110 protein-coding genes, 5 pseudogenes and 1 riboswitch (1 of these 116 only partly in view) are annotated in these 115,343 nt (G+C 33.2%); of the genes and pseudogenes, 28 read left to right on the forward strand and 87 right to left on the reverse strand.

Features of this window, described 5'->3' with window-relative positions; translation table 11 throughout:
• Nucleotides 1–114: 114 nt before the first annotated feature.
• The 3 genes and pseudogenes from EPK97_RS11650 to EPK97_RS11655 all read left to right on the forward strand — a co-directional run.
• A pseudogene (locus EPK97_RS11650) lies at nucleotides 115–1,254 on the forward strand (S8 family peptidase); the annotation flags it as partial.
• Between the two features lie 75 nt (nucleotides 1,255–1,329).
• Nucleotides 1,330–1,866: pseudogene (locus EPK97_RS22585) on the forward strand (choice-of-anchor J domain-containing protein); the annotation flags it as partial.
• 351 nt (nucleotides 1,867–2,217) lie between these two features.
• Nucleotides 2,218–2,433, forward strand: coding sequence for a hypothetical protein (locus EPK97_RS11655; protein WP_162036800.1), 216 nt, complete (start codon nucleotides 2,218–2,220; stop codon nucleotides 2,431–2,433).
• A 245-nt stretch (nucleotides 2,434–2,678) separates the two neighbouring features.
• Here the strand turns inward: EPK97_RS11655 and cysQ are convergent, their stop codons facing one another.
• The 6 genes from cysQ to EPK97_RS11685 form a co-directional block, all read right to left on the reverse strand.
• The gene (gene cysQ / locus EPK97_RS11660) at nucleotides 2,679–3,485 is read right to left on the reverse strand and encodes a 3'(2'),5'-bisphosphate nucleotidase CysQ (protein WP_162036801.1); all 807 of its coding nucleotides are present in this window, start codon (nucleotides 3,483–3,485) and stop codon (nucleotides 2,679–2,681) included.
• An 89-nt stretch (nucleotides 3,486–3,574) separates the two neighbouring features.
• Nucleotides 3,575–4,225: an adenylyl-sulfate kinase gene (gene cysC / locus EPK97_RS11665; protein ID WP_205690256.1), complete on the reverse strand. Its 651-nt coding sequence runs from the start codon at nucleotides 4,223–4,225 to the stop codon at nucleotides 3,575–3,577.
• Entirely contained in the window at nucleotides 4,222–4,752 is a 531-nt protein-coding gene (cysD, locus tag EPK97_RS11670; RefSeq protein WP_240903793.1) for a sulfate adenylyltransferase subunit CysD, read from the reverse strand. Before cysD ends, cysC begins: the two co-directional genes overlap by 4 nt.
• A gap of 240 nt (nucleotides 4,753–4,992) precedes the next feature.
• The gene (locus EPK97_RS11675; protein WP_162036802.1) at nucleotides 4,993–5,958 is read right to left on the reverse strand and encodes a 2,3-diaminopropionate biosynthesis protein SbnB; all 966 of its coding nucleotides are present in this window, start codon (nucleotides 5,956–5,958) and stop codon (nucleotides 4,993–4,995) included.
• Between the two features lie 12 nt (nucleotides 5,959–5,970).
• Nucleotides 5,971–6,939, reverse strand: a complete 969-nt coding sequence (gene sbnA / locus EPK97_RS11680; RefSeq protein WP_162036803.1) for a 2,3-diaminopropionate biosynthesis protein SbnA — start codon at nucleotides 6,937–6,939, stop codon at nucleotides 5,971–5,973.
• A 21-nt stretch (nucleotides 6,940–6,960) separates the two neighbouring features.
• A complete protein-coding gene (locus EPK97_RS11685) occupies nucleotides 6,961–8,160 on the reverse strand; it encodes a phenylacetate--CoA ligase family protein (protein ID WP_162036804.1) in 1,200 nt (399 codons plus the stop codon).
• Between the two features lie 207 nt (nucleotides 8,161–8,367).
• Here EPK97_RS11685 and EPK97_RS11690 point away from each other — a divergent pair, with 207 nt between their 5' ends.
• Entirely contained in the window at nucleotides 8,368–9,333 is a 966-nt protein-coding gene (locus tag EPK97_RS11690) for a YheC/YheD family protein (RefSeq protein ID WP_162036805.1), read from the forward strand.
• 154 nt (nucleotides 9,334–9,487) lie between these two features.
• Here EPK97_RS11690 and EPK97_RS11695 read toward each other — a convergent pair whose 3' ends face one another.
• Entirely contained in the window at nucleotides 9,488–10,174 is a 687-nt protein-coding gene (locus EPK97_RS11695; protein ID WP_162036806.1) for a hypothetical protein, read from the reverse strand.
• Nucleotides 10,175–10,532: 358 nt separating this feature from the next.
• Between EPK97_RS11695 and EPK97_RS11700 the strand changes: the two genes are divergently transcribed.
• Nucleotides 10,533–12,635, forward strand: a complete 2,103-nt coding sequence (locus EPK97_RS11700; RefSeq protein ID WP_162036807.1) for a neutral/alkaline ceramidase — start codon at nucleotides 10,533–10,535, stop codon at nucleotides 12,633–12,635.
• Between the two features lie 129 nt (nucleotides 12,636–12,764).
• Here the strand turns inward: EPK97_RS11700 and EPK97_RS11705 are convergent, their stop codons facing one another.
• The 8 genes from EPK97_RS11705 to EPK97_RS11735 form a co-directional block, all read right to left on the reverse strand.
• A complete protein-coding gene (locus EPK97_RS11705; RefSeq protein WP_240903794.1) occupies nucleotides 12,765–13,583 on the reverse strand; it encodes an AAC(3) family N-acetyltransferase in 819 nt (272 codons plus the stop codon).
• Between the two features lie 125 nt (nucleotides 13,584–13,708).
• Nucleotides 13,709–14,407 (reverse strand): LiaF transmembrane domain-containing protein, encoded by a 699-nt coding sequence (locus EPK97_RS11710; protein WP_162036808.1) that lies wholly within the window; start codon nucleotides 14,405–14,407, stop codon nucleotides 13,709–13,711.
• Between the two features lie 77 nt (nucleotides 14,408–14,484).
• Entirely contained in the window at nucleotides 14,485–14,673 is a 189-nt protein-coding gene (locus EPK97_RS11715) for a hypothetical protein (protein WP_162036809.1), read from the reverse strand.
• Between the two features lie 443 nt (nucleotides 14,674–15,116).
• Nucleotides 15,117–15,200, reverse strand: coding sequence for a putative holin-like toxin (locus tag EPK97_RS22590; RefSeq protein WP_407925673.1), 84 nt, complete (start codon nucleotides 15,198–15,200; stop codon nucleotides 15,117–15,119).
• Nucleotides 15,201–15,327: 127 nt separating this feature from the next.
• Complete coding sequence (locus tag EPK97_RS11720; protein WP_240903795.1) at nucleotides 15,328–16,704, reverse strand: ABC transporter substrate-binding protein; 1,377 nt, start codon at nucleotides 16,702–16,704, stop codon at nucleotides 15,328–15,330.
• 17 nt (nucleotides 16,705–16,721) lie between these two features.
• A complete protein-coding gene (locus EPK97_RS11725) occupies nucleotides 16,722–17,534 on the reverse strand; it encodes a carbohydrate ABC transporter permease (protein WP_162036810.1) in 813 nt (270 codons plus the stop codon).
• On the reverse strand, nucleotides 17,531–18,424 hold the full coding sequence (locus EPK97_RS11730; protein ID WP_162036811.1) for a carbohydrate ABC transporter permease: 894 nt from the start codon (nucleotides 18,422–18,424) through the stop codon (nucleotides 17,531–17,533). The genes EPK97_RS11725 and EPK97_RS11730 overlap by 4 nt, the downstream gene beginning before the upstream one ends.
• Nucleotides 18,421–19,542 carry an ABC transporter ATP-binding protein gene (locus EPK97_RS11735; RefSeq protein WP_162036812.1) on the reverse strand — a complete coding sequence of 374 codons (1,122 nt, stop codon included), beginning with the start codon at nucleotides 19,540–19,542 and terminating at the stop codon, nucleotides 18,421–18,423. Before EPK97_RS11735 ends, EPK97_RS11730 begins: the two co-directional genes overlap by 4 nt.
• Nucleotides 19,543–19,901: 359 nt before the next feature.
• On the opposite strand from EPK97_RS11735, the gene EPK97_RS11740 reads away from it, so the two are divergent.
• From EPK97_RS11740 to EPK97_RS11755, 4 genes are all read left to right on the forward strand, one after another.
• Nucleotides 19,902–20,819: a proline dehydrogenase family protein gene (locus tag EPK97_RS11740; RefSeq protein WP_162036813.1), complete on the forward strand. Its 918-nt coding sequence runs from the start codon at nucleotides 19,902–19,904 to the stop codon at nucleotides 20,817–20,819.
• Nucleotides 20,820–20,976: 157 nt separating this feature from the next.
• Nucleotides 20,977–22,521, forward strand: a complete 1,545-nt coding sequence (pruA, locus tag EPK97_RS11745; protein WP_162036814.1) for an L-glutamate gamma-semialdehyde dehydrogenase — start codon at nucleotides 20,977–20,979, stop codon at nucleotides 22,519–22,521.
• A 482-nt stretch (nucleotides 22,522–23,003) separates the two neighbouring features.
• The gene (gene putP, locus EPK97_RS11750; RefSeq protein ID WP_338075707.1) at nucleotides 23,004–24,515 is read left to right on the forward strand and encodes a sodium/proline symporter PutP; all 1,512 of its coding nucleotides are present in this window, start codon (nucleotides 23,004–23,006) and stop codon (nucleotides 24,513–24,515) included.
• Between the two features lie 159 nt (nucleotides 24,516–24,674).
• Nucleotides 24,675–25,919, forward strand: a complete 1,245-nt coding sequence (locus tag EPK97_RS11755) for a PucR family transcriptional regulator (RefSeq protein ID WP_162036816.1) — start codon at nucleotides 24,675–24,677, stop codon at nucleotides 25,917–25,919.
• 105 nt (nucleotides 25,920–26,024) lie between these two features.
• Here the strand turns inward: EPK97_RS11755 and EPK97_RS11760 are convergent, their stop codons facing one another.
• From EPK97_RS11760 to EPK97_RS11785, 7 genes are all read right to left on the reverse strand, one after another.
• The gene (locus tag EPK97_RS11760; protein ID WP_162036817.1) at nucleotides 26,025–27,020 is read right to left on the reverse strand and encodes a GNAT family N-acetyltransferase; all 996 of its coding nucleotides are present in this window, start codon (nucleotides 27,018–27,020) and stop codon (nucleotides 26,025–26,027) included.
• 127 nt (nucleotides 27,021–27,147) lie between these two features.
• Nucleotides 27,148–27,393: a transporter suffix domain-containing protein gene (locus EPK97_RS11765; protein ID WP_240903807.1), complete on the reverse strand. Its 246-nt coding sequence runs from the start codon at nucleotides 27,391–27,393 to the stop codon at nucleotides 27,148–27,150.
• Between the two features lie 129 nt (nucleotides 27,394–27,522).
• On the reverse strand, nucleotides 27,523–28,242 hold the full coding sequence (locus EPK97_RS11770) for an AAA family ATPase (RefSeq protein WP_162036819.1): 720 nt from the start codon (nucleotides 28,240–28,242) through the stop codon (nucleotides 27,523–27,525).
• A 120-nt stretch (nucleotides 28,243–28,362) separates the two neighbouring features.
• The gene (locus EPK97_RS11775; protein WP_162036820.1) at nucleotides 28,363–28,572 is read right to left on the reverse strand and encodes a DUF3951 domain-containing protein; all 210 of its coding nucleotides are present in this window, start codon (nucleotides 28,570–28,572) and stop codon (nucleotides 28,363–28,365) included.
• 106 nt (nucleotides 28,573–28,678) lie between these two features.
• Nucleotides 28,679–28,807 (reverse strand): hypothetical protein, encoded by a 129-nt coding sequence (locus tag EPK97_RS22220; protein WP_276609497.1) that lies wholly within the window; start codon nucleotides 28,805–28,807, stop codon nucleotides 28,679–28,681.
• 65 nt (nucleotides 28,808–28,872) lie between these two features.
• A complete protein-coding gene (locus EPK97_RS11780; RefSeq protein WP_162036821.1) occupies nucleotides 28,873–29,088 on the reverse strand; it encodes a hypothetical protein in 216 nt (71 codons plus the stop codon).
• A 171-nt stretch (nucleotides 29,089–29,259) separates the two neighbouring features.
• Nucleotides 29,260–29,739 (reverse strand): helix-hairpin-helix domain-containing protein, encoded by a 480-nt coding sequence (locus tag EPK97_RS11785; protein WP_162036822.1) that lies wholly within the window; start codon nucleotides 29,737–29,739, stop codon nucleotides 29,260–29,262.
• A 269-nt stretch (nucleotides 29,740–30,008) separates the two neighbouring features.
• On the opposite strand from EPK97_RS11785, the gene EPK97_RS11790 reads away from it, so the two are divergent.
• From EPK97_RS11790 to EPK97_RS11800, 3 genes are all read left to right on the forward strand, one after another.
• A complete protein-coding gene (locus tag EPK97_RS11790) occupies nucleotides 30,009–30,950 on the forward strand; it encodes a helix-turn-helix transcriptional regulator (RefSeq protein WP_162036823.1) in 942 nt (313 codons plus the stop codon).
• A gap of 25 nt (nucleotides 30,951–30,975) precedes the next feature.
• Nucleotides 30,976–31,395, forward strand: coding sequence for a VOC family protein (locus EPK97_RS11795; protein ID WP_162036824.1), 420 nt, complete (start codon nucleotides 30,976–30,978; stop codon nucleotides 31,393–31,395).
• Nucleotides 31,396–31,953: 558 nt separating this feature from the next.
• On the forward strand, nucleotides 31,954–32,826 hold the full coding sequence (locus EPK97_RS11800; RefSeq protein ID WP_162036825.1) for a hypothetical protein: 873 nt from the start codon (nucleotides 31,954–31,956) through the stop codon (nucleotides 32,824–32,826).
• Nucleotides 32,827–32,982: 156 nt separating this feature from the next.
• Here the strand turns inward: EPK97_RS11800 and EPK97_RS11805 are convergent, their stop codons facing one another.
• The gene (locus EPK97_RS11805) at nucleotides 32,983–33,645 is read right to left on the reverse strand and encodes a serine hydrolase domain-containing protein (RefSeq protein WP_162036826.1); all 663 of its coding nucleotides are present in this window, start codon (nucleotides 33,643–33,645) and stop codon (nucleotides 32,983–32,985) included.
• Between the two features lie 130 nt (nucleotides 33,646–33,775).
• Nucleotides 33,776–35,041: a hypothetical protein gene (locus EPK97_RS11810; RefSeq protein WP_162036827.1), complete on the reverse strand. Its 1,266-nt coding sequence runs from the start codon at nucleotides 35,039–35,041 to the stop codon at nucleotides 33,776–33,778.
• Between the two features lie 460 nt (nucleotides 35,042–35,501).
• Here EPK97_RS11810 and EPK97_RS11815 point away from each other — a divergent pair, with 460 nt between their 5' ends.
• Nucleotides 35,502–35,756 carry a DUF2533 family protein gene (locus tag EPK97_RS11815; RefSeq protein WP_162036828.1) on the forward strand — a complete coding sequence of 85 codons (255 nt, stop codon included), beginning with the start codon at nucleotides 35,502–35,504 and terminating at the stop codon, nucleotides 35,754–35,756.
• A 127-nt stretch (nucleotides 35,757–35,883) separates the two neighbouring features.
• Here EPK97_RS11815 and EPK97_RS11820 read toward each other — a convergent pair whose 3' ends face one another.
• Complete coding sequence (locus EPK97_RS11820) at nucleotides 35,884–37,239, reverse strand: aspartate aminotransferase family protein (RefSeq protein WP_162036829.1); 1,356 nt, start codon at nucleotides 37,237–37,239, stop codon at nucleotides 35,884–35,886.
• Between the two features lie 107 nt (nucleotides 37,240–37,346).
• The gene (locus EPK97_RS11825; protein ID WP_162036830.1) at nucleotides 37,347–38,813 is read right to left on the reverse strand and encodes a CoA-acylating methylmalonate-semialdehyde dehydrogenase; all 1,467 of its coding nucleotides are present in this window, start codon (nucleotides 38,811–38,813) and stop codon (nucleotides 37,347–37,349) included.
• Between the two features lie 233 nt (nucleotides 38,814–39,046).
• On the opposite strand from EPK97_RS11825, the gene EPK97_RS11830 reads away from it, so the two are divergent.
• The gene (locus tag EPK97_RS11830) at nucleotides 39,047–39,781 is read left to right on the forward strand and encodes a GNAT family N-acetyltransferase (RefSeq protein WP_240903796.1); all 735 of its coding nucleotides are present in this window, start codon (nucleotides 39,047–39,049) and stop codon (nucleotides 39,779–39,781) included.
• A 191-nt stretch (nucleotides 39,782–39,972) separates the two neighbouring features.
• On the opposite strand, the gene EPK97_RS11835 is transcribed toward EPK97_RS11830, so the two are convergent.
• Nucleotides 39,973–41,223 (reverse strand): PucR family transcriptional regulator, encoded by a 1,251-nt coding sequence (locus EPK97_RS11835; RefSeq protein WP_162036831.1) that lies wholly within the window; start codon nucleotides 41,221–41,223, stop codon nucleotides 39,973–39,975.
• 227 nt (nucleotides 41,224–41,450) lie between these two features.
• On the opposite strand from EPK97_RS11835, the gene EPK97_RS11840 reads away from it, so the two are divergent.
• On the forward strand, nucleotides 41,451–43,796 hold the full coding sequence (locus tag EPK97_RS11840; protein ID WP_205690257.1) for an immune inhibitor A domain-containing protein: 2,346 nt from the start codon (nucleotides 41,451–41,453) through the stop codon (nucleotides 43,794–43,796).
• Nucleotides 43,797–43,846: 50 nt separating this feature from the next.
• Here the strand turns inward: EPK97_RS11840 and EPK97_RS11845 are convergent, their stop codons facing one another.
• Nucleotides 43,847–44,164: a c-type cytochrome gene (locus EPK97_RS11845; RefSeq protein ID WP_162036833.1), complete on the reverse strand. Its 318-nt coding sequence runs from the start codon at nucleotides 44,162–44,164 to the stop codon at nucleotides 43,847–43,849.
• A gap of 77 nt (nucleotides 44,165–44,241) precedes the next feature.
• Between EPK97_RS11845 and EPK97_RS11850 the strand changes: the two genes are divergently transcribed.
• Complete coding sequence (locus EPK97_RS11850) at nucleotides 44,242–44,424, forward strand: hypothetical protein (RefSeq protein ID WP_162036834.1); 183 nt, start codon at nucleotides 44,242–44,244, stop codon at nucleotides 44,422–44,424.
• The gene (locus EPK97_RS11855) at nucleotides 44,414–44,695 is read left to right on the forward strand and encodes a hypothetical protein (RefSeq protein ID WP_162036835.1); all 282 of its coding nucleotides are present in this window, start codon (nucleotides 44,414–44,416) and stop codon (nucleotides 44,693–44,695) included. The genes EPK97_RS11850 and EPK97_RS11855 overlap by 11 nt, the downstream gene beginning before the upstream one ends.
• A 126-nt stretch (nucleotides 44,696–44,821) precedes the next feature.
• Here the strand turns inward: EPK97_RS11855 and EPK97_RS11860 are convergent, their stop codons facing one another.
• The 6 genes from EPK97_RS11860 to EPK97_RS11885 all read right to left on the reverse strand — a co-directional run bounded on the left by EPK97_RS11860 (nucleotide 44,822) and on the right by EPK97_RS11885 (nucleotide 51,884).
• Nucleotides 44,822–45,052 carry a hypothetical protein gene (locus tag EPK97_RS11860; RefSeq protein WP_162036836.1) on the reverse strand — a complete coding sequence of 77 codons (231 nt, stop codon included), beginning with the start codon at nucleotides 45,050–45,052 and terminating at the stop codon, nucleotides 44,822–44,824.
• 212 nt (nucleotides 45,053–45,264) lie between these two features.
• A complete protein-coding gene (locus tag EPK97_RS11865) occupies nucleotides 45,265–46,758 on the reverse strand; it encodes an NCS1 family transporter (RefSeq protein ID WP_162036837.1) in 1,494 nt (497 codons plus the stop codon).
• Between the two features lie 55 nt (nucleotides 46,759–46,813).
• Nucleotides 46,814–48,214 carry a dihydropyrimidinase gene (gene hydA / locus EPK97_RS11870; protein ID WP_162036838.1) on the reverse strand — a complete coding sequence of 467 codons (1,401 nt, stop codon included), beginning with the start codon at nucleotides 48,212–48,214 and terminating at the stop codon, nucleotides 46,814–46,816.
• An 83-nt stretch (nucleotides 48,215–48,297) separates the two neighbouring features.
• Nucleotides 48,298–49,563, reverse strand: coding sequence for an NAD-dependent dihydropyrimidine dehydrogenase subunit PreA (gene preA / locus EPK97_RS11875; RefSeq protein ID WP_162036839.1), 1,266 nt, complete (start codon nucleotides 49,561–49,563; stop codon nucleotides 48,298–48,300).
• A 17-nt stretch (nucleotides 49,564–49,580) separates the two neighbouring features.
• Entirely contained in the window at nucleotides 49,581–50,963 is a 1,383-nt protein-coding gene (locus tag EPK97_RS11880) for an NAD(P)-dependent oxidoreductase (protein ID WP_162036840.1), read from the reverse strand.
• 30 nt (nucleotides 50,964–50,993) lie between these two features.
• Nucleotides 50,994–51,884 carry a nitrilase-related carbon-nitrogen hydrolase gene (locus tag EPK97_RS11885; RefSeq protein ID WP_162036841.1) on the reverse strand — a complete coding sequence of 297 codons (891 nt, stop codon included), beginning with the start codon at nucleotides 51,882–51,884 and terminating at the stop codon, nucleotides 50,994–50,996.
• Between the two features lie 379 nt (nucleotides 51,885–52,263).
• Between EPK97_RS11885 and EPK97_RS11890 the strand changes: the two genes are divergently transcribed.
• The 4 genes from EPK97_RS11890 (at nucleotide 52,264) to EPK97_RS11905 (ending at nucleotide 54,958) form a co-directional block, all read left to right on the forward strand.
• Complete coding sequence (locus EPK97_RS11890) at nucleotides 52,264–53,082, forward strand: class I SAM-dependent methyltransferase (protein ID WP_162036842.1); 819 nt, start codon at nucleotides 52,264–52,266, stop codon at nucleotides 53,080–53,082.
• A gap of 17 nt (nucleotides 53,083–53,099) precedes the next feature.
• The gene (locus EPK97_RS11895; protein WP_162036843.1) at nucleotides 53,100–53,825 is read left to right on the forward strand and encodes a metallophosphoesterase family protein; all 726 of its coding nucleotides are present in this window, start codon (nucleotides 53,100–53,102) and stop codon (nucleotides 53,823–53,825) included.
• A gap of 84 nt (nucleotides 53,826–53,909) precedes the next feature.
• Nucleotides 53,910–54,236 carry a Fic family protein gene (locus EPK97_RS11900; protein WP_205690258.1) on the forward strand — a complete coding sequence of 109 codons (327 nt, stop codon included), beginning with the start codon at nucleotides 53,910–53,912 and terminating at the stop codon, nucleotides 54,234–54,236.
• A 182-nt stretch (nucleotides 54,237–54,418) separates the two neighbouring features.
• Entirely contained in the window at nucleotides 54,419–54,958 is a 540-nt protein-coding gene (locus tag EPK97_RS11905) for an Hcp family type VI secretion system effector (protein WP_162036844.1), read from the forward strand.
• Nucleotides 54,959–55,077: 119 nt separating this feature from the next.
• Here EPK97_RS11905 and EPK97_RS11910 read toward each other — a convergent pair whose 3' ends face one another.
• On the reverse strand, nucleotides 55,078–55,965 hold the full coding sequence (locus EPK97_RS11910) for an NAD-dependent epimerase/dehydratase family protein (protein WP_162036845.1): 888 nt from the start codon (nucleotides 55,963–55,965) through the stop codon (nucleotides 55,078–55,080).
• A gap of 90 nt (nucleotides 55,966–56,055) precedes the next feature.
• On the opposite strand from EPK97_RS11910, the gene EPK97_RS11915 reads away from it, so the two are divergent.
• Entirely contained in the window at nucleotides 56,056–56,844 is a 789-nt protein-coding gene (locus EPK97_RS11915; protein ID WP_162036846.1) for a metallophosphoesterase, read from the forward strand.
• Nucleotides 56,845–56,941: 97 nt separating this feature from the next.
• On the opposite strand, the gene EPK97_RS11920 is transcribed toward EPK97_RS11915, so the two are convergent.
• The 8 genes and pseudogenes from EPK97_RS11920 to EPK97_RS11950 form a co-directional block, all read right to left on the reverse strand.
• Entirely contained in the window at nucleotides 56,942–59,767 is a 2,826-nt protein-coding gene (locus tag EPK97_RS11920) for a hypothetical protein (RefSeq protein WP_162036847.1), read from the reverse strand.
• 781 nt (nucleotides 59,768–60,548) lie between these two features.
• On the reverse strand, nucleotides 60,549–60,845 hold the full coding sequence (locus EPK97_RS11925) for an ABC transporter permease family protein (RefSeq protein WP_162036848.1): 297 nt from the start codon (nucleotides 60,843–60,845) through the stop codon (nucleotides 60,549–60,551).
• A gap of 36 nt (nucleotides 60,846–60,881) precedes the next feature.
• Nucleotides 60,882–61,775: a sugar phosphate isomerase/epimerase gene (locus tag EPK97_RS11930; RefSeq protein ID WP_162036849.1), complete on the reverse strand. Its 894-nt coding sequence runs from the start codon at nucleotides 61,773–61,775 to the stop codon at nucleotides 60,882–60,884.
• Entirely contained in the window at nucleotides 61,768–62,070 is a 303-nt protein-coding gene (locus tag EPK97_RS11935; protein ID WP_162036850.1) for a hypothetical protein, read from the reverse strand. Before EPK97_RS11935 ends, EPK97_RS11930 begins: the two co-directional genes overlap by 8 nt.
• 5 nt (nucleotides 62,071–62,075) lie before the next feature.
• Nucleotides 62,076–62,756, reverse strand: a complete 681-nt coding sequence (locus tag EPK97_RS11940) for a hypothetical protein (RefSeq protein ID WP_162036851.1) — start codon at nucleotides 62,754–62,756, stop codon at nucleotides 62,076–62,078.
• Nucleotides 62,757–62,887: 131 nt separating this feature from the next.
• The gene (locus tag EPK97_RS11945) at nucleotides 62,888–63,310 is read right to left on the reverse strand and encodes a hypothetical protein (RefSeq protein ID WP_240903797.1); all 423 of its coding nucleotides are present in this window, start codon (nucleotides 63,308–63,310) and stop codon (nucleotides 62,888–62,890) included.
• Nucleotides 63,311–63,349: 39 nt separating this feature from the next.
• A pseudogene (locus tag EPK97_RS22595) lies at nucleotides 63,350–63,514 on the reverse strand (TetR/AcrR family transcriptional regulator); the annotation flags it as partial.
• A gap of 500 nt (nucleotides 63,515–64,014) precedes the next feature.
• Nucleotides 64,015–66,678, reverse strand: coding sequence for an efflux RND transporter permease subunit (locus EPK97_RS11950; RefSeq protein ID WP_162036852.1), 2,664 nt, complete (start codon nucleotides 66,676–66,678; stop codon nucleotides 64,015–64,017).
• A gap of 323 nt (nucleotides 66,679–67,001) precedes the next feature.
• Here EPK97_RS11950 and EPK97_RS11955 point away from each other — a divergent pair, with 323 nt between their 5' ends.
• Nucleotides 67,002–67,976: a serine hydrolase domain-containing protein gene (locus EPK97_RS11955; RefSeq protein WP_162036853.1), complete on the forward strand. Its 975-nt coding sequence runs from the start codon at nucleotides 67,002–67,004 to the stop codon at nucleotides 67,974–67,976.
• 275 nt (nucleotides 67,977–68,251) lie between these two features.
• On the opposite strand, the gene EPK97_RS11960 is transcribed toward EPK97_RS11955, so the two are convergent.
• The 16 genes from EPK97_RS11960 to EPK97_RS22225 form a co-directional block, all read right to left on the reverse strand.
• Nucleotides 68,252–68,473: a DUF6366 family protein gene (locus EPK97_RS11960; RefSeq protein ID WP_162036854.1), complete on the reverse strand. Its 222-nt coding sequence runs from the start codon at nucleotides 68,471–68,473 to the stop codon at nucleotides 68,252–68,254.
• Between the two features lie 60 nt (nucleotides 68,474–68,533).
• Nucleotides 68,534–68,995 (reverse strand): DUF4362 domain-containing protein, encoded by a 462-nt coding sequence (locus tag EPK97_RS11965; RefSeq protein WP_162036855.1) that lies wholly within the window; start codon nucleotides 68,993–68,995, stop codon nucleotides 68,534–68,536.
• A gap of 38 nt (nucleotides 68,996–69,033) precedes the next feature.
• Nucleotides 69,034–69,204 (reverse strand): hypothetical protein, encoded by a 171-nt coding sequence (locus EPK97_RS11970; protein ID WP_162036856.1) that lies wholly within the window; start codon nucleotides 69,202–69,204, stop codon nucleotides 69,034–69,036.
• A gap of 71 nt (nucleotides 69,205–69,275) precedes the next feature.
• Nucleotides 69,276–69,857 carry a hypothetical protein gene (locus EPK97_RS11975; protein ID WP_162036857.1) on the reverse strand — a complete coding sequence of 194 codons (582 nt, stop codon included), beginning with the start codon at nucleotides 69,855–69,857 and terminating at the stop codon, nucleotides 69,276–69,278.
• Between the two features lie 386 nt (nucleotides 69,858–70,243).
• Nucleotides 70,244–70,375 carry a class III lanthipeptide gene (locus EPK97_RS21515; protein ID WP_205690259.1) on the reverse strand — a complete coding sequence of 44 codons (132 nt, stop codon included), beginning with the start codon at nucleotides 70,373–70,375 and terminating at the stop codon, nucleotides 70,244–70,246.
• A 253-nt stretch (nucleotides 70,376–70,628) separates the two neighbouring features.
• Complete coding sequence (locus tag EPK97_RS11980; RefSeq protein WP_162036858.1) at nucleotides 70,629–71,360, reverse strand: hypothetical protein; 732 nt, start codon at nucleotides 71,358–71,360, stop codon at nucleotides 70,629–70,631.
• Nucleotides 71,361–71,544: 184 nt separating this feature from the next.
• Nucleotides 71,545–72,162, reverse strand: coding sequence for a hypothetical protein (locus EPK97_RS11985; RefSeq protein ID WP_162036859.1), 618 nt, complete (start codon nucleotides 72,160–72,162; stop codon nucleotides 71,545–71,547).
• Between the two features lie 30 nt (nucleotides 72,163–72,192).
• Complete coding sequence (locus tag EPK97_RS11990) at nucleotides 72,193–72,345, reverse strand: hypothetical protein (protein ID WP_162036860.1); 153 nt, start codon at nucleotides 72,343–72,345, stop codon at nucleotides 72,193–72,195.
• A gap of 190 nt (nucleotides 72,346–72,535) precedes the next feature.
• Entirely contained in the window at nucleotides 72,536–72,730 is a 195-nt protein-coding gene (locus EPK97_RS11995; RefSeq protein ID WP_162036861.1) for a hypothetical protein, read from the reverse strand.
• A 43-nt stretch (nucleotides 72,731–72,773) separates the two neighbouring features.
• Complete coding sequence (locus EPK97_RS12000; protein WP_162036862.1) at nucleotides 72,774–73,199, reverse strand: DUF4279 domain-containing protein; 426 nt, start codon at nucleotides 73,197–73,199, stop codon at nucleotides 72,774–72,776.
• Nucleotides 73,200–73,251: 52 nt separating this feature from the next.
• Nucleotides 73,252–73,401 carry a hypothetical protein gene (locus EPK97_RS12005; RefSeq protein ID WP_162036863.1) on the reverse strand — a complete coding sequence of 50 codons (150 nt, stop codon included), beginning with the start codon at nucleotides 73,399–73,401 and terminating at the stop codon, nucleotides 73,252–73,254.
• Nucleotides 73,402–73,486: 85 nt separating this feature from the next.
• Nucleotides 73,487–74,557: a hypothetical protein gene (locus EPK97_RS12010; RefSeq protein WP_162036864.1), complete on the reverse strand. Its 1,071-nt coding sequence runs from the start codon at nucleotides 74,555–74,557 to the stop codon at nucleotides 73,487–73,489.
• A 109-nt stretch (nucleotides 74,558–74,666) separates the two neighbouring features.
• Nucleotides 74,667–75,932: an S-layer homology domain-containing protein gene (locus EPK97_RS12015; protein ID WP_162036866.1), complete on the reverse strand. Its 1,266-nt coding sequence runs from the start codon at nucleotides 75,930–75,932 to the stop codon at nucleotides 74,667–74,669.
• A gap of 185 nt (nucleotides 75,933–76,117) precedes the next feature.
• Nucleotides 76,118–76,411 carry a hypothetical protein gene (locus tag EPK97_RS12020; protein WP_162036867.1) on the reverse strand — a complete coding sequence of 98 codons (294 nt, stop codon included), beginning with the start codon at nucleotides 76,409–76,411 and terminating at the stop codon, nucleotides 76,118–76,120.
• Between the two features lie 214 nt (nucleotides 76,412–76,625).
• Nucleotides 76,626–77,750, reverse strand: a complete 1,125-nt coding sequence (locus EPK97_RS12025) for an HD domain-containing protein (RefSeq protein ID WP_162036868.1) — start codon at nucleotides 77,748–77,750, stop codon at nucleotides 76,626–76,628.
• A 96-nt stretch (nucleotides 77,751–77,846) separates the two neighbouring features.
• On the reverse strand, nucleotides 77,847–78,350 hold the full coding sequence (locus EPK97_RS22225; RefSeq protein ID WP_162036869.1) for a DUF402 domain-containing protein: 504 nt from the start codon (nucleotides 78,348–78,350) through the stop codon (nucleotides 77,847–77,849).
• A gap of 168 nt (nucleotides 78,351–78,518) precedes the next feature.
• Here EPK97_RS22225 and EPK97_RS12035 point away from each other — a divergent pair, with 168 nt between their 5' ends.
• On the forward strand, nucleotides 78,519–78,683 hold the full coding sequence (locus EPK97_RS12035; RefSeq protein WP_162036870.1) for a hypothetical protein: 165 nt from the start codon (nucleotides 78,519–78,521) through the stop codon (nucleotides 78,681–78,683).
• Nucleotides 78,684–78,816: 133 nt separating this feature from the next.
• On the opposite strand, the gene EPK97_RS12040 is transcribed toward EPK97_RS12035, so the two are convergent.
• The 9 genes from EPK97_RS12040 to EPK97_RS12075 form a co-directional block, all read right to left on the reverse strand.
• Complete coding sequence (locus EPK97_RS12040) at nucleotides 78,817–80,307, reverse strand: aldehyde dehydrogenase family protein (RefSeq protein ID WP_420826791.1); 1,491 nt, start codon at nucleotides 80,305–80,307, stop codon at nucleotides 78,817–78,819.
• A gap of 33 nt (nucleotides 80,308–80,340) precedes the next feature.
• The gene (gene gabT / locus EPK97_RS12045) at nucleotides 80,341–81,690 is read right to left on the reverse strand and encodes a 4-aminobutyrate--2-oxoglutarate transaminase (RefSeq protein ID WP_205690260.1); all 1,350 of its coding nucleotides are present in this window, start codon (nucleotides 81,688–81,690) and stop codon (nucleotides 80,341–80,343) included.
• Between the two features lie 567 nt (nucleotides 81,691–82,257).
• Complete coding sequence (locus tag EPK97_RS12050; protein ID WP_162036872.1) at nucleotides 82,258–82,740, reverse strand: NADAR family protein; 483 nt, start codon at nucleotides 82,738–82,740, stop codon at nucleotides 82,258–82,260.
• Nucleotides 82,741–82,763: 23 nt separating this feature from the next.
• The gene (locus EPK97_RS12055) at nucleotides 82,764–83,267 is read right to left on the reverse strand and encodes an NUDIX domain-containing protein (protein WP_276609499.1); all 504 of its coding nucleotides are present in this window, start codon (nucleotides 83,265–83,267) and stop codon (nucleotides 82,764–82,766) included.
• Nucleotides 83,260–83,817 (reverse strand): GNAT family N-acetyltransferase, encoded by a 558-nt coding sequence (locus tag EPK97_RS12060; protein WP_162036874.1) that lies wholly within the window; start codon nucleotides 83,815–83,817, stop codon nucleotides 83,260–83,262. The genes EPK97_RS12055 and EPK97_RS12060 overlap by 8 nt, the downstream gene beginning before the upstream one ends.
• Nucleotides 83,818–84,010: 193 nt before the next feature.
• Nucleotides 84,011–84,508, reverse strand: coding sequence for a 2,4'-dihydroxyacetophenone dioxygenase family protein (locus EPK97_RS12065; protein WP_240903798.1), 498 nt, complete (start codon nucleotides 84,506–84,508; stop codon nucleotides 84,011–84,013).
• Entirely contained in the window at nucleotides 84,505–85,266 is a 762-nt protein-coding gene (locus EPK97_RS12070; RefSeq protein WP_162036875.1) for an aminoglycoside adenylyltransferase domain-containing protein, read from the reverse strand. The genes EPK97_RS12065 and EPK97_RS12070 overlap by 4 nt, the downstream gene beginning before the upstream one ends.
• A 49-nt stretch (nucleotides 85,267–85,315) precedes the next feature.
• A complete protein-coding gene (locus EPK97_RS22600; RefSeq protein ID WP_420826792.1) occupies nucleotides 85,316–85,462 on the reverse strand; it encodes a GNAT family N-acetyltransferase in 147 nt (48 codons plus the stop codon).
• Nucleotides 85,463–85,708: 246 nt separating this feature from the next.
• Nucleotides 85,709–86,566, reverse strand: a complete 858-nt coding sequence (locus tag EPK97_RS12075; protein ID WP_162036876.1) for an aminoglycoside 6-adenylyltransferase — start codon at nucleotides 86,564–86,566, stop codon at nucleotides 85,709–85,711.
• 484 nt (nucleotides 86,567–87,050) lie between these two features.
• Between EPK97_RS12075 and EPK97_RS12080 the strand changes: the two genes are divergently transcribed.
• Nucleotides 87,051–87,845: a hypothetical protein gene (locus EPK97_RS12080; protein ID WP_162036877.1), complete on the forward strand. Its 795-nt coding sequence runs from the start codon at nucleotides 87,051–87,053 to the stop codon at nucleotides 87,843–87,845.
• A 356-nt stretch (nucleotides 87,846–88,201) separates the two neighbouring features.
• Here EPK97_RS12080 and tnpB read toward each other — a convergent pair.
• The 18 genes and pseudogenes from tnpB to cobJ form a co-directional block, all read right to left on the reverse strand.
• Nucleotides 88,202–89,324: pseudogene (gene tnpB, locus EPK97_RS12085) on the reverse strand (IS200/IS605 family element RNA-guided endonuclease TnpB).
• A gap of 113 nt (nucleotides 89,325–89,437) precedes the next feature.
• Nucleotides 89,438–90,202, reverse strand: coding sequence for a YqjF family protein (locus EPK97_RS12090; RefSeq protein WP_476695767.1), 765 nt, complete (start codon nucleotides 90,200–90,202; stop codon nucleotides 89,438–89,440).
• A gap of 247 nt (nucleotides 90,203–90,449) precedes the next feature.
• A complete protein-coding gene (locus EPK97_RS12095) occupies nucleotides 90,450–91,814 on the reverse strand; it encodes a hypothetical protein (protein ID WP_162036879.1) in 1,365 nt (454 codons plus the stop codon).
• 595 nt (nucleotides 91,815–92,409) lie between these two features.
• Nucleotides 92,410–92,889, reverse strand: a complete 480-nt coding sequence (locus EPK97_RS12100) for a DinB family protein (protein WP_162036880.1) — start codon at nucleotides 92,887–92,889, stop codon at nucleotides 92,410–92,412.
• 669 nt (nucleotides 92,890–93,558) lie between these two features.
• The gene (gene nrdF, locus EPK97_RS12105) at nucleotides 93,559–94,515 is read right to left on the reverse strand and encodes a class 1b ribonucleoside-diphosphate reductase subunit beta (protein ID WP_162036881.1); all 957 of its coding nucleotides are present in this window, start codon (nucleotides 94,513–94,515) and stop codon (nucleotides 93,559–93,561) included.
• Between the two features lie 15 nt (nucleotides 94,516–94,530).
• Nucleotides 94,531–96,609, reverse strand: a complete 2,079-nt coding sequence (nrdE, locus tag EPK97_RS12110; RefSeq protein WP_162036882.1) for a class 1b ribonucleoside-diphosphate reductase subunit alpha — start codon at nucleotides 96,607–96,609, stop codon at nucleotides 94,531–94,533.
• A complete protein-coding gene (gene nrdI, locus EPK97_RS12115; protein ID WP_162036883.1) occupies nucleotides 96,596–96,955 on the reverse strand; it encodes a class Ib ribonucleoside-diphosphate reductase assembly flavoprotein NrdI in 360 nt (119 codons plus the stop codon). Before nrdI ends, nrdE begins: the two co-directional genes overlap by 14 nt.
• Nucleotides 96,956–97,284: 329 nt before the next feature.
• A complete protein-coding gene (locus EPK97_RS12120) occupies nucleotides 97,285–98,676 on the reverse strand; it encodes a cobyrinic acid a,c-diamide synthase CobB (RefSeq protein ID WP_162036884.1) in 1,392 nt (463 codons plus the stop codon).
• Between the two features lie 122 nt (nucleotides 98,677–98,798).
• Nucleotides 98,799–99,182 carry a VOC family protein gene (locus tag EPK97_RS12125; protein WP_162036885.1) on the reverse strand — a complete coding sequence of 128 codons (384 nt, stop codon included), beginning with the start codon at nucleotides 99,180–99,182 and terminating at the stop codon, nucleotides 98,799–98,801.
• Between the two features lie 576 nt (nucleotides 99,183–99,758).
• Nucleotides 99,759–100,901 carry a cobalt-precorrin 5A hydrolase gene (locus EPK97_RS12130; protein WP_162036886.1) on the reverse strand — a complete coding sequence of 381 codons (1,143 nt, stop codon included), beginning with the start codon at nucleotides 100,899–100,901 and terminating at the stop codon, nucleotides 99,759–99,761.
• A gap of 58 nt (nucleotides 100,902–100,959) precedes the next feature.
• Nucleotides 100,960–101,730, reverse strand: coding sequence for a precorrin-4 C(11)-methyltransferase (cobM, locus tag EPK97_RS12135; RefSeq protein ID WP_162036887.1), 771 nt, complete (start codon nucleotides 101,728–101,730; stop codon nucleotides 100,960–100,962).
• Complete coding sequence (cobI, locus tag EPK97_RS12140; RefSeq protein ID WP_162036888.1) at nucleotides 101,730–102,440, reverse strand: precorrin-2 C(20)-methyltransferase; 711 nt, start codon at nucleotides 102,438–102,440, stop codon at nucleotides 101,730–101,732. The genes cobM and cobI overlap by 1 nt, the downstream gene beginning before the upstream one ends.
• Nucleotides 102,433–103,650 carry a precorrin-6y C5,15-methyltransferase (decarboxylating) subunit CbiE gene (gene cbiE, locus EPK97_RS12145; RefSeq protein ID WP_162036889.1) on the reverse strand — a complete coding sequence of 406 codons (1,218 nt, stop codon included), beginning with the start codon at nucleotides 103,648–103,650 and terminating at the stop codon, nucleotides 102,433–102,435. Before cbiE ends, cobI begins: the two co-directional genes overlap by 8 nt.
• 6 nt (nucleotides 103,651–103,656) lie before the next feature.
• The gene (locus EPK97_RS12150) at nucleotides 103,657–104,763 is read right to left on the reverse strand and encodes a cobalt-precorrin-5B (C(1))-methyltransferase (protein WP_162036890.1); all 1,107 of its coding nucleotides are present in this window, start codon (nucleotides 104,761–104,763) and stop codon (nucleotides 103,657–103,659) included.
• 3 nt (nucleotides 104,764–104,766) lie between these two features.
• Complete coding sequence (locus EPK97_RS12155) at nucleotides 104,767–105,417, reverse strand: precorrin-8X methylmutase (RefSeq protein WP_162036891.1); 651 nt, start codon at nucleotides 105,415–105,417, stop codon at nucleotides 104,767–104,769.
• On the reverse strand, nucleotides 105,407–106,183 hold the full coding sequence (gene cobK, locus EPK97_RS12160; protein ID WP_162036892.1) for a precorrin-6A reductase: 777 nt from the start codon (nucleotides 106,181–106,183) through the stop codon (nucleotides 105,407–105,409). Before cobK ends, EPK97_RS12155 begins: the two co-directional genes overlap by 11 nt.
• Nucleotides 106,184–106,204: 21 nt before the next feature.
• Nucleotides 106,205–107,065 carry a sirohydrochlorin chelatase gene (locus EPK97_RS12165; RefSeq protein WP_162036893.1) on the reverse strand — a complete coding sequence of 287 codons (861 nt, stop codon included), beginning with the start codon at nucleotides 107,063–107,065 and terminating at the stop codon, nucleotides 106,205–106,207.
• Nucleotides 107,066–107,099: 34 nt separating this feature from the next.
• A complete protein-coding gene (gene cobJ, locus EPK97_RS12170) occupies nucleotides 107,100–108,758 on the reverse strand; it encodes a precorrin-3B C(17)-methyltransferase (protein WP_162036894.1) in 1,659 nt (552 codons plus the stop codon).
• 247 nt (nucleotides 108,759–109,005) lie between these two features.
• A riboswitch (cobalamin riboswitch) is annotated at nucleotides 109,006–109,206 on the reverse strand.
• Nucleotides 109,207–109,364: 158 nt separating this feature from the next.
• Here cobJ and EPK97_RS12175 point away from each other — a divergent pair.
• From EPK97_RS12175 to EPK97_RS12185, 3 genes and pseudogenes are all read left to right on the forward strand, one after another.
• The gene (locus EPK97_RS12175; protein WP_162036895.1) at nucleotides 109,365–109,991 is read left to right on the forward strand and encodes a Yip1 family protein; all 627 of its coding nucleotides are present in this window, start codon (nucleotides 109,365–109,367) and stop codon (nucleotides 109,989–109,991) included.
• Between the two features lie 194 nt (nucleotides 109,992–110,185).
• On the forward strand, nucleotides 110,186–112,060 hold the full coding sequence (locus EPK97_RS12180; protein ID WP_162036896.1) for a M14 family zinc carboxypeptidase: 1,875 nt from the start codon (nucleotides 110,186–110,188) through the stop codon (nucleotides 112,058–112,060).
• A 360-nt stretch (nucleotides 112,061–112,420) separates the two neighbouring features.
• Nucleotides 112,421–113,560, forward strand: a pseudogene (locus EPK97_RS12185) (S8 family peptidase); the annotation flags it as partial.
• Between the two features lie 1,246 nt (nucleotides 113,561–114,806).
• Here the strand turns inward: EPK97_RS12185 and EPK97_RS12190 are convergent.
• Nucleotides 114,807–115,343: the 3' end of an MATE family efflux transporter gene (locus tag EPK97_RS12190; RefSeq protein ID WP_162036898.1), read on the reverse strand. 813 nt of this gene lie beyond the right edge of the window; 537 of the gene's 1,350 nt are visible here — the last part of the coding sequence; its start codon lies off the right edge, out of view; its stop codon occupies nucleotides 114,807–114,809.

Consider the following 115,343-nt stretch of genomic DNA (forward strand, 5'->3'; position numbering starts at 1 on the left):
ATAGTTCATATGGACTGATTGATTTTTAATTATTCACATTACTGTTAATATAAGGTAATATTTAGTATATAGTGGATGACTTTTATAGCAAAAAAACGAAATGGAGGGTGTGTAATGAATTTAAAACGATTTTTTTCTGTATTTATGGCAATTGCATTAATTCTATCTTTTTCAATTACTAGTTCAGCTGAGACTACTTTGGAAGAAAGTACAATCATCGTAAAGTTCAAAGATAAAACTTCCAAAAACATAATGCAACAAATCCATCAAGAAGAAAAAGCAGAGGTCTTAAAGAAAAATAAACAAATTGGTTTTGAAGTTATTAAAGTGAAAGGGAAATCGGTAGAGAAAGCCTTAAAACAATATAAAAACAGAGCAGATGTTGAATATGTAGAACCTATTGTTGAATATCACGCTCTATTCACTCCAAACGATCCACTTTATTCATCAGACCAATATGGTCCTCAAATTATGGATCTTGAGCAGGCTTGGGAAATTACACAAGGTAGTTCATCTGTTGTCGTTGCTGTACTTGACACTGGAGTTCAAGCAAACCATGAAGACTTACAAGGACAAGTAATTCCAGGATATGACTTCATAGATAACGACAGTGATGCTTCTGACGAACAAGGACATGGTACTCATGTAGCTGGAACAGTCGGCGCACTTACAAATAATGGCGTAGGCGTTGCTGGTGTAGCTCCAAATGTTAAAATCATGGCTATTCGCGTATTAAATGAAGTTGGTAGAGGAACGAATGCTGGAGTTGCAGATGGGATTACTTTTGCTGCTGATAATGGAGCAGATGTGATTAATTTAAGTTTAGGAAGTACTGCTTTTTCTGCAGCAGTTGAAGATGCTGTTAACTATGCTTGGGAAAAAGGTGCAGTTATTATTTCTGCTGCTGGTAATGATGGAGTAAATGTACAAAATTACCCAGCCGCCTATCAAAATTCATTGGCCGTTGCTGCGACTGATTCCAACGATAATAAATGGTCCAGTTCTAACTATGGTACATGGGTTGATGTGGCTGGACCTGGTGTAGGTATTATTTCTACTCGACTAGGTGGAGGTTACGTTTCATCTAATGGAACATCGATGGCTACACCACATGTAGCAGGTTTAGCAGCTCTACTTGCAACCCAGGGACTAACAAATGTTGAGATTCGCAATGTAATCGAAAGCACAGCAGAACCTATTTCAGGTACAGGTACTTATTGGGAACATGGAAGAGTAAATGCATTTCTTGCATTAAGTGGGGGGGACGTCCCTGATCCCGACCCAGATCCAACCGTAGTATTTGAAGATGATTTCGAAACGAATAAAGGATGGACTTCAGATCCTAACGGAAGTGATACTGCTACAACAGGTTTGTGGGAACGTGCTAATCCTGAATCTACAAGTTATAGCGGAACGAAACAACAAGGAACCACACCAAGTGGAAGTTATGATCTTGTAACAGAAGGAAGTGCAGGAAGTTCTGCGGGAGTCAATGATATTGATAGTGGAGTGACTACTATTCAATCACCAGCTATTTCATTACCAACTAATGGTTCAATTACACTATCTTTCTCTTATTACTTAAGTCATTATTCTAATGCGAATAGTGATGATTTCTTCCGTATGAATCTCGTTCGCTCAAATGGAAGCGCTGTCACTTTATTTGAAGAATTAGGAACTTCAAGTGATCAAGATGCAGCATGGTCTAATCAATCTCTAGATCTCTCAGCATATGCTGGGGAAGATGTTCATCTTCAAATCGAAGCGGCAGATAATGGCAGCCCTAGCTTAGTAGAGGCTGGAGTAGATGATGTCTTAATCGCACAAAGTACAGTATCCACTTTGATAGAACAAACGATAGATTAAAGACTGTTTTTAAATACTAACTTATTTAACTCAAATTATTGATTATAAAAGTCATCCATAAACATCCTAAGCCCTGACTCATTGGGCTTAGGACTTTTTTTCATTTTATCAAATTGGTATTTTTGAAATCTGATAAACGAGAATCATTCCTCACATTTAGTAAAGATCAGATATATAATATATCACCTAGAAATTATAGAGATGGTTGTATATATATGGTAATAAATTAGTGGATGGAGTATCCTTAAAATATGATAGTAGCAAATATAAAAAATCATATTGATTTAACTTCCCTAAACATCTATGCAAATTTCACATCATAATTCTAGTGATTTGGAGGTGAAAATACACATGTCAAAAAATAGCGGGAGTCTGATCGGTTTTGAAAACACCATTAATGATACTTTCAAGAAGAATCAAATTATTCGTGTAGGGACAGTAGATGGTAGCTTTACAGAAGGAAAATTTAAATTTTCAGAAAACTCAGTAATAGCATTACGTAAAGGGGGTAAAGATGAGAATACGATAATTTTCCTTCCTAATACGTGGTGTGTTGGTCCTGCATAATCTTATAAATGGTAGGTTATAGCTTATCACATCGAGTAGAGGCATGTAGTATGTTCCTACTCGATGTAATCTAGGAAATTGCTTTGCGTACAAAATTTCTAATATATATGTTACTTTAACCAATCGAGATAGCCAAAATAGTAATGACCAGAAAAGGAACAAATATCCAACGTTCTTTTACTTTGCACGACGAATCCCTTATTCAATACCTCAATCTTATGCATTTTGAATATTTTATCATCCACCTACAAACCTTTAGCCAAAAACCAACCATTCAATAAATCTTCCCTATTATAGTAAAATCTCTCATTATCTTCATATCTAGTAACTTTTCCACCTGCTGCTTCAACAATGGCTTGTCCTGCTCCTGTATCCCATTCCATTGTTGGTGCATATCTTGGATAAAAGTCTGCTTTTCCCTCCGCAACTAAGCAAAACTTTAATGAACTTCCGGATGAGACAACTTCTACTTCTCCAATCTTCGCTTCTAATTCTTTAATAAATTCTTCCGTTTCCTCTGACATATGAGACCTGCTAGCAACAGCACGTGTCACATGATGATCTTCTATCTCAGGTAATCTCACACTTTTTTGAATTAATTCTTCTTCATTTTCTATCTCTGCATTAGATGCATTTTCTAGTTTATATGCTCCACCTTCAACACGACCAAAATAAAACACATCTAATACTGGTGCATAAATAATACCAATTGAAGGGTACTTCCCTTCAATGAATGCGATATTTACAGTGAATTCCCCATTTTTCTTAATAAATTCCTTTGTTCCATCTAGTGGATCTACTAACCAAAAATGACTCCATTCACGACGTTCACTATACGGAATCTCTCTTCCCTCTTCACTCAATACGGGAATGCTAGGATCTATTGCATTTAATCCTTTCATAATCGACTCATGCGCTCGTTTATCTGCTTGAGTCAATGGGGAATCAGCTTCTTTATACTCTACATCAAAATCTTGATCATAAACCTCTAATATTTCTTTTCCAGTCTCTAGTGTGATGTTAAATAGGTCAAATAAATTAAAATTCTTCACCTGCTATCAAACCACCTTCTACATATTAGATTTTTCAAATCCTCAGCTTATCGTTCATAGAAGCAATGATCTCCCTTCCGATCCATCTTCTAATCCAAATATTTTATAATTTGTTTCAATACATAATCTGTTGCTTCTTCAATTGAATACTTACTTGTATCTATTTGAACTTCTGGATTTTCCGGTATTTCATATGGACTAGAAATACCCGTGAAGTTTGGAATTTCTCCAGTACGTGCTTTCTTATACAAACCTTTCACATCACGTTTTTCACATTCCTCAAGTGGCGTGCTAACAAAGATTTCAATATATTCCTTACCAATGATTGCTCTAGCATTTTTACGATCACTTTCATAAGGTGAAATAAACGATGCCAATGTAATCACGCCCGCATCATTCATCAGCTTTGCAACTTCAGCAATACGACGAATATTTTCCATACGGTCACTTTCTTTAAAGCCTAAGTTCTTATTCAACCCATGTCGTACATTATCCCCATCGAGTAACATCGTATGAAGTCCAATGGATACTAAACGTTTTTCGACTTCATTCGCCAGTGTTGATTTTCCTGAACCTGAAAGACCAGTGAACCAAACCGTTAACGGTGTTTGTCCTTTTTGTTGCGCACGAATCTCTCTCGTAATATCGGTCTCTTGCCATACAACATTTGTAGATCTACAAAGTTCATGTTTAATTACCCCACACGCTCCGCACGTAATAAATTTTAATAATCTCTTCAATTAGAAAGACCCCTCTCGCTTAGGTCTTTCCAAATTTCCAGCGGCTTCTTGATCAATGACACGACTCGTCCGCTGTTATAAAGTTTCCACATTTCAGGCTTTTGCTTTTTGGGGTCCCATGCATGATTTTTATTACGAAAAGAAAAAATACGCTCTTTCGCACGAGACTTTTCTTCGTCACGTCTTCCACCACCAAAGGCAGCAGTAAACCCATATTTGTCCAACCCTTGCTTTAATGCTTGAGTTTTCATAATATCAGTATATGCAGAGCCATGATCAAATGGGTTAATGCCTTGTTTCACACCTTCTTTATTTGTATGCACTAGCATTTCAATCCCTAATTTTTTTACTTTGTGATCACGGAACTCTATCATCTCTTTAAAATCAATATGCATGAAAGGAAATGGTGGTTTCTCTGCCTTACCAATTGAGTAAAGCATAACTGGATTTTCACATTCTGCAGCTACTTCTCGAATAATATATATTGCTTCAGCCTCGAGCTGATCGAGGTGTGTGAGTTCGTTCATTAGTGAGAGCCCCCTTTTAAGGTTTATTAAAATAATACTTTTTCATAAAAAACTCGCTTTGCTTCTATATTTTTGTTAACTCCTGAATTACTATTATTATCGTTAATTAATCGTTCATCCTTATTTTATGAATCATCTAATGCATATGATTGGACTGATATTCCTAATCATTCGCACAAAAAAACAAGGAACTTTAACAGCTCCTTGGTCAGAGGTTACAAAAAATTAATAACTTCCCACTTAATCTAATACCACTCCAATTCCCTTATTTTTTGCTAAATTGGCATAATAAGCCGCTGTACTAATATCAAAAACACCCATGCCCATCGGGTTAAACATAATCGTTTTATGATGATCTATTTTAGTTAAAGCTTGATCACATACGACCTCAACTAGAGACATTGTATCTTTTTTCTCTAATCCTTTTTCAAGATGCATATTTTCTATATCTGTATTTTCTCTGCATACCTCTTCCCAATCATCTACAACAATAGTTTCAATTTGTTCCATGACATTCACCTGATAATCTCGTAGTGAAACATTTAATAACACTGCTCCCTGCTTTGGTTTAAGATTGATATATCTGTGATCAGAAACTGTGCAAGTGATAAATACATCCGACTCTAAATACGCCTCTTCCCACGTATCTACAATTTTCACTTTACTAACTTCTTTTCCATCTATCTTGCTTTCGTTTATACCTTTTATATCATACAAATAAATATTTTTTATTAAATCACCAAAAACGGCTGTACACATTTTATAATGATAATACCCAATGGGCCCCCATCCAATCAATCCTAAATTAATTTTTTTAGATTTACGTATTTTTAAAACCTGCTGTAACATTAAACCGCTGACTGAAGCTGTGCGAAGAATACTAATTAAAGGGGTGTGAATCATAGCCATGGGTATGCCCGTATCCACTTCATTTAAAATAACCACACTATGTGCTCTTGGGATATCTTTTGTAATATTTTCTGGAAAACTGGCAATCCATTTAATTCCTGCCATTTGGATTTCTCCACCAACGAAAGCTGGCATAGCGATGATCCTATTTTTCAGATTTTTATATCTCAAATAAGGTTTGATCGGTTGTGAAAAATCATTTGATTGAATGCACTGTACTGTTTTTTCTATATTTTTAATTAATGTCTCCCAATGTATTCCTAACAAGTTAATATCTTTTTCATTTAAAACGATCATTTCATCACCTCCCTACCAAAAATAGTTCACTTCACCATATTGCTTTTTTACCCATTCATCTGAATAGATCGTTTCTAAATATCGGTCACCACGATCTGGAAAAATCACAACACATGTTGAATCCCTTGGAATGATAGGCTTTAACTTATTTACAGCTGCAATTACAGCCCCAGAAGATCCACCCGCTAATATGGATTCCTCCTGAATTAAATGACGACAACCCGTTATACAATCTAAATCAGATACATGAACAATATGATGGATTGATTCCTTCGGGCACAATGCCGGAACCATACCTGCACCTAATCCAGGAATCAACCTTTGACCCGTGCTTTCCTTAAAAATAACACTACCAATTGAATCTACAGCTACTACTTTTGTTTTTAGCTGGTGATCTCTTATAAAATCTACACAACCACGAATCGTCCCACAAGAACTAACCGCACAAAACATATAGTCTACATGTTTTAAATCCGCAAAGATTTCATTCATTGTCATAACATAGTGTGATTTTGAATTATTGGGATTTGCATATTGATTTGGCCAAAAATGATTTTTTAACTTTTTTCGCAACTCATTAACTTTATGAATTCTTGCTGGTAAAAACTCTCCTGTTTTAGGGTCCGGAGTTTTTACTAATTCAACGGTTGCATTAAAAGCCTTTAAAATATTTAAGTTTTGTTCCGTTGTTTTTGGATCCACTACACATATGAATTTCAAACCAAGATAATTACAGATTTTAGCGAGGCTTATGCCTAAGTTGCCAGAGCTAGATTCTATAATGATTGTATCCTTTTGAATTTCTCCTGATTTAATACCTTCTCGTATCATAAACAAAGCAGGTCGATCCTTGGAGCTTCCACCTGGGTTTAAAAATTCTAGTTTTGCGAATAGTTTCATAGATTGATTTTCAAATATTTTATTTAATTGAACCAGAGGTGTATGGCCAATGGCTGTTAAGATTCCTTCATCTATGTTCACTTTAATTAGCACCACCTAGTTTTATTTTTCATAGTAAATTTTTTTGTTTTTGACTTTTCCTGTGTTTAACTCCTCATTTGACACCGCTAATACCTGTATTTCATCCAATATTTTATTGTTGATCATACGCCCTATTTCAGGGATTTTTTCTTGAATATCCTTTTGAATAGTTGTGAGCATTGAAGGATTCACTAGCTTGCTGTGAATATAAATTGTAAGTGCATTATTTTGAAGCTTGACTCGTACACTTGCTTCTTTTAAATGTTGATATACGATCTCCTCAATGTCATAAATACTAATTTTTTCTCCATGTTTAAATTCAGGACCAACTCTTTTTACAATGTTTTGGAACGTTTGTTTTTCAACGCCATCGATGACCATGGTTCTTAAATCTCGTACAACATCATAGGTAACAAATCGAATGGCAGGAAACATTGAACGAACAAAGGAAGTTAATACAAGAATGGACTCCTTATTTTCCAACTTCTCCATGTTTAAACCGATTTCATCTGATTGAATTCCCTCTGCATACAAATGATCTAAGAATACATATCGCCTAATGTCATGTGAATAATACGCAATGGTGCCAATTTCAATGGAACCTAATGTGTCCATTATATCTTCTCTTTGTATTTGAAAAATGTTAGCTATTTTTTGCTGCCACTCCTCTGATGCGATTTCTCCAACTAAAATGATCTTCTTGATTCCAAAGTCTGCCGGGTTTTCAGCTGCATAAATTAAATGATCTAATATAGAGGGCATCGTATATAAAACGTCTGGTTTAAAGGTTTTGAGCTGTTGGATATGCTCCTCAATGGGACGATCAAAGGAAATAGCCTTACTTTCCATTTGTAGTTTTTTAAAAATAAAATCGGCAGTACTTGCAGCATGACCTGTACCTACATCCGAAAATGCCTTTTTACAGGCACTATTATTTAGAAATTGTTTATAAACCTCCATTTTTAACGATACATACCGCTGTTCATCCGCTTCGGAATAAGCGATTTTTTTTCTAATATTAGAGCTAGTTCCTGAGGTTTGATACACATGGATAGAATCATCATATTCCTGATGATAATAATGTTTTTCCAATATATCTGTGGTCATATAAGGGAGATCATTGAAATCCTTAATGGGTTGATTTATATAAAACTGTTCATACCATGGATAAATGATTTTAACCTCTTTTAACTTACCTTTTAATTTTTCAAGCAAGTCCATCGCTGCCTCCTATATTCTGATTCAGATTTCAATTTCTGTTGAACTACTAAAATTATATGATGTGGAATATATAAGGTTCTTTTCTTAAATAAAATTGCAAGAAATAGGCAATGAAACAAGCAACGATGTCATCTTAAACGTACATTAAAATATAAACACTTTGGCTGTAATCATATAAATAAAACCCAAGGAGTTGTCAATCAATAGATGAATAAAAAAGAAAGCAAGAAAAAATACGTTTCCAGTAAGTGGATAAAAACATTAGCTCTGATAAAAAATACGGACTTAAAAACCTATATCCCTGAAACAAGAAAGGCGAATTTTGAAAGTGTAAATGAAATGTTAAATAAACACCATGTTGTATATGTAAAACCGAGTCGAGGTTCATTAGGTAAAGGTGTGATGAGAATCAAAAAAACGAACGAAAATGAGGAAATAATTTACGAATGGCAGCAAGATTTAGAAGTCAAACAATACAGTTCGTATAATGCGTTATATAATGACTTAAGCCATCATATTCAAAAAACGAAACGACTTCATATCGTGCAAAAAGGTATCGATATGGTGAAATATAAAGACCGTTCTGCAGATATAAGAGTAATGGTTCAACAAAATACAAATTCAGAATGGGAAGTTACTGGCATCATCGCGAGATTGTCTCATCCTAAAAAGGTTGTAACTAACATCAGCAGCGGTGGTATTATCTGTAATATTGAAACGCTAATTAACCATTTATGTCAATATGATAATAATTTAATAGAAAAACTGAAGTGGATTGGTCTTGAAACTGCAAAACAAATGAATAAAACATATCCCAATATGAAAGAAAGTGGGCTGGATATCGCACTGGATCAAAACCTGCATCCTTGGATTCTAGAAGTGAATACAAAACCGAGTGTCATTCCGTTTACTCGGTTAGAAGACAAAAGCATCATCGAAAAAATAGTTCTATACGGGAAGGATTATGGAAGACATTATTATTTAAAACCAAAGTTTGATGTAAAGGGGAACAGAATAATTAAACCTAAAAAAAGAAGTAGGAAGGGAGGTAAAGGCATAACTAACATTTTAGAGAATACGCACCCTGAAAAAAGACAAAAAGTAGCAAAACCTTTCCCTCGAAAATATAAACGCTACAGAAAAAGAATTCCCTCTAAAAAGGTGATTTTATAAGTATCATACACTCACACCAATACAGACAGCCACATAAAGATATCCAAAAAAGCCTTAAAGGAGGGTACGCCCCCCTTCAAGGCAGTCATAATAAATTTAATTTTAAACAGTTTAAATGTTTTGATTAGTTTTTTATATCTAAAACTCTCTTCTACTAAGGAATGTATTGTTGCAGAATTTGTACGATTTCGTTTTCAATGATATAAAAATGATAGATTGGTCTATCATCTTGCTCATCAGTTTCCATATACTCATTTACAATGTTTATAAATTCATTTGTGTATTTTAAACTTGACTCTTCTATTATATAAGATGAATAATCTGTTGATAATTGATATGGAATTCGTTCTTCTTCAATGTTACGGATATAAAATCCATTTGGAATTTGCTGTTCTGCTTCTTCTCTACTCATGTTTCCATCTTCTATTATCGCTTGAATAGCTTGTTCTCCACCTAACCATTCAACCGTATCAATTTCAAAAAAGATAGTATCATTTTCTTCTTTTACGTTTAAAATGCTACCCATTGTAATTTCTAAATCAGGTAGTCTTTTTACTACATGTTCTAACCTATATAATTGTTCATAAAACTCTTTCATTATATCTAATTTGTTATCAATCATTTTAGATTCAAAACTATTTATTTGCTCCAGTAATTGTTGATTTTGAGTTTTTAAAATTATAATTTCTTCTCTTAGCTCATTCATTTCATTCTCTATATCATCTGTATTTTGTCCAACTTCTTTTGGTTCATCAATTTTGTTTTGACACCCGATTAAACTACCTAAACAAATAAACAAGACAAGACAAACACCTATATATTTATAACTATAAGTTAACAATTTCAGTTTCGAACCTCCTATGTCATCACAAAACATTTTTTATTACTAGATAAGGATTTATTTCAATATTAATGAAAAATTTGTATGATACATGGTGAATTATACCACGATAAAAAATAAAAAGGTAGGTGAATAGTATGGAATTTTGTATCACAAGATTTTTTTTTGAACATTTTTATCTATACTACTATACTAAATTAGCCAAATAGTATAAAATTATGGTATATTTTAATAGGACATGAAATAATTTCAATTTTTTATTTAATAGATATTGAAATAATAATTATTCTTTGTCCATACATTTTATACATTACATAATTTTTTTCTTTATCTTAAAATTTTTAAGGAGGATGAAATGATGACATTAAAGTATTTAAAACAAGGTTTTATCGTTTTACTTGCGCTTTTTGTTCTGTTTTCTTACTTACCTACGAGCAAAAATGTAAGCGTTTACGCTAACAATGATTTTGATTATTACGTAGGTGCAGGTGTTTATGACATCACAGGTCCCCCAGCAGAAGTGGTGATGATGGGATATGCAAATCCATCCATGACTACAAAAGGTATCCACTTCCGTTTAAAATCAAGGGCATTTATTATGAAGGAAAAAGAAACGGAGAACAGTGTAGTTTTTGTAAGTGCAGATCTTGGTCAAATTTTCCACTCTGTCACACAAGGTGTTATTCAAAAATTAAAAGATAACGGATATGGAGATTTGTATGGCTATAATAATGTATTGTTAAGTGCTACACATGACCACAGTGGTCCAGGAGGGTACGCTCATGAAGGGTTGTACAATGTAAGTACTTTTGGTTTCCATGAAGAGAATTATAACGTCATCGTCGAAGGAATTTATGAATCTATTGTAAGAGCACATGAAAATTTGGAACCTGGTTATATTGAAATTAATGAGGGACTTGTGGATGGAACTAGTGCTAATCGTTCTGAAGAAGCCTATAACAACAATCCTAAAGATGAACGAGATCAATATGATGATAACGTTGATAAAACCATGACACTTTTAAACTTTAGAAATGTACAGGGAGAACTTCTAGGTATTATCAATTGGTTTGCAGTACACGGTGTTTCCATGGGACAAGATAATCACTATATTTCAGGTGAAAACAAAGGTTACGCCTCCTATTTATATGAAAAAGAAATGCAAGCCAACTATGGTGATGATAAAACATTCGTAGCTGCATTTGCTCAAGCTAATTTAGGTGATGTAACACCAAACATATTTGGAGATGGAGTAGGTTATGGAGATAACGACTTTGAAAGCACTAAAAAATCGGGAGAAATCCAGTTTGAAGCTGCAAAATCCTTAAGTGAAACTGCACACGTTAGAATATCTGGTCCCATTGTTACCAAACATGAATTTAAAGACTTTTCAAATTTAGAAATAGATGGAAAATATACAGATGGAGAAGCTAAAAGAACATATCCTTCTGCGTTAGGTTATTCTTTTGCAGCAGGAACTGAGGATGGCAGACCTGATATAGATATGTTTGAAGAAGGAATGACTCAACCTGAGTATAAAATAGATGGGTACGATAATATCATCACTTATGCACGTGACCTTCTGGTCTTAGTTCCACAAATTGGGGAGATGAGTGGTTCCTTATACCCTGAATTATGGGAACAACATTATCCTAAGCCTGTTTTATTTGCCCCTTCCCAAGTAAAACCTGACCCTTGGACACCACAAATTATTCCTTTACAAATGGTTCAAATAGGTCAACTATCTATTCTAGCTGTACCTTCTGAAATCACTACGATGTCTGGTAGAAGATTAGTAAATCTTGTTCAAGAAAACATGGCAGAACAATTTAACAACAACTATATTGTAATTGCAGGTTTATCTAACTCTTATTCTAGTTATGTTACAACACCTGAGGAATATGAAAAACAACAATATGAGGGAGCATCTACACTATTTGGAAAATGGACATTAGCTGGGTACTTACAAGAGTTTGATAAACTTTCAAAAGCCATTATTAACAATGAAAATATTGAATCAGGACCTATTCCAAAAGATTTAACAGATGAGCAGGTTTATCTCCTTCCAGGGATCATATTTGATGCCCCTCCAGTTTTTAGACACTTTGGTGATATCAAAGATGATGTAAACACCAGTTACAACGCTGGAGATAATGTCAAAGCTAGTTTTTGGTCTGGTCACCCTAACAATAACTTTAGAACTGAATCTACCTATCTTGAGGTACAACAACTAATAAATGGTGAATGGGAAGTCATTGCTGATGATGGAGATTGGGAAACAAAGTTTCTATGGAACCGTGAATCTACATTGTTTGGAACTTCATCATCAACAGTTGAATGGGATATTCCGACTAATGCAGTTGATGGTACGTATCGAGTCGTACATTATGGAGCTTATCAAACCATAACGGGTAAAGTTTATGAGTATCAAGGAAAATCTTCAGAGTTTACCATAGAATAATCAATGTCATTTTATCAAGACTGTTCATTTTAAATAGAATAATAAAAAGGACTGTATTTTTACAGTCCTTTTTATTGGTATCAGGTAAAAATCTTCATAAGGTTAAAACCCAATGTTTTTAGAATTATACTAAGGTGCCTTATGTAAGTTTTTATCTCTTAACCAATTCTCACCAAAATCTACACATTCTTTTTGCTTAAATAATTTGGCTTTGGCCATTCCAATGTGACCTTTACATACATTGTGATCTTTTTCAAAATCTTGACCTATTTCATTAAAACAATCAGAATCCATATCTATGTGACTAAATGTTTTCCATACTCTTTTACCATCTTCTATAATTGGAGCACCTTGAGCCTCTTGGGTATGTATGGGTACTCTATTTTCTGATAAATGAAATGAAGTATTATTTTCATAATCTACTCCAAGTAATAAAACAAAACCATCCAAATCATATATTTTTGAAAGAGGTGATATTTCACCTAATCCATCTTCTAATGAATGTTCTTTTGTCACTTTCTCAGCGTGTTTCCCCCAAGCAGCAAATGAATATAAAGGATGGTAACTCCTTTTTACATTTGGAAATTCACGAAAAGTTTCAACTATTTTCCCCATATACCATGTGGGTGTAATTTGAGGATCAAATGCAGGCATTGTATCTCTAATTACTTGCCACCAGTTTTCAGGAACAGGAGGGTTTTCCCAATAAGAAGGTTCTGAAAGATTTGGTGAATGAGTTGGCATAATCAATGTACCTTCTTCTGTAAGAACATCCATCAAAGCTTGTACCACTGCAACTGACCCTCCACTTACCCATCCTAATGAGCTTAAAGATGAGTGAACAATCACAGTCATACCTTTTTTTAGTCCTAATTTTTTAAAATCTGTTTTTAAGGTTTCTGCTGTATTTAATTTGTCTGATTTGTTTATCACATTTGCTTCACTCAAAAACTAAACCTCCACATTTGTTTCATAAATAATTATATTTATTACTATATATTTTTAATTACAACTTCAATAAGTAAGAGTAATATTCTACATAAACACTTTCATAATCATTGAATTATGAATCTTTAATTTTTGATCTCTAATCCACCAAAAACAATAACACAATCAAGGATTAATGTTGGAGCTTCTGAATTACTTGAACGGTTATAAGTTTTATTTCTCCAATCTCCAAAAATTGGAGTTCCTTTCAATTCTATATTCCATCCTTCGGGGACAATAATATCTGCTCCTCCAAAAGCAACGACTACGTCAATTGTCACTCCATCCTGTGATATATTAGCGTCTCTTAGATCCAAGTTTACATCACCAAACGCTACAACCATACTTCCACCTTTAAAATTTTGTGATACATTTTTTAAATCTGAACCAGAGAAAGCCCCAATTGTATTAATCGAATCTTTTGAATCCACATTTGATTTACCCTTTTTAGGATTATATCCTTTGTATGTCTTATCTCCCCTTGAAAACATAATCCATATTCCTATGATGATAAGGATTACAGGCCAAAAGGAAGCATAGTCAAAAATATTAAAAACATCTAATATTCGAAGTTGAAAAAATACACCTATTGTTAAAAGAATAAGACCACTAGATTTTGAATTTGAATGATTCAACATATTTAATATACCTAAAAAAACTAATATCAGTGGCCAAAAATTTCTAAATAAATAGCCTAAATTCAAATCTATGATTTCCGTACTATTTAATAATAGAAATACGCCCATGATAATCACGATGATTCCAAACATGTATTTCCCTTTCATTTGTTTCCCCACCTTTACTTTAGTTTCATCTAGCATATGAATATGAAACATATTTATTACTGGAAAAGAGGAGAGAATTAATCTCCTCCACCACCATCTCCACCGCCGAAGTCACCAACGTTACTATCACCACCTCCGGAGTGAGAAGTTGAGTCATGTGATCGATTAGAACTTCTCTTACTGTCTCCAAATATTAAATTTGAAACAATAATAAGTACACATATTAATATAAAAAATATAAAGATGAATCCTATTCCTGATGGCATAAAACTCCCCCTTTATTAGACACTTATCTTTTATTTTATTCGAAATGAAAAACAATGTATACTTGATAATTTAAGTACACTGACTGTTTTCTGTAAAGAAAACTCGCCGATTGGCGAGCCTTAAGCGAAGACAGAAGGGTAGTTGCACTTATACTTTACTCCATTAAAATATTTATAAATTCTTAAAGTGAAACAAAAACGATCGATATCAGAATGGTGGAATCCCATAAGAAAAAAGTACTTGTCAAATGTATCATAAATATTATCATTTCATAATGATATTAAAACAAGTATAATTGAAAAAAGAGTATCAGATTATGAACAAATGAATAAACTGATAAAGACCGCAGATGTGCCAGCATCTACGGTCTTACAATGATTGCCTCAGGGTGATCGGTAATAAAGATGAATAGTCCCCCAACATAAACTGGGTTAATGGGGGATTATTTTTTTTTGAGGTATGAAAGTAAAGTTAGAATAAGCATACTGAACATGATCATCAATATTAATGCATCATTAATTTCCATGGCGTCACCTCCTTTCTCAGGAGATGGGCCAATCACCAGTGAGTGCTATATCCCATTGCTAACATATTATACCACATTTTGTCGAATCAAACGCTTGTTCTATTCATTAAATTTAGTGTTTTACACTTTATTTTTTCGTACGATTCGCTATTTCCATTGCACGTTCTGTTCCTTTTGCTGCCTGGTCTAATGCTTCCTGTGGAGCCATTCCTTGATATAAATTTTCCAACGCAGTTACAACCTGTTGTCTTGATTCAGGAAATACGGATATTAACGCTCCTTGTGTTGCAGGTTGTGACTTCGTTGATTGTAATTGTTCAACGGTTACTTTAAGCTGTGGGTATTTTGAATGCTCATCTTTCACTAATTGCTCATCATAAGCCGCTGGTGTTATAGCAAAATATCCTGTTTCAACATGCCATATCGCTTGAATTTCTGGGGTTTGCAAATATTTCATAAAATTCCATGCCCCCTCCTGTATGCTCTCATCAATTTCTTTTGATAACCACAACGAAGCGCCACCTATCACTACCCCTTGAGGTACCATATTATCAGGAAAAGGAATAAATCCTACCCCTACTTCAAAAGGAGAATTTTCAATAGCAGTACGAACTCCTGACGAAGAATCCATATACATAGCTACCTTACCAGATTGGAAAGCGGCACGAATATCATCCCAATTGGATCCAAAATTACCAAACGTCCCTGCTTTATTCATATCGTTTAATAAATTAAAAATTCTCAGTCCTTCTTCACCATTGAACAATGCATTTTCTGCATCACCCGAACGCCCATTGTTTTCATCTACATATAACCCTCCTTGTGTTGCTAGGAGCTGTTCAAAAAACCAACCATATGTCAACATTGAAAAACCGTATCGATCTGTGACATTACCATTCACAGTAGTTAATTTTTTAGCTGCTTCTTTGATCTCACTATATGTACGTGGTGCTTTATCCGCTTCTAAACCAACTTCAGTAAAAGCATCCTTATTATAAATTAAAACAGGTGTTGATGAATTAAATGGCATAGAGTAAAATTTCCCCTCAACTTTGTAGTAATTAACAATGTTCTCTTCCAATAAATCCATATCGTAATCTTCTTTATCAATAAAAGTTTGGATCGGTTCAAAAAAACCACTATCAATCATATATTTTGTTCCAACTTCAAATGTTTGCATTATAGCTGGCGCATCATCTGTACCACCTACACTCCGTAGTTTAGTTAAAGCTTCTTCATATGAGCCTTGGTATTCAGCAACAATTTCATATTCGTTTTGAGATTGATTGTACTTATTAACAAGGCTATCTAACGTTTCTTGCAATGTTCCCCCCATGGAATGCCAGAAGATTACTTGCGTTTTATCTCCATCTTTATTTCCTACCTGCTGCTCCTCTGATGATTCATTCGTTTTTGTTGATTCACTTTTAGAAGTTTGTTCTGAACAAGCAGACATAATGAGAACCAATAATAAAATGATGATGGAATAACCTATTTTTTTCAATTAAAATCCCTCTCCTTCTATTTAATTGCTCCTTGAGTCAAACCTTTTTGTAATTGCTTTTGTCCTAAAAATAAAAGCAATAAAGCTGGAATGATCACGATGATGACTCCCGCCATAACCACACCCCACTCCGTTGCTATTTCCTGTGTCTGCAATTGTTTAATACCAATTTGCACAGTTCTTACAGAATCATTACTCGTCACTAGAAGTGGCCATAAGTACATATTCCAAGTAGTTAAAAATCCATACGCTCCTAAAGTGACTAAACTGGTTTTTGAAACAGGTAATACAATTTTATAAAAAAACTTAAATCGACTTAAACCAGCAACCTGTGAGGCTTCATACAATTCTAACGGAATAATTTTAAAATGCTGTCTCAATAAAAATGTGCCAAAAGCCAACGCGAAAAATGGGATGGTTAATCCTTCATACGAGTTAATCCAACCTAATTTCTGTATGGTCAAAAAGTTTGGAATCATCGTTGCCTCCCAAGGAATCATCATCGTTGAAATAAAAATAAAAAACACAATATTTCTCCCATGAAAAGGAATAAAAACAAACGTAAATGCAGCAAGGCTTGAAACAACTAACATGCCAATTGTTACAGTTATTGAAACGATGAAGCTATTCCATAAATAGTGCAAAAGAGGAACGCTTTCAAATGCATCGATATAGTTTTGATAAGTTACAGATCTGGGAAGAATTTGACCTTGAAGAATATCCCCACCATCCATAAGACTAATAAAAAAAGCATAACAAATTGGAAAAATCAAACATATAGAACAAATTATTAACAGAGGATAAACCACCCATTTATTTACCGTATTCATTGATAAAACACCCTCTTTTCACCAAATTTAAATTGTAAAATCGTAACAATTAAAATAAAGAAAAAGAGAACGATAGCCTGGGCGCTTGCTGTTCCAAATTGATAATTGATAAATGCTTCTCGATAAATGGAGTAAACAATTAAATTTGTAGATTCAGCTGGACCTCCTTTTGTTAAAATATCTACTTGCCCAAAGGTCTGGAAAGCATTAATTAACGAGATCGTAATGATGAAAAAGAGTGTTGGTGATAACATAGGAATCGTTATACGCCTCAGTTTATACCAATAACTAGCACCATCAATCGATGCACTTTCATATAAACTTTCATCTATATTTTGTAATCCACCGAGTAAGATTAAAAAGGTAAAACCCGTATTCATCCAAATGGTTGTGATAGATATGGAGATAAGTGCCCAACTCGGGTCTACTAACCATTCGATAGCTTGAATATCAAAAATAGATAAAAAACGATTAATTGCTCCTATGCTAGGGTGAAATAAAAACAACCAGATAACAGAAGAAGCAGCTACGGACATCCCCATAGTTGAGGAAAACAAAGTGCGAAACACACCGATTCCCTTCAGTTTTTCATTTGCTAAAATGGCTAAAAAAAGTGCTATCAAGATACTTATGGGCACGGTATATATAACAAATAATAAAGTAGCCTTTATACTTTTATGAAAGCTTTTAGATTCTATTAAGTATTTGAAATTTTCTAAACCTACGAATTCTGCCGGCTTCCCCTGAAAATCTGTTAAAAAGAAACTTAGATATACTGTTTTAAACATAGGATAAAATACAAATACACTAAATAGTACAATGGATGGCAATAAATATAAAAGTGCGATTCGAACATTTACGAAACGAGACCAGAAGCCTTGATGTTTCATAGTTTCACCTCATTAATTTTATAATGAGTATCAATATTAGGCTTTTTCAAAACAATTCCCGTTTTAGAGTCAAATATACTTAATACCTGATAATCTAGTCTAACAGGGATACGATCTCCAACATCTATTCTCCATTGTCCATTCCATTTTATGGAGCACTGCTGATCCATTAACTTAAAAAATATTATCGTTTCAGTACCTAGCACTTCCACATTCACGACCTCGATTAAAAAATGATTAGGTTCGTTTCTAGACAAACGAATATTTTCTGGTCTGATACCAATGATAATGTCATCACTTGATATATTACTTACATCATATAAAGGAACTAAAATCTCATGATGATCTCCAATTTGAATCGATTGTTTTTGTTTGTTAAAAGTTGCTTGAATCAAATTCATAGGTGGTGACCCTATGAATTGTGCGACAAATGCATTAGCAGGATGATTATAAATCTGTAGCGGATCACCAATTTGTTGTATTTTTCCATCGTTTAATACCATTATCCGATCCCCCATGGTCATCGCTTCTACTTGATCATGGGTAACATAAATCATGGTTAAACCCAATCGACGTTGGATTTGTTTAATTTCTGAACGCATGTGTGCTCTAAGTTTTGCATCTAAGTTTGAAAGAGGTTCGTCCATCAAACAGATTGGAGCCTGGCTTACTATCGATCTAGCCAGTGCTACTCGTTGACGTTGTCCACCAGATAGCTCACGGGGTTTTCTTTTTAAAAATGGGATTAAACCTAACATTTCTGCAACTTCATTACATCTTTTATTTCTTTCACCCTTTGGTACCTTTTGTGCCTGAAGTCCAAACACAATATTTTCTCTTACGGTTAGATGAGGATAAAGGGCATAATTTTGAAAAACAAAAGAGATCCCCCGTTGACTCGGTCGTAATAAGTTGGCATAATTTTCTCCAATAAATAACTTTCCAGCCGAAATGTCTTCCAATCCTGCAATCATACGTAATAAAGTACTTTTCCCACAACCTGATGGACCTACAAGTACAAAAAATTCTCCTGGCTCAATGCTAACAGTAATATTTTCTAAAACATTCGTAGGAAAATTGTACGATTTTGACATTTGAACTAGTTCAACTTTTTTCATAGCATCCATCCTTCTGTATTGTTCTCTATAATTATGTACAAGCTCTGTCAATGGTAGATTAATAAAATGTAAATTTTCAGTTAAAATAAAATGTAAGAATACACAAATACCCAAAAAGTAGAAAAAAATGATATAACATCATATATTTCCAGTCTATGTAATTTATTTTTCATTATGTAACATTTTAGAATTTGTGTCTAAACCACAATAAGTCTTCAACAATATTGTTTGCACCACACATTGTTCAATAAATGCCACTACACATATAATAAATATATTAACTTCAATCCAAAACAGACTAAAATAGCAAACTATGACTGTGCGATTGTCCAACTATTAAGAAAAGGAGGTTAAATACTGTGGAAGCGCTATCTAGAAACTTTTTCTTATACTTATCTAAAAATAAATCTTTAAACAAAATGGCAAAACGTTACGGTTTAAAATTCGGTGCTCTAAAAGTGGTTGGAGGAATAGATTTTGATCGTACAGTACCAGTCATTAAAAAATTAAATAAAATGGGTTTGTGCACAACTGTAGATCATCTTGGTGAATTTGTAAATTCCATTGATGAAACACATGAACGTACAGCTCAAGAAATCCATACAATTCAAACCATTGCAAAAGAAAACCTTGACTCACAAACATCCGTAAAACTTACATCCCTTGGGTTGGATATTGATTATAACTTAGTATTTGAAAATATGCGGTCTATTTTAAATGAAGCTAAAAAACATGACGTTTTTGTAACGATTGATATGGAAGATGAAACAAGATGTCAAGCAACGCTAGATATATTTAAAGGGTTAAAAGCAGAGTTTGATAATGTAGGTACCGTCATCCAATCCTATTTATATCGATCCACAGAAGATATCAATGACTTGAAGACTCTTTTACCTAATTTACGTCTGGTAAAGGGAGCATATAAGGAATCTGCTGATGTAGCATATCAAGAAAAAAAGGATGTTGACAAAAACTTAAAACAAATGATAAAAGACCATCTCACTAATGGTAATTATACTGCCATTGCAACTCATGATGATCAAATCATTAACTTTACAAAACAATTTGCTGAAGAAAATAATATCAGTCGTGATTTGTTTGAATTTCAAATGTTATACGGGATGAGAACACAAACACAACTTGAACTAATTAAACAAGATTATAAAATGAGAGTATACGTACCTTATGGAAACGATTGGTATGGTTATTTTATGAGAAGACTTGCGGAAAGACCTGCCAATGTTGCTTTTGTAGCAAAAGGACTATTTAAAAACTAATATTACCAAAAAGTTAGTGAGTTTAAATGTATGTACGTACTCCTACTTTTGAGAATATTTTCGGGGATTCTAGAACAAAATATCCCTATTAACATTTTATGGGAAACTTTGATTCATTAAAAACATTAATTAGCATTTATAAAAGGAGAGAAATAATATGAGACCTTATAAACACGAACCATTTTTAGATTTTTCAAAGGAAAGTAACCAACAAGAAATGAAAGCAGCTTTACAACAAGTTGAGGAAGAATTCGGTAACGATTATGAACTTATTATTAACGGTGAGCGAATTAAAACAGAAAGTAAAATTGTTTCCTACAATCCAGCTAATAAAAATGAAGTGATTGGTACGGTTTCAAAAGCGAACCAAGAACTTGCTGGTGAAGCGATCAATGCAGCAGAAGCTGCCTTTAAAACTTGGAAAAAGTGGAATCCAGAAGCTCGCGCTGATATCTTATTCCGTGCAGCTGCAATCATCCGCAGAAGAAAAGCTGAATTCTCTGCACTTTTAATCAAAGAATCCGGTAAACCTTGGAATGAAGCTGATGCTGATACAGCCGAAGCAATTGATTTCTTAGAATATTATGCTAGAGAAATGATAAGATTAAAGGATGGAACTCCTGTATCTAGTCGTGATGGTGAATACAATAAATATATTTATACACCAACGGGAGTAACAGTGGTTATTTCCCCATGGAACTTCCCATTTGCAATTATGGCAGGAACTACAGTGGCTCCTATCGTTACTGGAAATACAGTTGTACTAAAACCTGCAAGTAGCACACCAGTTGTTGCTTATAAATTTGTTGAAGTATTAGAAGAAGCAGGTCTCCCTGCAGGGGTAGTTAATTTTTGCCCAGGTAGTGGTTCTGAAGTTGGAGACTTCTTAGTCGATCATCCTAAAACAAGTTTAATTACTTTTACTGGTTCACGTGAAGTTGGTACTCGCATTTTTGAACGTGCATCAAAAGTAAACCCTGGTCAAATTTGGTTAAAGAGAACGATTATTGAAATGGGTGGTAAAGACACCGTTGTTGTTGATAAAAATGCCGACTTAGAGGTTGCTGCTGAATCCATTTTTAGATCCGCTTTTGGATTTTCCGGACAAAAATGTTCTGCAGGTTCTCGTGCAGTAATCCACCAAGATGTATATGATGAAGTCTTAAATAGAGTCATTGAAATATCAAAAGATAAAATTCTTGGAGATCCTACAGATTATAATACTTACATGGGACCCGTCATTGATCAAGCTTCCTTTGATAAAATTATGTCCTATATTCAAGTTGGTAAAGAAGAAGGTCGTTTAGTATTAGGTGGAAATGGAGATGATTCAAAAGGATTCTTCATCGAACCAACTATTATTGCTGATGTAGATCCTAAAGCTCGAATCATGCAAGAAGAAATCTTCGGACCTGTTGTTGCTTTTGCAAAAGCAACAGATTTTGAAGAAGCCATTGAAATAGCAAACAATACAGAATATGGTTTAACAGGTGCATTAATTTCTAATGACCGTGAACATATTGAGTATGCAAAAGAAAACTTCTATGTTGGTAACCTATACTTTAATCGTACCTGTACGGGTGCTATCGTTGGATATCAACCGTTTGGCGGATTCAACATGTCAGGTACAGATTCCAAAGCGGGCGGTCCTGATTACCTAGTCCAACACATGTTGCCTAAAACAATCAGTGAAACACTATAATACACCCCAAAAAGTGAAGAATAGTCTAGAGATGTAATTGCCGATTACTTTTCGGGGACCCCGGGAACATTAATATACCCACAAAAGTGAGGTGCATCATTGGAGTCCCAGTTCATGGATGAACTGGTGTCGGAATTGCCACATGGAGGTGGCAGTTTATGATCGACCTAGTACTTTTGCGGGGTCCAGAAGAAACTACACCCCAAAAAGTGAAGATATAAAATTTTAATAACAGCTACCTTGAAGAATATGAATTATACTCTCTCAAGGTAGTTTTTTTTCTTTTGTTCATCTATCATAAGGGTAAGAATATATTTCATACAATTAAATGAAAGCGTTTTCTCAAAACCTATTATCATCGGAGGTGAGTCAAATGGATTATGGATTAACGGGCGCAACTTGGTTTTGGTTACTGCTGCCTATGCCGTTATTGGTGATAATTAGTTTAATCTCTTATTTGAAAGAAAGGAGAAATTAATATGATTAGTGGAGCGACTTTAACTACATTTATTATTTACTTAATTGGTATGCTTATCATAGGTTGGGTTGCCTATAAAAAAACGGACAACTTATCTGATTATGTGCTGGGGGGTAGACGATTAGGAGGTGCAGTTGCTGCTTTAAGTGCGGGTGCCTCTGATATGAGCGGTTGGTTATTGTTAGGACTACCGGGTTATGCGTATGCAGCCGGTATGCAGGCCACTTGGATATGTGTTGGTCTCGCTCTTGGAGCCTATTTAAATTGGCAATTTGTCGCTAAAAGACTTCGTGTATACACAGAAATCGCAAACGATTCAATTACTATCCCAGATTTTTTCGAAAACCGATTTCAAGATTCTTCTAAACTCCTTCGAGTGATCTCCGCATTTGTTATTTTATTATTTTTTACTTTCTACACATCTTCAGGTTTAGTGGGAGGAGCCCTTCTTTTTGAGAATACATTCGGATTAGAATATCAGATCGCCCTTTGGGTTGGTGCTTTAGTCATCATTTCTTATACGCTGTTAGGTGGGTTTCTAGCAGTAAGCTGGACCGATTTTTTTCAGGGTATATTAATGTTTCTAGCTCTGGTTGTCGTTCCTATTGTCATGATTGGAAATATGGGAGGATGGAACGAAACGATTCAGCGCATTGGTGAAATTGATGCAAGCAGATTGGATGTTTTTAGTGGTGTTGGTTTCTTAGGAATTATTTCATTAATGGCATGGGGATTAGGATATTTTGGGCAGCCTCATATTTTGACAAGATTTATGGCTATAAAACATCAAAAAGAAATACCTAAAGCAAGATTTATAGGTATGACATGGATGGTCATTTCATTATTTGGCGCTATCTTCACTGGTTTTGTAGGAATAGCTTATTTTGCTGGTGCTCCATTAACGGATGCTGAAACTGTTTTTATAGAAGCAGCAAATGTATTATTCCACCCCGTTGTTTCAGGATTTTTACTTGCAGCTATTTTGTCAGCTATTATGAGTACGATTGATTCACAATTACTTGTATCATCTAGTGCCATTGCCGAAGACTTTTACAAGGTATTAATTCGTCCTTCTGCATCCTCTAAAGAATTAATTTGGGTAGGAAGAATCTCAGTACTCGTTATAGCACTGATTGCCATTTTCCTTGCCTTTAATCCTGAAAGTTCTGTTCTTGATTTAGTTAGTTATGCTTGGGCAGGTTTTGGAGCAGCATTTGGTCCTATTATTATTCTCTCATTATTTTGGAAAAGAATGACTCGGAATGGGGCTTTAGGTGGTATGATTGTTGGTGCGGCTACAGTTGTTATCTGGAAGCTCCTTTCTACACCTGAATTAAATGATGCTGGTGCTATAATCAAGGAAGCAATAATACCTTTTGATTTATATGAAATCGTGCCTGGGTTTATATTGGGATTCATTACGATAGTGATCATTAGTTTCATAGGAAAAAATCCTGAAAGTAACATCGTAGCTAACTTCGAAAAGATGGAAAGCATGCTAAAATCAAACTCTTAATTTTGTTTACATAATTTGAGTATGCAACAAATCTCTTGGTTCATAATTCCAAGAGATTTTTTCTTTATAAAAGTCTTTGAAACAATATCTTGACAATTGTGTTAATTTTCAAGATGATAAATATAGAAACAAAACATTTTTTATTAGAGGAGCGGAGTTATGGAGCCGAATCAATTGAGCGAAGCATTTGAAATTAAAGATCTTGATCTATTAACCGAACATATCAGTTCAGTTTTAAAAAAACCGCTCATTATAGAAAATAAAAGTTTTGAATTGATTTCCTATAGTTCTAAATTTGCTTATCATTTTGATACATCACAACAAAAAACCATTTTATCCAAAAAATGCCCCTTGTTTATAATAGATCGCTTAAAAAAGGATGGTATCTTTCGGCAACTAGAAAAATTCCCAGACCCAATTCGAATTAACGAAATCGAAGAGCTTGGTCTTTATCAACGAATCGTTGTCAGTGCTAAACATAAAGGACAGATTCTCGGTTATATTTGGGTACAAGAAGCCGATGTTATTTTAAACGAAGAAGAATTACATTTCTTAAAAGAAGTATCCAATCATATAGGTACATTATTATACAAACGTCTAAAAGATAAAAACTCTAATCAAAACACAAAAGAACAATTGATGTTTGAGTTGTTAAACCAAGATGACAACGAACAACAAATAATAAACCATGCCAAAACTGCAAATATAACCTTACCTGTAAGATTTACTATAGTTGTATTTTCAGCTCATAATAATGAAGAGTTAAATCTAATGAAACCTGTATTAAATAAGGAATTTCAAAAAGCTAAACCTAATGCCATCGTTTTAAATGAAAACAATCAAACGATTGTCATTATAGGGAGTGAATCTGACAAAGAATATCTCACATATGATAATGCTAGAATGCTGATTCGAAATATACGTGATATATTAAATGAAGAGCAACGTAAGAAACTGTTGATTGGAATGGGAAATGAATATGATAAATTAGGAAAGTTACGGAAAAGTTATGTTGAAGCATTAGAGGTTATTCAATCAACAGAATTTGTAGATCGAAATGATAATGAAGTACCTATTGAAAATAAAGATCTAGGAATATACCGATATATCTCTACGATACATGAGCGAAATGTTCAAGAACGTTATGAAAATGAAATGATCTTAACTTTGCAAAATTACGACAACAAAAATAATACAAATCTTATTCGAACATTAGAAATTTATTTAAAAAACAACTGCAAATTAAAACGGACAGCTGAAGAACTATTCATTCATCCTAATACGATGAATTATAGATTAAAACAAATTATTGATCTAACATCCATTGACTTTGATAATTTTTATATCAAATGTCAGGTATATATAGACTTATTACTTTTAAAGAAAAATAAACCTAAAATATAAAATAATTAGATCAATAACACGCCATATATCTCTAAGTTATCCTAAAAAAAGAACCTCTTTTGGAAAAAAATCCAAATTAGGTTCTTAGTTTTAATATCTTTTAATTTATATTTTGCCATTTGCCCACATGATTCGATGGTCAATTTTTCTTGTTAAACGATATGCAATAGGATAAAATCCACGTTTTGGCCAAAATCTAGATGACTGTAAGTTAGTCATTCTCCAATCTGACATACAATACTGATAACCATTTTCCTTTGCTTCCATAAACCCTTTTTGTGTTAATAATTTACCTATCCCTCTTCCTCTCTCTTCTTTTTTTGTTCCAGCTATACTTAATTCAATACATCGATCAGGTGTCATCATATCAGAGTTACTTGTTGTAGTTTCCCAATATCCTTGGAAACCAATTAATTGATTCCCCTTAAAAGCTATCCATAATTTAGCATTTGAGTCTTCTACTATTCCACCATACCCTTTTTTTATTTCTGTTAAGTATTCTGGTAAAACTGCAGCCCATACAGGTGCTCCGGTTTGATGGGACATGATTAAATCTCCTATATCAGTGAGTATACTTTGATCTGATTTTATAGCTAAACGAATTTCAATTGGGTGTTGATTTTCTATTTCCATAGCTTGATTTGTGATATCACATAAAGCGTGTACCTGCTCAAATGAGAACCCTAATTTTAACCACGCATCCAATATTGAACGATTTCCAGCTGGAACAAGTACATAGTGGTCAAAACAACCGTATTGTACCCATTGCTCTGCAATTTTAGTATAGAGGTCTCTATATAACTCCTCATGCACATTTTCAGAAATAGCTAGCCCAGCATAATCAATCCAAATATGGCGACCACGTATATCATTGGAAATAAAAGTACCTATCAGATAACCTATCATTTGTTTGTTATCAAAAATAGCTATCCCCTCTGAATTTTCTTTTACCCAAACGGCTTCAACTGCCTTAAGTGCATCATCTTCAAGTTCAAATTGTGATGGGAGTTCAGGAAATTGCTTTCGTTCCCGTTTGTGACGGGTAGCCAATAATTTTGCAGCATCAGTTAAGCATTCATCTTTAAATTGTAAAAACTCCATACGAAATTCTCCTTTGTTAAAACCACAAATATGTTCACATATTTCATTAGTTCTACAATTCATTATGTATGATGATCGAACAATTAATCTATGTAAAAATTGTTTTTAAAAGGAATTTTACATTTTTTTAGTCTGATCCTTCATTTTCATTTTTTTTAAACCATTTTTTTATGTTAAAAAAGTTTCTATATTTCTTTACAACTTCTCTACCTAGTATCAATCCACCAACCCAAAATGAAATTTCACCAACAATAATTAAAATCCCTGTAACAGCAGTTTTAAATCCTGTGCTCACATTTAAAAAAGGGACGATCAATATCAGCCCATAAAAGATAAAAGAAAAAATGATTAAAATGAACCCTAACTTTTTCATCAATAGTAATATCCTCCTATTTTCATTATTTATGTAAGTACTAGTTTTTTTCTACAGAGCCACTTAATCGTATCCAATTCCTTAACTATAACATTGTTTAAATCTTTTTTATTATTTCTACGAATTCCCTTAATCCATTAACTCTCTTAGATACCTGTTTCTGTTTTCCAAAAACCTTCTAGAAATTTGATAATGATTTGTATCCTCATAGTTGATTTGTCTGATAGGTGTATCATCAAAATTAAAAATATCTGCGTTTGGATACCCCATTAATATTGGAGAATGTGTAGCGATAATTAACTGCGCATGTTTCTGTAATTCATGAATAATACTTAAAAAAGCTAATTGCCTTGCTGGTGAAAGAGCAGCCTCTGGTTCATCTAAAAGATATATACCTGATTGTCCAAACCGACTTTTAAACAAAGACAAAAAAGACTCTCCATGTGATTGTTCATGGAGGGACTTTCCACCGTAATAACTGTAAATACCAGGGTCTTCTTCAGCTAGCTCATCAATATGAGAAGCGAAGTGATAAAATGATTCTGCACGCAGGAAAAATCCTCTGTTCATTTTAGGCATCCATGAAAGCCGAACATAATCCCCTAACCTTGCCTCTGAAGAGTCTACTTCATAAGTATTATTTCTGCTACCACCCGCAGTATTAAATTCACACTGATAAGCAATTGCCTCAAGTAGTGTAGACTTTCCTGAACCATTTTCTCCCACAAAAAACGTTACATTCTTCGTTAAAGATAAGTTATCTAGTGCTTTAATGGTTGGAATATTAAATGGATATTGGTTGGAATTTTGTATTTTTTCGTTAAGTTTTATAATTTCTCGTAAATACATTTTCATGCCCTTCCCTATTAAAGTTTATTTTATTACTATTCACATAGATCACACTTTGAAGTTGGATTTATTTTAATTTTAATTTTAATTTTTAATCATTCACCCTACCATAATTTTATTCTATCTTTTTTCTCCATCTTCATCATTATCCTGTTCAATTTCTTCTTTTTCATCACGAAATTCAACATCTGACTGACCAGTTATATAGTCAAATGGAGTATATGGATTATCAGGAATTTCTTTTTTTAGAAATGTCCTTACAACAATATATCCAATTAATAATGTAATGAATCCAGATATAAATAAAAAGAAGTAAAAGCTAAAACTCATAACATCAATTCCTTATTTAGATTACTATTTACTTTTTAATTCCTTTTCTTTAATTCTATTACGTAATAAAAGAAAACACTCTTATAGCTCCCTCCTAGTATTTTGACTAGGCTTTAAAAGATTCAACCACCCTAAGGTTAGCCCCACCTAACAAAACGACCTCAGAACTACCATCTTCAAATCGAACCATATAATAATCTTCCTTAGTGGTTGCTAAAATCTCCTTAATCTTCACAATCTTCATTTCTTTTGTTTTTGTTCTATAGAACTTATTAATTTCATCAGCATCAGAAGGCCAAACTATCGAATTTGTAGTTTCATAAGCTGAATTTGTGTGCTCTGATTTTGAAACTGGCTTACTTTCATGTTTTGCGAAGTAGGTTCTGTTTGGACACTTCTTAATCTAATCTCTCCTTGATTATAAATCTCTTGTAAAAGATTTATTACTTCAGAAATATCTAGAAAAACTATACCAGAAACCCCAAAACCTAACATTACTTCTATTCCTTCTAGCATTCCAAACTCAACCACTATAATAATCCAAAGAATAAGTCCAAAACAAAAACATAGATACCCAATTATTCTCAAAAATATCAGCAATAAAATTTCTTTGATATGTCAACTTGATTCACCTTTCTATTATTTATTTTATAGTGTTAAAGATTATCTAAATAAATTCATCATAATTTAGTGATCTTTTTTCATTTCCTGCCACCCTACTTTGGGTCTTGTTTCTGGATATCCATGTTTCATTCTAAATTTTTTCCGTTCTTCAGTAAAATCAAACCATTTCCTGTCACTACCAGGATATTTTGCGTGATATATTAAACAGCGAAAATGGTCTTCTACACAGGGGTCAGTCCAATAATTTAAATTCTTTTCAAATTCATCTAATAATTGTGATCCATCGTATTTTTTTAGTTCTTCCAATGTATAAATCCCAAGGTTTTCTATAATATCCGTTGCTAATTTAGCTCCAATAGAAGGAATTTGTTGGAAAGAAGCTAAAGCTACTAAATATTGTGCGTGATCTGGTGATATTTCTAATAACTTTTTTAAATCATCAGGTTCAAAAGTATGTATTTGATTTAATCTAATTTTCATTTTACGAAGGATTCTTCTTTCATTGTCTGTTAATGGAAGTTTAGGAGTTACTATACTTTTCATTTCCAACGCTCCTTAATTATTACATCTTAATGCTAGCGTCCCCCATTAAATTTGGAATACTTTAATATGTTTCATTATAACATCTAAGTTCTTCTAATATTAAACTTGCTACATTGATATAAAGTTTTAAAAATGGATTAAATTCTCGTCTATTCCTACCAACAAATTTTAATATAAAAAACTATAAAAACTAATTTATAATTAGTGACAAACAAGGTGTCACTAATACCATGTTATGATGTTTGTAGGATAAGGAGGTGACCACGATCTTGAAAAGGACCGATAGAATCATGGCTATTCTCATCTCATTACAGCAACGACCTGAAACGGCTCAGTCATTAGCTGATAAATTTGAGGTATCAAAAAGAACCATTTTACGAGATATGCAGTCACTTTCTGAGATGGGAATTCCATTATATTCAACAACTGGTCCAAATGGTGGTTTTCGTCTGATGGAGGGTTATCAATTATCCCCACTACAGTTCGATTCCAAAGAGGCTTTAACGATTCTCTTTGCACTCCAAGCTATGACGAGAATACCTGACACACCATTTAACCAAGAAAGGTGGACAGTAATTGATAAAATCAAAGCTATATTACCTGAAGAGACATTACAACAAATAGATCCAATACTTAATCATGTAGAAGTAGAAATTCCAAATAGGAACTATAAAACCCCCTTTCTAATGCCTTTATTGGAATACACTACAGACGCTAAATGGCTCAACATCCTATATCGTTCAAAAAAACATAATCGGTGGTCACAAATCGTTCCCATAAGAATTTATACTGCTCATGGATTTTGGTACAGCGAAGCCTATTCTAATCATCATCAAGAAGTAAGAACCTTTAGAGTAGATCGTATAGATCAAATTGAAGTGATTCAATCTAAGGATCTAAATCTACCTAATCTACCTAATAAAAATTCAAAAGAAACAAAACTAACGGAACCTTCGATACGTGTCATAGTAAAGTTAACTTATCAAGGTGCATTAATGACAGAACAAGACCCTCATATCGGACATCTTGTTAAAAATGTTACTGAAGATGCATGGGAAATTGATTATATGTGTCCCACCACAGAGTGGGATTATTCAGTGCAATACTTCTTCTCCCTTGGCTTAAACGCTGAAGTGATAGAACCAGAATCAATGAAAAATGAGATTTATAAACTTGCGAGTGAAATGTGTTTGCGTTATCAAAATAAATAATTGTTTTAAAAGGAGAATACAAATAATGAAATTAAAAAAATTTACGTCAAACTTTATTATTGAGGATTTGAGAACATCCATAGAGTATTACCGTGATTTATTAGGGTTTAACTTAGAAATGGTCGTAGATGATAACCAAATTACGACGAAAGAATTGGATGGAGATAAAAAATATGTTTTTGCGATTATGAGTAAAGATGATTTACAAATCATGTTCCAGACACCAGACAGTATTGCTGAGGATGTACCCGCTTTTAAGGAAGTTCCAAAGGGTATTTCTGCATGTTTTTATTTAGAAGTAGAGGGGTTAACAAATTTTTATCAAGAAGTCCGTGAAAAAGTTGAAATTGTGAAAGATTTATATACTACTTGGTATGGAATGCAGGAGTTCCATATCAAAGATTGTAACGGAAACTTCTTAGGGTTTGCTGAAAAAGCTGAGTAACTTATACAATTAATGATTCACCAGAATACTCATTTAAAATAAGGTTGAAATTTCCACTAATGCCTGTGTCAATATGAAAACTGAATTAATATAATGAAAATACGTAGCAGTTACATTAAGGTTTCTTGAAAATCCCATACAAATAGCTTCTTCCCTAGATGGAGAAGCTTTTGTTTTATTCCTCACTAAATTACGCAGCTGGTGGGTATTATATTTATTGTGGAATTACTCTTGTTATTGCACAAGTTGAAAATATCCCAGGAATTCAATTGTAACATCATTTTATTTTGTCGAAATGTCCCATCTTAAACACAACTCCTTTTTCATGAATTAAGTTGAGTTATTGTATGATTTTCAACGATGATTTGACTGGACTTGTGTACCTAGACTCATTATTGTGCTGATGCCAATGTCAAAATATTTGAGAGTACATAACGAACCCTCTGCCCAGTGGTGGTTTTTATTGGTATGATGAAGAAAGAAATTTATAGGATGTTAGATAAAAAAATAATTTATGCATATTTTACTTTAAAGTAATTATTTAAAGGGGTTGGAGAAATGCAGAAAATGAGTTTTGTTATTCTGTTAGTGTTCTTAACAGTAATGTTATCATCATGCAGTATTGATAATGATGCAATGAGTGTTGATAAAAATGATTCTTCAGGAAGTGAAGTGAGTCAGGATAAGAAAGTAGAAACAAACGATGAGACTAAGCAAGATGTAAAGGTAGACAAAAGTGAAGATCAAGATAATTCGCTTGACTTTACAACTATGACCTTTGATATCATTCAAGAATCTTATATTGAGAACAATGAAATAAAAATAAAATATCCCCAAATTACAAATCTATTAGGTCCTGATGATATGATGGATGGTATTAATATAGATGACAAAATAATAAGTATCAATCAATTGATCAAGGATGAAGCATTAAAAATCCTAAATTTATATTCTCATGCAGATGGTCCACTGACTATAGAAATAAACAATAAGGTTACATGGAAAAGTGGGAATTTGATGAGTATTCAATACTCTGGAGTGAGTTATGTTGATTTGCCAGCAGCTTATCCAATTAATGTATTTTATACAAGTAATATAAATATAGCAAAAGAAAAAACGGAAAAACTAAATGATATTATATATATAGATCAAAAGTTAATTGATAAAATAAAAAATGGTGAATTTAAAGCTCTTCATCCTGAACATGACAATGTATTTGATACATTTACTGAAGAAGATTTAATGAAAATGCTTAGTAACGCGGACTCTTTAGATATTGAAGGAACAAGAATATTTAGTTATTTTACAAACGAGGGTCTAGGCATTAGTGTGAATGTTATTCACGCCTTAGGGGATCACGCTGAATTTGAGATCAATGTTCAGAATTTAAGGGAGAACATAAAAAAAGATCACGAAGTGTGGAAAAACTAATTGGATCATTGAACTATTACTTAAAGAGGTTATATTGAATAATTATTAATCCCATATAAGAAGCTTCTCCTTTATGGAAGAAGCTTCTTTTGTTTGTTTTCCGGTTAGGGAACTGGTATTCCTTTAGTCAAACTCTTACCATTTAACTCACAAGCTTTATACGTTAACCAGTATCTTGATCATATACTTTTCAATATATTCTAGTGGTTTTAAAGAATCATTGTACATTTCACTAGTGAATACTACAACTGTATTAAACTTGGGAATAATACAAATATATTGACCTCCATATCCCAGCGCAAATAGCAAACGATTATCAGATGATAATTCACTATTATTGGGATTTATTGTTCTCAACCACCAATGATATGAATAGTGACCAATAGATTTATACGTAAGGTAATATGGCTCTGTTGATTTCTTTATCCATTCTACAGGTACTACTTGTCTGGAATTCCAAACTCCTTCCTGTAAATACAATTGACCAAATTTCACCATATCATATGGAGTTAATCGAAGGCCATCTGCACCACGATTGACCCCTTTGTTGTCTTCATACCAATGATATTTAATCCCAAGCGGATGAAATAAATATTTTTCAGCAAAAGCAGATGCTTTTAAACCTGTTGATTGTTGCAATATAGCGGTTAGGATATGAGAGCATCCTGAATTATAGTTCATTTTCATGCCTGGGTCATCAACAAGGTCTCTATCAATAACATACTTCACAATGTCATTACTATAAACCATTGGAGCAAAACTATTCCATTCACCAAATTCTGGCCAATCAAATCCAGCTATGCATGATGACCTTCTCATTTTTATTCACTAAATTCGTAAAAATAATATCTTGCTTTTATTTATTTTCCCCGTTCGATTTATCCCCTAATAATTAAGCCACAAACTTTCAAAAAAGCACTTCATATGCAAAAAAGCATAAATCTCATGATTATTTAAAGTACATAAAACCCCCGCCAACTGATAAAAAAGAAGTTATTGCACCTAAATGTTCATAATAATTAATACTTCTTCTTTGACCCCATGTAGATACAACAATCCACCTATCGTTGTTTTTGTTCCAATACTTTGTGATCGTCATCCAATGCCACTGATATGGATAACCTGTTATTTTTGGTATAGATAGATTTAGAGTAGCAACTGGTGAGTTTATATTAAGCCCTTCTTTTATATACTCCGCTGTACTTTCAATTGAAAAAGAAGTATCTTTCCAGACCGCATGCAATGAAACACCTTGATCTTTAGCATATTCTTTCAAATTTGCTACGAATTCCGAAACACTTACTGCTCCATATGCTTTTGGAGTAATATAATCATAAAGATTATCCATATGATTCATGAAATCATGATAATTTGATGTTTCACCGGAATAAAGTTCCCCATATTTAATTGGGTTTGTTATTTTTGCTAAGTAATTTGTAATGTTTGCAGCAGCAACAGGTCCGCAACCAAGTAGACTTTTTATAGACTTTCCTCCATCTTTCCACCATACTTGATTTCCACCGTAACTATATGTTTTGTTATTGTAGACTGGTACAAAAGTTGATGAACTTCGTTCAGTTGATAACATAACCTCATCAATTGGATTTAAAGAAACTTCTATACTTTCTCTATTTAGAATATTTTTGATTCTTTTCTTATTCTCATCTTTTCTAATATGTTTATATAAATGTTCAAGCTCAATCTCTGTAAGATAATTATTGATATCGTCCGTTATTTCATAATATTGCTCTAAACTATATGAAATGTCAAAATATTGTTGAGGAATTCCTTGCTCATTTATTAATTGAATTACATATCCTGTTGGTGGTAAATACACCAACTGAGCTGTCAAATTTGAAGATCTACTTAGGTCCTTCATTATTGATTTAATATCTTTAACTATATTTTTTTTGATAAAAATCTCATAAGAATCATAACCATCTTCAATCGCTCCAACAATAATGTAACCAATCTCTCCTTGTGACATTAAAGGAACCATATAAGCATAAAGGTTGTTTTCAAAATCATAAAGGTGAATGAATTGAGATGAAGCTTTTACCTGTTTACCTTTTGTTTGAATATCTTCTTTTAAGTAATGATGAATATGATGATCTGCTAGAATCAAAACATCTTCTTTACTCAACAAAATACCATCCTTTAATGATTTAGATTTCTCATGTTTACAACGATTTAATGCAGCCTTATTCAACTCCATTTTAAATTTCACCTCAGTTGTTATATTTTTAAAAATTTTCTTAATTGCACTTCGTTATACCACTATATTTACTTAAATCCATTATTGCTTAATTGCTTAATAAATACATTAACATATTAAAGAAGTTTTAATTTCAAATGAAAGAGATGTAACATTAAATAGGAAGGGTTTCCCCTTGATAATATAGAAATATATTCTGAAAAAAAAATTTTATTGAACATTGGGCACATTCAGATCTTGATGTTCCTATGCAATATAAATATGATTATTTCCTTTTAAAATATCTTCACACATAGTATCATTACTAAAGGAATCATTCGTTCATTCGTCAATATAACTAAAAATTTTCAAATAATGAAATAACAATTTGTCAACTTTTTGTGATTCTCATCAAATGATGCGCTCGCCCGGGAAATATATATTGGAAATATTGCTAAACATAATAGAGAGGACAAAACATATGGACACAAGAGAAGCCTTAACTGCACATACGAATAAACTACATCAACATCTTGTACAATTTCAAAAATTGGATTTACTAAGAGAGGAAGCAATTGAAGAAGCCGTTCAATTGTGTAGAGAGGACAAACCTTTTTCTACCAACAAAATCAATCACTGGACTGAGAAAATTAACGAACATGCTAAACAAGGTATATCACCCACTCGTGTATATGTGAATGAAGATATGGTAAAAGAATTTGTAGATAAAAAATGATGAGAAATAAATCATCGAATGATCTCAATTAAAAAAAAGATCATTCGATGATTTTTATTATTTTATTAATGAATACATGCATACTATTGGATATTAGAAACAACTATTTTTTTCTCTTACATTTCTTCTACTGTTTCACTTTTTCCAAAGCATCTACTAAAGTTTTTATAAGAAATTCAACATCTTCTTTTTCAATTGATAGAGGTGGAGACAATGTAATGACATTATTATATCCAGCAACAGTAGCACCATTTTTACCTATAATTAAACCATTTTCCTTACAAATACCGATCACTTGATTAACTAACCTAGCTTCAATTGGTTCTTTTGTCTCTTTGTCTGACACTAGTTCTATTCCTATCAATAGTCCCTTTCCTCGAACATCTCCTACATTTGGATGATGCTGTAATAAGCTTTGAAGATCATTCAATAAACGGCTGCCAACTTCCTTTGAACGATCAAATAATTTTTCTTTTTCCATGATTTCAAGGTTTTTAAGTGCAAGTGCACAGGCGGTTGGATTTCCACCAAACGTGTTCACATGGCGAAAATAATCATATTCTTCTGAACCTGTAAAAGCTTCATATATCTCCCTTTTAACAGCAGTTGCTGATAAAGGTAAGTAAGCGCTAGTAATCCCTTTAGCCATCGTTATGATATCTGGTTTCACACCATAATTCATAAACCCAAATGCCTCTCCTGTTCTGCCAAATCCACAGATAACTTCGTCAACAATTAGAAGTGCACCGTGTTTTTCACAAACTTTTTTTACACCTTTCATATAATTTTGAGGAGGCATGAGTACTCCTCCACCAGTAATGATCGGTTCCATGATCATCCCAGCTACTGTTTCACTTAATTCCCACGTCATCGTATGATCTATGGCTTTAACTGACTGTAACTCACTTGGATCGTTAGTTGTTTCATTCATACGATAGGTGTCAGGTGGTGCAACATGAATGAATCCTGGTGCTAATGGTTCATATTTGTACTTACGTTGAGCCTGACCTGTAGCTGCAAGTGAACCCGCTGTATTACCATGATAAGCACGATATCTTGAAATAAATTTATAACGTGAGTGTTCTCCATTCTGTTGATGATATTGACGAGCGATTTTAAAAGCAACTTCGTTTGCTTCTGAACCACTATTAGAGAAAAAAACAACATATTCTTCATTTAACATTTCATTAAGTTTTTCAGCTAGTTTTACTGCAGGTTCATGGCTTTGTGTAAGCGGATAATATGCTAAATTGTTTAACTGCTCATAAGCCGCTTCTGCTAATTCTTGTCGACCATATCCTACATTTACACACCATAAACCTGCCATTGCATCTAAATATGTTTTTCCTGCATCATCCGTAATCCAAGATCCTTTCGCTTTTTTGATCACCGAAGTAGCTTCTGGATTATAAGGTTTCATTGAATGCCAAACATACTGCTCATCTTTTTTTGTCATTTCAGATCGTTGATTTATTTCAGACAAAGTAAATCCCCCTTTTTTAGTTAAAATATTATATTGTGTAGGTAGTTTATTACAAGAGATTATTTCACCGCATAAATGTTAACTGAAGTAGTAATAACAATCTATGATCAAAAATCAAACCGAGAAGTAATCATTTTTTTGCGAGTGTAAAAGTTCACTCCATCCTTCCCATTCACATGAAGATCCCCATAAAACGAATCCTTCCAACCTGAGAATGGGAAAAAGGCCATCGTTGCGGGTACTCCAACATTGATTCCTAACATTCCTGCTTCCGCTTCCTCACGAAATTGGCGGATTGCTTTTGCATCTTTTGTATAAATCGTTGCTCCGTTTCCATATTTTGATTTCCTTAAATATTCTAATGCTACATCTAAATTCTCTGCTCTTAATAAGCTTAATACCGGTGCAAAAATTTCGTCTTTTGCAATTGTCATCTCAGGTGTTACATGATCAAAAATTGTCGCACCTAGGAAATTCCCTTCCTTCAAATCATGCATATCTTTTCGACCATCACGAAGCAACGTGGCACCTTCATCTAATCCTGTTTTAATATAATTTAGAACTTTTTCACGATGAGATCTGCGTATGACAGGGGTTAATAACACTTCATCATCCATTCCATTGCCAATAATTAATTGATCCGCCTTTTCTTTTAATGCTTGTATAAACTCTTCATTATCTCCAATGACTACAACTGCGCTACATGCCATACAACGCTGTCCCGCACTTCCAAATGTAGATGAAAGAATATGCTGAACTGCTTTATCCATATCTGCATCAGGCATGACAGTATGATGATTTTTCGCCCCTGAAAGCGCTTGCACTCTTTTACCGTTAGAAGCTGCTTTTCCATAAACATATTTGGCTACTGGCTGAGAACCAACGAATGAAATGGCTTCGATGGCTTCGTGATCAAGCAACCCATTAACCACATCATGAGCACCATGTACCATGTTTAATACACCTCTAGGAGCCCCTGCTTCCGTAAATAATTCTACAATTTCACTAGCTAAAATAGGCGTTCGTTCAGAAGGTTTTAATACAAATGTATTCCCACAAACGATTGCTAATGGAAACATCCACAGCGGAACCATCATAGGAAAATTAAAAGGTGTAATCCCTCCTACAACTCCCAATGGGTACCTGAACATCTCTGAGTCCATTCCATCTGCAATGCCTGATAATGTTTCTCCCATCAAAAGTGATGGTCCTCCCGAAGCAAATTCAACACACTCAATTCCACGCTGAACTTCACCATAAGCTTCTTTGTATGATTTTCCATTTTCTTGAACGATAAGTTTTGCAAGTTTTTCATGATTTTCAGTTAATAAATGATGATATTTAAAAAGAATACGTGCTCTTTTTGGAACGGGGGTATCTTTCCAAGTCAAAAATGCTTTATTTGCTGCTTGAACTGCTTTATTTACGTCTTCTTTTGTTGATATTGGAACTTTTGCTATTACTCTCCCTGTTGCAGGGTTTTCAACTTCTAAATGTTCATTTGTGTCAGATATCACCCACTGCCCATTTATATAGTTTTTCAGTAAACCTATTTCTTCTTTCAACACTTCCATATTATTTACCTCCTTAAAACTTAGAAAAATATAACTTTTCTTACATTATCTCGAATTTAAGAGAGACTTTCATTAGACATTGTGTAAAACAGAAATTCTTATTTATTTTACACAATGAATGATAGAATCTATCAAATTAAAAAGCTATGATATTTTGTTTGTTTTAATTTTATATTGAATAAATATTAAATAATTTATATAATTATGCAATATAAAATTAGGAGGGAAAGAGATTGAATAACAATTTTTTTGAGGAATTATCTTTAAACCAGTGGCCTGCTATACAAACGATGCACTATGATGGATGGACTTTACGTTTTACAAATGGATATACAAAACGTGCAAACTCCATTCATCCGCTCCATCACTCAACGTACGACTTAAATCACAAAATTAAAGAATGCGAACATATTTATTCACATCACAAATTGAATACATCATTTAAAATCACTCCTTTTTCACAACCAGATCATTTAGATGAAATGTTACATGAAAGAGGATATTCTCTAATTGATCCTACAAGTGTTCAAGTTGTAAGTCTAAATAATATAAAAGCTCCAACTCTAACCAATGTTGAACTATATGAACAAATAAATGATGATTGGATTGATCACTTCTGTAAAATGAATACATTAAGTTATAGTCATAAGGATACGATGAAAAAAATGTTTTTAAATATAATCACTAAAAAGTGCTTTCTTTCTTTATATCATAAAAATCAAATAGTAGCCTGTGGTCTTGGGGTAATTGAAAGAGATTATATAGGCTTATATGATATTATTACTGACTCTAAATCTAGAAACCAAGGGTTTGGAGAACAACTAATTTTAAATCTATTAAAATGGGGTAAAAATAACGGTGCAAAGTATAGTTATTTAGCAGTTGTTTTAAACAATAAACCTGCATTGAAGCTGTATTCCAAAATTGGTTATACAGAAGCTTACCAGTATTGGTATAGAGTCAAATAATCCACAGAGAATAATTTTACAGTTAAGAAGTACTTTAATCATAATCCACATTATAACGCTTCCCTGAGACAGCTCTGAGATGTACTTAATAATGGAGGGAACTTAATATGTGCAGAACAGCAGCAGTATCAGTTACATCCGCGTATATGGTACAGAGGGTATTATTTTGAGTAATGTAAACAGGGAGCAATCTAAACCTCCCCTATGAAGGTGGGGGATAATGGATTATCTAAAAATTCATATGCCATAAGCATAAATTCAATCGCTAATCGTTTATCTGAATTCATAAAATCCTTCCCTAGTAAATCTGTTAATTTATTCAGTCTATGGTACAGGGTTTGTCTAACAATAAATAAACGTTTGGCGGTTTCTTGTTTAGATCCATTGCAAGCTAAATATACTCTAAGTGTTTCTAATAACTTACCATTGTGTTTGCGGTCATATTCAATAATAGGCTTTAAATATTCATTTATGGTTTCCCGTAGATCACTTTGTTTATTGAGCAATAAAATAAAACGATACATATGTAATTCTTCATAAAATTGGTTATCTAAACGACTTGGCATTCTGGATTTAATTTTTATTGCTTCAAGTGCAGACTGATAACATTCATTCATGAGAGATAGTTGACTCTTAAATTTACCTACACCAATATTGGATTTTAAATTATTTTGTTTATTTATAAATTCAGAATTTAATAAGTTATTCATACCACTTTTAATTCTAATCTTCCAATCATGTTTGTGCCTTATATTAACCAAAAGTAATATAACAGAATTTCTTTCTTCCGTTGCAAACACGATGAACCCTTGTTGTTGAAATATCGTTCGAGATAACATCATAAAATAATGGTGATCGAATTTTGTAGTAACATCCTGTTTATATTTATAAATGCAAACTACTCCACCCTGTAATTTTAACTTAGATATCTCTGAGTTATGTTCTAGTAAATGATCACGTATTTCCTCTTCACTATGAATACCGTCTAACCAATCTCTCAACCATTTATTTTCTTCAGCTTTTCTTCTTTCTTCAATATAGTGGTGATTTACCAATAAAAAATGAATGTCTTGTGTGATTTTCACAAAAGGAACTTCTTCTAAAAACAGAATGATAGGAAAATGGTGTTCGTTAGCGATTTGGACAACTTTATTAGGTATTTTGGAGGTGTATGTTCCCATTTCAATACATAAACCTGATACGTCTGCTTCAATTAATTGTTCAATATATGATATAAAGAGATTTTCGTTTTCTTGCCATCCCAAACCTGTTGATAATATTAATTCTTGTCCATTTAATAGTTTACGAATATTAGTTACTTCAACAACATGAACCCATTTCACAATACGGTTCAATCCAGTATGTCCTGCAATGATGCTTGCCTTGTTGAAATACTTACGTTTTAAAATATCTGTGATTGTTAACTTAAATTGGTCTTTCATGGAAATCAGCCCCATCTGAAATAGCTAGTTTAGTTTAGAATATTCCAATCATTTGGGGATCATGCTAGTTTTATTATTACCATTGATTGATATAGTAACAGATCTAATAGAATGGATAGTTTTTAAAAATAATACCTTTTTATCTATTAAAATGAAAATTTTCCTGTATGATCCATTTATTTTTTGTTATATTTATATTGTAAGAAAATCATATTTAAGGAGGAATTATGTTGAAAAAGAACAAGATTATTTCTATCGCTATTGCTCTATCACTTGGTGCTAGTATTTTCAGCATCCCTTTCAACACCGCAAATAAGACAGAAGCTAAAGATTCAACATTAACTTATTCACAAGGAGCTCCATTTGACTTAGGTGTTGCAAATGATGATAGGTTAATAGAAATGATGAAGAATAATGGCTACATATCCAACGATGCATCTGTTCAAGAAGCCCAATCAGCTTTAAAATCTTATTTGCAGCAGAAATCATCCAGTTTCACAATTGAAAAAGGTGAATTGTATGAACATGAAAGTAAAAGGGAAAATACTTTAAAGGACAAACTTAATAATAATGGATTAATGAATGGAAAAGGAAATAAGCTTGGACATGCTGAAGATTTAGAAGCAGTTGAACTTGAAGAATACAGCGGAAGCCAACGTAAAGATGATATCCTTGTTTTATTAATAGAGTACCCTGATTTCCCTCATAACTCTATTGCACCTGAAAATACAGATATGTATTATGAGGACTATACAAAAGAGCATTATGATGAAATGATTTTTGGAAATAATGGATACATTGGACCAAATGGAGAATCTCTACTTTCAGTTAAGCAATATTATGAACAACAATCAGGTGGAAGTTATACAATTGATGGTGAAGTAGCAGGTTGGTATATGGCTACACAACCTGCTGCTTACTACGGTGGTGTTAGTGCAGACGCACGGAAATTAGTGAAGGAAGCACTCGAGGCTGTAGCAATGGATCCTTCTATAGACTTATCAACATTTGATCAAGAGGATCGATATGATTTAGATGGCGACGGAAATTATCGTGAGCCAGATGGGTTGATTGACCACTTAATGGTAGTTCACTCTAGTGTAGGTGAAGAAGCTGGTGGAGGAGCACTAGGAGAAGATGCGATTTGGTCACATCGCTGGAATTTAGGTAATGTAACCACTCTTCCAGGTACTGTTTCAGATGCTCCGTATTGGAATGGACAACTAGCTGCATACGACTACACTATTGAGCCAGCCGATGGAGCAGCAGGGGTTTTTGCTCATGAATACGGACATGATTTAGGACTTCCAGATGAGTATGATACTCAATATTCTGGTGAAGGAGAGCCAGTTAGCTATTGGTCCGTTATGTCAAGTGGAAGCTGGGCTGGGCAAATTCCAGGTACTGAGCCAACGGGTTTTAGTCCTTGGGCAAAAGAATTTTTACATGCTTCTATGGGTGGAAATTGGTTAACTGGATCTACTATTCACCTTGATGATATAGATAGTAGTGGAGTGGAAGGATTGCTAGATCAAGCAAGTTCAAAAGGAACAAATAACGATACTATTCGTATCGATCTACCACCTAAAGAGGTGATTGTTAATACACCTTACAGTGGAGAATATGAATATTATAGTGGAAAAGGGGATGAGTTAGATCACTCCATGTCTTTTTCACTTGACTTAGCAAACGCGACTAGTTCAACCTTACAGTTTAAAGCGTGGTATGAAATTGAGGAAAATTGGGATTATGCCTCTATTCAAGTGAAAGTGGAAGGTTCAGATAATTGGGTTGCAATTCCTGGTAATATCACAACTGATTATGATCCATATGATCAAAACCCTGGTCATGGAATTACAGGACATAGTGATGGATGGATTGATGCTTCCTTCGATTTATCGACATTTGCAGGTCAAAACATTGACGTTAGATTCAATTATTGGACAGATGTTGCAGCTATTGAAGCAGGTATTTTCATAGATGATATCGAAACTACAGTTGACAGAGTGTCCATACTATTTGACAATGTTGAAGGTGACCCTTTATTGACGTTAGATGGATTTACAAAACATGAAGGGAAATTATACACAGATCATTATTATTTACTTGAGTGGAGAAATCATGAAGGTGTAGATGAAGGCTTAGCACATATTCGTCGTGGAAATAGCTTAATGACATTTGATCCAGGTCTGGTTATCTGGTACGTAGATAATGAACAGGATAATAACTGGACAGGTTTTCATCCTGGAGAAGGATTTTTAGGTGTTGTAGATGCGGACCAGCATACTGTTGTTTGGAGTGATCATTCTGTTGCATCTACTCGCTTTCAAATACATGATGCAGCATTTAGTTTAAATAAATCCGAAGATCTTTTTCTAGATTATGAAGATCTTTTCGGCATTACTATAACTGATAATTTCACACAACGAACTCCGTTGTTTGATGACAGCGAATCATATCTGAATCTTGGGCTTGTTGACGCAGGACGTGACATCCCTTCCTATGGATTAAAAATTCGAGTAATTGGTGAAAGTCCTGATGGTACGGTTGGTAAAATATTAATTTCTCGCTGACGAAAGAATCCTCTTCCATTTTTTAGTGGAAGAGGATTTTTCTTATTTTTTTAATCAAGGGTCCTCAAATACTCTGCAATTTTAAATACTTCAATCTCACTAATTGTTTCTATTTCGCTGTACTTATGACTTTTGATGGCTTCTTCTAAAGTCTCTGCACTACCATCATGAAGGTAAGGTGCTGTTGCCCAAACACCTAACAATGCAGGAGTATCGAAACTTCTTCCATCTCTCGGGTTTGTAAATTGTGCCCTAGGGTCCCCTTCTGATGAAACATCATAACTATTTGCTGTCCCAATATCATGTAAAAAATCTACTACACTTGTATAACGTACAGGGGTAAAGGCAAGAGCACAATTTTGTAACATAGTCCACACGTCCAGTCAAATCATCATCTCAACCCATACAATATCCCATCAAATAAATTAATAAGGAGTTGTTTAAGGTGGGGAATTTTGATAAATCAATCTGTGACTGCTGCGTATGTCCAATGCAGTGTGTTTTGGAACAATTGGAAGGGCAACAAATAAGTAGAGTCGATACGCCTGTGGGATCTCAAAATAATGTTTTATTAAATAGTGTAGAGGATTTTATTGCGTTTACGGATGAAGGAAATTATGCAATGTAATATTAGTGCTCTTGTATTAACTAGTGGTATACCAATGGAGTTAAATCTAAAACCTAAAAGGAAGAATGTTGGTGAATGTGCCTGCTGTGAAGATCCAATTACTGCACTTTTCAAAGTAGGGCAAATGGTTGATATTGAATATAACAGCCCCTTGGGTACTACAGGTTTTGGTCTAGTTGATAATGTTGGTGAAGGAATTGTTATCATGACGATTCCAGAGGGAACTTTTATTATATCTACTTGTACAATAACGAATGTACTTTTTCAGTAATATTTACAAAATAAGCTTCTCCATTGATGGGAGAAACTTTTTTGTTATCAGATGAATAATAATTCAATTTTAAAGAGCACCCTTTGGGTACTTTGAAATTATCGGTTTTTTCATAACCTACTTCGCTTAATCCCTTTTCTCCTGAAAAATCAGCGATGAAAAATACTTCCTTGCATCTGCATTTGTAACTAGTAATGTTTTTTTATTTTCGAACTTGTTGTTTTCACAATTATTTTCTAATTCAAACTCAACAAATGAACCACTCAAATTCTCACGGACATTCTTTATCTTGTATCCTCTTTGAAGTAACGTATCTATTTTTTCTTTTTCAACTAAAAATTGTTGATATGATGACATAAAATATCTATTCCTTTCTCTTCTCTTTAAGAGGTGGTTCAAAAAGTCCCCTTTTGATCACGAAGTATCTCGAGGAGGTCTAATCGACATCGAATCTGACATTCACCTTTGAACTCCGGTGCTCATGTAGAAAGAGCCTACACTCCGCTCCAGCTTCTGCAGGTTCAAGCCACCTTCTCGGTGCTGAAAACTGGACTTTTTGAACACGCACTTTAAACTTTTTGTTTAGATGATAATGAAGGCACAAGCGGTGCTGCATCTTGTACGATCACTGTATCACCTGCTTCAATATCCCAATCCCTGCCAACAGTTATACCTAAATACTTCTCATCACTAGGATTCTCGATTTCACTTTGTTTATATTTATCAAACCACCAATATTTTGCTAGGAAGTAATAACAAGCTCCCCCTACTATAAAACCAACGATAAAGGAATATGTAGATAATAGATACGCCATTCCTCCTCCGATGATCCATGAAATGAAACCAGCCAAATTAAATCCATTCAAATATTTAAATTGCCCATCTTCTTTATATAATTCATGAACATTCACTCTTCTTTTCCGAAGAACATAATAATCTACAAACAAGATGCCTACAATGGCAGATAAAATTCCTCCTACGATCAGTAATGCTGGAATAATAATTTGGAATAAATACCAAGGTTGAACGATAGAACCGATAATTCCTGCAGCAACTACCCCTGCCCAAAACGGAACTTTTGGACCTCCCATATTGGAAAAAATGGTAGCGGCAGGTATTAAGTTTGCTGAAACATTCGTTGACCACTGTGCAAGTACGATCATGAGTAATAGGATGCCTAAAATAATACCACTAGCTGCTTCCTGAAGTGCGACAACTGGATCATAATTTTTGACAGCAATATAGGAAACCCCACCGATAATAATCATAAAAGTTTGAGTTGCAGTGAGTGCAAAGATATTTCCAACTAATGAGGATTTGTTACGTTTAAACCAATTCCGTTCATTTTTTGGTGCTTTAATAAAACGTGAAATCGAAGGCATATCAGCAGCTAAAGTTGCCCAGAATCCCATATTACTCATAATGACAACGATAAAGGCCGTAAACGCTGCTCCACCAGCAACTGGGCTTTCAATCCATGACCATACTTCTCTTCCTTCTGCTAGTGCTTTATCAGATAATGTGGAGTACATCCATGCAGAAATAATAATGATGATGGGAGCTGCTAAATCAGCAAATCTCTCAACAGCTTTTATACCTAGTGAGGTGTTAATAACCTGAACCGTACCAAATATAAGAAAACAAACAAACCAGTTATCAAATCCGAAAAGTACAAATAAGATACCGTTCATTGCCGTAGAACCAAAATAAGTATTAATCCCAAACCAACAAGAAGCAGCAAATCCACGTATAAGTGATGGAATGTGCGTACCGATCGTTCCAAAAGGAGCTCTCATATACACTGGGAAGGACAGTCCATGTTCAATTCCGATATCACCTATAATAGTCATAAATGCTCCAATGGCTACTGTCCCTATGACGGTTGCAAGTACAACCCATCCAAGTGATAAACTCTGAACACCCGTACCTCCAATAGCAAAGGCAGCTAAAACTACTGCCATTCCTACCCAAATGAAAGCAAATCCTGCACTTCCAATAGTTTTTTTATCATGAGGAATGGGAAGTAAATCTTTCGATTTTAAATAGCTTTCTTTCTTTTCCATTCAACAACGCTTCCTTTCTAATGTGGTCAAACCACCCACTTTTTAGTTAAAATAATTATTCATCCTCCTTTTTTAGTTCACCATACTTTGCGCGTTTTAAATATTTTCCTGAGCCAAGCTCACCGACAAATTGTTTGTTTTTAATGACAAACTCTCCCTTAGATATAACAGTTACAGCTTCTCCTGTAATCTCCATTCCTTCAAAAGCATTGTAATCAACCGCCATGTGATGCGTTTCTGCTGAAAGGACCCGTTCTGCAAGAGGATCAAAAATAACGACATCTGCATCTGAACCAACTGCAATGGTTCCTTTTTGTGGGAATAAACCAAATAACTTCGCATTTCTAGTCGACATAATATCAACAAATTGATTCAATGTGATTCTGCCTTTTTTCACACCTTCAGAGAATAAAATACTTACTCTATCCTCAATCATGGGGCCACCGTTTGGAATCTTTGTAAAATCTCCTTTTCCAAGATCCTTTTGACCTTTAAAATCAAATGAACATTGATCTGATCCTAAAGTTTGGAGTTGCCCATTTTTCAATGCACTCCATAACGCTTCTTGATGTTGCTTTTCTCTTAAAGGAGGAGACCATACATATTTTGCACCTTCAAAATCAGGTTTTTCAAGATCCGAGATATCTAATACCAAATATTGAGGACACGTTTCTCCCCAAATATCAATCCCTTTATTTCGAGCTTCTGTAATCTTCTCTACTGCATCTGCGCAAGAAACGTGGACAACATACAACTGAGATTTTGCCAATCCTGTTAATTGAGCTGCTCTACCTGTCGCTTCCCCCTCAACTTCTGGAGGTCGAGTTAATGCATGATAAACTGGATCTGTATGACCTTCTGCAAGTGCCTTTTTCGTTAAATAATCAATGACATCCCCGTTTTCTGCATGCACCATGACAAGAGCACCTAGTTCTTTTGCTGTAACTAAAGTACGAAACAAAGTCTCATCATCCGCTTGCAAAACATTTTTATAGGCCATAAATACTTTAAAAGAAGTAATTCCTTCCTCTTCTATTACTGCGGGTAACTCATTTAAAACATTTTCATTTATTTCACCAATCATTAGATGGAAACCATAGTCAATCACTGCTTTATTTTTTGATTTATCATGCCATGTTTGGATCGCGTTTGCGATTGGCTCACCTTTGTTAGTTAAACAAAAATCTATCACCGTTGTGGTCCCACCGAAGGCTGCTGCAATGGTTCCTGTCTCAAAATCATCTCGACTAACAGTTCCTCCAAATGGCATTTCTAAATGTGTATGAGGATCAATTCCTCCAGGAAATACATAGTTGCCTGTCGCATCTACTTCCTCTGCCCCATCCAATTCAATTTGTTGACCTATCATAGATATTTTACCGTTTTCTATTAAAATATCTGCTTTATAAGTATCTGTAGCTGTAACGATCGTCCCATTTTTTATCACTTTTTTCATACACGTTCCTCCTCACTTATTTATAAAAAAACTATTAAGAATTAATATGTGATTTGCTATTATTAGAGTTGATATATGATATCTCACTTTTTTAATGTCTCAATTACTGCTTGACGTTCATTCCAAGTCATCGGTTCATGTTTATTTTCAAGCTCAACCATGCTGATTGCCCCTTCCTCAGGACAAACAATCGAACAAAGGTTACAACCAACACAATCCTCTTCACGTACTTCCAAATATTTGTTTCCACTAGGATCAGTTAACATATCAATGCATTGATGGGAAGCATCTTCACAAGCAATATGGCATTTATTACAATTGATACATACATCATTGTTAATTCTAGCTACAACATTATAGTTCAGATCAAGATGACCCCAATCGGAATATCTAGGTACTGATTTTCCAATGATATCTGTCACAGATGTAATGCCCTTACTATCTAAATAATTAGAGAGACCATCAATCATATCCTCAACAATGCTAAAACCGTGGTGCATTACGGCTGTACATACTTGAACACCTGTAGCTCCCATTAACATAAATTGAGCAGCATCTTTCCAGTTGGATATTCCTCCTATACCAGAAATAGGAATACCGACCCTGTCATTTCTCGCACATTCTGCAACCATATTTAAAGCAATGGGTTTTACTGCTGGACCACAATATCCACCATGTGCACCTTTGCCACCTACATGTGGAACCGTATTCCATGTATCTAAATCAACACCGACTAAGCTATTAATAGTATTAATCATGCTAATTGCATCTGCCCCACCCTGTGCAGCTGACTCTGCTGTGACCGTAATATCTGTAATATTGGGAGTAAGTTTTACAATCACTGGTGTCCGTGCAACTTCCTTCACCCAGTATGTTTGTTTTTCAAGAAGCTCGGGTACTTGACCAGAGGCTGATCCCATTCCACGCTCTGCCATACCGTGGGGACATCCAAAATTCAGCTCCAATCCGTCCACACCCACGTCTTCAACCCGTTTTACAATTTCATGCCACTTTTCTTGTTTTGGCTCCACCATGATGGACACAACAATAGCGTGATTAGGAAAGCGTTTCTTTGTTTCATAAATCTCTTTCAAGTTTTCTTCAATCGGTCTATCTGTGATTAGTTCAATGTTATTGAAACCTGCCACTCTATGACCATTAAAATGCACGGCAGCAAACCTAGAAGATACATTCAATATGGGGTCTCCCAATGTTTTCCACACTGCACCTCCCCAACCTGCTTCAAATGCTCTCTGTACCTGATAACCAGAGTTCGTTGGAGGAGCAGATGCCAGCCAAAATGGATTCGGTGATTGTATTCCTGCTAGATTAATTTTTAAATCCGCCACGTCTCATAACCTCCACTTCATTTGTTTGATTCTACTTCTATTGGTTCTCTAGTAAATTGTTGATGAATGGCATACGCTACCTCTTTACCCTGTTGAGCAGCCGTCACAACCATAGCTTCCCCTTGACCTTTTGAGAAAATAACATCACCGCAAGCCAATACTTTTGGGTTTGATGTCTGGAAAGGTTCTGAATTTACTTTTACAACACCATCGTTATTTTCTAATGCGAAATCTTCTATTAATTTGGTATATCTTGTTTGACCAATTGCTTTAATGACTGCATCCACCTCTATGATGAATTCTGAATCTTGTATTGGTTTTGGACGTCTTCTACCATCCTGATCTGGTTCACCTAACTCCATTTTTATACACTCAATCCCTCTGACATACCCATTCTCATCTCCAATGATTCTATGGGGCGCTGTTAACCATCTGAATTCAACTCCATCTTGTTTGGCAAATTCATATTCAAAATCATAAGCCGTCATTTCATCCATCGTTCTTCTATATAAAATCTTTACGTTTTCTGCACCAAGTCGAACGGAACATGTCGCTCCATCAATCGCGGTGTTCCCTGCACCAATCACGACTACTTTTTTTCCTTTCATCGATTCCGGCACTGAACCTGATTTCGTATCTTTCACAAATTCAATCGCGTCAAACACACCTTTTAAATCTTCTCCTTCAATTCCAAGATCAAGAACATGTGACATGCCAATAGATAAAACAACACGATCAAAGTTTTCTAATAGTTCATGGACTTGAATGTCTGTGCCAACTCTAGTATTTGTTCTAATCTCAACCCCTAATGATTTCACTTGCTCTACTTCCCAGTCTGAAATATTCTGTGGTAAACGAAATGAAACAATGCCATATTTATTCAGTCCTCCTGCATGCTCTTCCGTTTCAAACATCGTTACTAAATAACCCATTCGTGCCAATTCCCGTGCTGCTGAAAGCCCAGCTGGACCAGCCCCTACTACCGCTATTTTCTTGTCATTCTTTTTGCCTGCATCAAACAATATTTGTTCGTTCTTCATAGCCCAATCGGTTGCAAATCGCTGTAATAAACCAATCATAATTGGTTTTGTTGAATAGTTTAATACACAAGCTCCTTCACAAAGCTCCGATGTTGGACAAACTCGTGCACAACTAGCTCCAATCGGATTTGCATCCATAATTGTTTTTGCCGATCCTAATAGATTTTCACTTGCAATTTTTTTAATAAACTTAGGAATATCTATACTTGTAGGACAGGCTGTAATACAAGGAGCATCGTAACAGTAAAGACATCGATTTGCTTCTTCCAAAGCTTCTCGATTCGTTAATCCTAGTTGCACTTCTTGAAAGTTTTGATCTAGATCATCAAGAGATAGATTCGAAGATTTTGAATAAACCAATAACGAAACCTCCTTTGTAATTTATAAAATTTAGGGTAATAGTGATGTCATATCTGCATAAGTTTCAGGTCTACGGTCTCTATAAAACTGCCACGTATCTCTAACTTCACGAATCATCTTTTTATCCATTTCACCTAAAATGATCTCATCAGAATCACGTGTCCCTATTGCAACAAATTCACCCCTAGGATTAGCTAAATAAGATTGACCATAAAATTCTCCCATGTTCCAAGGAGGTTCAAATCCAACTCGATTTATCGCTCCAACATAATATCCATTTGCAACAGCATGAGCTGGCTGTTCAAGCTTCCAAAGATATTCTGACAAACCTGCAACAGTTGCTGAGGGATTAAAAATAATTTCTGCACCATTTAACCCTAACAATCTAGCACCTTCTGGAAAATGTCGATCATAACAAATGTAAACTCCGATTTTTGCAAAAGCCGTATCAAATACTGGATAACCTAAATTACCTGGCTTAAAATAATATTTCTCCCAGAAACCACAACCTTCATTTCCAACACCAACATGAGGAATATGCTGCTTTCGATATTTACCTAAATACGATCCATCTGCATCTATGACTGCTGCTGTGTTGTAATAAGTTGCTATGCCTTCTCTTTCATAGATGGGTAAAACAATGACTACTTCCAATTCTTCGGCTAACTCTTGAAATAACCTAGTAGTTGGACCATTTGGAATTTCTTCTGCCGAATCATACCATTTTGAATTTTGCTCTGCACAGAAATAGGGTCCATAAAAAATTTCTTGTAAGCAAATAATTTGTGCACCTTTTTCTTTCGCTTCTCTAACTAATTTTAGATGTTTTTCAATTGACTTTTCCTTATGTAATTCAATCTTCTCATCTCCATGAACATCATGTTTAGATTGAATTAAACCGATCTGAACCTTATCACTCATTCAAAAATCCCCCTTATTATTGATTGGACTAGCTTATTACTATTAGTTTATGTTTTAAATTAAAAATAGAACTTTTAAATTATAAAGAAAGCGCTTACAATGCGGGAATTTTCTCTATTATTCTTGCCTCCCTAATGTATCAATGATAAATGGAAAACTCTTTGTGAATTCAAACTTACGTATATTTTACTTTAATAGTATAGTTTGTTCATTATACAGATTGTCACATGTTCTAGACTAATCTTTAATCAAAGTGTAAAATAACACGGATACACCGTTTTTGCCGGATTGTGTATAAAATATCTCATAAGTAGCAATACAAGGTAATGGTAACTGGAAATTATTTTAGACTTAACATAAATGAATGAGGTAGACAACAATGCAAAGTTTTAAGAAAAAACATAAAAAAAATGAACAAAATAATTCATTGAATGTGAATAAAGAAATCTGGAATCAGGAAACCTACGATGCTTGGGTGCAGCGATTTGGAGAACCTAAAGAAGCTGTTAAGAAGATCAGAAAGGCTCCATTAAAAAGTCTCTCCGTTCTTTACGAAAAATTTGGAGATGTAAAAGAAAAAAAGATCATGAATCTGATGGGCTCCAATGGAAGTAAAGCAGTAGCGTTAGCATTATTAGGGGCGCATGCAACTGTAGTAGATTTTTCTGAAGGTAATCAACGTTACGCAAAGGAATTAGCACACGAAGCTGAAGTGAAAATTGAATATATTTTGAGTGATGTTCTTACTTTATCTCAAGAGCATCTAACTGGTGATTATGACATCGTATTTGCAGAAATGGGAATCCTACATTATTTTATTGATTTAAATCCTTTTTTTGATGTTGTATACAAGCTACTAGGGAATCAAGGACAATTTATCATTAGAGATTTTCATCCAGTTTCAACCAAACTAATCACTTCTAGAGGTTCCACTTCCAAAATCCGTAAACATAAGGTGACAGGAGATTACTTTAATACTTCGTTAGAAGAAAAAGAAGTATCCTTCATTAAATTTCTAGATCAAGAAAAAGAACCAAAAAAAGTATTACATCGCAATTGGAACCTTGGAGAGATTGTTACTGCAGTAGCCAAAGCAGGATTAATCATTCAAAGTTTAGACGAAGAACCAAACCTATCAAGCGAGGTATTTGACAAAGGAATTCCCAAAACCTTTACTTTAGTTGCAGAAAAAAATTAAATATAATAGGTGATGAAATGAAACGAATACTAGCCATTAGTGATATACATGGATGTTTTGATGAATTCAATAAACTACTAACTCTTGTAAAGTTTGATCCCCAAAATGATAGATTAATTCTATTAGGTGATTATTGCGATCGAGGGGATCAATCTAAAGAAGTAATAGAGATGATCATGCATCTAAATAAAGAAAACCATGTGACTTGTCTTAAAGGAAACCATGATCAAATGTTCTTAGATTGGTTATTATTAGATGATCCAAAAAAATTCGCACATTATTTCCGTAATGGAGGCGAATATACTGTATACAGTTATTGTGGTTTGGAGTGGTTCGAATTAGGTCACACACATGAAGAAGCAAAACAGTTTATACTAGAAAATTATTCAGAACATATAAAATTCTTATCCTCTTTACCTCTTCATCATGAAACAGAATCTCATATTTTTGTTCATGCAGGAGTAAGTCCTGAGAGTGAAAATCATAACTGGAAAGAGCAGCCGATTGAAACTTTCATATGGATAAGAGATGAATTTATTAAGAGTCCAGTAAAACTAGATAAAACAGTCATTTTTGGACACACTCCATTAAGTGACATCCATGAATGTGATGATATCTGGTTTGGAGATGGTAAAATCGGAATTGATGGTAGTTGTTGTTATGGTTCACAACTGAATTGTTTGGAAATAAATGATGGTGGATATAAGACGTATTCAGTATTGAGAAAATATGAAATTGAATAATGTAATTGTCATAGTGTATTTGATATAATTAATCTATACATTTTGTGTAAAAAAATAAGAAAATCCCATCAGTAGGTGTTTATTATGAGTAACTTCGACCATTTATCTCAGTTGAAAGATGAGCTTGATACATATCTACCATTACCTCAAGATGCTATTAATAACCTAAGAGAAGTTTACCGTATAGAATGGACTTTTCATTCTAATGCGATTGAAGGAAATACATTATCTTTATTGGAAACAAAAATGGTGATCGAGGAAGGTTTAACAATAGGTGGAAAGCAATTACGGGAACATTTTGAAACACTTAACCACTCAGAAGCAATAGACTTTGTTGAAGAACATGCCCATAAAGATGAGCCTATAACGGAGTCCACAATGAAAGATATTCACTATTACAACGATATTTAAACACACTTAGATGAAAAAAGGATAAGAAGACTTGGATCCCCAACATATAACATGATGGGGATTTTTTGTTCTGAAGGTTAAAACGACTCATTAATTAACCTGATTCCAAATAAATCGCACTAAATTTCTTCACACACAATATATATAAATAATATTAACTAAATAAAAGGAAGTGATTTGTTTTGAATTTTAAAAAAAATCGTTTAAATTGGTATATTTCTGCTGTCCTCATCTTTTCACTTTTAATTTTAGTTCCCCAATCTGCAACAGCAGCCGAAAATTCTAAAGTTTTCCTTGAAATTGATGGAATTACAGGCACATCGATATTCGAAGGGGAGGAGCGAAACATTGAAGTTTCGAGTTTCGCATTTGGTGTTGCGAGACATGTTAGTCTTGAAGCAGGTAACATTGCGAATAGAGAAGCAACACTCCCTAGTTTCAGTGGTATTTCCTTTACAAAACCATTGGATATTGCCACAGTACCAATTATGAAGAAACATTTGACAAGAATTCCCTTTGAAGCAGAGTTTCACTTTTATTTTGGGGAACAAAAAGTACCATTTTACACTATTAAATTAAAAGACGCTCTAATTTCGAGCTACTCTCAAGGAAACGAAACTGAAAGCATAACAATATCTTATAGTGCGATCGAATTCATATACAGTGATGGAAAGAATACTTATAGATTCGGGTACGATTTAAGAAAAGCTACACCTCTTTAAATGAATATCCTGCTACTGATCAATATTAAAATTAATAATAAAAAAACAAGGATCAAGAAGATCAATTGAGGGTAACTAATGTACACACGTTTGATATTAAAATTTTAATTGAATCATTTTTAAGTTATTAATTCTGGAAGCCATTCGTGAATATTTGAAAACTGAAACCCATGTTTAACAGCTTTAGAAGTATCTATTAGGAAAGAATGATTTAGTGCAAATGGTGAAAGATTATTGTTATTTATTTCAGTTGTTGTCAGTACTTCTTTTTGAACTTTTTTTCCAATAATTGATAGTAACCTAGTTAGATTTATCTCTCCATCTGAAGCTGCATTAACTGGACCTTCTATAGAGTGTTCGGCTAACCAATATAAAAATATAGAAGCATCCTCGTCACTGATAAAAGACATGAGAGCCTTTTGATCTTTCACACCTATCTCTTGTCCATTAGATATCCTATCTATATGAAATTCTAATCTCTTTGTGTAATCCTCATTACCTAAAACAATTGGAAATCGGACAGCAGTTACAGAGAAATCAGCCTTTTGATAAAGGACAGCTTCAGCTAATCGTTTACCTTCATCATATGAGAAATCATGTCTATTCCCGTAATTTATAGGATAATTAAAAGGATCAAAATCTTCTTCTTTAAAAGTTGGTTTATCACTTATAGCATCATATACAGCTCGAGAGGAAATAAAAATATACTTTTTGATAGAACCTTTAAATGCCTTTACTGCATGCAATGCATCATTTGGTGAGTAACAAATATTATCATAAACGATATCCCAGTTTTTAGAGCTTAGTTTATTCAAAGAGTCTGGATCTGTTCTATCTATTATGAATCTATGAACTCTATTTCCAAATGGATCGCTAGACAATCCTCTTGTAGCAATGGATACATCATAATCATTTTCTAACAAAAGATTCACTAATTGTTTTCCAAAAAAACGTGTTCCTCCAAGTACTAGTACTTTTTTCATAATAACCTTACCTTTCATTTTCATGTTATAATTCCTTTATTGTTTAACTAACTTTATTTTAAGAAATTCTTCTCAGAATATCAAAATTAATAAAATATACTATAGGTGGAGAATATGCTAATTTGGATTGTTTTGTTATGTTTATTCATTGGTTATGTACTAACTAGTACTCTTTTTGTAAAAGTAGTATCCCATAAAATTCATCTTGATTTGCCAGCTCCTATTAAGATTGTTCATCTATCTGACCTTCACGGTAGAACCACTTTTTTAAACGGAAAACTATCAAAAATAGTTAATAGTATCGATCCTGATCTTGTTTTCATTACTGGGGATTTAGTTTCTAGAAGCAAACAATTACCAAAAGTTCTAAACGAACTGAAAAGAATCAATACATCTAAAACCTTCTTTGTTCCTGGTAACTATGAAAGAGAGCATTCACACGGCTTTAAGAAAAGAAAGTTATCTAATGCTGAGTATTTGAAAAACGTTGAAACTATTGGAAGTTTATGCAGGTATTTAGAAAACTCAGGGGAAAAGATGAATTTAAATGGAACCAAAATCTCAATATATGGTTTTGACAACTCAATTTATGGTCTTGAAGAAGACAATTGCAACTTTAAACAAAATACAAAAGAAGTAAAAATATTACTAGCTCATTCGCCAAGCATTATTCATTACATAGATCAACACAAACTTCCTTACAACCTCTTATTAACTGGACATACACATGGAGGACAAATCCGTTTTTTTGATAAAACGTTTGGTGCTTATAAGCATTTTCATCTTGGGATGAAAAAAATAAATTCTCGATCATTTTTTTATATAAATCGAGGTTTAGGTACTGTAAAACTTCCCATTAGAATAAATTGTTATCCAGAAATCTCTGTCATACGTATGGATTAAATAAATGAAGGAACAGAACAGCCAACCCAAGAAAAAGGTTGGCCATATAGGTTTAAGCAGAATTCACTTCATCATATTACATCTGATATCTTTCTTATTATGGTACTTCTATAATAGGTACATCATCAATATTAGGATATACGATTAGAGACGATACCGTATTATCATTTAGTCCATCAATTCTGCCAAAATCAACTCTAGGAAGAGTGACATTAGCTGAGCCAGAGCTAAAACTAATACCATCGAATAAATCAGCTGTATAATTTCCCGTTATAAAGACAGAAGATAAGGAATTATCCGCGAATCCAAAATCTGCAATGTAATTATATTCTCCTGTTGTTAATCTTACGGTTGTGGTAGTTGTGCCTGCAAAATCTGTATTATTAAATAAAAATACCCCATCTTTAAATACTCTTAGAGATGATGTTTGATCGTTGAAACCAAAATCTCCTAAAAAATTAACTGTAGGGTAATAGGAATGTGTAAAATTTCTAATATTACCTCCGTGACTGTAATTTTGATATAAAGCAACCCCATAGTCTTCACCAATAATGAGGAGAGAACTTAATTTATCATTAGGCATTCCAACATCATCTATATGTGCAATGAAATTCATATTAGTGGATTGATCTGTTGTTACTCTAGTATACTGACCAGCAAAATTATAATGTTCAAAAAGATATACCCCTTCCCCACCAATTATCGTCATATAATCAACAGTATTATCTCCAACAGGTAGTTGCGAAAAATCTTCGACATCAGATGTCGCCGCTGTTGGGTCTATATTTCCACTATCATGTAAAACAGCCGCAAAGTCACCCACAATTTTTAAAGAAGATAATGTATTATCAGGTATACCCATGTCAGGCTGATAAAAAATAGGTGTACTACTATAAGTTAATGGACTGAATTCTCCAGTATAATATGGTCCCTCGAATAGATATACTCCATCTTGCTTATCTACCACACTAAGAGAGGAGACTTCATTATCTCCTGGACCCAAAAGGTCGTTATAAAATTGATGTGCCTCAAAAATGGTCATCTTTTTACTAGGAACACTAGGGGTCAAATTTTGCTCATCATATACAGTAACATAATAATCACCAGCTATGAGTAAAGAAGATAACTCATTATTATCGATACCTAGAGTAGATATATCGTTGTGATCACCTACATCTGCTCTGACACATTCACCTGTAAAATCTCCGTTTGTGAATAAATATACTCCTCCATCTAATGAAACAGTAACGTTATCAGTATTAGATACTTTGCTAGATATGAGGGGTTCACCACCATAAATGATTTCTTTGATGACATAAAATTGTGAACTAGGTGAATTCATTATGGTGCTATCAATGTAATTGATACCCGTGTCGCTCGTAGTTTTAACGACTAAAGTCTCAACACCGTTATCTCTGTTTTTATGCCATATTTGATAGAAGGTTTGTTCACCTACTTTTCTAGGTGCAGGGTCATGCCAAGAAAATTGTATACCGCACGTATTCAGTGATGCAGTAAAATTTTCTACTTCATTTATGTTGTAATCTGCTGGATCTATTACACTTTTATGAGATATGGTCCTTCCATCTGGAGTATCTTTGTAAGTTCTAACATAGTAATTAATGCCATACGAATTAGGTCTTATTCCATAGTCATACCAATATGTTAAAGTTCCGTCAGCATTCGTTTCTACATCTGACTTATCTACAATAGCTACGACATGATCAGCACTCCCTGGAACTTCCTTATAAATCAAGTATCCATCAATCCGTTCTAAATCACCTGCAGCAAGTGTATCCCATTTAAGTCTTACTCTTACTTCTTTCCGAAATCCTCCTGCTTTAAAATCGTGTACTATTGGTAAGCTTTCATCTAAATCTGGTCCTTCTGTTCTTTCCACTGTAGCATAAAAATCATCATAATAAGTCAGATTAAAACCTTGTGTATAATCTATTTCAAGAGCATCATAACTTTTAAATTCATCCTTTAATTTATCAAAGTATGCAGCATCATTATAGTCAGTATAGTATCTGCTGGCAGCTTGATAAAGTCCATAAATATAAGCGATAGGATCATCTACTCTAGTTTCACCAAAATTAAAAGTGTGAGATATCGTGTTTTGCTGCCTTAATATTTGCATATATGTTGATCCAGTCTCTTCTTTTAACTCAATCCCAATCTCGGATTCGGTAACAGGGGTTTTTAATTTAAATCCTAAGCTAGAACCTACTGTGAAGGTTTGCGTTACACTATCTCTTATATCTACTCCACGAGTTAATGCTTGTTCAATTGAAGCTGTATTACCGACAGTGTCAATACCTTGACGAACTAATTCCCACCAGTTTTCCGTCTTTATATTTATACCTGCAGCAAAATATGAATTTTTATTTAATAACAATACGGCTTCATCACCCGCTTTAACATTAGTGAATGTTTGTGATATCACAGTATCACCGTCTAAGGATAATGATGTATCATATACTCCTACAAAAGTATCTACTCCAGGAGTTTCATAGCGACTCAACATGTCATTTACAATAGATAATGGTTCTCCTACTAAACCTTGTGTAGCTTTAAATTTAATTGGTATAAATTCAACATGTTCAAGACCTTCAAATGTAATTCTACTTTCGTATACATCATTAGGGAGACTGCCTAGCTCATACGCATCATTTGGAATATACTCATCTAAAAGTGGAAAGATAGCTGGACTTGAAGATGAGGCAGAAGATAAAGTTGAAAATGATTTTAAAGATAATTTTGAAGATTTCAATGTTTTTTGATCGGTATCAGTACTAAAGTATTGTACCGTAGTTTCTCCTGCCAAACTTATTTTAGGATGAATGAATAACAATCCTATGATTATGATCAACAAACTAAATAAATAAAAAAAGAACTTATGAAACGTTTTCGTAACTATCATTTTTAATTTCCTCCCATAAAGTATTTTGTTTTTTCTGACTTATAGATACTTTTAAATAGACTTCAAATCAACTGCTCTTATACACTTACTAAAAGAAAAAGATAAATTCATATTTTATAAAATAAATTTGTAGTATGTTTTAAAATAGATACAACTCTCTTCAGGATGCCATGATTAAATTGAATGCGCTTTCATTTATTGAATTAAAAATAAATAAGTGTACATTCCCCCTGCAACGGTTCAAGTTACAATGGATCTAATTGTTTAAGCAATTGTTCATCATTTCAATCACCTCCTTATTTTGATGTATATTTTGTAGCCTATATAGATTAATTCTTTAGAGTGTGTAAGACAGACTTAGAGAAAACAATAGAAAATGTAAATTAGATGTGAAAAAAAACTTTGAAATGAATAGTAGAATAGTTTTAAGTAGTTATTTAGAGGTTTCAAATTTCATTTCATTTGATGTAAAAACTGAAGGTTATAAAATGAAGAATTGATGGATCTTAACAAATTTGAATATATTATATAATTCATTGATAGATTCTCCATCATAGTTCAAGCTGTAATCAATACGGTTAATTAGTTACCACTAACATAAATATTCACACTAAAACTATACAATATGGTCACTAAATATGTCAAGCCAATAGTCTATTGAAAATATCTATAATACTAAAACAATTAAGGAAGGTAAATAATTGAGGATAAAAAATAGAAACCTCGATCATATTTTTATATAAATCGAGGGTTAGGAACAATTACATCTTCTGAATAACGATCAGTTATTCTCTCTTTCTTTTCTTACCTGTTCAGAATTAAAATACAACCTATCAAGATAACCTATTATTTCAAGCATACACCAAAAGAATAAACATATAAGAAAAGTTAAAATCCAAGAACCAATAGCAGCTGACCAATAGAAAGTTTTTTCATCATAATCAAATAAAAACCTTCCAGGCATATCGTTTATGTAGTTCGCCATGCCTAGCCCCGCTAATATTCCAATAACAAAACCAAGTATTGCTAAAGTAATGATTACTCCTCTTAGAAAAAAAAGAAACTTGTTCTCATTCATTAACTATTCACCTCCGTTTTGATTACTTTTACGAAACTAATGATTTAGTATATCATCTACCCATAAATAACATCTTTCTAAATCCTCATCACTAATTAAATCTGATCTATGTTCAAAGAGAATTTTTACATTTTTATTTTCTTGTTTAATGATTCGTAAATAATCTTCAATTGGTGCCCAACCATCTTCAGGCTTTAGTTCAGGTAGTACTGGAAAATGAGAGTGTACAACCTGCTCATTTACTTGTACATTCCACAGGTGGATCAATTCTGCAAATCTAGCATATTTTTTTATAGTGGATTTAGCATCAAAGTTTGGATCTAATTTATCCTGTAAATGTAATCTACCCGTATCCAAACAACATTTAACGTTGTTGTATTTTTCTAATAATTCTATTAAAAAATCGGTATTATACACATATTGATTTATTCCATCGAATTCCAACACAGGAGTAAAATTGAACTGCTCACTCTTCTGTGATAACCATTCAAATAATTGTTCACTCTGCTCATTTAACTCATTAAAAGAATATTTGCTTTCATAAACAAACTCACTTAGGTCTGTAAAACGCCAATTACTCCAATCTACTCTATCATCTAAAATGACAGGTTTAGGATAATGAAACAACACATAGGCAGGTTTTACCAAAGTCAAATACTCCATTTCATTTTGTATCCATTTGTATGCTTCTTCTCTAGTCTTTTTGTTTTGAGATAAAAAAAGAGCATCTCTTACCTTGATATTCTCTGATCGTAATGGAAAGTGAATCCCAATTTGAAATCCTTTTTCTTGTGATTCTTTTATTAAGTTTAATGTGTCTTTTTCTTGTGCAAATAAACAAGCTTCTATTCCAAAAAAATCATCCTTAAAATCTCTATTAAATTTGCTATAATCAAAACTTCCATATTGTCCAATCATAAAGTTATTCATAGTAGCTTCTCCCTACCTTTGTTGGTTTAGCATTTTTAGAACTATAACAAGACCATATCTCTAAATAGTTTTCAATTCTTGATTTATATGAGGTATTTAAAGAAGAGAATAATAAATCATAGCTTTTGACTGCACTATAAAGTAACTTGGCAATGTAATTGTAAGTCTTATCTGATGAATTCGTAAAAAAGAGCTCTTCATTGTTAAACACAGTTAAATACTTTAATTCTTCCGCATAACCATAACGATGAATATTTGTATTTTTTTCATTATCCCTCATGATCATTTGCAACACTATTCCTACTCTTCAATGGGAGATATTTCAACTGTTGTATTACCTCCACTCCCTTGATTTCTTATGGATTTTCCATTAAACTCAAAAAGAAATGCCTCATTGATATACTCTTTATGAAGAACTTTACCTTCACTTGATAACAATTTCAAAGTAAATTCAAATCCTTGTTCTTTTGTCACAAATAAATACCATATTTTATAACCAGGTCCTTCAATTATATTTACAATCTCTTCTTCACCCGTTAAATGACTAAGTAGTGATATAGAATCGATATCGGGATTATTAAGTACCCCAACAAACATCGGAAAAGGAGTATCACCAACTGGGGTACCTTTCGTACTAGGGAAGTACATATAGGAGATAGGATCAATCGACATATCTATGGTATGTTCTGAATATCTAGGAAACGAATGAACGCCTCCATAACCCCATTTCCATCCCAACCATGATTTTTTAACATATTCAGCATTTAAGACCTGACTATCTTCCCCAGTATCTGTTGAATATAACAATACTTTTCCATCATCCACTTCAATTTCATGTAAGATAAAACCGACTTCATTTTTTACTTTTTCAATCGCTTTAATGGGTGTTTCTGAATAATCTTCTTTCAAGTTTAGAAATAACCAAACACTTATAATGACAACTAAAACTATCAAGTATTTAATATTTTTTTTAGCTTTCATTCATAAACTCCTTTTTTAACTCACAAAAATCATGCAACTCTTCTATCAATTTCATGATATAATTCGCTTAAGAAATAAACCACGGTTATTCGGTGGCTTATATTTTTAGAAAGATTTTAATCAAAAACACTTTAATTCCCACTCTTAGCAGTCCAATGAAAAAGAATGTGTAGTTTCCTTTTCAGTCCTTCATAACATTGATCAAACGTTGTATCGTCATTATAAAAGAAACTTAAATACTCAAATACAATTGCACTTGTTGCAGTTTCTGCACCTTCTTTTGTATCATAATCCGCTGGTAATACCCCCGCTTGCTTGTATTGAAGCAATAGATTCTCTATTTGAGCAATCACTTGATAATCATTTTTAACAATCATCTTTAAAAAGCCAGGATTTGTTTTAAATTGATTGAGTGAACCCACGATAATTTCTCGCATAAAAGATTTGTCAAATAAACGGAAACCATCAGAATATTGATCCATGAATGCTAATAACGATTCTTCCACGGTTAGATTCAGATTCACAACAATATCCATCTCCCCGCTTTCAATCACATCAAATTCATCCATCATGGACGCATATAAAATTTCCAGCTTAGAATCAAAATAATTAAAAATGGTCCCTTCTCCAATTTCAGCTTTTTGAGCAATCTTCTTTGTTGTTGTCCCATCATAACCTTCTGTTAAAAATAACTCTTTTGATACTTGAATGATTTTTTCTCTTGTTCGTTGTTTCTTATTTTCTCGGACCCCAGATATAGTAAAAACTCCTTTCTAAATTTTGAGGCACTCATTAATGAGTATACTCAGGTTATTATATTAAACTTTTCCATTGTCAACTTTTTTTATCCAGTTTATCAATACATACCATCGCTCAACTAACAAAGGAAAGAATTTTTATATTTAAAGCCACGTACTTAACTAGTTTTATGAAAAATTCTGAATTCATAAGAACTAAATAACATTCACTGTGGTATAGAGGAAACCTAGTGTTACATCTTCTTTATATAATAACTGATTTCACTAATTATTTCTTGCGGTTGGTTTTCCACCAGAATGATAACTTAAAAATATTTTGATTACCATAGTGAATTTTCATAAGGTAGTACAAGAATTTTTGATGATATATAGCAATACCTGATAATAATTTGTTTAAATTAGGAACAAGCAAAAGCCTCTCCATTAAAGGGAGAAGCATTTGTAGATATTTCTCTTTAAATCTTGATGTATTTTACTTATAAGAGATTAGCATCGAATATTTAACCTTTGTGCTGTTCTGTAGTTTTTACACTATTGTTATCTAATTTCAGAGAAGTAGTCTCTCTTTCTTTTAAGAAGATTGGAAGTACACTGATCGATAGTAAAAACGCAAACCCAACTCCGATAAATAACGCAGTTCCTAAAGAAGATAATCCCCTATAGCTGGCTAGCATTAAAGATCCAAATGCAATCATTGTCGTCAAAGTGGTGATCAATATCGCTCTACCCACACTAGAAAAAACTTCAATTATGGATTGATTAGTAGATTTATAACGGTGAAGCAAATGCACTCCATCATCAACACCAATACCAATAATAAGAGGTAAAGCCAAAACATTTAGAATATTCCATTTTAATCCTAACCATCCCATCATACCTGAAGTGAGTACAAGTGCCATTATTAAAGGTAAAAACGCCAACAATGCATATTTAAAAGATCTGAAGTGAAGTAACAAAATCGTAAATAAAACAAGTAAAACTAATATTCCCGTCTTCACGATTTCATCCTTAACGGAATCATACAATGCCTTCATAAAAATTGGTGTACCTGTAAATCCAGGATCCAATTCTTGTAACATATGAATGAAGTTTTCTCCTTTTTCGTTTTTCAACTCTTCCCAAATGTCAAAGTTAGGGTAAGCAGTCAGTAAAAAGTGTTTTCCATCCTCACTAACTAATTGTGATTTCAAATCACTTGGTAAATCATCAACCACAAGTATTTTAGCCTCTAACATTTGCTGACTTTTACTTTGAAGTAGTGTATAAAATTCTAATTGCATCTGTTCGAACTGTTCAATAGACGTGCTATTTGTTCGATCCATAAGCAAATTTAAATTCGATGGTTGACCACCGTTTTCGAAAAACAATTTACTTGCTTGCTTTAAACGATCTGTCTCTGCATGCTCATACAATGTTTGGATTGTTTGCTCTATATCTTCTAATCCTTGTAAAAATTCTCCTTTTGTAACTGATCGATAAGGCATTTGTTGCGAAAGTACTTGTTCTATTTTTCCAATCGTTTGCATCCGCTGCTCTTGAACTTCAACATCTGGTAATATATCAGCAATACTCATTACGGCTGAAACGGATTCCTTATCTTTTAATTGTTCGGACAACTTATATATATCTTCTAAACTATCCTGTTCAACTAACAGTCCTTCCGAACTCATTCCAAAATCCTCACTCATTTTCTCCATTAATTCAACAGATTCTAATCCTTTTGGTTCCAAATTAAGCATGTTTAGATCAAATTCATTGTCTGTGGATTTAAAACCTATTATTCCTATAAAAACGATAACAACACATAGAACTACAAAACGATAGCGATGGCTAAAAGAAGCTGTTTTACCAAGTAATTTATATTCACCTTTTACTTTGGATAGATTTTTTTGTTTACCTAGGATAAGAATTGAAGGTAAGATAAAAAATACAGCAAGAACGGTTGTCAATATTCCAGACCCCATTACAAAACCTAGCTCTTTTAACATATCCAAGGAGCTGGTCATCATAACAAAAAATGCAAATGCTGTAGATAAAGCACCTATCAATATACTGGGTCCCACCTTTAAAAGTGTATACTCTAAAGACTCTTTCTTCCCAGCTCCTTTACTTCGTTTTTCCGTAAATCCGCTTAATAGATGTAGAGAGAAGTCAATGCCAAGTCCAATTAGAATTACGAAAGTAAAAACTGTAATTATATTTAATCTTCCAATGACTAAAGAAACGATTCCAAAATCCCATATCACTCCAATAAGAAGAGGGATAAAAGCCAAAATAGGGACAGAAATCATACGAAATGCCATATACAATACAATGAATATACCCACCATTGCGATTATCGTAGTCAAATGTGAATCAGATTCTGTAATTTCTAACTCATCTTTACCAACAACATGCATTCCAGTCAATCCATAGCTAATCCCAGAAACTTCTTTTTCTATTTGAACAAGCTCCGCTTCAATTGCATTCACTCCAGGGGCTACTTTTTCAAAATCAGTAATATCAAATGTCGGCTGAACCATCATCACGATTTGAGTACCGTCTATTGACCTAGTATAAGGGTCCCCGAATACAAGTCGATTCACTCCCGTTTCTATTTCATTTTCTTCTACTAATAAAGAGTGGAAAAACCAGTCCATACCCATCAAAGAAGATGCGATTCCCTGTTCTTCTTGGACAGTCATGACGTTACCCTCTTGTATTTGATTAGAAACCCCTGTGTAGTTCATGTTCATAAAAGATAAATAACGATCTATATTAGGATCACTTAAAGCCATTCCTGTCATTTCAATCACATTTTCATCCAATAACATAAGTCCATTTTTAATGAGAAAATCCTCATTCACCTGGGCAGAAACACTTTGCACATATTCATCTAATTGGAGTAGCCTCTCCTTGGCAGTTTCAACCGCTTGATCAAGTTTAGCGGGATTATCCGCTTCTACAATCACGATGATATTATTCATCGTTGAAAAATGCTCCATAATATTGTCATATTGTTTCACAGACGGATGATCCTTTGGTGTTAGTCCAACCCAGCTAACCTCCATTTTTAAACCTACAGTAGCAAATCCCAATAAAATAGTCACCAAAAGTGAAATAGCTAATACTGTTTTTGGTTTTGTCGTGGTTGCACGGAATACAAATGCAAAAAATCGTTTCATTATTGTAATTCCTCCTCTTTCTAATTCCCATTATCATTCATTTATTCATCATTCATTGAATAAAATCCGTCTTCTATAATCTGTGAAAAAGAGCTCTCTGTTGTAGTTTTTAAATTTCATCTACTTCTGATTTACCCTCACAAAAACATGAGCACACTCAATAATGAGTATACTCATATTTTAATTATAAATTTTTCCATTGTCAACTTTTATTCAAAGATTATGACCACTAAAGTGTTGACACACTACCATTGTTTAACTATATTAAATTTAGAGCTAGTCTATGTTTTTGTGAAAATCCGAATCTTATAGGAGTGATAAATTTGAAAAATGAAATAACAAAATATATTACTAATTTATCTGAAAAGCAGCAATTCAATGGAGCATTCCTAATTTCAAAAGATGGAGAAGCTATCGTAAGTGGGGGAGTTGGCATGGCTAACTTTGAAGACAACATACCGAATCAAAATAACACTCAGTTCTATGTAGGTTCTATCACTAAAACATTTACTGCGATCGCTATTATGCAACTTTATGAAAAAGATTTACTAGATTTACACGAAACCTGTGAACGCTTTTTTCCTGAATATGAACAAAGCAATAAAATCACCATACATCACCTATTAGCTCATGGTTCTGGCGTTCCTAACTTTTTTGATACTGAGCATTTTTTAGATTGTTTCACAAAAAAAATGAGTGCAGAACAGACTTTTGATATTTTCAAAAATAAACCACTAAATTTTGATCCAGGTCAACAAAGTGAATATTCAAATTCAAACTATATTTTGTTAGGTTTAATTATAGAAAAAATTTCAGGACAATCTTATGAAGAATATATTAACGAGCATATTTTGAAACCTCTAAATATGAATCAAACGGGATTTCCAAAGGATCTAACTAAAGGAAACAGCTTAGCTGAAGGTTATGATTGGGATGATTCTGACTTAAAAAAGATACCAATAATCTATTCTTCTAATTTGTATGCAGCTGGAGAAATGTTTTCAACTGTTCATGATCTAGCTTCATTAGATCAAGCATTATATACCGATACGTTACTTAAGAGGAACTCAATTGACAAAATGCATCAATCCTATTTTCAACCATTTGGCTATGGTTGTACGATTGGAGACAATCTAAATAAAAAATACGTCCTATTTTCTGGTGGAACTATTGGATATACATCTCTTGTTCTTAGATATGTTGAAGAAAAAGTAACGATTATTGTTATTAATAATATCAGCCATAATTTGAATGCTGTTGCAGAAGAACTATCTAGTATTGTTTTTAGTGAACGATAGCTGTAATACAACAATTTTAAATTTGCAATGGCTTTCAGTTTTGTTTAAATATTTTGATTTATGCTTTTTAAAACCTTTATTTAATAACTTTTAATTTTTTTGAAAAAATATACCTCAGATAATCTAGATTTATAACCTATTATAACTTGTTTTATTTTAGGAAAGGTGATGAATTTAATTTTACTATGTATTTAATTTAGTGTCAGATAAAAGTAATATTTTATTTCTTTAAACGTAAACACTACCACTACTTACACTTATAATACAAGTCCTCATTACTTTAAAAATATTGATGCAACTAAAATACCTATTATAAGAACAAGTATAAGAATTCCAGTTACTTTCCAACTTAAATCACCTACTAAATCTGCAAGATTTCCACTTTGTGCCTTGTTAATAGAATCAGCCAATTTTCCAGTAGTGGTATTTTTTCTTAGCTCTTCTTGCCTTAATCTTTCTCTCATTCTCGCGGGGGTTTCTTTATTATTTTCTTTCATTTTCTTCCCTCTTTGTGCAAGTTTTTAATCTGTAAATTAATGCTTATTGTACTATTAGATTTATTTCTGAATAACCAAGATAGAAGTATCAATATTTTCCTGATTACAACCATTTAATAGGTAATGCTTGTAAAGATTCATCTCTTCTGTTGCTTCTACTTTGATTGTTTTACATATAAAAGTACTAACCCTTCTTTTGCCATAACGATCTCTTGTAGTATCAATTGTTGTAATAATATTTTCCCCATCATACTCAAGATCTCGCAGAATTGCATCTCCTTCTACAGTATATCTTACAATTTTAATTTCATCCTTATTTCCTTGATCAAAATTTTCAATAAATCGCATAAATATATCAATATTGGTTATTTCACCATGTTTATCAACAATATCGTCATTTAATGGGTTATATTCGCTAATATCTTCATCTGCATTAATATCATCATGCGATGGATTATATTCGCTACAACCAGATATTACTATTATTATTAGTATTATTATAAGGAATTTTAATTTCTTCATTTATTTTCCTCCTTTATAATTCCAATTTTATTATTCATTCATCTAAAAAAACTATCATTTTTTGTTTTTAATTGATCTTTAATTTCTTTTAGTATAGCGATCATTTTTCTATTTTGCTTAATAATTTGGTAAGAATTCGTTAACAATAATAAACCTCCAAACAAAAAAATCACAAAAAATATTAATAACATTAGAAATAAATCCAACATCATTAACCACCTCCCAATTGCTCTACTAATCTCATTCTATAAAATCTGAATTTTATTACAAAGTCTCTAATTTAATAGATAGATATTATCTCCCCTTGTGAATTCAAACCACGGAAAGTATAACCTCCAACATAAGCATTTTTTAAATAACTATAATGTGCTGCATACCCATTTTCTACGTCCATTTCTATATAGACAGTTGATTTCTCTTTTGCTTCACTTAAAGATGTTATATTTTTATGTCTATCATGATTACTCACAATGACTTTAACTATATCTTTATCCAAAACTTCGGTTCCAAAAAGAGTTTTATAAAAATCATTTTTATCATTAGTAGCACTCCAAGTAATCTTCATCTTTTCATCAGAAGTTAAAGCATGCATACCACTTGTATTAGTGACACGATAAAAAATCCCCCAATTTCTTTCTATTAATTTGATATAGTTTACTGTATCTGTTTCCCAAACAATTACCTTATTACCGTTAAACTCCTTTTCAAAAACAACTTTTCCATTTATATTTGGAATTGAATTTCTTATGACCAATGATTCAGAAAGTGTATATCCTCCTATATAAGAAGAAACATACTGTATGATTATTATCAGTGCAATAGTTATAATGTATCGTTTCTTAAATCGTCTCTTAGCGTCCATAAATGCCTCATTCTAAATCCCTTCACTTTATTTTTTATCAGTTAAAATTACCGTTTTATCGTAGCAAAAATAACAAAAAGTTATGTTCCTTTTATAGTTCAATATATTTTACCTAACTTTCATCAAAAGGTTTCTACATTCCCTTTGTAAAAGAATAAAAATGACAACCATCAATCCTAATGATTGAAAGTAGTCTTCATGATAAATACAACCTATTGTTCTTATTATTTTATTTTCTACCAAAATCATAATAATATTACTTTTTTCATAAACTCACTATCTTCTTTAGTTTATGCGTTTCATTATCCACTGGTATAATAAAAAAATCAACTACAAGTAAAAAGTTCAATATACTTGTAGTTGATTTTGAAAATGGATAAATTCGATCATTTTTCCTTACTATTACTGGATTTCCAATGATTCAGATTGGTGAAAGTATTAGTACTTATGTTATTCATCATATTCTTTTTACTGTCTTTCTTTGACTCTAATTGTTGAAGAGCTAGTACCTGATTCAAAAAAACACCTCCTTAAATTTTAATTTTTCATATAATAAACTACTAATTTAAATTATATCAAATATTTTACATTAATTATTTTAGAATACAGACTACTAAACCCCAAATAACATGTAAAAACATAGTATTACTCGCATATTCAATTATCAATATACATATTTATATAATTTATTAATCTGATAAAATTCTTGTTTTATCTAGTGACTGTTATATTTAAACGGTTTGAATGCTCTTATTATTAAATTTGAAAGCTTTATTGATTTTCACCATTAATTTCTTGTAGCATTTTATTGAGTAATTTAAGACTAAATACATTCTCAGAATTTTTTGCTAAATGGAATACCTTCATCCAATATCCATAATCATCAAGGTAAGATTCAATTGCTTTTTCAATATTTGTACGTGTTAATGATCTGACTATCAGCTTTGGATAATCAGGAAGTAAATAATTTATTTGTCTTTTATCCATACAATAATAAAGATTTTTAGGAGTTGTAACAGTAATATTATATTTTAATCCTTCATTTGTTTTTACGAATATATCTATACTATCATTTTCAATATCTTGTATTAGCTCTATTGGAGTAGAATATTCAATTTCATTAGCCTCTATATTTTCCTTAAATTCATAATTAATATGACTATTCATTTCATAAAATATAGTTTTTATCGAATCAATACTAAATAGACTTTCTCTTATTCCTATTAATCCATAAAATTTTAACCAATATCCCTGCGATTTGGAATAATGCTCAATAGCTTTTCTAATATTATCTTCAGTCAAAGATCGTACAAATATTCCAGGTATACCAGAAGGCATATAATTTAATTCCTCTTTATCCATATACCAATATATATTTTTGGGATTAATACAAAGTACATTATAAATGTAGCCCTCATCTGTTTTTACAAACACATCAATGTTATCATTTTCATCTTCAATAAGATTCATAGGAGTATAAATATCAATCATTTCAATCCTCACCTTTTCACCTCCTATTGTAATTATTTTTCTTGTCCATGCTCGAAGCTCGAAAATATTAAAACCTTAGTTTGATTTATATCCTGTAAAATTAGAGTTTTATCTTATCTAGATATTTCAGTTTTAAATAAGTCTCGATAATTCAATATTTTTATTGATCTAATTCATTTTTAAATTTAAATTCTATCTACACTCGGTCTGAACGAATCCATCTCATCTCATTAATTTCAAGTAACTGTTTAAACTCTTCAACTAGGTCATGCTTGTTTTTTAAGTTATTCCAATACTCTGCGGATAAAATATATTCTAATTTTGTAATGACTTCATCAGGTATATTAAATAATTTAAAGAACTCAACGTTCTTATTTTCTAATTGCTCTTCTATTTTTCTAAGATATTCAGGATTATCTTTTACTTCCAATAGTAACTTATTATAAAGCTCTTTTGCGTTTGGTTCGATGTAAAGAAGTTCCATTATATCTTCATCAGGATGCCTTTCCTCAGCTAACCTTACTACTGCAGTATTTTCTTCTTCATACGAAAAAGAGATATTGGCAACTATTTTTCCTTGTAAGATAATATAATATCCCCAACAATGATCCTCGAAATTAAAAAAATAGAGAATTGGATATTCTTTTGAAATTTCAAATACACTTTCAGGTACAATATCACTCACACTTGTATCATTAGTGATAAACACAATCCAGTTATCATTTATCTCTTGAACAGAAGTAACAGTTGAATGTTGCTCCACTTTTTCCATGCTTTTCTTTAATGCTAAACTTCCTGCTGTAAATTCACTCATATCATGGCTCTCCCTATTATGTTTTCTAGATTAACCCTTTTTAAAATCACTAAAATCATCAATCAAATAACCATGTTCATATCCATGAAACTCTTCAAATTCATTCTCCTTCTCAATAATTGCATCAATAGATGGGCTAGGAGAACCATGTATTTCATATATATAACTTTTTACATCTTCCATCGTTTTGCCATCCATCACTAAGCCATCACATTCATAAATTTCTGGAACCTATATAGGGTTTCCAAATAAATGAGAGAGTTTATAACAAATCCTTCTTAACTTAAATTGAATATGCTCATTTGTAATGAATTGTTTCCATCTGTATACAGGATATAAAACACAAAGATTCTTGCCAAAGGTAATATCAAGATCATCTGGTCCGGCTAGATCTATATTGATGCTTCTCAAACTCCAACTCTAAATCCGCATCCAACCAACACCATTTATCTGTAGTATTATCAGTTAATTGTTGAAGAGTTTTGTTTTCATTCAAAATCGCAAGTAACTTTTTTATCTCATTTAATTTATACGAATGTTTAAATATTGCTTGAAAATTTACTCCCATGATTCTACCTCCATTTGTCAACTATCAAATTTGATCTTCATAATTAATAATCCATATCATCAATATAAGGATTAGCATACAAATCAATATCAAATTCAGCGTCAATACTTGAGGCGAATTTTATTACTTCGTTATTAAGATATAATGCAGGAGTGTAACCTTCCTCAATTATAATTACAATAGTAAATTTACATTCAACAGAGTAAGTTTTTCTAATCTCATTGATAATTGAATCTTTTTCTTGTATTTGTTTTATTATTTGGTCTAGTTGTTCATTTACATCAAATGATTCTTGATAATCTGTACTCAAATCCCAACATGTTACTTTTCGAGTAATTGAAAGATCTCTAATTCTATCACCTTTTTTATATGTTTTAGTAGGAGTTATTCCTAATTTTTTGGTCGCTTTTTCTAAAGGAAATGAGTCACCAAATAAACTAAAATAAGCCATAACTTTTGTTTTTTCCACAAATCATCTCTCCTGAATAAGCTTCATTAATTCGTATTGCTCTCTCCAATTGTTAATAATTTTCACCAGTCAATACTTCTGTGTTATTCACATACCCATATATGTATATTGAATTAAATTTTAGAACAAAGGGGATCTTTAATTTTTGTAACAATTGTTTTGTAGTTACTATTGCTTGAACTTTTTTCTTTAAATCGTTCATAATACCCTCCTAAATACTAAAAACTTTCTTCCGATAAAATTCATGTTTTATTTAATGCTTTCCCTAAAACTTTTCAGTATACCTTTCACTGTAATTTGTCCACAAAGTCAACCGTATCATTTAAAAAAAACTGATTAATGACTTCTAAACTGTTTATGTCTCTAATAGTTAAAATTGATTGATCGTTAGTATAAGAACTCGTATAAACTTCTCCAACCTGATAATCTGCATTTAAAATATCTTCTATATCACCATTCTGTATTAATTCCATTTTTGGTTTATCTTGTTCAAATGTTATTTTAACAAGCAAATTAATCCTTTCATTTCTCGCTGCATTTAACCTTATGCTCGTAAGGAAACTGTTTTCGTCTAACTTCACATTATTTCGATAATATACTTCTAGGATATATTTAGAATATGCAGAGAAATCCATAGGATGAATATTTACGTTTAAATCACGATCTACTTCTAATATATCCCCATCGGTTAAAAACAAATATAACTTACCTTCTCTTGTATACGTTGGATAAAGATTGGGGGTTTTTGCTATTAATTGTGTTTTGTCCAGCTCTTCTAAATCACGATTATATTTTTTGATTACCATGTGGTTGTTATGGGTTGTTTCTACATTGATAATATATTTATCCAAGGAACTCACTGTATGTACTATACTCCAACTATTAGTTGTTATACATTTATTTACTTTTATATCACAAATATCACTAACTTCATTTGTATATAAATTAGTGGCGATGTATTCAGATACTTCATCTTTATAATATTTATCTATAAAAGCTTCCTGACCTGTGTTAATAAACGAGAATTTTCGAGTATTTGAATTATATTTCATTACCTGTGAAATACCTGAAAAACGTGAATTAGGGAAATAAAAATTATTGTTATCAAAATCAAACACATCTGCATAACCAAAACGTTTATCTGTTATAACATATTTATCTACGAGTTCTCCATCTTTGTCTAATGCATTGATATACCCTTTCCTCTCATATGGTTTAATAAATTCAAATAATAAATAATCTGCTTGGCTTTCAATTGATAATTCAGTTATATCATCAACTTTATTAACTTGAGTGCAGCCAGTAAATATAACAATAAATAAAATGAACAAAGTAAGTAATTTATTTAAATATCTCATTGTTCCTCCTGGAGCTTTAGCATAAAATTAGAGTTTTATTAAATTACTAAATAAGAAGTAATAATTTTAAAAATCACTACTTCTTATTTTTATTGGCTTAATTCAACTCTTAATTTTCAGGACCAAATGCCACCCTAGTACCATCTTCAGTTATTATCTCATTAGAAAAATCACTTATACTAAAATTAGTCCAAACTCTATGAACTTTTCCTGCCTTCAAATAATCTTCACTCGTAACTGTAGAAAGATTAAAATTATCAGGTTTAGTTCCTAACCATCCACCATAAATATAAGGTAAATAATTAGATAGAGTCAAACTGCTAGAAATATCTCTAGAAACTTCATAAGATAAATCCACATAAGCTACAATCCCGGTATAGTTGGAATTTGTTTCTTTTTGAAGATCTACAAACATAGGATCATAAATACCAGTTGCTATTCCATTTTCGTATTTAACAAAAATATAATTGTGAATAGTTGCTGTAATCAAGTTCTCTCTAGATACGATCTTCTTACCAATAACTTCTTTCAGTTCTGTAGTCTGAGTATCATAACCTAACACACCAATACTATCAAAGTTAGTACCAGTTAGTCCTACCTCTCTTAATTCATTTAACACTATATAATTACTAGCAAAACTTCCTTCCTGCTCTAAATATCTATAAAGTATGGTAACAACTTCTGCTCTCGTAGTAGTTCTATCTAACCCAGCACTACCATCAGGGAACCCTGAAATAAGACCAGTCCCTTTAGCAATAGCCAAATAAGGAACTTCTTCTTCATTAAAGCCTTCATTATAAAACTCAGCAAAAGGGAGTATAGTGTGCTGCGTATCATGGTAGGCAAACCTAAAACTCGGATTAGACTGTATCAATCCATTAACTAACCACTTTGTCATTTCCCATCTAGTCAAAATTTCATTAAATCCAAATTCGTTTCCATAATCAGATTCATCAATAATTCCAGAATTTACAAGTCTGTAAACACTTCCACTAGCCCAATGACCTGAATCGATAAATCCGACAGGGCTTTGATTTGTCTTTAATTTACTAACCCTAGAAACAAGTGCTGCAAACTCAGCTCTTGTTATTTCACTATCTGGCCTAAATGTTCCATCTTGATAACCTGCCACATAACCATCTTCAACAGCCTTTAATATATTATTTTCTGCCCAATGACCCTCAACATCGGTGATTTCTGCTGAAGAAATACTTACTTCTTTAATTTTATTATTTTGATAATTTGTTTTTTTAACTATGGGTTGTGAAGAAACATTCATTAAACCTATTTGATCATTATCGATTCCCTTAGCTAGAGTCGTATTACTCATACTCATTAAAGATAGTACCAAACACCCTGTAATTATCTTCTTCATACCTTATTTATCCCCACTTTTCTACTCTTTTTGAAACTATGTAACCTTCAGGCTACTATTAAACTTCCTACCTTATAAAGTGATTCCCTTCATTTTCAAAACACTTACTAGAACTTTAACTCCTATTAAGTACCTTATATATCCCGATAAATTCATTGTTTTATCATTTCATAACCAACTTAAGCCTAATATTTTTTTGCTTGTTCAACATTAATTAATTTAACTTCGTAATCGTCATAAAGATCATCCCAGTCCTCATTATTGTAAAGAGAGTATTCTACTCCAACTTTGGTTAACTTCTGTATATCAATTGTAATGAGTTGTGTTACTTTCCCTTCATTTTCACCTGATTTTATAAATGTTTTTTCTACAGTTGAACAAGATTTTAATCTCTTTTTAAGTTCATCAAGTTCCTTTACTTGTTCTCTTAGATTATCAAAATCCTCGATAGATATATTTACTGTTCCTTTAATATTCATTTCACTTTCTCCTTTCGGTGACTGAACTTTTAAACTCTTTTTCCATAAAAATCATTTTTGACTAAACACGATCCTGTAATTTCTTTTGTCATTTTTTCTATCCTCTCATAGTAGTCTTGGAAGTCAATCAATCACTAACCTAAAAACGGAGTTATAATGAACAATAATCCAGAGCAAATCAACAAGTCTCGTAGTAAGTGATCGTTATAGTCTGTTAAGTACTTATAGATTCATTTAAAAAATATACTCGTCGTATTGATGACATTTCCATCATTGTTTGAATATGCTCTGATTGATGTTTAATATCAAAACTTTGCTTTTCATTTAAGACAAAAATGCCACCAGTATATGAACTATAGTTTTTGTTTTCTTCTATTACAACCCCTATTTCACATGCGATATCTGAAAATGATTCTTCATATTTCAAACTACGTTTAGGTGATAAATACAACATCGCTAAGTTGGCTAGTTCTTTATTTTCTTCCATCGTACAGATCTTCGTTATTTCATTTACAAGCGTCTCATCATATATTGAAAGATAATCGTTTATATCAAGTATATCTTCTCTTAAAATGTTTAATAGAGGTTTTGATTCCAATTCTATGTCTTCTTTTATGACTCTTTTATATATTTCTTTTAAAATAAGATCTTTCCCAACAACAAAAGGATGCCCAAAGCCATTCTTATATAACGTTTTCTTCATACTTATCATACATTCAATTTCTGGAACACCATCCACATTTATCATCAGCTTATCCTCTTTAAAACGAAGTGAATCAGTTAAACGGTTTATATCAAAAGGTCTGATTTGAATCCTAGAATAATATAAATCTCGATTCCAAAAATCTAACTGATCTAATGAGAGTGCACCGAAAAGAATTTCTTCAATCATTTTATATGCTCCATCACCTTTTAACACATGTGATACATCTTCCAACAAATTTGGTGTACGCATTAAAATATTTGTGATGTCTTCACTTTCTTCTATGATTCGTATAGACAAATCACCGTGATCATGCCCTGATATACTTTGAAAGCAATGCGAAAATGGACCGTGACCGATATCATGTAATAGGGCGGAAACAGTGGCCACTTTTAACTCATACGATGATAGGGTAATCTCATTGCTCTTCATGAGTTTGGATAAAACTTGTTTACTTAATTCATAAACACCTAATGAATGCTGAAACCTCGTATGTACTGCTTTTTCTTGAAGAAAAAAAGTATTTCCTTGCTGTTTGATTGAGGATAACCTTTGAAATGCTTTTGATTGTATTAAATCTATAATGTCATTATCTTCAATTTGAATCGTTTTATATATAGGGTCTGTGAATTGCATGTTAACCTCCACTCTTTTTCTCTTTATTTCAATATACATCAATTCCGTTATTCATATCTCAAATCAATTATATATACAAAAAGAATATCAAAAAAATCATTTTGTATTTGGGATTTGATTTATATAATTTTCTAATGTACCGTCAAACGGGAAACGTTTGTTTTTTAAGTTTAACTGTAAATCATCTAATGTCTCCCATACTTTGTTCACAACTTCTGCTGGGTAATTATATTTCATTTGATGGGTTTCAAATTCATCTTCATCAAGCACCTTCCACTTGCCATCTCTTTTTACAAAATCTATATCTAAGTCAATAAATGTGAGCAATCCTTTTTTATAATTAGACGGTTTGGCAATGTTACAATAAATATCTCTTGGTTTTCTGTTTTCCACTTCCATAGAAATGGTATACCACTCTTTAAAAGGATAAAGTTCTATCCACCAATTATTAGCAGTAAAAACTATATTTTTAGTATAATGTTTAATTTCAGTTTCTGGATAAGAAAGTATGACAACATATTCATCGTTTAAATCCAACACTTCAGACTGCCATGTATAATGTGGTTTACCATCGTATTTCTGTGCTTGTATAGTGATCACGAATTTAACCTCCAAACATAAAAAACTTCGATTTAAATCCATTTAACTCATCGAGTTTTACATGATTTATTATACCTTTAAACCTTGACTTGAGCTATGCTGAGGAAACCTTTGCTTTTAAATCTAGAATTAATATAATAGTATTTAGGTTAAAGTGAGGTGAAATCATTGCAAATAGATGGTTCTATTGTCTTTCAACTATTCTCATTTCTTATTTTATTTATGATCCCAGTGGTTATTGTATATTTCATACGTGTATCAAGAAGAAAAAAACAGCAGTTGGATTCAATCGAGGAAAAATTAAATAAAGTATTAAATGATACTAATAAGTAATAAACAAACTAAAAAGCCACTTAGTACGATCATGAGTAGAGTTTTAATCTATTCATTCATACTTTAGTGGCTTTTTAAAATACGTTTATAATTTTAAATCATAATTTCTAGTTAACTAAATATATTATTCTATTTATGCAAAATCAACATCGATCTGAGCTCTTTGTAAATCTCCACTGTAATCGATATAAATTGTTTTCCACTCACTGAAGGTGTCTAGAGCTGCTTGCCCAGCTTCACGTTTACCATTCCCAGTATTTTTTGTGCCACCAAATGGCATTTGAATCTCAGCCCCAGAGGTACTGTGGTTAATATATACGATTCCCGTATCCACTTTTCGAACTGCTTTTAATGCTTTACTCAAGTCTCTAGTAAAGATAGCTGAAGATAATCCATAATCTACAGAATTATTCACTTCAATAGCCTCGTCAAAAGTGTCTACAGAAATAATAGATAAAATAGGACCAAAAATTTCTTCAGTTGCAAATGCACTTGAAGGTGATACAGGTCCAATGACGGTAGGCTCAAAATAGTATCCTTCGTCACCTATCTTATTTCCACCACAATGGATTGGAACTCCATCCTTTTTAGCTATGTCTACATATTGCTCAACTCTTTTTAATGCTTGGCTATTAATTAATGGACCCACGTTCACATCATGTTTTATCCCATTTCCGATTTTTAATTGTGCTACTTCCTCTAATAATAGTGGTGTTAGTTCTTCTAAAACAGATTTTTGAACAATGATACGACTAGTAGAAGTACATCTTTGTCCTGTAGTTCCAAAAGCACCCCAAGCAATTGCACGAGCAGCTAAAGGTAAATCTGCATCTTCCAATACAATAATAGCATTTTTCCCTCCTAATTCTAGGGAAACTTGCTTATGATTTGAAGCACATGCTTGATAAACCTTTTGTCCTACATGTGTTGATCCTGTAAAAGAAATTAAGGATACATCAGGATGTGAAACTAATGCTTCCCCAACTTTCTCTTCTCCACCAACTACTAAATTAATAACCCCTTCAGGTAACCCAGCATTCATCATACATTTTACAAATTCTGCTGCGATTCCTGAAGTATTTGGTGAAGGCTTCCAAACGACGGTATTTCCCACGATTAGGGATGGGAATATTTTCCACGATGGTACAGCAACAGGGAAATTAAACGCTGAAATCGCACCTATGACCCCTAATGGCTCTCTTATTGCCATTGCCATTTTATTAGGAAGCTCTGAAGGAACAACTTCTCCACTTAACCTTCTTCCTTCTCCTCCCATATAATAAGCCATATCAATCGCTTCTTGTATCTCTCCTTCAGATTCCGTGATCACTTTTCCCATTTCTAAAGTCATCAATTCACTAAGCTCTTGTTTTCTTTTCTTTAGTTCCTCCGCAATTTTGAATAACATTTCTCCTCTTTTAGGGGGTGGGAAACTTGACCACTCTTTAAATGCTCTTTTAGAAGATTCAACAGCACGCTGCACATCCACCTCAGTTGCAATGTTTACAGTAGAGACAGGTTCCAACGTTGCAGGATTAATATTTGTGATCGTGTTGTCATTGAATTCATCCCATTTTCCATCAATAAAATTGCTTACTTTTAGAACATTATTATTATTCATCATATCCACCCTTTTTAACTTTATATAGTATCAACCTTATGACTTTACAGTTTCCACAGACTCAATAACTTCAGTAATAATGGATAATGCCTCATCTAGTTGTTCATTGGTAATAACTAAAGGGCATAAAAATCTTAATACATTTCCATATATACCAGCTTTAAATAAAATCACACCTCTTTGAACACATTCTTGAATAATTCTTGTGGTTTGTTCAGTAGCTGGCTCTCTAGTAGAATGGTCATTCACTAATTCGATCGCGACCATAGCTCCAACTCCTCTGATCTCACCCACTAAAGAAGATTTCTCAGAAATAGCTTCAAATGTCGCTCTTATTTTTCCACCAATTTCGTTAGCTCTATGTCCTAAATCCAACTTATCGTACGCTTCTAATACTGCAAGTCCTGCAGAACAAGCAACAGGATTTCCTACAAATGTTCCTCCGATTGCACCATCACCAGCTGCATCCATAATTTCTGCCTTCCCTATTACACCTGATAAAGGTAACCCTGCAGCAATAGATTTGCCTACTGTAATTAAGTCAGGTTCTAACCCAAAATGCTCTGATGCAAAAAATCTCCCTGTTCTTCCAAATCCAGTCTGTACTTCATCAACGATAAAAAGAATACCTAAGTCTTTACATAATTGTTGTACTCGATTTAAATACCCAATAGGAGGTACGATAAATCCAGCTTCACCTTGAATCGGTTCGATAATGACAGCTGCTGTTTCTTCTGCAGCGACTCTATATTCAAACACATTTTTCAATTGCTCTATAGCAATATCACATACTTCTTCTTCATTTGGATGACCAGGCCAACGGTAAGTATAAGGATAAGGAATTCGATAAACATCTGAAGCAAAAGGCCCCATTTCTGCTTTATATGGTCTTACTTTACTAGTTAGAGTAAGAGCCATGTATGTCCTACCATGAAAAGCACCTTCAAAACAAATAACTGCTTTTTTGCCCGTATATTTTCTAGCAATTTTCACAGCACTTTCTACAGCTTCAGCACCAGAATTTAAAAAACAAGCTTTTTTATGAAATGTTCCAGGAGCTTTTGTACATAGCTTTTCTGCTAAATCAATATAGGGTTCGTAGGGGATAACTGTAAAATCAGTATGTGTATATTTTTTACTAGTTTCGATGATCTGATCAACAACTAATGGGTTGCTGTGTCCTACATTTAGAGAACCCACACCACCAGCCAAGTCTATAAAAGTATTATCATCTATGTCTCTAATAACAGCACCATTGGCTTCTTTAATAATAGAGGGGACTAGGCTTTTTTTTACTTTTGCTTCAGCAACAAACCGTTCCATTTTATCCATAATTACTTTTGATTTTGGTCCCGGTAAATCAGTTTTTATGTTTGCATATGTCAAAATAAATCACCTCTTATATTTTTTGCTTAGTACCATTTGATTACAGCCTTCTTTCCAGTTATACGTAAGATAACACCCCCAAATAAACCACTATTCCTTAAAGGTAAGAGGTTAACAATCAACTAAATTGTCTAGTAGTTTCATATTCAATTTGTAAATCTAATCTTATCGCTTTATGAATCATGTATATTAATAAATACGTTTTTCACAGAAAAAAAGAACATGTATAAAGTACATTTTCTTTCATAAAAAATACTGACTTTAGTGTTTAGAACAAACCTTGATCTACCATTAATTTTGTAAGCCCTTTCATAATTATTCCTACGATTAGAAAGTACAAAAAGAACGACACGCAAGTATATATCCTCACCTTTAATTACTTATATTTTAATTTAATACAAGCTAATGGTCAATCATTATTTTCCATATCACTGGATAAATTAACAATATATTACTTTAACGCATTCTAGCTTTATAACTTTATAAAACTACCTTATTAATCTACTAAAAATGCCACCAAACAATTAAATTAACTAACTTTTCGTAGCTTAGGTGACATTTAAACACTTATTTTTCTGTTACAATCATATCTTCTCTTATTTGTGTTAATATTTCACCTAACCAATTCGTACCTTTCCAGGTTTTTCGATTTAATATTTTAGGATTATCCTCACTTAAGCCTACTCCCCATATTGGATCTACTGGACTAGCTTCTACTATGGTGGTTCCTTTCGTTTCAAGTAGTTTTTGTTTTAACTGTTTGTTTTGCGTAAACTTTGCAAAATTCCCATCGTAAACAATCTTTTTGCAATTTGATTCCCATATTTCTTGGTCAAAATTTTTCACTTTTCTCCCTAATTTTTTTTGATCACTCGGTGAGGAGCTCTTTAGTATCTTTTCTGCGATTAGATGATCCTCAAATAACTTTGCTTTCATAAACATCATGTATTGTTCTGTACAATTAAATAGAATTTGATCTACTATAAAATTACATTTGTGCCATTGTGAAAATGGAGATGCGGTTCTCCAAAAAAATGTGAATTTTTCCATTCTTTTTATATCCCCCTATTAAATTATGTTTTTAACCTTTTTTCTAATGCTACATTAAGAATCAAGTGTACTAAATTATGATCATTTATAACATAAGGTACTTCACTAGGCTCAACCCATATTCTTGAAATGGATTCATTTTCACGGTTAAAGGGCAAACATTCTGTTATATTCATACTATAAAATAATTGGTATCCTATTTTCGGATATTTCCCATTAGGGTCATACATAGGATTTTCCGCTTGATTGACTTCAATCATTCCTAAATATTCACAATCCCCTTTAACATATCCTTCTTCCAATACTTCTCTATGTAAAGCTTGTTCAGGAGTTTCACCTTCGTCTACATGTCCTCCCGGATGATTAAATCCTCTTCCTTTAATTTTTACTAATAGAACTTTATGACCTTTAATACAGATACTGTGTACACTAGTTACTTTATCTAGAGGAGGTAATTTATTAGTAGGAATCCAAGTTAGTTTTACTTTGTGTCCATCCCAATTTACATATATACAATTATTACTCAATGTTCTCATACCTCAAAACTTCAGATAGAGATGGACACTCTTCCCTAAGAAGTGATAACAGATCTACATCCTGATATGTTCCTCTTAAAAATACGGCTTTTCTTTTCACTCCTTCAAACTTATATCCACACTTTTCAGCTACTTTGCGACTCCCAATGTTATTGACATTCACAATAATTTCCAGACGTTGAATTGGTTTTAATTCAAATAAATAAGCAGAAAAAATACGGAGTGCTTCAGAAGTTATCCCTTTTCCCATATTTTCTTTTTTATATATTTGATACCCAATTTCATATCCTTGCATATATTTATCATTTTTAAAATATATAATATCTCCTAATATACTGCCTGCTTTATCAGTAATCAGCATTCTACCATACTCTTCATTCCAATAGCCTGTTTCTTTAAACTTTTTTTGAAAATCTGGCTGAGATGGCAAATGAAGTGGTAAATACTCCCCTCTCTCGGATAAATCATTGGTAAGTTTAAATAACTCCTCAAGATCTTTTTCTTTAATTGTTCTAAGTATAATATTTTTCCCTTCTATCATAATATGATGTCCTCCTAATCATTTACTCAATACTCCATTTGGTTCTACGATAAGTAATAAACTTTTTTTCCTGAGCTCTGCCTTTGTATCGATCTTGATTATTTAATAGTTCATCCATATTATAAAATTTCCCTATTCCATAATAAATAGGTAGGGAAAATCCACGTTCTTAAAACTTATAGTGAAATATATATTAGTAAATTAAATCCTCACAAACCTCTAAATTATTCTCATTACAATGGCTACGATATTTGTGCAAAACAGTATAAACATCATCTTGTCCAATGATCGTATTATCATCATCAAAGTATTGAAGAGTGCCACCTAAAATAAACAAAGAAACAACCTCTTCATCTAATGTGATAAATGTATGGATATCTCCAGGTGGTTCAAATATAAATGTTCCTGGTTTTGCAATCCAATCCCTTTCAGCATATCTCCATTCCCCTGCTAGGGTATATCCAATCACACTCCCACCTGTATGTCTGTGGCGAGCGAGCACTTTATTAGGTTTTATCTTAAATAAATACGTCCATGTCCCTGTATTTAAATCAAATCTTAAAGGTTTAAAATAACTGTTGCCATCGTCAAAAGGTACCCAAGGTAAGTCTTCCATATTAAATACTCTTTCGGAGAATTGAAATTTTTCTGCAAGGTTAATAACATCTTCTCGAATTAATGGTTCCATCATCGTATCCTTTCTATCATTTTTTGAATCTCATTTAACATATAATCGGCGAATTCATTTAGTACTTGATGACTATAGTCCAATCCTGTTAAGTCACTCATATATACATTCACTGCATTTTCTACTACATTATGATATTGAGTTGGGAGGTTTTCTTTGCCCCACTCCCCACCTTCAAGTTTTGAACAAATCACATTCTCTTTCAAATAATATAAAACCCTACACAAATTTAAAATAATATAAACTGGATCTTCTAAGATCTCACTCTTTGCATTACAAACATCGTAATATATAGAGTTAATATAGACTTCTCTCGGTACTTCATTAAATACCTCTTCTATTTCTTTCCCATATAAACAAATCCCTCTATGGACAACTATATTTAACTGAGCTGCTAAATCTGGATCTTCAGAATCACCACAAATATAATTATGATCAGATAAATATCTGTCTCTATGAAAATTAGAATAATGAAGTTCAAATGGTGTTGGATACACAACTTTTTTTGCATATTCCTCTAAAATTATGCTCATCTCTATTCCCTTTGGAGGTACATTTTCTAAATGAATAATTGCATTAATCAATTCTTTTTTTGTATTTAGTAGGATAGGTTTATTTACTACAACTAGAAAATCTATATCACTTGACGGGTTATAACAATCCATCGCTAATGAACCATGTAAATATATGCCCACAAGATTTTCGTCTAATATATTTTTATATCGCTCTATTACCATATTTAATATTTTAAAAGGGTCCAAGTTCTCACCTCATTTTACAAATAAATTTTTAATCATTAAATAAATGTTATTAACCATAATCAATCCAGAATGTCGCTTTTTCTATAGCCATTTTTCCAAATCCGTGTTTTCTATAATTTTCGTGAATGACTACATTTTCTATCAATCCATATGGTCTAGAACTTCTAGTTAAGTTTTTAACGATGACTAAAAACACACGATGAAACGATTTTCTCTTGGTGTGTTACGACAATAATTTTCATATAATCATCCAACATGATCTCATTCCAATGGTTATATAAATGTTCGTCTTTATGAAGTTCAGGGTCTTGAGGATTTAGAAATTTGTATAACAATAAAAGGTCATCTAATTCATCTTACTGAATTAATCTAGCTTCAGCCATATTCATATCACCTTCTTTATAAAATATTAAACCGGTATTCATATGTGAAATGAATGAAATTAAACGATTTTCTTTGCGTCTTTGGGAAGGTTTTGAACTTTTTTAAGATATTCAGTTACTTTTTCATCATCTTCAATTGGATATTCATAACCAAGATGCTCTGCTGTGTCCAATCCTAGTTTTCTAAATAATTTTCCTGCTTCAAAAAGCGATTCCCAAATTTCTTCATAACTTGATCCAGAATATGTTTTTTCAAAAGATTGCCATAACTCTATTGGTAAGTGATTTTTGTAATATTTTCCAAGTGACCCTGTGTTTACTTTCCAATCATTTTTGCTACCTATGTACCAAGAAATCAACTCAAGCATATGATCTTTCATGACGACATCATATATGTATTTTGCATAGGATAATTGATCTCTCCAAATGCTTTTTGCCACATAAGTTGAACACCACCAGAAATTATTACAAGCTTTATCAAACTTTTGTTTCGTTGGTTTTTGTGTATAATAATTCTCATCATTTGCAGGTTCGAATTCAGGTAATATGTTGTCTTTATCCAAAAGCGCTACTTTAAGACTATCTTCCAAACACTTATCTATTTTCTCTATTGAACGAATCAACAGATCTATTCTTACCCCATCTTCAAATATCATTAAAAATATATAAGATTCTGAACCATTCTCATCGATATCATTTTGTTGCATAATGATCGTCTCACCAAAATGTTGAATCCACTCTTGATGATCAACGAAATATTTAGGATCTTTCACTAGAAACACTACATCATAATCACTAAATAAATCATTTGTGATATTTGGATTAGCACGTGATCCATTTATGATGACTGCTCTTACCATATCATTATTCTCTGCATATGTTAGAATTTGACTCATTACTACATCTTCTTTTCTCATATATGACACCTCATAGTTTTGAAATTTTCCAACTACTGTAAGTAAATACTGACAGGCATATTGCTCTATATCATATCATCCAGTATACAAGCACATCATATTAATTGCATCAATTTTCCTCAATTCCTATTACAAAAAGAAACAACTATGAAGACCCTTTATAAAGGATCTTCCTCTTAAAATCACTTCATAAATAGAAATAAAACCCTTTTTATATATTTTCTATAAAAAACTATTAAATGTTAAAAATTTGTAAAAATTGATTAATATATGTTGTATTTTTTTTCATATCATATTATAATACAAATGGTCAAACCATTTTACCATTACATATTATGTTATCTACATGTGAATATTTTTTTATAAAAGCAGGTGATATATGGTCTATTTTTTTATTTACTAATTGTTTGTGCTAATCCATTAAGTGATGTGATTTAAGCTCTTGTAATCTCTATAAAATTCTGAATATGAAAGGAGAGAACTAATGTATAAAAATAGAAAGTTCAATTTGTTTGTCATTATAACTTTATTCGTTTTATCTCTTCCAATTTCAGCATCTGCAGCAACTGCACCTGCTGGAGAACCGATGAGTTTTAACATCGATGTATGTGATGAAATCAGAGTTCCATACAGTTCTGAGAAACATCAAGGTTGCGTTGAAGCTAGTGGGACAGTGACATTAAATGATCTAAATGCAGAATTAGATATATTTGCAGACGTTTATGTCATTGAAGCTCCAAGAGGTCCAGATAGTCCTACTACTCCACCGAGAATCAATGAATCTATTCGTGCTGAGTGGTTATTGTTTACTGAGGATGGACAAGAAAAGAGCCTCATCCTTGGTGGGGATAACATCAGCAGAGTTTCTGAAATAGTTGAACAAGACGGTTCATTTACAGATGGAATTCTTACTATTTATGCTACGTTAAAAGTTAATGGTGGTTCTGTAGACATAAGAGAATCTTTTAGTTTTAATTTACAAAAAGATATTCTTCTTGATAAAAGTGGGATCTTAGATAGAGAAGATGATCGTGTAGACTATCAAATAGTTCCTGTTGGAGATTCTATAACAGTAGATTTACAAGTGATTGAGGGAAATGCACCGATCAACTGGATTCTTTTTGATCAAGAGGATAATATGGTAGCTTGGTTAGATTCTCAAAATAATAGTCAACAAATAGCTGAACTTATCTTTGGAGAGCAATACAGACTTAGTATATATACTTGGGAAACTGATGAAGAGTCAGTTCGTTATGAAGTTACTGTTACTGGATATTGATCCACATAAAACTATATCTAAATATATTTTATAGAGATTCACAATAAGAGTTTCTAACAAATCACATCATTTATATGATTAGACAAAGAATGGTAAGTTAAATCTTCTCTCATATATTCTAATCAAATGATCAGAATATAGATTACAGGAAGGGAATACAAATCCCTTCCTTTTCTAATGAGACAAAACAATACTTAACTAAAAATATTGGAAAATAACCATTTCTATAATTGAGAGACATATTTATCTATCATCTTTAATGAGTTACCCTAATCAATTGAACACTCCCACCACTTAACTCTTTTCGTTTGAAGTGGAGGATTCCTAAGTACAGAAACCTAATGGTCTCTAATGGATTAGGCTATCCCCGTAGTTCCTACGGTTAAGAGACGAATGGCTTCGTTTCTTAGATTAAGTCCTGCGTTAATATCTCGATCATGATGAGTATGGCAAGATGGGCATTCCCATTCTCGAAAATTAAGATTCTTAACGTCTTTGTTTTTGTAGCCGCAATGAGAACAAAGTTGGCTTGAAGCGAATGTTTTAGATACAGCAATCACATCTTTGCCATACCATTTTGCTTTATACTCCAGCATGCTGCGAAACTTTACCCAAGAGACTTCCGTTATTGCTTTTGCTAGATTTCCGTTTTTGAGCATGTTTTTTACTTGCAAGTCTTCTAACCCGATAATGTCGTGGTTTTTGACAACTTCGGTTGAAATTTTTTGCAAATAATCATTTCTAGCATTGGATATTTTTTCTTGGATACACGCCACTTTCATTCGTTGTTTATTCCAGTTTGAACTGTCTTTTGTACGTCTAGAAAGAATGCGCCTAAGCTTTAGCTAACTTTTTTTCTAAGTTTCTAAAGAACTTAGGATTAGTATATGTAGTGCCATCCGAAAGGGTAGCAAACTGTTTTAATCCAACATCAATTCCAATGAATGAACCTGTTTTCTTTAGTGAATGAACTTGAGTTTCTACTGAAAGTGAAACAAAATATTTACCACTCGGATTTCGTCTAATGGTGGCATTGATAATTCTACCGTCTACTTCACGACTTTTAGCGAACTTAACGAGACCAAGTTTAGGTAGTTTGAGTTTGTTATTGATGATGGCAATATTTCCGTTGGTATGCTTCGTGGTATAAGATTGAACTTTATTCTTCTTCGATTTAAACTTAGGAGCATCATTTTGCTTTTTGAAGAAACGGTCAAAAGAATCTGATAGATGACGAAGTGAAGATTGCAAAGCAATGCTATCCACTTCTTTTAACCACATGAATTCTCTCTTTAGTTTGGGTAATTCAGAGGAGCATGTTCCATACGATAAGCCTTTTCCTGTTTCTTTATATGTATCATTCCACAAACCTAAGAAACGATTAAACACAAAACGACTGCAACCCATCGTTTTATGGATTAGGATTTCTTGTTTCTTTGTAGGATATATGCGAAATTTACAGGCTTTATTGACTAACATTTTCTCACCTCGCTTAGTTTCATTTCACAACAAAATTGAAGTAAAAACAAACATTTGTTCGAGTGTGCAGATGCATTCATCCCCCACTTAACTTTCACTCATTCCACATTGTTTCAGTTTAAAGTGGGGGTCTTATGCTGGGAATAGATAAAATCACCTACCTTTGTTAATTTCCAAAGTAAAGCATCCATTTTTTTAGAAAAATGTAATATAGGTTTGTCAGAAGATAAATTTATTCCTATCGGTGAAGTCATTGAATTCTCCACAATCTCAGCTTCTGCATGTTGAAGTTCCCAGGGAAGATGATGAATATCTCCTCTATACAAATAATTCTTATCATTACAAAATAAACAGTATCTTTCGGTTAACCAATAATCGAACGAATCCCTAATTGATCTGTAGGGTTTTGATGTAGGTTTATAACTCCCAGTAAAACCTGCCAATACTTTATCCTTCCCCTTCCTCTTACTTTCATAATAGTTGTTATCCGACCTACTGGTATGTTTTATATTTGCATAAAAATAATTTAATGCAAATAATTTCCTAGACATGAAAACAGCCAAATGATTCATAGCATCTAAACTAAAGAAATACACACCAGCCTTGCCTTTATATTTCACATAAGTTCTTACATTGATTTCTGGAAAGTTAGAAGTGAAAGGTAATGTTGGTAAAAATCTTATTCTTATATTACTCATATGAAAAGGAACTACACCAATCCAAGCAAACCCATCATACTCGTCTATTTTTAAACTAGAAGGTATTACATCTCGTATATCCTTGACACGGACAGGCCAATGAGCAAACAATAAATCGTTCCAGGTTTGTTTCATTATCCATGGTGTTGAAGGTACAGGAAACTCTCGATGTTGTGTTATTTTTAAAATTTCATTACTCATTTCACATCACCTTAAACTGTTCAAATTATAATTGTATAGCGAATTTAGAACCCTATCCATAGCTTTATCATATTGAAATACTTCTACACCTATTATACACTTGCATATAAATTTATATAAAATTTAAATAATCCTTTTGAACATTTCAAATTGATGATTTGTTAATCTGGTATAATCATCCTGTATATGAATCTATTAACTCATTGGAAACGCCATATCTCCCTTCTTAACCGAACCCCCTTTTACCTTTGACAAATCGAGTTCCCGTAAGTGTAATCGGACCCAATAAAGGAACATTCGCATCAGGTGGTGCACTCACAACCACCTGATAGGTTACATTTTTTTCTAAAGTTTTAATGACATCCACAGTTTCTTGTGAAAATATTTGTCCAATATTATCATCACTAAAAGTATCAAGTTCGGTTTCCGCCATATAAATTGGTATCGGTACATTATTTTTTAATATTCTGTAATCTATGATAGGTTCAAAAGTCGTATTATTAGTTAAATGAAAAATACTGTTTAACCAAATACGATCCCCTGGTTTTAAACAATCAAAAGTAATTTTTGCAACAAAAGTGGGGTTAATAGAGTCTGTAGAAATCATATCCACTATTGTAATAGGAGTTTTTTCAGGGGTAACGAACTCAAATTGTTTAACCTCAACTTTATTCAAGGATAAACCATTTTTTCCATCGGAAAATTGAGTTCCCGTAAACGTAATTGGACCCAATAAAATAACATTTGTATTCATCATATCGGATGTACTCACAACCACCTGATAGGTTACATTTTTTTCTAAAGTTTTAATGACATCCACAGTTTCTTGTAAAAATATTTGTCCTATATTATCATCACCAGAAGTATCAAGTTCGGTTTTCGCAGTATAAAAGGGCACATTATTTTTTAATATTCTGTGATCTATCATGGGCTCTGTCTCCCCCGGCTGGAAATTAGTTAAATGAAAAATACTGTTTAACCAAATACGATCCCCTGGTTTTAAACAGTCAAAAGTAATTTTTCCCACAACAGTAGGTTTATTAAAGTCTTCGGAAATTTTTGTCCCCATCCCGGGGCTATTTTCAGGAGTATCGAACTCAAATTGTTTGATCTCTACTTTATTCAATGGTAAATCATTTTTTTCGTCGGCATATCGAGTACCCGTAAACGTAATCGGACCCAATAAAGAAACATTTGGAATATCAAAATCGGCTGATGCACTCACAACCACCTGATAGGTTACATTTTTTTCTAAAGTTTTAATGACATCCACAGTTTCTTGTGAAAATATTTGTCCTATATTATCTTCATTATTAGAATCAATTTCGGTTTCCGCCATATAAATTGGTATCGGTACATTATTTTTTAATATTCTGTAATCTATGATAGGTTCAAAAGTCGTATTATTTGTTAAATGAAAAATACTGTTTAACCAGATGCGATCCCCTGGCTTTAAACAATCAAAAGTAATTTTTGCAACAAAAGTGGGGTTAGTAAAGTCTGTAGAAATCATATCCACTATTGTAATAGGAGTATTCACTGAAGGAGAAAACTCAAATTGTTTAACCTCAACTTTATTTTTAAAAGACATTTGATTATAAACCTCTTTTCTTTGTTAGACTTATTTTTATATTTATATAATTCAAACAAGATTGATTTTGTATGGGTGTTAGGAAAAAATGGTCTAATGCCAGCGTGTCAATAAGGGATTTAGTTTAATAAAAATGAAATGTACAACTACGATGAGGCGGCAATCCTGTAGTACCAGACTGGAATCGGCGGATATCAATCACTGCATGCGCATTTAATTGTTTATGATTATGGAATCTTCGAATACCCGTTTTCCTACATGAAGCCTTCAAGTTGTCTAGAATAGACCCCGGTAGCTTCAAATTAGAGTTGTGGTTGCTCCCCATCACTATTAATTAAGTCTTCAATTATCTTTTTCAACTTCAGAAATTCAGGACGATTGTGTTTTATTTCTTTTTCCATGGTTTTCATCTATATAAAAGCCATATTACTTTTCCCCATACTCGAGTTTTTTTGACTCTCATATTACATAAACGTGCCACATTGTTGAAGATCAGAGGGGGAAACATATAACAATATATTCGAATTTAATATGATAATATAAAATAAGTTGCATAAACAAGACTTTGACAAAGTCAAAGTCTTGTTTAAAACTATTAATCCCATATCTTAGGGCGGTCAATTCCCATTGTTCTCATATAATTTAACAACTGACCTGTGTGAACAGATTCGTGATAAGCAATGCGTAATAACATATCCCCAAGTTTTTTAACATAGCCCCCTGCATCAAAAAGGTCTATTTCTATATTTTCTAAGTCGTTTATACTAAATGTTTTAATGTATTTCAAAAATTCCTCACGATAAGGCTGTGCAAATTCAAGTTCATCATCTACTGATATGAATTCTTTTGTTTCAAAGGGATTAAACAAATTAGTTAATGCTTTACCACCTCTTCCTATAAGAATTTGGTGAAATAGAAACTCACCTTGTAATAAATGCCTAATCATTTCAGCACAAGTAAAAGCGTCTTCATCAGGTTTCCAATTTAACATTTCTTCGGGTATAGCTTTCCATACTTTTATACTTCTACTCCTAATTTCTTCAAAATTTAAAATTATTAAATCAGTTGCATGCATCTAAACTCCACCCCTTCACTTCAATTTATTGGTAAAATACCAATATGATTTTTGATGGATTAGAATAATAAAATCAAACTACGTAAATACTCCCTCCTTTAATTTTTTGCCATTCGTATGTCATTCCATTATGTGTAATAAATTATAGGTAAAATCTAATTTCATATCTAGTAGCAACCTTCTATGGATGTTTATGAAAAAATCAAAAAACTTCAGAATATTGATAATAATTTGAAAAATATACATAATTAAGTATAAAAATGACGCTTTACATGTTAGCTTGCTAGCATATATAATGGGGCTATTCGGAACATAATTGACAAAAAAAGCTTACCCAAATAAGAACGTAAGGTCAGGTAAGAGAAGTGAATATTATTAATTAAAGTAATCTTCAACAATATGGCGCGATTATGGAATAACATTGAGTAGAAAATAATCAATCTTTTTTATAAAAACCAAGTAGATAATGTCCAATAGACCGCTCGATCTATTCTTCACTTCTACTATATAAAAAAAATAGTAGTGCGAACCAATGCCTTGGTCTGCACTACTAATCTACTATAGAGAGTATTAATCTTCCTATAAGTACACCATTTTATTCTATTTCAAGTAATATTTTGTATTCATTGATATTAAAAATAAGAGTGGGTTATTTTCCTTCGTTACAAATTAAATATCAAACACAAAATCATCATCAGTCAATTTCTCAACATTTAAGGTCTTAATATAACCATTCCCTTTTGTTGAAAAGAAATCATGGTTTTTAGTATTTGTATTCAAACCATTTAAAACGATCGCATTAATTTCTTCGTCTGGAAAACTTGGCTCTAGACCTAAATTCATTAAGGATTTATTCGCATTGTATCTGCTAAATTGTTTCACATCTTCCTGTATTCCTAATGGACCATATAATTCATTGGCATAGTTTTCTTCATTTAAATATAATTCTTGTAATAGTAGTTTCACTTTTAAATCCGCTTCTAGCTTTTCTTCATCATCTAATTCTTTGTAAATTTCTTGCGCTAACAATCCAATATAAACACCATGTATAGATTCATCTCTTATAATCAAATTAATGATTTCACCACTGTGGACTAGTTTTCCTTGTCCTGCCAAAAACAAAGGATAATAGAAACCGCTGTAGAATAAAAAAGATTCTAAAAAAACACTGGAAACCATCGCCAAATATTGATCTAATTTAGTATTAATATTTTGATAATTAGTAGAGATGATTTTCGCTTTCTTTTGAAGATATTCGTTCCCTTCTACCCATCCAAATATTTCATTGATCTCTTCAGTGGTACATAAAGTTGAAAAAATACTGCTATAGCTTTTTGCATGAATATGTTCCATTGCTCCCATAAAACCCAACACACTTTTCTGTTGTAAACCATCAAGATTTTGACTAATCATTGGCATACCGATTCCACCTTGTTCTGTATCTAACAAAGTGAGTCCACCCAAAACTTTTTTATAAACTTCCTTCTCTGTATCATTTAATTCCATCCAACTCATTTTGTCTTCAGATAAAGGAATTTCTGTATCTATCCAAAATTGCAACAAATTTTGATCCCAAAACATTTTCGTAAACTCATCATCTGGTTGATTCCAATTTACAGCTTTCATCATTCCACTCCTTCATTACACCGCACAAGATGTACATTCTTCAATATCTAATCTTTTATTTCTCGTATAATAAAGTGACTTTAAACCTTTTTTGTTTGCATAAATGTAATATCTTGCTAACTCTCTAGTTGAAATATTGCTATCCACATACAATATAGTGCTTATACCTTGATCCACATGTTGTTGAATTTCTGCAATTAAATCTATTAATTTAAACTGATTCATATTAAACGCAGATTTATAATAAAACATATTTTCCCTAGATAAAAATGGCATTGGATAATACGTAGTTGAATTTCCATACGTTCTCGTTTCAATACGATCTACAACTGGCATTACACTAGAGGTTGAATTTTGGATGTAGCTGATAGATTGGGTAGGCGCAATCGCTAAACGATACGCATTATATAATCCATGCTGTTGAACTTGTAGTTGCAGGTTTTCCCAATTCTCTTTCGTTGGGATCTCAATTCCTTCAAATAAATCTCTTACCTTTTCTGTTTTAGGGACATAGTTATTTTCAATATATTTTGTAAAATAAGTCCCTTTTGCATATTCTGATTTGTTAAAATCCTTAAATGCTTGTCCACGATCTTGTGCAATTAACATACTCTTTTCAAGTGAATAGAAGTTGATCATCATGAAAAATGTATTTGCAAAATCCTTCGCCTCTTCACTCTCATAGGCAATTTTGTTTTTTGTTAAAAACCCATGTAAGTTCATTGCACCTAAACCGATAGAATGTAATTCATCATTTGCTTTTTTTACGGTTGGGGCGTTGTTAATATTCGTTAAATCAGACACTGTTGTGAGTGCCTCAATTCCCATGTGTACTGAATCCCTTACTTTTTTTGTTTTCATCACATTTACTATGTTAATAGAGCCTAAATTACAATTGATATCACGATTGATTTCATCAGGCTCTAAATAATCTCTTATGATGGATGTCTCCTGAAGCTGGAATATCTCACTACAAAGGTTCGACATTTTGATTTCACCAATGTCCTTTAAGGCATGTTGGTTGTTAGCATTCGATTTAAACATAATGTATGGATAACCTGATTCTAACTGAGTAGAAGATATTTTGATCAACATATCTCTTGCATTCATTTCTTTTCTTTTTACATTCGGATTGGCCAGCAATTCATTGTACATTTCATCAATGTTTATATCATCGAGATGAACACCATATTCTTTTCGAACAGAGTAAGGGGCAAACATACAGAATGGTTCGTTTTTCTCTGCTAATTCAAAAAATTTGTTCGGAATAATTAATCCAATGGATAGAGATTGAATCCTACTTTTTTCGTCAGCATTAATTTTTTTCGTATCTAGAAACTCAATAACATCCCAGTGAAATATATTTAAGTAAACAGCACCTGAACCTCTTCGTTGACCCATTTGATCGGCATAAGCAAAGGAGTCTTCTAGCAATTTCATAACAGGTAATACACCTTTAGCTGCTCCAGCCACTTCCTTAATAGATTCTCCACGTGAGCGAAGTTTAGATAAATTTAATGCAACTCCTCCACCAATTTTGGATAATTGCATGGAAGTATTTAAATTAAAATTAATAGAATTTAAACTATCATCTATGTCTAATAGGAAACATGAAACCATCTCACCTCTACGGCTTTTACCAGCGTTTAGGAATGTTGGTGTAGCAGGTTGATATCTTTGTTCCATCATTGCCTCTACTAACTTTCTAGCTTTGTTATAGTCCCCTTGACCTAAATATAAACCTACAATCGTTACTCGATCTGGGTAATGTTCTAAATATTTTTTCTTATCATTTGTTTTCATTGCATAATCTTTGTAAAACTTGGATGCAGCCATATAAGATTGAAATTGAAAATCATACGAGTGTACACACTGATAGATTTCTTCAATTTGCTCAATGGAATAGTCTTGATACACATCGTAATAAAAATCATTTTCTACTAAATAATCTATCTTTTCTTTTATGGAATTGAATTGAACGGTATTTTCGTTCACTTCCTCCATAAATGCTTTAACAGCCTCTTGATCCTTATCTAATTGAAAGAAACCATCTTGTTGTTTCATTACTTCATTATTAAGCTCAATATGCTTCAACGAGTAACACCCTTTCCTTAAATACCTTTAAATCTTTGGTTGTACCTGATAATTCAAACTTATGTAAAACAGGGACACCATATTGATTAGAAATAATATCCGCACTTTTACCAAAGTTGCTTCCCCAGTTTCTGTTCCCACTCGCTACTACACCAACCATGTGATGATGATTAAATTGTAAAAACTGTTCAACCTCTTCAGGGACTTGACCAAAACCTGTTGTATATGTAATTAAAATAAATGCCTCATCTATCATTAACTTTGTATGCAAATGAATGGATTCGACATTCAACTTCTCTATGAAACGTTTAACATTACCTGTTTTCGATGCATAAACGATTTTCATATAATCCCCTTCAAAACTGTAATATCCACAATATATAGTGGTGAATATGATTATAACCCACTATATATTGTATTCGCTAGTTTTAAAAAAACTTATATTAAGAGATTATAGTTAACTTATTTGCTGTTTCCTATTGTTTTCTCATCGAATCTATCAATTACTTATTTTTTCTTAAATCTACCAAATTTATTTCATTTATTTGAATATATAGCGTAGCAAAAATAACCATTCGTTTTATCAATAAATAATGGGGTTTTGTTCATTGTTCATTTTATAGTTAATATTATTCCTACATTGTAATTTTTTTCAATTACTTCTATGTAATCAGATCATTTTATTAAATTAGTCTCATCAATCTCAACACACTTTTCAATCCAATTTTTCACTAACGTAGGATTCGAAGCAAAATGGAAATGAGTATAACCAGCAATAAGATTTTGATTTAAGTACCCTTCTTGTTTTGTTCCTCTCATTCCTTTTGTTTCATACGCATGTTCATATGATGCGTTTGCTTCAAAAGTAGAATAGTGAAATTCATGTCCCTTAGCTTCAACTTGACCCTCCAATAAAAAGTTTCCTTTATTACCTGTGATTTCTCTATATCCTAAAGCAGCTAGTTTCTTTTGCATTTTTACTTTACCTGGAATGAGCCCAACCATAGAAAGCTTAGACCCATCTGTCGTTTCAATCTCCTCCGTTAAGTACATAAATCCACCACATTCAGCTAAGGTTGGTATTCCTGTTTCAATGGCATTTTTAAACGATAGTTTCACATCTATGTTTTCAGCAAGTTGTTCTGCAAATTCTTCTGGAAAACCTCCACCGATATATAATCCCTTAACTCCTTCCGGGACTTTTTCTCCAGCTAAAGGAGAAAAATATACAATATTGGCACCGTAGGCTTCTAGTAATTCTAAATTTTCAGGATAATAAAAATGAAATGCTGCATCCTTGGCAACTGCAATTGATATGTTTTTCTCTGGACTACATCTCACTTCTGTTAATAATTCTGGAGAAACTTCTAAAACCGGTGCTTCGGTTAAACGTAATAATTGGTTTATATCTATGGAGTTTTCTATTAAATCAGCTAATATTTCAAAAAACGAATCCAATTCTCCTCTTTCAATCGAAGGGATCAGTCCTAAATGTCTTTCTGGAATATTAATGTTGTCTTCTCTTTTTAAATATCCGATAACAGGTATCCCACATTCTTGCTCTATAGCAATCTTCACAAGTTTATAGTGACCCTCGCTACCCACTTTGTTGGCAACGACACCCACGATATTCACCTTTTCATCCAAACTCTGAAAACCTTTTACAATCGCTGCAGCACTACGAGCCATGCTTTGACAATTGACTACTAAAATGACAGGGCTCTCTGTTAATAAACTGATCTCCGCTGTACTCCCCGTATTTGTTTTTGGATTTTTGCCATCATAAAATCCCATCACACCTTCAATAATAGAGATGTCTGCATCTTTGCTGCCTCGATCATAAATTTCCTGAACTGTATTTGCAGAAGTCATCCAGCTATCTAAATTACGAGACACTCTACCTGTTACCGCTGTATGATAAGTTGGATCAATATAATCAGGACCACATTTAAAGCCTTGTACAGTTAAACCTCTACGTTTCAGGGCTGCCATTAATCCAATGGTAATGGTTGTTTTACCGACACCACTCCCTGTACCTGCGATCACAATACGTCGTTGTTTGTTCATAACCTCACCCTTTCTCTTTTATAAAAGTGTATTCAGATAATTTATGCACTTAAGAGTGGACTTCCGAAAATGGACTAGTTAACCAAAAAACTCGATAAGTGTTGGATAAACGTTGAAAGAGTCTAGGGTGCAACCAATTCAACCTTGATTCGATCAGGATCTTCAAAAAAGACCGCATAATAGTCTTCTCCACCTGCATAAGGATGTTTGTCTGTATATAGGATCTGAATTCCTTTTTCCTTCAATTTCAAAGTGATCTCATCCACTTGTTCCTTGGACTTTGCATGAAAAGCAAGGTGATTTAAACCAGTTCGACATCGATGGTATGGAACATCTAAGAACCTTTCTTCAGTTTGAACAAAAACAATATACGTCTCTTGGTATTTCCAACTGATGCCCGCATCCCATTTTTGAAAAACTTCATACCCTAAATCATCTAGGAACCATTCCCAGAATTTTATCGTTTCTTTTAAATTTGAAACATAGATTTCTACATGATGAAGCATGTGTATTCCTCCCTTTAATCATCGTTTATAAAATAAACCATTCTTTCAGTGGTGCAATTGAGAATAATACTGATTGGTCTTATTTAAGAAAATTCATTTCATCATCATAAATTAAGGGGAATTAATGGTCTTATTCTATTTCATTCGCCTCTTCATCATAAGTTAGAGGGAATTCGTGGTCTTATTCACCATATTTTCATGAAATTTAAGGTTAAACTGTTAAAATTGGGCGATTTAAGACCATCAAATACCGTTATTTATAAAAATTGCGTAAAAAAAGTGATATAAGACCATAAATTACCGCTAATTATCAAATTTGAAATAATGGACGAGAAAATTTGTTACATTTATCCATTATAAAATTTTATTGTGCTGATTAAAGTGCTGATTAAAAATTTACTTTCATTTATATCTTATCCAATTTTCTGTAGAACTGAATGGTAGCTTTTTTTACTTAACAATCTAAATCTTCAAACATGAAATCATATTCATTAAATTTTGATTTATAAAAATATCTCATATCATTATCTATTCATCAAATTTTGATTTATAAAAATATCTCATATCATTATCTATTCATCGAAATCTATCATCAGATTTCATCACTGCAACGGAAATCGTTACATTACCAGACTTTTTCTTTGTAAGAGATAGTTGGTCAACGCCACTATAACGTATTGCAGAAGGCTCACTTACTCCATAAGCCCCCGTATACTTATAAACAGTATCTGATGGCTGATCAATGTCAATTTCATTTAACTCTGATGGAGTATAAATTTGAAAATCCCAATTGTATTTATCAACCACTTCCAGTAATCCTTCTTCATCTTTTTTCAAATCAATCGTACATATCGTTTTGACACTTTTCATAGAAAAGTTTAGTTCTTCTAATGTTTCTCTTATTACTTGTTCAATTTCATCAGAGGATGTGCCTCGATTACAACCCATCCCTAATACGATCACTTTAGGTCGATACATCACACCATTATCCAATATAATCTCTTCCTCTTTGTTAAGTAATCGATGAGTGACAACCAAAGCAGCTTGAGGTTGATGTTCTAATGCTTCTTTTATAGAAGAAAAGAGATAAATGTTACTGGGTACTGGTGTATCATGCATCCACCAATTTCGCTCACCAGATTCTTGGATCACTGCTATTTTTTCTTCATTAACAACAGAAGCACTCACTGGTGTTAATTTATCTGCTGATTCCCATTGCCATCCAAAACGTTGACCAAATAAATCAACGGGAATTGTACCTTGCACATCAGAGGCAGTTGTAATTATAGGCTTCACGTTAATTGTAGCTGCAACTTCTCTAGTTAACTCATTTGCTCCACCTAAATGTCCTGAAAGTACACTAATGACATGTTCACCTTTGTCATCAATTACAACAATTCCTGGATCTGTTTTTTTATCCTTTAATAAAGGAGCGATCATCCGCACAACTGCCCCAAGAGAAATAATAATAATGATACCTTTATAAACGGGGAAAAGAGCTGGAAATAACATTCTAACAGAACCTTGGAACATTTGAATCCCTTTACTAGATTCATCGCCTACTTCAAACTTATTCATATAGTACAAATCTGTATTAGAAAATTTTTCATGTAAAGACCGAGCCAAAGCTACTCCATGTTTAGTAATGGCTACTATGGCGTAATCCGAACTCTGTTGAATAACTGGAAACTCTCCTTCTTTTAATTGGATAAAGGACATTTCAGTACCTTCCTTCTTCATAAAATGGTAACAGATAATGGTATAAGAGCTTTCTATATTACTTCACGCCTTTTCTGAATCCATGTGTAAACTCTTTATCATATAACTTGGAACGGTATTCTTTTTCATGAATATTCGGATCTAACGCCCATCCTGCTAAAATCATAGCATGCGCACGAATCCCATTTTCACGCATATCCTTGTCTAAATTTTCTATTGTTGTTCGTACAATCTTTTGGTCAGGCCAAGTTGCTCGTTGAACGACTGCAACAGGTGTTTGCTCACTCCATCCTGCTTCTATAAATTCCTTTGTTACCTTTTTCGTTAAAGTCGCACTTAAAAATAAAGCAATGGTACTATGGTGTGAAGCGAGATCCTTTAGTTGCTCTAGTTCTGGTACAGGCGTTCTTCCCTCTGCTCTAGTTAATATCAACGTTTGTGTTAATTCAGGAATCGTAAGTTCAGCACCCACAGCAGCTGCTGAAGCAAACACAGAACTTACACCTGGAATAATTTCACACTCAACGCCTTCTTTTTTTAGAAGTGCCATTTGTTCCATCGTTGCCCCAAACATTGCTGGATCACCTGTATGTAAACGAACGAGCATTTTTCCCTGTTTTACCTTTTTCACCATCAGATCTACCATTTCATCTAAAGCCATTCCAGAGCTTTTGATCACTTCTGCTTCTGATTTTGCTTTTGTAGTTAATTCTTCATTTACTAAGGAATCTGTATATAACACAACATCCGCTTGCTGTAATAACTTTAACCCTTTCACCGTAATCAAATCTGGATCGCCAGGACCCGCACCTACAATATATATTTTCATTATTTTCTCACCACCATTAACGTTAAATATTCCAATTCTGCTCCCTCAAGCTCCTCAACATTCGTCCATACTCTTTCTTCTTCTGAAGTCACTTTTGTTACAACTGCTGCTTTATCTACTAGTTCCAATTCTCTTAATATGCCAATCATCATATCCAAAACTTTTGCCACTTTAATGAATACAACACAGTCATGTTCAATTAATGCTTTTCTCATGTTCTCTACATCATTTGTAGCAGGTACGATAGCTACTTGCTCATCTCCATCTGCTAGTGGCAATCCCATTCTAGCCGCAGTTCCATTCACAGAGGAAATACCAGGTACAACCTTGATTTGGATATCGGGGTGCAGCTCCTCAACTAAACGTTGCATATGTATAAACGTACTATAAAGCATAGGATCGCCTTCAGTTACAAAAGCTACGTCTTTCCCTTGATTTAATTGCTCACTTACCGTTTCTACTGTTTTGTTCCATTGCTTTTCTAACGTTGATTTATCCTTAGTCATTGGAAAAATCAACCCTACCATTTCTTTTTCCAACGGATTAATATATTGCTCAGTAATCGCTAAAGCGTAACTTTTACTTCCTGATCTCTTTTTTGGATAAGCAATAACAGGAGATTCCTTCAGAATGCGAAATGCTTTTACTGTAATCAATTCAGGATCTCCAGGACCCATGCCAATACCATATAATGTGCCTAAATTACTCAATTCCCGTATCCTCCTCTTCTCTAAACGCTGTGATGATATATATAGGATTCAGTGCATCAAACCGATTCATATGTAAGATAGGTTTACTTCTTGAAATCTGAGCCATTGTAATATCAGTCTTAAATCCTTCCTCTTTAAAAGCTTGACTAGCTTCATACAATGTTTCGATTGTGGCGGCGTTTAAAACGATTCTTCCATCTTGTTTTAAACGATTGCAGCATATACTTAGTAGTTTCTTCAGCTCTCCACCACTGCCTCCTATAAATACAGCATCCGGATCAGGAAAGTCCTCTAACCCTTCTGGAGCTTTGTTATGTTGGACAGTCATATCTACTCGGAACTTTTTCATATTTTCCAAACAATTTTCTAAATCCTTTTCATTTTTTTCTATAGCATATACTTCTCCATCTTTTGCAATTCGACCCGCTTCAATGCCAACTGAACCAGTACATGTCCCAATATCCCAAACTGTACTTGTAGGTTTTAGTGCCATATTCATTAAACTTAAAACACGTACTTCTTTTTTCGTAATTAACCCTTTATCTGGCTTTCTTTGTGAAAATTCATGATCGGCAATCCCCATTGTCCAAGAAGGGCCCTTAAATTGTTTCGCTAAAATCACTACGTTTAATTTTGAAAAAGTGGAATCCTTCATTTCCTCCAGTTCATACCATCCTGTTTTTTCATCTGTACTTCCCAAATTTTCTGCTACAAACGCTCGATATTCTGTCATACCAAAGTTCAATAAATATTTGGCTATGGCTTGAGGGTTGTTCATATCATCCGTTAATAAAATCACATTCTCTTTCCCATCAATGCGCTGAGCAAGTCCTTTCATACTTCTACCATGAATACTTGCACAATGAGCATTTTGCCAACTCTCGCCCACTTTTGCATAAGCAAGTTGAATCGAACTCAGATTAGGATAAATTTCCACTTCCATTTTTTTAGATAAATATCCACCAATCCCATAAAATAAAGGATCACCTGAAGCAAGTACAACGACTTTTTTATCACTAGATTTAATTAGCTGAACTAAATGGCTTAACCCGCCTTTAATTGCTAATGTTTCCCCTATATAATCTTCAAAAAAAGATAATTGCCTTTCGCCACCTACTAGCAGTTCACTTTCGTAAATCCACTTCTGGTAAATGGGCAACAAGCTCTCTTTTCCGTTATCACCAATCCCAATAATTTTAATTAAGCTCATACAATCTCATCCTTTAATCGTTTTCCTACCTAGTAAAACACCTTTTAAAGTGCTGATTACAGTTTCAACCTCCATATCGCCATTGACTTCCTTTAAGCTGGATAAACAACAATACTCACACAATGTATCAAAAAATAGTTTGTTGTTCTGCTCTAACATCATGTCACCAACTTGTGAGGCTGTATTCGCTGTTTTTATATTTTTTAATGTTGTTTCATCCACATTACATTCTGCGGCTACTTTGGCAAGAAAGTTAAAATCTATTGGAGCACTTTTGGAATGAACCATCATCACACCGTTTGCCACTTTTGAGAATTTACCCATCATACCAACCAGTGTCACCTTTTTCACTTTTTTATTTTTGCATGTTTTTAAAGTGAAACCTATGAAGTCCCCCATTTCGATAAAAGCTTCCTCAGATAAATCGGGATATAACTCCATTCCGAATTTTTCACTTCTTCCGCCTGTAGCTAAAATAAGATGTTCACAACCTGTTGTCACTGCAACATTGATGGCATGTGCAATACTCGCTTTGAATGCTGAGGTTGAAAACGGTACGACTGTACCTCTAGTCCCTAAAATTGAAATTCCACCAAGAATCCCTAATCTTGCATTTAAGGTTTTTTTGGCGATTTCCTCACCTTCAGGAACCGAAATTTCGACTCGAACCCCTTTTTGTATTTCAAATTGTTGTAATAGAGTCTGGGTCACTTCTATGATCATTTTATGAGGTACAGGATTAATTGCCGCTTTACCCACCTCAACTGGTAAACCTGGTTTGGTTACTCTACCAACACCGATCCCACCATCCAGTTCAATTCCCGAGTCCTTAATCCAAGAAACAGTAGAAAGAATCAAAGCACCATGCGTTGCATCAGGGTCGTCTCCGCCATCCTTTATCGTTCCGGCAGTTGCTGTTTCCTCATTAAACTCACAAGTAGACATATCAAAGGAAACTTGCTTCCCAATAGGCAAAGTAATGGTCGCTTCCTTTTGTTTTTCCTGAAAAATCAATGCAGTTAAAGCTGCTTTCGTCGCAGCTGTTGCACAAGCACCTGTTGTATATCCATGACGCATGTCTTTGGGATCTTTCTTTGTTTCTTTTTTCTTCATATATTACACCTGCCGAACAGCCATCAATGATATTGCATTTAATGCGGCCACCGTCACAGCACTTCCACCTTTTCTTCCGATATTTGTAATGAAAGGAATATCTAATTTAGCTAATTCTTCTTTAGATTCAGCAGCAGAAACAAAACCTACAGGCATCCCGATCACAAGCCCTGGTTTCGCTTCCCCATTTTTCACTAAACGGATTAATTCTAGTAAGGCTGTAGGTGCATTTCCGATCGCAAAAATACCACCTTCAGCTTCCTTAATTGCTTTTCGCATCGATATAATGGCTCTTGTCGTGTTTAATCGTTTCGCTTCCTCCATCACATCTTCATCCGATATGTATACTCTGACTTCAGATCCGAACTTTTCAAGTCTGGGTTTGCTAATGCCAACCTGAACCATTTGAACGTCTGCTACTACGATTTCCCCATTTTGCACGGCTTTAATACCCGCCTGTACCGCAGTTGGGTGAAACAATACACTTCTACCTAAGTCGAAATCGGCTGAGGCATGAATAACACGTTGTACGACTGGATATTGCTCTTCTGTAAAAGAGTGTTCCCCTAATTCTTCTGTAATCATTTCAAAGCTTTTTCCTTCTATTTCTTGTGGTTGTACTGTTAGTGGTTTAAATTCCGTTTTAAAATCCATGCTTAAGTTCCTCCTTTATATAGTTCAATATGTTTGCAAAATCAGAAAATTTAGTTCCGTATTGAATTTTTGGCCTTGTGATCATAATCGTTTCAATTCCCATTTCTAACGCAGTTTCCACCTTTTCGTCCACAGCTCCAACCTTTCCACTTTCTTTCGTAATCATGACATTGACCTTATAAAGATCGTAAAGTGCATTGTTTAATTTTTTTGAAAATGGACCTTGCATAGCGATGATATTTTTTTGTTGTATACCTAACTCTTCACACTTTTCCAAATTGTCTTTACGAGGTAACATCCGAGTTACCAATGTGGTATCAGGCAGGTCAATTAGTTTATCTGTAAATGTTTTTAACGTTTTACTGCCTGTAGTTAACATGACAACTCCTTGCTTTTGAGCTGCTAATTCTGCCGCCTGTTCATATGTTTCAACTTTATGCAGTAATGAATGTCGTGTAAACTCTAAACCTTCTCTTTCAAAACGAACATACGTGATTCTACTTTGTTCTGCACAATGAATCGCGTTTTTTGAAGCCTCTTCCGCATACGGATGACTTGCATCTACGATCATTTGAATATTTTTTTCTTTGACCAATTCCATCATCGCATCTGATGATAGTCTTCCAACTAAAACTGGTAAATCTACTTCTCGCATTGAAATCGCTGCATTTTCTGTGACAACCGTTGTTATTAAGGGGATATCCATCTCTTTCATTTGCAAAGCTAATTCTCTTGCATCACTTGTCCCTGCTAGAACTAAGATCATTTTGGTAATATCTCCCTTCATTTAAGCATGGTGGTGATGATGGTCGTGGTCATGATCATGATGATGGTGATGATCAATATGTTTCATCGCATCTAAACGGTATGTACAGTTATCACAATTCATCTTCACTTCACCCCGTAACCCTTCGTTTACTCTCTCTATTAGAACTTCTTTCAAATTCGAATGAAATCCAAAGTATTCACCTAGTTGAAACTGATGATTTTCATATTTTTGTTGATAGGATTTCACCATATCTTCCATTCTTTTAATTAAAATACCTGTAAACAAGAAATACGGAAGTATAACTACATTTTTCGCTCCAAGTTTTAAACAACGTTCTATTCCTTCATCCATTGATGGGAACGTAACCCCAATAAATGCTGTTTCAACCCATTTCACTTTCATCTTTTCCCAAAACAAACGAGAGATTTTGTAAACATCACTATTTGCGTCTGGTTCACTACTCCCTCTTCCTACAATTAATACCGCTGTTTCTTCTTGAATCTCTTTTCCATTCATCTCAACGACATCTTGAAAACGTTCATTTAATATATCAATGACAAGATCATGTACTCCAATGGGTCTCCCATACACAAAATGAACCTTTGGATATTGTTCTTTTGCTTCATCAATCGCTGCTGGAATATGGATCTTAGAGTGCCCTGCACCTAATAAGATAATTGGGATTACAACAACCTTCGTTGCTCCTTTATCAATACAAAGGTCTATTCCTTGATTGATATTTGGTTTTTCAAACTCTAAAAAACAAGTTTCTACTATCGGTGTATGAATACGTGGCAGCATATTTTTTATAAAAGTTCTAACCTCATCATTACCTTCTTTATCTCTACTTCCATGACCCACAAATAATACAGCTTCCATGATTAATACCTCCCATGATTTCTTTCCTTTTATATTACTCTCCGCATATGACTTGTTCTGTCACTAATACAGGTACATCACGATATGTAAAACCTTCAATTTCTTTCACACGTTTAAAATATTTATGGAATCGCTCGTTTGGAAAACCGTCATTGGCATATCCCTGCACAATTCGTTCAATTATATCTACAATTTTTTCTTTTTCAATACCTTCTGCCACAGGTTGTGCCGCATGAGCTGTTCTTCCTATTGTTTTTGCTCCTAAAAACAAATCAAACTTACCTTTGCGGAACACAATTCCAATATCTTCTTTGACTGCGCCATAACAAGCCATCGCACACCCGTTAAAACCAATTTTTATTTCTTTAGGTGTTTTTAAACCATCAATACGTTTATGTATCTCATTTACATATGGAATAGATTCATCCTTTTCCTCATCACAGAAATCACATGCTTTCACTTGAGCTACATCCCCGATGGGAGCTAGCAACAGCCCTTCATTTTTCAAGCGATTTGTTACCCTATCTGGGTGACTGGTAGGTACTCGTAGTAGAATTTGATGGTGTGGTGTATATTCTATTTCTCCTTTTTCATCAGCGATTTCTGCAATCAGCTTCATTTGTTTAGCCGTAAATTTCTTGTTTGCGATCCCTGAGCTTATTGCAAATTCTAAAATCGATTCCTGTTGAAAAACAGCTTTCTCCACCTTAGCATCTTCTTTGTTTAAAATTGGGGCAATTTCTATTTCTTGATTTTGCTGCAAAGTCCGTAAGGCCTCAGTCGCTAAAGTTAGAGGAGCTGTTCCCTCCTTTTGTTTTTCTTCTAATGATAGATTATCGTTTTCTGAAGGATATAAAGCTTGTTCCTGTGTTAAAGACCAGGGTTCATTTTCTTTTTTTAATCGCTCATGTGGTTTAAGCTGTTGTTCATTACGATCCAATGTGTATTTTCTTTGATAACCTCTTGGTGTAATCATTTTCCCATCATATAAAAATGTAGTAGAATTTCCGATAATAACGGTTGTTAACATACCAATATCAAACTCTAACATTTTTTCTAAAGTAGTTATCTGCACATATTCACGATCACGATAAGCACTTTTCACTAAACCTACAGGGGTATTAGGAGCACGATATTTTAATAATATGTTTTGTGCTTCAATAATTTGTCTCGTTCTTCTTCCACTTCTAGGATTATATAAAGCGATGACAAAATCCGCAGATCCTGCTGCATCTATTCGTTTTTCAATTCGTTCCCATGGTGTTAAATGGTCACTTAAACTAATCGTACAAGCATCGTGCATAATCGGAGCACCTAATAATGAAGCACAGGAATTAATGGCGGAAATACCTGGGATGACTTCAACTCCTACACCTTCTGTTTCATTCCAACCTTTTTCTATTAAAACTTCATAAATCAGTCCAGCCATACCATAAACTCCTGCATCCCCACTGGAAATAACCGCTACTTTTTTACCAGCCTCTGCTTGTTTTACCGCTTCCTGTGCACGACTTACTTCTTCCGTCATACCTGTTCTAACGATTTCTTGATTTATGAGCAAATCACGAATTAAATCAACGTACGTGTTGTATCCAATAATGACATCACTTTCTTGTATCGCTTCACGTGCTCTTTTTGTGATATGCTCAAAACTACCTGGACCAAATCCGATAACTAATAGTTTACCTTTCATCTCACATTCCTCCTTTATTTAAACGTAATTGTTGTTTAAGTCACTTCTATAAATCGTTATGCTTAAGTTATTCTTTAAGATCATATTCGAAAATATATAAACTACCACTAATTGGATTAATCCAACATTCATTTAATACAAAAAAAGCACTTCTACAATTAAATCGTAGAAAGTGCTAAATTATCTCTGGAATGGAACAAAAATCTACCAGTCTCATTATACACCTCCCTATCCTCGTAGGTTCATATTAGTGTTACAGAAAATGGCAGGTCTCCTGACTAATGGATCATCGTATGTACTGAATGTTTGATTCAGTTACTTAAGCCTTCCCATTATTATAGTGGCTTAAGTCTACTCTCCAATTACAGTGGCGGGACCGTGACGGATTTAAACCGTTCTTCCCTATTAAGGAACGAATCAACGTTCCACCAATTTCAATAGTATTCAATTGTTTAAACATCAAATTCATTATAAAGAAATGTTACTATTCTGTCTATGATTAAATCATATATTAAATCTATTAATTTTTAAAACAGGTATTTCACATCATTTGTCGAATATAAAAATGCGCAATTACTATACACATAAGACTTGGAGTGAATACAAATGAATTTTAATCCATGGGTTTCTATTTGGTTGAAACCACGAGCAACGATGAAGGAAGTATTTGAAAGAAAACCAAAACACACATTTTTATTAATTTATATCGGAACAATTTCCACTACGTTAAACAGAGCATCAACAAGTTATATCGGTGATGACTTTGCTACAAATATGGTCTCAATCCTTACCCTATGTTTATTTTTAACTATTATAGGTGCATTAATAACATATTTTATTGCCCCATCCATTTTACGTTGGGTAGGAACATGGTTAGGTGGAGAAGGAGATAATACTCGAATTCGATACGCTTTATCTCATTCACTTATACCAAGTATTTATATTTTGGTTTTCACTTGGATTCCTATGTTATTTTTGTTTGGGATTGAAAACTTTACTCTTTTAACACCAAAAATTGATAATGATCCTGTCTTATTAATGACTCTACTATTTTTTGGGTTTATACAAATTACGTTGGGAATTTGGGAGTTTATTATCTTCCTTAAATGTTTTGGAGAAGCTCTTCAATTTTCAGCATGGAAATCACTACTAACTGTTATAATTATATTCGTAGCATTAATGGTATTGATATTCCTATTTGGTCTTTTTATTACAACGATCTCTTTCATATAAAAATAATAAATTAGGAGGGCTTCTTATTAAGAAGTCCTCTTTCAATTGGAAATCCTCCATTTTTTAAAATTGATAACTTGGTTGAAGTGGCAGGTTTTACCCTTTTGAATGTAAATAGCTACTCTTCCATAAATATTCATAAATATAATATATGGGGAATATGATGTTGAGAATTCACTAGAAGGAGGAATAAAATGAAGTTATTTAAAGGTTATCGTTTATGTTTTTCAGTAATGTTAATGGTGTGTTTAGTTGCAACACCACTCATTACACCCATCTTTACAGTTGTTGATGCAAATTCAGAGGTGCAAAAGAAGGATGCAGAAAAACGAATAACATTCCGAATCGATAATGTATCTACCAAGGAACAACGAAGTGAAATTGCTAGAACGGGTGTCGTAATCGAAGAAATTGGTGAAAATCATGTCATTGTTATCGCACACCCTACAGAAGTTAAGGATTTAAAGAAATTAAATTTTCCACTAACTGAAGAAATTCCTGATCAAATGGATGCCTTAGATTTCCCTAATTCGGATGCTAACTATCACAATTATGGAGAGATGGTAGATGAGATTGATCAAGCTGCAATAGACCATCCAAATATCCTTGAAAAATTTAGTATTGGTCAAACTTACGAAGGTAGGGATCTATGGGTTGTTAAAATTAGTGATAATCCATCGGTAGATGAAGATGAAGCAGAGGTATTATACGTTGGTCTTCATCATGCTCGTGAACACTTAACCGTAGAAATGACATTGTATTTAATGGATCTGTTCACAGATCAGTATGGAACGGATGCAGAAATTACTAACTTAGTGGATAATAGAGAGATTTATCTTGTATTTAACTTAAATGCTGATGGTGGAGAATATGATGTAAGGAATGGAAGTTATGATTTCTGGCGTAAAAATCGCCAAATTAATAGTGGTTCTAGTTATGTAGGTACAGATTTGAATCGAAATTATGGATACAATTGGGGATGTTGTGGAGGATCAAGCGGTAATACAAGTAGTGATACATACCGTGGAAGTAGTCCTTTTTCAGCTCCGGAAACAAATGCCTTGAAAAATTTTGTTGAGAGTAGAATTATCGATGGTAAGATGCAAATTACAACAGCAGTAAGTTTCCATACCTATGGAGAATTAATATTATATCCATATGGTTACACTTATACGGATGTACCGAGTGATATGACACAGGATGATCATGATGTTATGGTAACGTTAGCTAATCAGATGGCTAATATGAATGGATATACTCCTCAGCAGTCTAGTGAATTATATATAACCGATGGGGATATGACAGATTGGACTTATGGGGAACATAAAATCATGTCATTTACGTATGAAATGTATCCTACATCATCCAATCCAGGATTTTATCCGCCAGATGAAGTGATTCAGAGAGAGACTGAGCGAAACCGTGATGCTATAGTATACTTAACCGATAAAGCGGACTGTCCATATGATGTTATTGGCAAAGCAGCACAATATTGTGGTGGTGATGGTGGAGGAAATACTGAGATTGTATTTGAAGATGATTTTGAAACGGATAAAGGTTGGATCTCAGATCCTAATGGAAGTGATACAGCTACAACAGGAAATTGGGAACGTGCTAATCCAAAATCTACACGTTCTAATGGGGCGAAACAGCTAGGAACAACAACCAGTGGAAAATTTGATCTTGTTACAGGAGCAAGTAGTCGAGGGTCTTCCGCAGATAGTAACGATATTGATAATGGAGTCACTTCTATTCAATCATCAGCAATTTCTTTACCAGCTGATGGCTCAATTACATTATCTTTCTCTTATTATTTCAGTCATGACTCTAACGCCTCTAATGATGATTTCTTCCGTGTGAATCTCGTTCACTCAAATGGAAGCGTTGTCACTTTATTTGAGAAGTCAGGTACTTCCAGCGATCAAGATGCAGTATGGTCAAATCAATCTCTTGATCTCTCGTCTTATGCTGGAGAGGATGTTCATCTTCAATTCGAAGCGGCAGATGCTGACAGTCCTAGCTTGGTAGAGGCTGGGGTAGATGATGTCAAAATCGAAAATGTACGCTAATCAAATAGATGAAGTAGAATAAAGAAAGCTTTTCACCCTAATCTCAGAATGCTTTGGGATTAGGTTTTTTTCCGTTCTTAAAACCTTTTTTTCGTGAAGTCATCTATATCTTTCTTCTTCCCTCTTATATCTTCATATATCACTCAGAATCTATTTCAATAGTATGATCCTTGCAAATGTCCGTCTGTTGTTTTTCAACCTTTGGTTGGGTCATATATTGAATTATTAATTAAAATTGTGTAATAATATAACATTTTTATTAATATTTTGTAAAAGTGTCAAATAGGGGTTGGTTAAGGTAAATAAGTAGCCTTTTCCAGATGGCTTTTATAACAAAAAAACTATATCGGAGGGTAAGTAATGAATTTAAAAAGATTTTTTTCTGTTTTTATGGCAATTTCACTAATTTTCTCTTTTTCAATTACTAGTTCAGCTGAGACTACTTCAGAAGAAAGTACAATCATCGTAAAGTTCAAAGATAAAACTTCCAATGAGATGAAAAAACGAATTCATCAAGAAGAAAAAGCAGAAGTCTTAAAGAAAAATGAACAAATTGGTTTTGAAGTTATAAAAGTCAAAGGAAAATCTGTAGAAAAAGCCTTGAAACAATATAAAAACAGAGCAGATGTAGAATATGCAGAACCTATTATTGAATACTACGCTCTATTTACTCCAAACGATCCACTTTATGCAAGCGACCAATACGGTCCTCAAATCATGAGTGCAGAAGCAGCTTGGGACATCACACAAGGTAGCTCATCTGTTGTCGTTGCAGTCATTGACACAGGTGTTCAAGAAGATCATGAAGATTTAGCAGGTAGAGTAGTTCGAGGATATGACTTCATCGATAATGATAGTAACCCTGCCGATGAGCATGGTCATGGTACACATGTGGCTGGAACAGTAGGAGCAATTACCAATAACGGAATAGGTGTTGCTGGTGTCGCTCCAAATGTAACGATCATGGGTGTACGCGTACTGAACGCTTCTGGTTCAGGAACAAATCAAGGCGTTGCTGATGGAATTACTTATGCTGCTGATAATGGTGCAGATGTAATTAACTTAAGTCTAGGAAGTACTGCTCCTTCTGCAGCAGTTGAAGATGCTGTTAACTATGCTTGGAATGCAGGAGTTGTTGTTGTATGTGCTGCTGGTAATGCAGGAACTACTAGTCCACATTACCCAGCTTATTACGAAAATTCGTTGGCAGTTGCTGCGACGGATTCCAACGATGCTAAAGCATGGTTTTCTACTTATGGGTCTTGGGTAGATGTAGCTGCACCTGGTGTAGATATTATTTCTACACAACTTGGTGGAGGTTACGTTTCATATAATGGAACATCAATGGCTTCTCCACATACTGCTGGTTTAGCAGCTCTACTTGCATCCCAAGGATTATCAAATGTTGAAATCCGCGATAGAATTGAAAGTACAGCAGACCCTATTCCAGGTACAGGTAGCGACTGGACGCATGGAAGAATTAATGCATTTGCTGCAGTAAGTGGGGGGGATGTCCCTGGTCCCGGTCCAGATCCAACTGTAGTATTTGAAGATGATTTTGAAACGGATAAAGGTTGGACTGCAGATCCAAACGGAAGTGATACCGCGACATCAGGAAATTGGGAACGAGCGAATCCTAAATCCACACGTTCTAATGGAGCGAAACAGCTAGGAAGAACAACCAGTGGAAAATTTGATCTTGTTACAGGAGCAAGTAGTCAAGGGTCTTCTGCAGATAGTAACGATGTTGATAATGGAGTTACTTCTATTCAATCATCAGCAATTTCATTACCAGCTGATGGCTCGCTTACATTAACTTTCTCTTATTACTTCAGCCATGACTCTAACGCGTCTAATGATGATTTCTTCCGTTTGAATCTCGTTCGCTCAAATGGAAGTGTTGTAACTTTATTTGAAGAATTAGGAACTTCAAGCGATCAGGATGCAGCATGGTCGAACCAATCTCTTGATCTCTCGTCTTATGCTGGAGAGGATGTTCATCTTCAATTCGAAGCGGCAGATGCTGGCAGCCCTAGCTTGGTAGAGGCTGGAGTAGATGATGTTAAAATTGAAAATGGAGGCTAATCACCTTAATAGAGGAAGTAAAATAAAGAAAGAATTTGATTAATTCTATCTTCTAAAACCCCTTTATCTTTGGATATAAGAGTCATCATTTGTAACCCTAAACTCAGATTGCCTTGGGATTAGGGTTCTTTTAATTCTTATACTTCATTCATATCAACTTTGCATTCATTAAATGATATTTTCATGAACGAATTCTTTCCTACTTTTTTATTTCAGCATAGAATTAATTTGTTTAATATCACATGTCTCTAATGCCCCACCTATCAATTTGTTTTTAAATTCATTTCCACGATCGGTGTGGAAATACTGATTCTTACATTCTAAACATTGGATTGATCAAATTGTAAAGAAAGATGAAATTGAGGGTTTAAGTAAGAGGTTCAGTAAAAGTATTAAGAACAATTTTGGAATGCAAAAGAGCCGTGAGGAAAAAGGCGATGGAAAGACCTCGACGACTCTTAACAAAAGGGTAAGAAAAATCAGCTTATAGTTAGTTTACACTAACAATCATTAAATGTAAAGTTTATACGATAAAAGGATAGATTTTATAAAATAAGACCAAGGTAAATTAATAATAGGATTACTAATTAGTTTAATTTTACAATTAATGAAAAATTAGAAGTGAATCCTTTTCGTTTTAAATTTTTTAGACCATATATATTTATATGTTCTTTATCCATCCATTATTTTTATAACGAACCCAAAGGCAAATAGCTCTAAATAAGTTATCAAGTCCTATAGCTATCCAAATTCCAGCAATTCCCCATCCAAGGTAAATCCCTAAAAAGTAAACCCCAATTGTTCTTATTAGCCACATTCCAATTGCCGTAATATACATCGGGAATTTTGTGTTTTCTCCCCCTTGATAAATTCCCGTTAAAATAAGAACAATTGCAAGAACGGGTTGAATGAAAGCATCAATCTTTAGTGCAAGTGCAATTTGCTTAATAACATCAAGATCACTGGTAAAAAAAGATGCAGCCCAGTTTCCTAAGAAAAATAACAAGATACCAAATATAGTCATACAAACTGTTCCTAGGATCATTGACATACTTGCATATTTTTTTGCTCCATCATAATCATTTTCACCTAGTTTCTGCCCTACAAGAGTGGTGGCGGCTGTCGCAAATCCGTATCCAATCATATAAGAGAAAATCTCTATATTTCCTGCAATTTGATGAGCAGCAAAGGTATTGGT

Source organism: Chengkuizengella sediminis, assembly GCF_010078385.1.
Lineage (GTDB): Bacteria > Bacillota > Bacilli > Paenibacillales > KCTC-33759 > Chengkuizengella > Chengkuizengella sediminis.

Coding starts and splice junctions, on each gene's coding strand:
- nrdF (WP_162036881.1), bottom strand. CDS start 94,515: ATGAAAGCTGTAAATTGGAATCAACCAGATGATGAGTTTACGAAAATG.
- EPK97_RS11890 (WP_162036842.1), top strand. CDS start 52,264: ATGCAAAGTTTTAAGAAAAAACATAAAAAAAATGAACAAAATAATTCA.
- EPK97_RS11865 (WP_162036837.1), bottom strand. CDS start 46,758: ATGGAAAAGAAAGAAAGCTATTTAAAATCGAAAGATTTACTTCCCATT.
- EPK97_RS11775 (WP_162036820.1), bottom strand. CDS start 28,572: ATGAGTTTTAGCTTTTACTTCTTTTTATTTATATCTGGATTCATTACA.
- EPK97_RS11845 (WP_162036833.1), bottom strand. CDS start 44,164: ATGTTACAAAATTGTGCTCTTGCCTTTACCCCTGTACGTTATACAAGT.
- EPK97_RS11765 (WP_240903807.1), bottom strand. CDS start 27,393: ATGAAAAAGTTAGGGTTCATTTTAATCATTTTTTCTTTTATCTTTTAT.
- nrdI (WP_162036883.1), bottom strand. CDS start 96,955: ATGAAAATCGTTTATGCATCGAAAACAGGTAATGTTAAACGTTTCATA.
- EPK97_RS11960 (WP_162036854.1), bottom strand. CDS start 68,473: ATGAAAGAAAATAATAAAGAAACCCCCGCGAGAATGAGAGAAAGATTA.
- EPK97_RS12010 (WP_162036864.1), bottom strand. CDS start 74,557: ATGAGATATTTAAATAAATTACTTACTTTGTTCATTTTATTTATTGTT.
- EPK97_RS11895 (WP_162036843.1), top strand. CDS start 53,100: ATGAAACGAATACTAGCCATTAGTGATATACATGGATGTTTTGATGAA.
- EPK97_RS11655 (WP_162036800.1), top strand. CDS start 2,218: ATGTCAAAAAATAGCGGGAGTCTGATCGGTTTTGAAAACACCATTAAT.
- EPK97_RS11920 (WP_162036847.1), bottom strand. CDS start 59,767: ATGATAGTTACGAAAACGTTTCATAAGTTCTTTTTTTATTTATTTAGT.
- EPK97_RS11700 (WP_162036807.1), top strand. CDS start 10,533: ATGACATTAAAGTATTTAAAACAAGGTTTTATCGTTTTACTTGCGCTT.
- EPK97_RS11795 (WP_162036824.1), top strand. CDS start 30,976: ATGAAATTAAAAAAATTTACGTCAAACTTTATTATTGAGGATTTGAGA.
- EPK97_RS11900 (WP_205690258.1), top strand. CDS start 53,910: ATGAGTAACTTCGACCATTTATCTCAGTTGAAAGATGAGCTTGATACA.
- cbiE (WP_162036889.1), bottom strand. CDS start 103,650: ATGAGCTTAATTAAAATTATTGGGATTGGTGATAACGGAAAAGAGAGC.
- EPK97_RS11965 (WP_162036855.1), bottom strand. CDS start 68,995: ATGAAGAAATTAAAATTCCTTATAATAATACTAATAATAATAGTAATA.
- EPK97_RS12150 (WP_162036890.1), bottom strand. CDS start 104,763: ATGAAGAAAAAAGAAACAAAGAAAGATCCCAAAGACATGCGTCATGGA.
- EPK97_RS12065 (WP_240903798.1), bottom strand. CDS start 84,508: ATGATGGAACCATTAATTCGAGAAGATGTTATTAACCTTGCAGAAAAA.
- EPK97_RS11725 (WP_162036810.1), bottom strand. CDS start 17,534: ATGAATACGGTAAATAAATGGGTGGTTTATCCTCTGTTAATAATTTGT.
- EPK97_RS12155 (WP_162036891.1), bottom strand. CDS start 105,417: ATGGATTTTAAAACGGAATTTAAACCACTAACAGTACAACCACAAGAA.
- EPK97_RS11975 (WP_162036857.1), bottom strand. CDS start 69,857: ATGGACGCTAAGAGACGATTTAAGAAACGATACATTATAACTATTGCA.
- EPK97_RS12095 (WP_162036879.1), bottom strand. CDS start 91,814: ATGTCTTTTAAAAATAAAGTTGAGGTTAAACAATTTGAGTTTTCTCCT.
- EPK97_RS11685 (WP_162036804.1), bottom strand. CDS start 8,160: ATGGACTTGCTTGAAAAATTAAAAGGTAAGTTAAAAGAGGTTAAAATC.
- EPK97_RS11825 (WP_162036830.1), bottom strand. CDS start 38,813: ATGGAAGTGTTGAAAGAAGAAATAGGTTTACTGAAAAACTATATAAAT.
- EPK97_RS11735 (WP_162036812.1), bottom strand. CDS start 19,542: ATGAAAAAAGTTGAACTAGTTCAAATGTCAAAATCGTACAATTTTCCT.
- hydA (WP_162036838.1), bottom strand. CDS start 48,214: ATGAAAAAAGTGATAAAAAATGGGACGATCGTTACAGCTACAGATACT.
- EPK97_RS11915 (WP_162036846.1), top strand. CDS start 56,056: ATGCTAATTTGGATTGTTTTGTTATGTTTATTCATTGGTTATGTACTA.
- EPK97_RS12025 (WP_162036868.1), bottom strand. CDS start 77,750: ATGCAATTCACAGACCCTATATATAAAACGATTCAAATTGAAGATAAT.
- EPK97_RS11810 (WP_162036827.1), bottom strand. CDS start 35,041: ATGGAGTTGAATAAGGCTGCATTAAATCGTTGTAAACATGAGAAATCT.
- EPK97_RS12075 (WP_162036876.1), bottom strand. CDS start 86,566: ATGAGAAAAGAAGATGTAGTAATGAGTCAAATTCTAACATATGCAGAG.
- cobM (WP_162036887.1), bottom strand. CDS start 101,730: ATGAAAATATATATTGTAGGTGCGGGTCCTGGCGATCCAGATTTGATT.
- EPK97_RS11710 (WP_162036808.1), bottom strand. CDS start 14,407: ATGAAAGGGAAATACATGTTTGGAATCATCGTGATTATCATGGGCGTA.
- EPK97_RS11770 (WP_162036819.1), bottom strand. CDS start 28,242: ATGTATTTACGAGAAATTATAAAACTTAACGAAAAAATACAAAATTCC.
- EPK97_RS11730 (WP_162036811.1), bottom strand. CDS start 18,424: ATGAAACATCAAGGCTTCTGGTCTCGTTTCGTAAATGTTCGAATCGCA.
- EPK97_RS11910 (WP_162036845.1), bottom strand. CDS start 55,965: ATGAAAATGAAAGGTAAGGTTATTATGAAAAAAGTACTAGTACTTGGA.
- EPK97_RS11675 (WP_162036802.1), bottom strand. CDS start 5,958: ATGATCGTTTTAAATGAAAAAGATATTAACTTGTTAGGAATACATTGG.
- EPK97_RS11715 (WP_162036809.1), bottom strand. CDS start 14,673: ATGCCATCAGGAATAGGATTCATCTTTATATTTTTTATATTAATATGT.
- EPK97_RS12130 (WP_162036886.1), bottom strand. CDS start 100,901: ATGTCCTTTATCCAATTAAAAGAAGGAGAGTTTCCAGTTATTCAACAG.
- EPK97_RS11995 (WP_162036861.1), bottom strand. CDS start 72,730: ATGGGAGTAAATTTTCAAGCAATATTTAAACATTCGTATAAATTAAAT.
- EPK97_RS12080 (WP_162036877.1), top strand. CDS start 87,051: ATGTATAAAAATAGAAAGTTCAATTTGTTTGTCATTATAACTTTATTC.
- EPK97_RS11805 (WP_162036826.1), bottom strand. CDS start 33,645: ATGAGAAGGTCATCATGCATAGCTGGATTTGATTGGCCAGAATTTGGT.
- EPK97_RS12100 (WP_162036880.1), bottom strand. CDS start 92,889: ATGCATGCAACTGATTTAATAATTTTAAATTTTGAAGAAATTAGGAGT.
- EPK97_RS11940 (WP_162036851.1), bottom strand. CDS start 62,756: ATGAAAGCTAAAAAAAATATTAAATACTTGATAGTTTTAGTTGTCATT.
- EPK97_RS11860 (WP_162036836.1), bottom strand. CDS start 45,052: ATGTCATCATATCAACAATTTTTAGTTGAAAAAGAAAAAATAGATACG.
- EPK97_RS11835 (WP_162036831.1), bottom strand. CDS start 41,223: ATGAAAGACCAATTTAAGTTAACAATCACAGATATTTTAAAACGTAAG.
- EPK97_RS12060 (WP_162036874.1), bottom strand. CDS start 83,817: ATGATAGAAGGGAAAAATATTATACTTAGAACAATTAAAGAAAAAGAT.
- EPK97_RS12015 (WP_162036866.1), bottom strand. CDS start 75,932: ATGAAGAAGATAATTACAGGGTGTTTGGTACTATCTTTAATGAGTATG.
- EPK97_RS12165 (WP_162036893.1), bottom strand. CDS start 107,065: ATGGAAGCTGTATTATTTGTGGGTCATGGAAGTAGAGATAAAGAAGGT.
- EPK97_RS22590 (WP_407925673.1), bottom strand. CDS start 15,200: ATGGAAATTAATGATGCATTAATATTGATGATCATGTTCAGTATGCTT.
- EPK97_RS11985 (WP_162036859.1), bottom strand. CDS start 72,162: ATGAGTGAATTTACAGCAGGAAGTTTAGCATTAAAGAAAAGCATGGAA.
- EPK97_RS12050 (WP_162036872.1), bottom strand. CDS start 82,740: ATGGAAAAATTCACATTTTTTTGGAGAACCGCATCTCCATTTTCACAA.
- pruA (WP_162036814.1), top strand. CDS start 20,977: ATGAGACCTTATAAACACGAACCATTTTTAGATTTTTCAAAGGAAAGT.
- cobK (WP_162036892.1), bottom strand. CDS start 106,183: ATGATCTTAGTTCTAGCAGGGACAAGTGATGCAAGAGAATTAGCTTTG.
- EPK97_RS12180 (WP_162036896.1), top strand. CDS start 110,186: ATGAAGTTATTTAAAGGTTATCGTTTATGTTTTTCAGTAATGTTAATG.
- EPK97_RS12175 (WP_162036895.1), top strand. CDS start 109,365: ATGAATTTTAATCCATGGGTTTCTATTTGGTTGAAACCACGAGCAACG.
- EPK97_RS11925 (WP_162036848.1), bottom strand. CDS start 60,845: ATGAATGAGAACAAGTTTCTTTTTTTTCTAAGAGGAGTAATCATTACT.
- EPK97_RS11690 (WP_162036805.1), top strand. CDS start 8,368: ATGAATAAAAAAGAAAGCAAGAAAAAATACGTTTCCAGTAAGTGGATA.
- EPK97_RS11755 (WP_162036816.1), top strand. CDS start 24,675: ATGGAGCCGAATCAATTGAGCGAAGCATTTGAAATTAAAGATCTTGAT.
- EPK97_RS12020 (WP_162036867.1), bottom strand. CDS start 76,411: ATGAATATTAAAGGAACAGTAAATATATCTATCGAGGATTTTGATAAT.
- EPK97_RS12120 (WP_162036884.1), bottom strand. CDS start 98,676: ATGAACAAACAACGACGTATTGTGATCGCAGGTACAGGGAGTGGTGTC.
- EPK97_RS11990 (WP_162036860.1), bottom strand. CDS start 72,345: ATGGAAGATGTAAAAAGTTATATATATGAAATACATGGTTCTCCTAGC.
- EPK97_RS11885 (WP_162036841.1), bottom strand. CDS start 51,884: ATGAGTGATAAGGTTCAGATCGGTTTAATTCAATCTAAACATGATGTT.
- EPK97_RS11855 (WP_162036835.1), top strand. CDS start 44,414: ATGCAATGTAATATTAGTGCTCTTGTATTAACTAGTGGTATACCAATG.
- EPK97_RS11950 (WP_162036852.1), bottom strand. CDS start 66,678: ATGAAACGATTTTTTGCATTTGTATTCCGTGCAACCACGACAAAACCA.
- cysD (WP_240903793.1), bottom strand. CDS start 4,752: ATGAACGAACTCACACACCTCGATCAGCTCGAGGCTGAAGCAATATAT.
- EPK97_RS12125 (WP_162036885.1), bottom strand. CDS start 99,182: ATGCTTCATCATGTAGAAATCTATGTTTCAAATTTAAAAGAAACGATA.
- EPK97_RS11780 (WP_162036821.1), bottom strand. CDS start 29,088: ATGCTAGAAGGAATAGAAGTAATGTTAGGTTTTGGGGTTTCTGGTATA.
- EPK97_RS11930 (WP_162036849.1), bottom strand. CDS start 61,775: ATGAATAACTTTATGATTGGACAATATGGAAGTTTTGATTATAGCAAA.
- EPK97_RS11785 (WP_162036822.1), bottom strand. CDS start 29,739: ATGAAAAGTATAGTAACTCCTAAACTTCCATTAACAGACAATGAAAGA.
- EPK97_RS12040 (WP_420826791.1), bottom strand. CDS start 80,307: ATGATGAATAATAATAATGTTCTAAAAGTAAGCAATTTTATTGATGGA.
- EPK97_RS11840 (WP_205690257.1), top strand. CDS start 41,451: ATGTTGAAAAAGAACAAGATTATTTCTATCGCTATTGCTCTATCACTT.
- EPK97_RS11800 (WP_162036825.1), top strand. CDS start 31,954: ATGCAGAAAATGAGTTTTGTTATTCTGTTAGTGTTCTTAACAGTAATG.
- EPK97_RS11970 (WP_162036856.1), bottom strand. CDS start 69,204: ATGTTGGATTTATTTCTAATGTTATTAATATTTTTTGTGATTTTTTTG.
- EPK97_RS11815 (WP_162036828.1), top strand. CDS start 35,502: ATGGACACAAGAGAAGCCTTAACTGCACATACGAATAAACTACATCAA.
- cobJ (WP_162036894.1), bottom strand. CDS start 108,758: ATGAAAGGTAAACTATTAGTTATCGGATTTGGTCCAGGTAGTTTTGAG.
- EPK97_RS11760 (WP_162036817.1), bottom strand. CDS start 27,020: ATGGAGTTTTTACAATTTAAAGATGAATGCTTAACTGATGCTGCAAAA.
- EPK97_RS12005 (WP_162036863.1), bottom strand. CDS start 73,401: ATGAACGATTTAAAGAAAAAAGTTCAAGCAATAGTAACTACAAAACAA.